At 50.3% G+C, this 115,343-nt stretch carries 103 protein-coding genes, 4 tRNA genes and 1 riboswitch (2 of these 108 running past the window's edge); of the genes, 50 read left to right on the top strand and 57 right to left on the bottom strand.

Going from position 1 to position 115,343, the window contains the following annotated elements:
• From EL216_RS10530 to EL216_RS10490, 9 genes are all read left to right on the top strand, one after another.
• Positions 1 to 112, top strand: partial view of a copper resistance protein NlpE gene (locus EL216_RS10530; RefSeq protein ID WP_085390265.1) — the 3' portion only. It extends 347 nt beyond the left edge of the window; only the last 112 of its 459 coding nucleotides appear in the window; its start codon lies off the left edge, out of view; it ends in the stop codon at positions 110 to 112.
• 98 nt (positions 113 to 210) lie between these two features.
• On the top strand, positions 211 to 609 hold the full coding sequence (gene hisI / locus EL216_RS10525) for a phosphoribosyl-AMP cyclohydrolase (RefSeq protein ID WP_085390264.1): 399 nt from the start codon (positions 211 to 213) through the stop codon (positions 607 to 609).
• 59 nt (positions 610 to 668) lie between these two features.
• Positions 669 to 992 (top strand): phosphoribosyl-ATP diphosphatase, encoded by a 324-nt coding sequence (locus EL216_RS10520; RefSeq protein WP_085390263.1) that lies wholly within the window; start codon positions 669 to 671, stop codon positions 990 to 992.
• Positions 993 to 1,166: 174 nt separating this feature from the next.
• Positions 1,167 to 1,490: a histidine triad nucleotide-binding protein gene (locus EL216_RS10515; protein ID WP_085390262.1), complete on the top strand. Its 324-nt coding sequence runs from the start codon at positions 1,167 to 1,169 to the stop codon at positions 1,488 to 1,490.
• 62 nt (positions 1,491 to 1,552) lie between these two features.
• Complete coding sequence (gene tatA, locus EL216_RS10510; protein ID WP_085390261.1) at positions 1,553 to 1,753, top strand: Sec-independent protein translocase subunit TatA; 201 nt, start codon at positions 1,553 to 1,555, stop codon at positions 1,751 to 1,753.
• Positions 1,754 to 1,756: 3 nt separating this feature from the next.
• Positions 1,757 to 2,290, top strand: coding sequence for a Sec-independent protein translocase protein TatB (gene tatB, locus EL216_RS10505; protein WP_085390260.1), 534 nt, complete (start codon positions 1,757 to 1,759; stop codon positions 2,288 to 2,290).
• 7 nt (positions 2,291 to 2,297) lie between these two features.
• Complete coding sequence (gene tatC, locus EL216_RS10500; protein ID WP_085390259.1) at positions 2,298 to 3,041, top strand: twin-arginine translocase subunit TatC; 744 nt, start codon at positions 2,298 to 2,300, stop codon at positions 3,039 to 3,041.
• Between the two features lie 188 nt (positions 3,042 to 3,229).
• Positions 3,230 to 3,598 carry a DUF2069 domain-containing protein gene (locus tag EL216_RS10495; RefSeq protein WP_085390258.1) on the top strand — a complete coding sequence of 123 codons (369 nt, stop codon included), beginning with the start codon at positions 3,230 to 3,232 and terminating at the stop codon, positions 3,596 to 3,598.
• Entirely contained in the window at positions 3,591 to 5,432 is a 1,842-nt protein-coding gene (locus tag EL216_RS10490; RefSeq protein ID WP_085390257.1) for a PglL family O-oligosaccharyltransferase, read from the top strand. The genes EL216_RS10495 and EL216_RS10490 overlap by 8 nt, the downstream gene beginning before the upstream one ends.
• A 23-nt stretch (positions 5,433 to 5,455) precedes the next feature.
• Here the strand turns inward: EL216_RS10490 and hisB are convergent, their stop codons facing one another.
• Entirely contained in the window at positions 5,456 to 6,376 is a 921-nt protein-coding gene (gene hisB, locus EL216_RS10485; RefSeq protein ID WP_085390256.1) for an imidazoleglycerol-phosphate dehydratase HisB, read from the bottom strand.
• Positions 6,377 to 6,447: 71 nt separating this feature from the next.
• Entirely contained in the window at positions 6,448 to 7,527 is a 1,080-nt protein-coding gene (hisC, locus tag EL216_RS10480; protein WP_085390351.1) for a histidinol-phosphate transaminase, read from the bottom strand.
• Between the two features lie 490 nt (positions 7,528 to 8,017).
• Between hisC and EL216_RS10475 the strand changes: the two genes are divergently transcribed.
• From EL216_RS10475 to EL216_RS10445, 7 genes are all read left to right on the top strand, one after another.
• The gene (locus EL216_RS10475) at positions 8,018 to 9,013 is read left to right on the top strand and encodes a PhoH family protein (RefSeq protein WP_085390255.1); all 996 of its coding nucleotides are present in this window, start codon (positions 8,018 to 8,020) and stop codon (positions 9,011 to 9,013) included.
• Positions 9,014 to 9,576: 563 nt separating this feature from the next.
• Entirely contained in the window at positions 9,577 to 11,781 is a 2,205-nt protein-coding gene (locus tag EL216_RS10470; RefSeq protein WP_085390254.1) for a TonB-dependent receptor, read from the top strand.
• A 153-nt stretch (positions 11,782 to 11,934) separates the two neighbouring features.
• Positions 11,935 to 12,615, top strand: a complete 681-nt coding sequence (locus EL216_RS10465; protein ID WP_085390253.1) for a Fe2+-dependent dioxygenase — start codon at positions 11,935 to 11,937, stop codon at positions 12,613 to 12,615.
• A 159-nt stretch (positions 12,616 to 12,774) separates the two neighbouring features.
• Positions 12,775 to 13,371 (top strand): LURP-one-related/scramblase family protein, encoded by a 597-nt coding sequence (locus EL216_RS10460; protein ID WP_085390252.1) that lies wholly within the window; start codon positions 12,775 to 12,777, stop codon positions 13,369 to 13,371.
• A 142-nt stretch (positions 13,372 to 13,513) separates the two neighbouring features.
• Positions 13,514 to 14,443, top strand: a complete 930-nt coding sequence (gene ribF, locus EL216_RS10455; protein ID WP_085390251.1) for a bifunctional riboflavin kinase/FAD synthetase — start codon at positions 13,514 to 13,516, stop codon at positions 14,441 to 14,443.
• A gap of 98 nt (positions 14,444 to 14,541) precedes the next feature.
• Positions 14,542 to 14,928, top strand: coding sequence for a RidA family protein (locus EL216_RS10450; RefSeq protein ID WP_085390250.1), 387 nt, complete (start codon positions 14,542 to 14,544; stop codon positions 14,926 to 14,928).
• A 208-nt stretch (positions 14,929 to 15,136) separates the two neighbouring features.
• A complete protein-coding gene (locus EL216_RS10445) occupies positions 15,137 to 15,964 on the top strand; it encodes a symmetrical bis(5'-nucleosyl)-tetraphosphatase (RefSeq protein WP_085390249.1) in 828 nt (275 codons plus the stop codon).
• Positions 15,965 to 16,150: 186 nt separating this feature from the next.
• Here EL216_RS10445 and EL216_RS10440 read toward each other — a convergent pair whose 3' ends face one another.
• The 4 genes from EL216_RS10440 to EL216_RS10425 all read right to left on the bottom strand — a co-directional run bounded on the left by EL216_RS10440 (position 16,151) and on the right by EL216_RS10425 (position 20,707).
• Positions 16,151 to 16,723, bottom strand: a complete 573-nt coding sequence (locus EL216_RS10440; RefSeq protein ID WP_085390248.1) for a DUF4126 domain-containing protein — start codon at positions 16,721 to 16,723, stop codon at positions 16,151 to 16,153.
• A gap of 169 nt (positions 16,724 to 16,892) precedes the next feature.
• Entirely contained in the window at positions 16,893 to 18,023 is a 1,131-nt protein-coding gene (gene dapE / locus EL216_RS10435) for a succinyl-diaminopimelate desuccinylase (RefSeq protein WP_085390247.1), read from the bottom strand.
• 84 nt (positions 18,024 to 18,107) lie between these two features.
• Positions 18,108 to 19,166, bottom strand: a complete 1,059-nt coding sequence (gene alr / locus EL216_RS10430; RefSeq protein ID WP_085390246.1) for an alanine racemase — start codon at positions 19,164 to 19,166, stop codon at positions 18,108 to 18,110.
• 284 nt (positions 19,167 to 19,450) lie between these two features.
• Complete coding sequence (locus EL216_RS10425) at positions 19,451 to 20,707, bottom strand: D-amino acid dehydrogenase (RefSeq protein WP_085390245.1); 1,257 nt, start codon at positions 20,705 to 20,707, stop codon at positions 19,451 to 19,453.
• A 132-nt stretch (positions 20,708 to 20,839) separates the two neighbouring features.
• On the opposite strand from EL216_RS10425, the gene EL216_RS10420 reads away from it, so the two are divergent.
• Complete coding sequence (locus tag EL216_RS10420; RefSeq protein WP_085390244.1) at positions 20,840 to 21,304, top strand: winged helix-turn-helix transcriptional regulator; 465 nt, start codon at positions 20,840 to 20,842, stop codon at positions 21,302 to 21,304.
• A 133-nt stretch (positions 21,305 to 21,437) separates the two neighbouring features.
• Here EL216_RS10420 and pflA read toward each other — a convergent pair whose 3' ends face one another.
• Positions 21,438 to 22,241, bottom strand: a complete 804-nt coding sequence (gene pflA, locus EL216_RS10415) for a pyruvate formate lyase 1-activating protein (protein WP_085390243.1) — start codon at positions 22,239 to 22,241, stop codon at positions 21,438 to 21,440.
• Between the two features lie 150 nt (positions 22,242 to 22,391).
• Positions 22,392 to 24,677 carry a formate C-acetyltransferase gene (gene pflB / locus EL216_RS10410; RefSeq protein WP_085390242.1) on the bottom strand — a complete coding sequence of 762 codons (2,286 nt, stop codon included), beginning with the start codon at positions 24,675 to 24,677 and terminating at the stop codon, positions 22,392 to 22,394.
• A gap of 621 nt (positions 24,678 to 25,298) precedes the next feature.
• Between pflB and EL216_RS10405 the strand changes: the two genes are divergently transcribed.
• Entirely contained in the window at positions 25,299 to 26,492 is a 1,194-nt protein-coding gene (locus tag EL216_RS10405; RefSeq protein ID WP_085390241.1) for an amino acid aminotransferase, read from the top strand.
• A 103-nt stretch (positions 26,493 to 26,595) separates the two neighbouring features.
• Here EL216_RS10405 and EL216_RS10400 read toward each other — a convergent pair whose 3' ends face one another.
• Positions 26,596 to 27,075, bottom strand: coding sequence for a DUF3465 domain-containing protein (locus EL216_RS10400; RefSeq protein ID WP_085390240.1), 480 nt, complete (start codon positions 27,073 to 27,075; stop codon positions 26,596 to 26,598).
• 59 nt (positions 27,076 to 27,134) lie between these two features.
• Positions 27,135 to 27,917, bottom strand: coding sequence for a hypothetical protein (locus EL216_RS10395; protein WP_085390239.1), 783 nt, complete (start codon positions 27,915 to 27,917; stop codon positions 27,135 to 27,137).
• 169 nt (positions 27,918 to 28,086) lie between these two features.
• Between EL216_RS10395 and EL216_RS10390 the strand changes: the two genes are divergently transcribed.
• Complete coding sequence (locus tag EL216_RS10390) at positions 28,087 to 28,338, top strand: NGO1151 family protein (protein ID WP_085390238.1); 252 nt, start codon at positions 28,087 to 28,089, stop codon at positions 28,336 to 28,338.
• 80 nt (positions 28,339 to 28,418) lie between these two features.
• Positions 28,419 to 29,195: a basic amino acid ABC transporter substrate-binding protein gene (locus EL216_RS10385; protein ID WP_085390237.1), complete on the top strand. Its 777-nt coding sequence runs from the start codon at positions 28,419 to 28,421 to the stop codon at positions 29,193 to 29,195.
• A 181-nt stretch (positions 29,196 to 29,376) separates the two neighbouring features.
• Here EL216_RS10385 and EL216_RS10380 read toward each other — a convergent pair whose 3' ends face one another.
• The 4 genes from EL216_RS10380 to hemC all read right to left on the bottom strand — a co-directional run bounded on the left by EL216_RS10380 (position 29,377) and on the right by hemC (position 33,597).
• On the bottom strand, positions 29,377 to 30,570 hold the full coding sequence (locus EL216_RS10380) for an amino acid aminotransferase (RefSeq protein WP_085390236.1): 1,194 nt from the start codon (positions 30,568 to 30,570) through the stop codon (positions 29,377 to 29,379).
• A 164-nt stretch (positions 30,571 to 30,734) separates the two neighbouring features.
• Positions 30,735 to 31,382: an HAD family hydrolase gene (locus EL216_RS10375; protein WP_085390235.1), complete on the bottom strand. Its 648-nt coding sequence runs from the start codon at positions 31,380 to 31,382 to the stop codon at positions 30,735 to 30,737.
• A 95-nt stretch (positions 31,383 to 31,477) separates the two neighbouring features.
• Entirely contained in the window at positions 31,478 to 32,434 is a 957-nt protein-coding gene (locus tag EL216_RS10370) for a cation diffusion facilitator family transporter (protein WP_085390234.1), read from the bottom strand.
• Between the two features lie 224 nt (positions 32,435 to 32,658).
• A complete protein-coding gene (gene hemC, locus EL216_RS10365) occupies positions 32,659 to 33,597 on the bottom strand; it encodes a hydroxymethylbilane synthase (protein WP_085390233.1) in 939 nt (312 codons plus the stop codon).
• 103 nt (positions 33,598 to 33,700) lie between these two features.
• On the opposite strand from hemC, the gene ybeY reads away from it, so the two are divergent.
• Both ybeY and EL216_RS10355 read left to right on the top strand, forming a co-directional pair.
• Positions 33,701 to 34,210 (top strand): rRNA maturation RNase YbeY, encoded by a 510-nt coding sequence (gene ybeY / locus EL216_RS10360; RefSeq protein WP_085390232.1) that lies wholly within the window; start codon positions 33,701 to 33,703, stop codon positions 34,208 to 34,210.
• 6 nt (positions 34,211 to 34,216) lie between these two features.
• Entirely contained in the window at positions 34,217 to 35,047 is an 831-nt protein-coding gene (locus tag EL216_RS10355; protein ID WP_085390231.1) for an HlyC/CorC family transporter, read from the top strand.
• 222 nt (positions 35,048 to 35,269) lie between these two features.
• On the opposite strand, the gene EL216_RS10350 is transcribed toward EL216_RS10355, so the two are convergent.
• From EL216_RS10350 to rimP, 6 genes are all read right to left on the bottom strand, one after another.
• A complete protein-coding gene (locus tag EL216_RS10350) occupies positions 35,270 to 35,599 on the bottom strand; it encodes a YegP family protein (RefSeq protein WP_085390230.1) in 330 nt (109 codons plus the stop codon).
• A gap of 193 nt (positions 35,600 to 35,792) precedes the next feature.
• On the bottom strand, positions 35,793 to 36,716 hold the full coding sequence (locus EL216_RS10345) for a CobW family GTP-binding protein (RefSeq protein ID WP_085390229.1): 924 nt from the start codon (positions 36,714 to 36,716) through the stop codon (positions 35,793 to 35,795).
• Complete coding sequence (locus EL216_RS10340) at positions 36,707 to 37,174, bottom strand: Fur family transcriptional regulator (protein ID WP_085390228.1); 468 nt, start codon at positions 37,172 to 37,174, stop codon at positions 36,707 to 36,709. The genes EL216_RS10345 and EL216_RS10340 overlap by 10 nt, the downstream gene beginning before the upstream one ends.
• Positions 37,175 to 37,316: 142 nt before the next feature.
• Positions 37,317 to 40,118, bottom strand: a complete 2,802-nt coding sequence (gene infB / locus EL216_RS10335) for a translation initiation factor IF-2 (RefSeq protein ID WP_054598596.1) — start codon at positions 40,116 to 40,118, stop codon at positions 37,317 to 37,319.
• A 12-nt stretch (positions 40,119 to 40,130) separates the two neighbouring features.
• On the bottom strand, positions 40,131 to 41,627 hold the full coding sequence (gene nusA, locus EL216_RS10330; protein ID WP_085390227.1) for a transcription termination factor NusA: 1,497 nt from the start codon (positions 41,625 to 41,627) through the stop codon (positions 40,131 to 40,133).
• 38 nt (positions 41,628 to 41,665) lie between these two features.
• Positions 41,666 to 42,097, bottom strand: coding sequence for a ribosome maturation factor RimP (gene rimP, locus EL216_RS10325; RefSeq protein ID WP_085390350.1), 432 nt, complete (start codon positions 42,095 to 42,097; stop codon positions 41,666 to 41,668).
• Between the two features lie 503 nt (positions 42,098 to 42,600).
• Here rimP and serC point away from each other — a divergent pair.
• Entirely contained in the window at positions 42,601 to 43,707 is a 1,107-nt protein-coding gene (gene serC, locus EL216_RS10320; protein ID WP_085390226.1) for a phosphoserine transaminase, read from the top strand.
• Between the two features lie 87 nt (positions 43,708 to 43,794).
• Here the strand turns inward: serC and EL216_RS10315 are convergent, their stop codons facing one another.
• Positions 43,795 to 44,346, bottom strand: a complete 552-nt coding sequence (locus tag EL216_RS10315; RefSeq protein ID WP_085390225.1) for a DUF2478 domain-containing protein — start codon at positions 44,344 to 44,346, stop codon at positions 43,795 to 43,797.
• Between the two features lie 273 nt (positions 44,347 to 44,619).
• The gene (gene argH / locus EL216_RS10310; RefSeq protein ID WP_085390224.1) at positions 44,620 to 45,999 is read right to left on the bottom strand and encodes an argininosuccinate lyase; all 1,380 of its coding nucleotides are present in this window, start codon (positions 45,997 to 45,999) and stop codon (positions 44,620 to 44,622) included.
• Positions 46,000 to 46,053: 54 nt separating this feature from the next.
• Here argH and EL216_RS10305 point away from each other — a divergent pair, with 54 nt between their 5' ends.
• The 3 genes from EL216_RS10305 to thiC all read left to right on the top strand — a co-directional run bounded on the left by EL216_RS10305 (position 46,054) and on the right by thiC (position 50,674).
• On the top strand, positions 46,054 to 47,091 hold the full coding sequence (locus tag EL216_RS10305; RefSeq protein ID WP_085390223.1) for a sensor histidine kinase: 1,038 nt from the start codon (positions 46,054 to 46,056) through the stop codon (positions 47,089 to 47,091).
• A 173-nt stretch (positions 47,092 to 47,264) separates the two neighbouring features.
• Positions 47,265 to 48,518, top strand: a complete 1,254-nt coding sequence (gene hemA / locus EL216_RS10300; RefSeq protein WP_085390222.1) for a glutamyl-tRNA reductase — start codon at positions 47,265 to 47,267, stop codon at positions 48,516 to 48,518.
• Between the two features lie 73 nt (positions 48,519 to 48,591).
• Positions 48,592 to 48,697: riboswitch (TPP riboswitch) on the top strand.
• Positions 48,698 to 48,799: 102 nt separating this feature from the next.
• Entirely contained in the window at positions 48,800 to 50,674 is a 1,875-nt protein-coding gene (gene thiC, locus EL216_RS10295; protein ID WP_085390221.1) for a phosphomethylpyrimidine synthase ThiC, read from the top strand.
• A 222-nt stretch (positions 50,675 to 50,896) separates the two neighbouring features.
• Here the strand turns inward: thiC and prfA are convergent, their stop codons facing one another.
• From prfA to EL216_RS10240, 11 genes are all read right to left on the bottom strand, one after another.
• A complete protein-coding gene (gene prfA, locus EL216_RS10290) occupies positions 50,897 to 51,973 on the bottom strand; it encodes a peptide chain release factor 1 (RefSeq protein ID WP_085390220.1) in 1,077 nt (358 codons plus the stop codon).
• A gap of 149 nt (positions 51,974 to 52,122) precedes the next feature.
• A tRNA-Pro gene (locus tag EL216_RS10285) sits at positions 52,123 to 52,199 on the bottom strand.
• A 35-nt stretch (positions 52,200 to 52,234) separates the two neighbouring features.
• Positions 52,235 to 52,567, bottom strand: a complete 333-nt coding sequence (locus EL216_RS10280; protein ID WP_085390219.1) for a hypothetical protein — start codon at positions 52,565 to 52,567, stop codon at positions 52,235 to 52,237.
• A complete protein-coding gene (locus tag EL216_RS10275; RefSeq protein WP_054598949.1) occupies positions 52,551 to 52,853 on the bottom strand; it encodes an integration host factor subunit alpha in 303 nt (100 codons plus the stop codon). Before EL216_RS10275 ends, EL216_RS10280 begins: the two co-directional genes overlap by 17 nt.
• Before the next feature lie 74 nt (positions 52,854 to 52,927).
• Positions 52,928 to 55,291: a phenylalanine--tRNA ligase subunit beta gene (gene pheT / locus EL216_RS10270; protein ID WP_085390349.1), complete on the bottom strand. Its 2,364-nt coding sequence runs from the start codon at positions 55,289 to 55,291 to the stop codon at positions 52,928 to 52,930.
• Between the two features lie 116 nt (positions 55,292 to 55,407).
• Complete coding sequence (pheS, locus tag EL216_RS10265) at positions 55,408 to 56,394, bottom strand: phenylalanine--tRNA ligase subunit alpha (RefSeq protein WP_085390218.1); 987 nt, start codon at positions 56,392 to 56,394, stop codon at positions 55,408 to 55,410.
• Positions 56,395 to 56,752: 358 nt separating this feature from the next.
• Positions 56,753 to 57,109 carry a 50S ribosomal protein L20 gene (rplT, locus tag EL216_RS10260; RefSeq protein ID WP_085390217.1) on the bottom strand — a complete coding sequence of 119 codons (357 nt, stop codon included), beginning with the start codon at positions 57,107 to 57,109 and terminating at the stop codon, positions 56,753 to 56,755.
• 11 nt (positions 57,110 to 57,120) lie between these two features.
• Positions 57,121 to 57,318 carry a 50S ribosomal protein L35 gene (rpmI, locus tag EL216_RS10255; RefSeq protein WP_004284178.1) on the bottom strand — a complete coding sequence of 66 codons (198 nt, stop codon included), beginning with the start codon at positions 57,316 to 57,318 and terminating at the stop codon, positions 57,121 to 57,123.
• Positions 57,319 to 57,465: 147 nt separating this feature from the next.
• Positions 57,466 to 57,990, bottom strand: a complete 525-nt coding sequence (gene infC, locus EL216_RS10250; RefSeq protein ID WP_085390216.1) for a translation initiation factor IF-3 — start codon at positions 57,988 to 57,990, stop codon at positions 57,466 to 57,468.
• 14 nt (positions 57,991 to 58,004) lie between these two features.
• Positions 58,005 to 59,918: a threonine--tRNA ligase gene (gene thrS / locus EL216_RS10245; RefSeq protein WP_085390348.1), complete on the bottom strand. Its 1,914-nt coding sequence runs from the start codon at positions 59,916 to 59,918 to the stop codon at positions 58,005 to 58,007.
• 74 nt (positions 59,919 to 59,992) lie between these two features.
• Positions 59,993 to 60,069, bottom strand: a tRNA-Val gene (locus EL216_RS10240).
• A 126-nt stretch (positions 60,070 to 60,195) separates the two neighbouring features.
• On the opposite strand from EL216_RS10240, the gene tgt reads away from it, so the two are divergent.
• Entirely contained in the window at positions 60,196 to 61,308 is a 1,113-nt protein-coding gene (tgt, locus tag EL216_RS10235; protein WP_085390215.1) for a tRNA guanosine(34) transglycosylase Tgt, read from the top strand.
• A 74-nt stretch (positions 61,309 to 61,382) separates the two neighbouring features.
• On the opposite strand, the gene ilvA is transcribed toward tgt, so the two are convergent.
• On the bottom strand, positions 61,383 to 62,906 hold the full coding sequence (ilvA, locus tag EL216_RS10230) for a threonine ammonia-lyase, biosynthetic (protein ID WP_085390347.1): 1,524 nt from the start codon (positions 62,904 to 62,906) through the stop codon (positions 61,383 to 61,385).
• 450 nt (positions 62,907 to 63,356) lie between these two features.
• On the opposite strand from ilvA, the gene EL216_RS10225 reads away from it, so the two are divergent.
• On the top strand, positions 63,357 to 64,559 hold the full coding sequence (locus tag EL216_RS10225) for a D-alanyl-D-alanine carboxypeptidase family protein (RefSeq protein WP_085390214.1): 1,203 nt from the start codon (positions 63,357 to 63,359) through the stop codon (positions 64,557 to 64,559).
• Positions 64,560 to 64,668: 109 nt separating this feature from the next.
• Here EL216_RS10225 and EL216_RS10220 read toward each other — a convergent pair whose 3' ends face one another.
• From EL216_RS10220 to EL216_RS10190, 7 genes are all read right to left on the bottom strand, one after another.
• Positions 64,669 to 65,829, bottom strand: a complete 1,161-nt coding sequence (locus tag EL216_RS10220) for an FAD-dependent monooxygenase (RefSeq protein WP_085390213.1) — start codon at positions 65,827 to 65,829, stop codon at positions 64,669 to 64,671.
• A gap of 130 nt (positions 65,830 to 65,959) precedes the next feature.
• The gene (locus EL216_RS10215) at positions 65,960 to 66,727 is read right to left on the bottom strand and encodes a TatD family hydrolase (protein WP_085390212.1); all 768 of its coding nucleotides are present in this window, start codon (positions 66,725 to 66,727) and stop codon (positions 65,960 to 65,962) included.
• Positions 66,728 to 66,813: 86 nt separating this feature from the next.
• Positions 66,814 to 67,590 (bottom strand): ferredoxin--NADP reductase, encoded by a 777-nt coding sequence (locus EL216_RS10210; RefSeq protein ID WP_085390211.1) that lies wholly within the window; start codon positions 67,588 to 67,590, stop codon positions 66,814 to 66,816.
• An 81-nt stretch (positions 67,591 to 67,671) separates the two neighbouring features.
• The gene (gene msbA, locus EL216_RS10205) at positions 67,672 to 69,471 is read right to left on the bottom strand and encodes a lipid A export permease/ATP-binding protein MsbA (RefSeq protein ID WP_085390346.1); all 1,800 of its coding nucleotides are present in this window, start codon (positions 69,469 to 69,471) and stop codon (positions 67,672 to 67,674) included.
• Positions 69,472 to 69,671: 200 nt separating this feature from the next.
• Positions 69,672 to 70,442, bottom strand: coding sequence for a BUD32 family EKC/KEOPS complex subunit (locus EL216_RS10200; RefSeq protein WP_085390210.1), 771 nt, complete (start codon positions 70,440 to 70,442; stop codon positions 69,672 to 69,674).
• Positions 70,443 to 70,480: 38 nt separating this feature from the next.
• Positions 70,481 to 71,893 (bottom strand): threonine synthase, encoded by a 1,413-nt coding sequence (gene thrC / locus EL216_RS10195; RefSeq protein WP_085390209.1) that lies wholly within the window; start codon positions 71,891 to 71,893, stop codon positions 70,481 to 70,483.
• Between the two features lie 283 nt (positions 71,894 to 72,176).
• Complete coding sequence (locus EL216_RS10190) at positions 72,177 to 72,539, bottom strand: hypothetical protein (RefSeq protein WP_085390208.1); 363 nt, start codon at positions 72,537 to 72,539, stop codon at positions 72,177 to 72,179.
• 203 nt (positions 72,540 to 72,742) lie between these two features.
• Between EL216_RS10190 and EL216_RS10185 the strand changes: the two genes are divergently transcribed.
• Entirely contained in the window at positions 72,743 to 74,047 is a 1,305-nt protein-coding gene (locus tag EL216_RS10185) for a replication-associated recombination protein A (RefSeq protein ID WP_085390207.1), read from the top strand.
• A gap of 139 nt (positions 74,048 to 74,186) precedes the next feature.
• Here the strand turns inward: EL216_RS10185 and EL216_RS10180 are convergent, their stop codons facing one another.
• The 7 genes from EL216_RS10180 to EL216_RS10150 all read right to left on the bottom strand — a co-directional run bounded on the left by EL216_RS10180 (position 74,187) and on the right by EL216_RS10150 (position 79,842).
• A complete protein-coding gene (locus EL216_RS10180) occupies positions 74,187 to 74,759 on the bottom strand; it encodes a 50S ribosomal protein L25/general stress protein Ctc (RefSeq protein WP_085390206.1) in 573 nt (190 codons plus the stop codon).
• Between the two features lie 66 nt (positions 74,760 to 74,825).
• On the bottom strand, positions 74,826 to 75,812 hold the full coding sequence (locus tag EL216_RS10175) for a ribose-phosphate pyrophosphokinase (protein WP_107879702.1): 987 nt from the start codon (positions 75,810 to 75,812) through the stop codon (positions 74,826 to 74,828).
• A 323-nt stretch (positions 75,813 to 76,135) separates the two neighbouring features.
• Positions 76,136 to 76,211 (bottom strand) — tRNA-Gln (locus tag EL216_RS10170).
• 16 nt (positions 76,212 to 76,227) lie between these two features.
• Positions 76,228 to 76,303 (bottom strand) — tRNA-Gln (locus tag EL216_RS10165).
• A 5-nt stretch (positions 76,304 to 76,308) separates the two neighbouring features.
• On the bottom strand, positions 76,309 to 77,160 hold the full coding sequence (ispE, locus tag EL216_RS10160; protein WP_408633986.1) for a 4-(cytidine 5'-diphospho)-2-C-methyl-D-erythritol kinase: 852 nt from the start codon (positions 77,158 to 77,160) through the stop codon (positions 76,309 to 76,311).
• A gap of 19 nt (positions 77,161 to 77,179) precedes the next feature.
• Positions 77,180 to 77,767, bottom strand: a complete 588-nt coding sequence (gene lolB, locus EL216_RS10155; RefSeq protein ID WP_085390203.1) for a lipoprotein insertase outer membrane protein LolB — start codon at positions 77,765 to 77,767, stop codon at positions 77,180 to 77,182.
• Between the two features lie 212 nt (positions 77,768 to 77,979).
• The gene (locus EL216_RS10150) at positions 77,980 to 79,842 is read right to left on the bottom strand and encodes a tetratricopeptide repeat protein (protein WP_085390202.1); all 1,863 of its coding nucleotides are present in this window, start codon (positions 79,840 to 79,842) and stop codon (positions 77,980 to 77,982) included.
• 195 nt (positions 79,843 to 80,037) lie between these two features.
• Between EL216_RS10150 and EL216_RS10145 the strand changes: the two genes are divergently transcribed.
• The gene (locus EL216_RS10145) at positions 80,038 to 80,646 is read left to right on the top strand and encodes an NUDIX hydrolase (RefSeq protein WP_085390201.1); all 609 of its coding nucleotides are present in this window, start codon (positions 80,038 to 80,040) and stop codon (positions 80,644 to 80,646) included.
• 185 nt (positions 80,647 to 80,831) lie between these two features.
• Here the strand turns inward: EL216_RS10145 and EL216_RS10140 are convergent, their stop codons facing one another.
• Positions 80,832 to 82,001: a polyamine ABC transporter substrate-binding protein gene (locus tag EL216_RS10140; protein ID WP_085390200.1), complete on the bottom strand. Its 1,170-nt coding sequence runs from the start codon at positions 81,999 to 82,001 to the stop codon at positions 80,832 to 80,834.
• Between the two features lie 324 nt (positions 82,002 to 82,325).
• On the opposite strand from EL216_RS10140, the gene EL216_RS10135 reads away from it, so the two are divergent.
• From EL216_RS10135 to rbsK, 4 genes are all read left to right on the top strand, one after another.
• The gene (locus tag EL216_RS10135; protein WP_054600166.1) at positions 82,326 to 82,844 is read left to right on the top strand and encodes an RNA pyrophosphohydrolase; all 519 of its coding nucleotides are present in this window, start codon (positions 82,326 to 82,328) and stop codon (positions 82,842 to 82,844) included.
• A gap of 125 nt (positions 82,845 to 82,969) precedes the next feature.
• Positions 82,970 to 83,569, top strand: a complete 600-nt coding sequence (locus EL216_RS10130; RefSeq protein ID WP_085390198.1) for a glutathione S-transferase family protein — start codon at positions 82,970 to 82,972, stop codon at positions 83,567 to 83,569.
• Positions 83,570 to 83,777: 208 nt separating this feature from the next.
• Positions 83,778 to 85,760, top strand: coding sequence for a DNA topoisomerase IV subunit B (locus EL216_RS10125; RefSeq protein WP_085390197.1), 1,983 nt, complete (start codon positions 83,778 to 83,780; stop codon positions 85,758 to 85,760).
• 165 nt (positions 85,761 to 85,925) lie between these two features.
• Positions 85,926 to 86,828 carry a ribokinase gene (rbsK, locus tag EL216_RS10120; RefSeq protein ID WP_085390196.1) on the top strand — a complete coding sequence of 301 codons (903 nt, stop codon included), beginning with the start codon at positions 85,926 to 85,928 and terminating at the stop codon, positions 86,826 to 86,828.
• A gap of 58 nt (positions 86,829 to 86,886) precedes the next feature.
• Here the strand turns inward: rbsK and EL216_RS11110 are convergent, their stop codons facing one another.
• The 4 genes from EL216_RS11110 to rpsO form a co-directional block, all read right to left on the bottom strand.
• A complete protein-coding gene (locus tag EL216_RS11110) occupies positions 86,887 to 87,045 on the bottom strand; it encodes a hypothetical protein (RefSeq protein WP_158087726.1) in 159 nt (52 codons plus the stop codon).
• Between the two features lie 300 nt (positions 87,046 to 87,345).
• On the bottom strand, positions 87,346 to 89,961 hold the full coding sequence (gene adhE, locus EL216_RS10115; protein WP_085390195.1) for a bifunctional acetaldehyde-CoA/alcohol dehydrogenase: 2,616 nt from the start codon (positions 89,959 to 89,961) through the stop codon (positions 87,346 to 87,348).
• Positions 89,962 to 90,337: 376 nt separating this feature from the next.
• The gene (locus tag EL216_RS10110; protein WP_085390194.1) at positions 90,338 to 90,871 is read right to left on the bottom strand and encodes a glutathione peroxidase; all 534 of its coding nucleotides are present in this window, start codon (positions 90,869 to 90,871) and stop codon (positions 90,338 to 90,340) included.
• A gap of 88 nt (positions 90,872 to 90,959) precedes the next feature.
• Entirely contained in the window at positions 90,960 to 91,229 is a 270-nt protein-coding gene (gene rpsO, locus EL216_RS10105) for a 30S ribosomal protein S15 (RefSeq protein WP_085390193.1), read from the bottom strand.
• Between the two features lie 241 nt (positions 91,230 to 91,470).
• On the opposite strand from rpsO, the gene mutM reads away from it, so the two are divergent.
• The 8 genes from mutM (at position 91,471) to ispH (ending at position 99,258) form a co-directional block, all read left to right on the top strand.
• Positions 91,471 to 92,298 (top strand): bifunctional DNA-formamidopyrimidine glycosylase/DNA-(apurinic or apyrimidinic site) lyase, encoded by an 828-nt coding sequence (gene mutM / locus EL216_RS10100; protein ID WP_085390192.1) that lies wholly within the window; start codon positions 91,471 to 91,473, stop codon positions 92,296 to 92,298.
• A 124-nt stretch (positions 92,299 to 92,422) separates the two neighbouring features.
• The gene (locus EL216_RS10095; RefSeq protein ID WP_085390191.1) at positions 92,423 to 93,187 is read left to right on the top strand and encodes a 1-acylglycerol-3-phosphate O-acyltransferase; all 765 of its coding nucleotides are present in this window, start codon (positions 92,423 to 92,425) and stop codon (positions 93,185 to 93,187) included.
• Positions 93,188 to 93,269: 82 nt separating this feature from the next.
• Positions 93,270 to 94,364 (top strand): chorismate synthase, encoded by a 1,095-nt coding sequence (aroC, locus tag EL216_RS10090; protein ID WP_085390190.1) that lies wholly within the window; start codon positions 93,270 to 93,272, stop codon positions 94,362 to 94,364.
• A gap of 219 nt (positions 94,365 to 94,583) precedes the next feature.
• Complete coding sequence (locus EL216_RS10085) at positions 94,584 to 95,036, top strand: ProQ/FINO family protein (RefSeq protein ID WP_085390189.1); 453 nt, start codon at positions 94,584 to 94,586, stop codon at positions 95,034 to 95,036.
• Positions 95,037 to 95,451: 415 nt separating this feature from the next.
• Positions 95,452 to 96,783 carry a sugar porter family MFS transporter gene (locus tag EL216_RS10080; protein ID WP_085390188.1) on the top strand — a complete coding sequence of 444 codons (1,332 nt, stop codon included), beginning with the start codon at positions 95,452 to 95,454 and terminating at the stop codon, positions 96,781 to 96,783.
• Positions 96,780 to 97,661 (top strand): carbohydrate kinase family protein, encoded by an 882-nt coding sequence (locus tag EL216_RS10075; protein WP_085390187.1) that lies wholly within the window; start codon positions 96,780 to 96,782, stop codon positions 97,659 to 97,661. The genes EL216_RS10080 and EL216_RS10075 overlap by 4 nt, the downstream gene beginning before the upstream one ends.
• A 134-nt stretch (positions 97,662 to 97,795) precedes the next feature.
• On the top strand, positions 97,796 to 98,293 hold the full coding sequence (gene lspA, locus EL216_RS10070) for a signal peptidase II (RefSeq protein ID WP_085390186.1): 498 nt from the start codon (positions 97,796 to 97,798) through the stop codon (positions 98,291 to 98,293).
• Positions 98,294 to 98,319: 26 nt separating this feature from the next.
• Complete coding sequence (ispH, locus tag EL216_RS10065; RefSeq protein ID WP_085390185.1) at positions 98,320 to 99,258, top strand: 4-hydroxy-3-methylbut-2-enyl diphosphate reductase; 939 nt, start codon at positions 98,320 to 98,322, stop codon at positions 99,256 to 99,258.
• Between the two features lie 90 nt (positions 99,259 to 99,348).
• Here ispH and EL216_RS10060 read toward each other — a convergent pair whose 3' ends face one another.
• The gene (locus EL216_RS10060; RefSeq protein WP_085390345.1) at positions 99,349 to 99,912 is read right to left on the bottom strand and encodes an adenine phosphoribosyltransferase; all 564 of its coding nucleotides are present in this window, start codon (positions 99,910 to 99,912) and stop codon (positions 99,349 to 99,351) included.
• A 228-nt stretch (positions 99,913 to 100,140) separates the two neighbouring features.
• Here EL216_RS10060 and gmk point away from each other — a divergent pair, with 228 nt between their 5' ends.
• The 6 genes from gmk to EL216_RS10030 all read left to right on the top strand — a co-directional run bounded on the left by gmk (position 100,141) and on the right by EL216_RS10030 (position 106,917).
• Positions 100,141 to 100,758 (top strand): guanylate kinase, encoded by a 618-nt coding sequence (gene gmk, locus EL216_RS10055; RefSeq protein WP_085390184.1) that lies wholly within the window; start codon positions 100,141 to 100,143, stop codon positions 100,756 to 100,758.
• Between the two features lie 44 nt (positions 100,759 to 100,802).
• Positions 100,803 to 101,009 (top strand): DNA-directed RNA polymerase subunit omega, encoded by a 207-nt coding sequence (gene rpoZ / locus EL216_RS10050; protein WP_085390183.1) that lies wholly within the window; start codon positions 100,803 to 100,805, stop codon positions 101,007 to 101,009.
• Between the two features lie 31 nt (positions 101,010 to 101,040).
• Positions 101,041 to 103,197, top strand: coding sequence for a RelA/SpoT family protein (locus tag EL216_RS10045; protein ID WP_085390182.1), 2,157 nt, complete (start codon positions 101,041 to 101,043; stop codon positions 103,195 to 103,197).
• A 416-nt stretch (positions 103,198 to 103,613) separates the two neighbouring features.
• On the top strand, positions 103,614 to 104,891 hold the full coding sequence (locus tag EL216_RS10040; protein ID WP_085390181.1) for an HAAAP family serine/threonine permease: 1,278 nt from the start codon (positions 103,614 to 103,616) through the stop codon (positions 104,889 to 104,891).
• 156 nt (positions 104,892 to 105,047) lie between these two features.
• The gene (locus EL216_RS10035) at positions 105,048 to 106,415 is read left to right on the top strand and encodes an L-serine ammonia-lyase (RefSeq protein ID WP_085390180.1); all 1,368 of its coding nucleotides are present in this window, start codon (positions 105,048 to 105,050) and stop codon (positions 106,413 to 106,415) included.
• A 139-nt stretch (positions 106,416 to 106,554) separates the two neighbouring features.
• Positions 106,555 to 106,917: a rhodanese-like domain-containing protein gene (locus EL216_RS10030; protein WP_085390179.1), complete on the top strand. Its 363-nt coding sequence runs from the start codon at positions 106,555 to 106,557 to the stop codon at positions 106,915 to 106,917.
• Between the two features lie 169 nt (positions 106,918 to 107,086).
• Here EL216_RS10030 and EL216_RS10025 read toward each other — a convergent pair whose 3' ends face one another.
• Positions 107,087 to 108,232, bottom strand: coding sequence for an iron-containing alcohol dehydrogenase (locus EL216_RS10025; protein ID WP_085390178.1), 1,146 nt, complete (start codon positions 108,230 to 108,232; stop codon positions 107,087 to 107,089).
• 196 nt (positions 108,233 to 108,428) lie between these two features.
• The gene (gene ppsR / locus EL216_RS10020; protein ID WP_085390177.1) at positions 108,429 to 109,247 is read right to left on the bottom strand and encodes a posphoenolpyruvate synthetase regulatory kinase/phosphorylase PpsR; all 819 of its coding nucleotides are present in this window, start codon (positions 109,245 to 109,247) and stop codon (positions 108,429 to 108,431) included.
• Positions 109,248 to 109,703: 456 nt separating this feature from the next.
• Between ppsR and ppsA the strand changes: the two genes are divergently transcribed.
• Positions 109,704 to 112,097 (top strand): phosphoenolpyruvate synthase, encoded by a 2,394-nt coding sequence (gene ppsA / locus EL216_RS10015; protein ID WP_085390176.1) that lies wholly within the window; start codon positions 109,704 to 109,706, stop codon positions 112,095 to 112,097.
• A gap of 114 nt (positions 112,098 to 112,211) precedes the next feature.
• Here ppsA and dusA read toward each other — a convergent pair whose 3' ends face one another.
• Positions 112,212 to 113,216 (bottom strand): tRNA dihydrouridine(20/20a) synthase DusA, encoded by a 1,005-nt coding sequence (gene dusA / locus EL216_RS10010; RefSeq protein WP_085390175.1) that lies wholly within the window; start codon positions 113,214 to 113,216, stop codon positions 112,212 to 112,214.
• 522 nt (positions 113,217 to 113,738) lie between these two features.
• Between dusA and EL216_RS10005 the strand changes: the two genes are divergently transcribed.
• Positions 113,739 to 115,343: the 5' portion of a carbon starvation CstA family protein gene (locus EL216_RS10005; RefSeq protein ID WP_085390174.1), read on the top strand. 468 nt of this gene lie beyond the right edge of the window; only the first 1,605 of its 2,073 coding nucleotides appear in the window; its start codon is at positions 113,739 to 113,741; its stop codon lies beyond the right edge, outside the window.

Here is a 115,343-nt window from a genome sequence, read left to right as displayed (position 1 = left end):
CGCTCACGAAAAAGGCTTGCAGATGCGCGGCAACGACGGAAAGGCCTATCCTGGCAGCAAGGGGAAAATCTGCGGTTTGGCAAAAACCGGCAGTTTTGTGCCGGGGCAGTGAGCAGCCAGTTAGATATAAGATAAAATCACCAACCTTAAAAAGGTCGTATTAAGAAAGCCTGTAACAACAAGGCTGTCTGAAAATAAGGAGTAACAAACATGCCGAACCCACTACTGGATGCCGTTAAATTCGATGAAAAAGGCTTAGTTTGCGCCATCGCACAAGACGCGAAAACCCTGCGCGTGCTGATGGTGGCTTGGATGAACGCCGAAGCGCTGCAAAAAACCGCCGAAACGGGTTATGCCCACTATTACAGCCGTTCGCGCCAAAAGCAATGGATGAAAGGCGAAGAGTCGGGGCACACGCAAAAGGTGCACGAGCTGCGTTTGGATTGCGACGGCGATGCGGTGATTATGCTGATAGACCAAGCAGGCGGTATTGCCTGCCATACGGGGCGTGAAAGCTGTTTTTACCGCGTGTGGCGCGATGGCAAATGGCACATTGTAGATGCGGTATTGAAAGACGAAAAAGAGATTTACGAGCATACGCACGGTTGATGCCTGTCTGAAATCAGTATGCCGCCATGCGGTTCAATTAAATCAAGAGAATACTAACTATGACCGACCAAGTTTTAACCCAAATCCAAAACGTTATCGATTCCCGTAAAGACCAAGATCCGGAAACGTCTTATGTGGCCCAGCTACTGCACAAGGGAGAAGACAAAATCCTGAAAAAAGTGATTGAAGAAGCGGGAGAAGTGCTGATGGCTTCAAAAGATGGCGGTGGCAAACATCTGGTTTATGAAGTAGCGGATTTGTGGTTTCATACACAGGTGTTGCTGGCGCATCACGGCTTGCGCGTTGAAGAAGTGTTGGACGAACTGGCTCGCCGGCAGGGTTTGTCGGGGTTGGCGGAAAAAGCGGCGCGGCAGGAAAGCTGAATTTGTATTAAAATCCACCCGAAAAGATGCGGAGGCCGTCTGAAAGATTCGGTTTCAGACGGCCTTTCTTTTATAATTATATAAAGGCAATATCGAATCGGGCCTGTCTGAAAACAGTCCGGCTGCTTTGTGCCGAAGATTGGGTTTTCGGCTATATTTTCGGAGTATTTTGAAATGACTGACTGTATTTTCTGCAAAATCGTGGATAAGCAAATCCCCGCCGGAATCGTGTATGAAGACGACGACATGCTGTGTTTCAAAGACATTCGCCCTGCCGCGCCCGTGCATCTGCTGTTGATTCCAAAAGTGCATTTCGATTCGCTCGCGCACGCTAAGCCCGAGCATGAGGCGTTGTTGGGCAAAATGATGATGAAAGTGCCGCAAATCGCCGAAGCCAACGGCCTCAATAATGGCTTCAAAACCCAAATCAACACAGGCAAAGGCGGCGGGCAGGAAGTGTTTCACCTGCATATCCATATTATGGGGCGGCCTGCCTGAAAATAAGGCAGAGGTCGTCTGAAAACATTTCTATATTTATTTTAATGATAAGGACTTAAATCATGGGCAGCTTCTCTATCTGGCACTGGATTATCGTGCTGGTTATCGTTGTGCTGGTATTCGGCACTAAAAAATTACGCAACGTCGGCAAAGACTTGGGCGGTGCGGTACACGATTTCAAACAGGGTTTGAACGAAGGCACCGAAGCCGGTAAAAAAGACGATGTGATCGAGCACCGAAAAGACGACGGCAAATCGGTTTAAACCATGTTTGATTTCGGTTTCAGCGAACTGCTGCTGATAAGTGTGATTGCGCTGGTGGTGCTCGGCCCCGAGCGCCTGCCCAAAGCTGCCCGCATGGCAGGGAGCTTGGTCGGGCGCGTGCAGCGCATGGTCGGCAGCGTGAAGCAGGAATTGAGCGCACAAATCGAAATGGACGAACTGCGCAAAGCCAAAAGCGAGTTTGAATCCGCCGCCGAATCGCTACGCAGCGGATTAGGCAGCACAAGTGAAAGCCTGCGCAAAGAGTTGGACGATATTTCAGACGACCTTAAAGTGCCGGCATGGGAGCGCGTGCCGGAACAACGTACGCCCGCCGATTTCGGCTTGGACGAACACGGCAAACCGCTGGACGGTAATCATGCCGGCAACGGCTGGTTCGATTACCCGATGCCGTCTGAAAACCCGCACGCATCCGGCGGGTTTCATACCGTCTCCCTGCGACGGCAGGCCATGCAGCGCAAACGCGACATGCGCCCGCGCCACCGTCCGAAACCGCAACTGCGCGTCCGCAAAAAGTGAGTAAACGGTGTCTGAAGAACAACAAATCCAGCAGCCTCTGGTTGAACATTTAATCGAATTGCGCCGCCGCCTAATGTGGATAATAGGCGGCCTCTTGATTTGCTTTTTCGGCCTGATGCCTTTTGCCCAGAAGCTCTACACGTTTGTTGCCGAACCGCTGATGGCAACGCTGCCGGCCAACACCAGCATGATTGCCACCGACGTAGTCGCGCCGTTTTTCGTGCCGGTGAAAGTTACGCTGATGGCGGCTTTTCTGCTGTCGCTGCCGCATACCATGTATCAGGTTTGGGCGTTCGTTGCCCCCGCGCTCTATCAAAACGAAAAACGCCTGATTACGCCTTTGGTATTGTCGAGCATGATTCTGTTTTTTGCAGGCATGGCGTTCGCTTATTTTTTAGTGTTTCCGGTGGTGTTCAAATTTTTGGCTGGCGTTACGCCCATCGGCGTAAACATGGCGACCGACATCGACAAATACCTGTCGTTCGTCTTGGGCATGTTTGTCGCATTTGGTACCACATTCGAAGTGCCGGTGGTGGTGGTTTTGCTGAACCGTATGGGCGTGCTTTCGCTGGAGCAGTTAAAGTCGGCACGGCCTTATGTGATTGTAGGCGCGTTTGTGATCGCCGCCGTTATCACGCCGCCCGACGTGATTTCGCAAATCATGCTGGCCGTACCGTTGGTGCTGCTATATGAAGCAGGTTTGTGGTTTTGCCGTTTTGCGAAGCCGTTGTCGCGCCGGCAGGAAAGCTGAATCAAGGATTGAGGCCGTCTGAAAACGAGCTTTGCGAGTTTCGCTAAAATATTTTCAGACGGCCTCAACCGTTTTTAAGTTGAAATGCCTAACGCATTTTTTTATCAACCGCATAAAACTAATTCTCTTAAAGGCCGTCTGAAAACAATACGCTTTTTCAGACGGCCTTACACTAAACAGATTGAACGATGAATACACCTTCCGATAAAAAACACTGGTCGCATACCGCCGCCGTAATCAGCCTGTGCGGGCTGATTGCCGTCAGCCTTGCTTGGGAGCTTTGGCTTGCGCCGCTGCGCCCGGGCGGATCGTGGCTGGCTTTGAAAGCCTTGCCCTTATGTCTGCCGCTGGCGGGCATTTTGAAAGGCAGGGTTTACACTTTCCAATACAGTTGCCTGCTGGTGCTGTTTTATTTTGCCGAAGCGGTGGTACGGCTATTTGACGCTGCGCCCGCCAGCCGTGCTTGTTCCGCCGCAGCATTGGTGTGCAGCAGCGTGTTTTTCGTTGCCTGCTTGGCTTTCGTGAGACAACAGCGGAAGGCGGTGCCACATGTTTAGCCGTTATCCAGACTATTCGGCGACGGTGTGGACGTGGCGTTTGTGGCCGTTGTGGTTGTGCTTCATCTGCATCTGCATCGTGCCTTTCGTGTCGCTGTACCGCGTCGGCCCGTTATCGAGCTTTTATCTGGAAGCCGGTTCGCTCGCCGGGGCGGTGTTATTGTTGCTGCTGACGGCGTTGACAGGCCGTCTGAATGTGCGTTTGCCCGCCGCTTCGGTTTATTTCTTGGTTTTGGCCGCATTTTGGTGGCTTCAGGCGCGGTTGATGGCTTTGACTTATCCGGGCTTGAGCGATATGACGGCCTCGGCATTCGTGATTCTGGCGCTGGCGGCTTGGGCCTGCCGCGGCTGGGTGGCGGAATGGGGACAGGAGCGCGTGGTGTCGGTGTTGGCATGGACGCTTCTCGCCGGTGCGTTGATACAGGCGGCAGTGGCGTTGATGCAGTTTACCGGCTGGGCTTCGGCGGAAATGTTCCGCGGCATCATTGCTTACCGCGGGCTGCGTGAAGTGAGCGGGCAGCTCGGCCAGCGCAATCATCTGGGGCATTATCTGATGTGGGGCACGCTGGCGGCTTCGTATTTGTGGGCAGTACGCAGAATGCCCGGATGGCTGGGTTTTCTGACGGTGCTGGCGCTGACTTCGGTGCTGGGTTTGGTTAACTCGCGCACCATCCTCACTTATGTGATCGGTGTCGGTTTGCTGCTTCCGTTTTGGCGTTGGCGCGCCGGGCGCAAGGCCGACCGTTTGGTGCTGATTATGCTGTTTGCGCTGGTGATGACAGTGGTGGTGCAGTTCGGTATCGGCCCGCTTCTGGATATGTTTTCAGGCGTGAAATACGATACGGCACTGGAACGTGTGGAAGGCAGCGGCTTCAGCGGCTCCGCGCGCGATGTGGAATGGCGTAAGGCTTGGACGGTATTTTTGTCCGCTCCTTTTTGGGGGCACGGCTGGGGCAGTTTTTCTTTGCAGGGCTTTTTGGTTCACGCGCAAATGGGTAAGTTCAGCGGCAATATGCTGAACGTGCTGTTCACGCATTCGCACAATATCGTGTTGCAGCTTTTGGCCGAAATGGGCTTGGCCGGCACGCTGTTGGTGGGTTTGGGCTTTTTGGCCGCCATCGGGCGCATGTTTGCACGGCCGTTCAACCATGCTTCGCTGCTTCTACTGGCGATGATGGCGGTTTCACTCTGCCACAGCATGTTGGAATACCCGCTTTGGTACCTTTATTTTCTGGTGCCGTTTGCCTTAATGGCCGGCCTGTCTCCTGCATGTGAAGAAGATTTTTCAGACGGCCTCAAAGCGGTTAAATGGCAAAACTCCGGTGGTGCTCTGCTGGCCTTATTCTTGCTGGCGGCGATTGCCCGTTTGGGTTGGATATATACCGATTTGGTGCAGTTCGACCGCCAATCGAAAAAAGACGATGCCGCCGCCGTTGCCGCAAAAATCACCGGTTTGAACAAAATTGCCGCAACCGAACCGATGCTGCGTTATTACGCGCAACTTTCGCTCACCCGCCGCGCCAACCCCGCCGACCCGGGCATTTATCCGTGGGCGGAAAAAGCGGCGGCGGAGGCGTTGACATTCCGCCCGTATGCCAATGCTTATCAGGTCGGGCTGTACCAATACCGCCTTGGGCAAAAACAAGAGGCGGAAGCATGGATGCGCAAGATGTATCTCTACTATCCCTACTCCATGCCGCATTATGCGGAAAAAATCCGCAGCAACAGCCTGTTGGTGCCGTTGGATGACGAACTGCAAACCTACTGCAGAGAATTGCGCAAACAAAATTCTCAAGCCAAGCCGTGTGATACGGCGAAAAAAAATACCCCGTAAGCGGGGTATTTTTTCAGACGGCCTCAGGCGGTCAGCGTACCTTTCGTCGAGGGCATAATGCCGGCCATACGTTCGTCATACTCCACCGCCATGCGCAGTGCGCGGCCGAAAGCCTTAAACATGGTTTCGGCTTGGTGGTGGGCATTTTTACCGCGCAGATTGTCGATATGCAGCGTCATCATGCTGTGGTTGACCAGGCCTTGGAAAAACTCACTAAACAAATCCACATCGAAACGGCCGATCATTGCGCGGGTAAATTCAAGGTTGTACACCAGCCCCGGACGGCCCGACAAATCAATCACCACACGGCTCAAAGCCTCGTCCAACGGCACATAGGCATGCCCGTAGCGGCGGATTCCGGCCTTATCGCCCAACGCCTGTTTCAACGCCTGCCCGAGCGTGATGCCGATATCTTCTACGGTGTGGTGGTCGTCGATATGCAAATCGCCTTGGCAGGCAATGTCCAAATCAATCAGGCCGTGGCGGACGATTTGGTCGAGCATGTGGTCGAGAAACGGCACGCCGGTATCGAATCGGCCTACTCCGCTGCCGTCGAGGTTCAGCGATACGGAAATCCGGGTTTCACTGGTATTGCGGACAACCGTAACCGCACGCTTACCTTCAAAAACGGGCGCGGATGCGGCGGCAACGGCTTTTTCGGCGGCACGTCCGGCCGCTGCTTTTTTCTGACGTTTTTCAGCTTCAGGATCATGCTCCCTATCCATCCAGCCTTTGCGTTTTCCCATGCCGCTTTCGAGTTTGGCCAGCAGCGATGCGCGGATACCGCGGCCGTTTTCATCCGTGTTTTGCTGCTCCAGACGGCGTTTGATTTGGGAAAGCGACGCAGAATTTTCATAACCGCTGCGGCGCGCCAGCTCTGCCAGCGAACCGGCCTCTTTCATCAGGATATACAGATTTTGAAGATGAAGTTGTGCTTTATTCATATAACAATATCCGGTTGTGTTTACTAATCTCAAATCTACTCAGACCACCTGAGAGGCCGTCTGAAAAAAATTTACCCGTAAAGGGCGCGAATTACTTTTAAGACGGCATCGTTCTCTTCGGGAGAGCCGACGGTGATGCGCACGCATTGATCCAGCAGAGGATGCACGCCGTGCAGGTTTTTAATCAGAATTTTGTTTTCCTTCAACGTATCAAACAGCTCCTGCGCATCAGGCACACGCACGGTAATAAAGTTCGCGTCGCTGGGGAAAGCTTTCAGACGGCCTATTGCCGATAATTCCGCAAACATCCGTTCGCGCTCGTCTTTCAATTTGGCAGTCGTTTTTTCGATTCGTTCCGCATGTTGCAGGGCAAATTTCGCCGTCGCAAGACTCAATTGATTCATATTGTAGGGCGGCACGATTTTTGCCAGTTCGTCGATAACGACAGCACAGCCCGAAGCATAGCCGATGCGCAAACCGGCAAAACCAATTTTGCTCACGGTACGCATCACCACCAGATTCTCAATGCTGCCCGCCTGCGGCAGGAAGCTGTCGCGGCTGAAAGCACCGTAGGCTTCATCCACCACGACAATGCCTTTGGCCGCATCAATCACAGCTTCCACTTCTTCGCGCTTGAAACACACGCCGGTGGGGTTGTTCGGGTAGGCGATAAACACCAGCGCCGGGTTATGCCATTCAATAGCTTCAAGCAACACAGGCATATTTAATGTGAAATCCTCATTAAGCGGCACTCCCACATAATGCATACCGAAGAGCCGCGCGTTGTGCTTGTACATCACAAAGCTCGGCTCTACCGCCAACATCGTGGCTTTCGGTTTGGCAACCAGCATGGTAAGCAGTTGGATCAATTCGTCCGAACCGTTGCCCAGTGCAATTTTTGCCTCTTGGGGGATATGGAACGCCTGACGCAGTGCATCCTGCAAACCGCTGGTTGCAGGGTTGGGATAAAGGTGAATCGGAGCTTCCGCCAGAAGCCGTTGCCATTCGCCGGCCAGCTCGGGCGCACCGGCAAAAGGATGATAAGGGCTTTCCATCGCATCCAGCTTGATAAAGCCTTCAGGCGGGTCTGCCACACGGTATGCCGTCATCGCCTGAATTTCAGGGCGGATAAAATCGGATAAAGTTGTCATCATCATACTCCGAACCGCGGCCGAAAGGCCGTCTGAAACTATTAATGTACCATAAAACACGCATTCTCATGCGGCCAAGATATCTCATGCTTTTTAAATAATCCTTTTATCACGATTTATCACAGCTTTTTATGGCCGACCGAACAACTCTTCAATACAAACTCTACCAACCGGTTATCAAACATTCCGATTCCTCCGTATGCAAGCCGTTTAAAAACAGAACTTGAGCGAAGTCAAAAATTACGGCAGCCAAACTTATTTTCGATACAAGCCGGCAAGCTGTAAACCGTACAATGCATACGAAACCGATTCTGCTGCCGCTTCAGCGGCCTACAAAATCATCCCTTTTATTGAAATTAAGGTGTGACAACACCGCAGAAGGGGCAAGTTTATTTACTATATCTTCTTTCAGATGGCCTTGATTTTTCGATATTTAAACCTTATAACCCAGCCATCCGAATCTATTTTTTTCCGAAAGAAATAAAAACGCATGACCCATACCGTTCACCTGCAATTCGACGACATCGACAACACTGTGCTGCAACGTCTGTGCGGCGCACTCGACAGCCATCTCGACACCTTAGGCAAAGCCCTTGACATCCAAATCAGCCGCCGTTTTTCCAGCTTCACCTTTTTAGGCGACCTCGCCCACGCAGGCCGCCGCGCCCTTCTCAAGTTGGCCGATATAGCCGAAAACCGCGATCTCGAAGACAGCGACATCCAGCTTGCTGCCGTCGAAGCCAAAACCGCCGACGCACAGCACGAAGAAAAACATCATAACCAGCAATACTATCTGCGCACCAAACGCGGCAGCATCGGCGGGCGTACCCCGCGCCAAAACGGCTATATCCGCGCGCTGCTCAACCACGATGTTGTTTTCGGGCTTGGGCCTGCCGGTACGGGCAAAACCTATTTGGCCGTAGCCGCCGCCGTTGACGCGATGGAAAAACACCAAATCGAACGCATCGTTTTGGTGCGCCCCGCCGTAGAAGCCGGCGAAAAACTCGGCTTCCTGCCCGGCGACCTCGCCCAAAAAGTCGACCCCTACCTGCGCCCGCTTTACGACGCGCTCTATGATTTAATGGGCTTCGATCGCGTTACCAAGCTCTTGGAAAAAGGCTTAATCGAAATTGCTCCGCTGGCCTACATGCGCGGTCGTACGCTCAACGGCGCGTATGTGATTCTCGACGAAGCGCAAAATACCACGCCCGAACAAATGAAAATGTTCCTCACCCGCATCGGCTTCGGCGCAAAAGCCGTGATTACCGGCGACTTGAGCCAGATCGACCTGCCCCGTAACATCAAATCGGGCTTGAAAGATGCCAAAGAAAAACTCAGCGGCATCGAAGGTTTGTATTTCCACACCTTTACCAGTGAAGATGTTGTCCGCCATCCGCTTGTACAAAAAATCGTCGAAGCCTACGATGCAGCGGAAGAAAAAGCGGAAAAACAGCCCCAACTGTTGCCCGGCCAACTTCCGGCATGACAACAAACGGCTAGCAACGTCCCAATACCTGCCGCAGAAATCCGGATAGCGGAAATACAACACAGGCCCGCAAAACAGCGGGCCCTTTAGTTACCGACGGATTCCCGAACTGCGAGCCCGCCATACTTGCTCCTCTACCGATACCGCTTATAACCGCCTTATTGACAAATCATTATCCTTATTTAAAATAAAAATGATTTTGGTTATCATGATTATTTTTACATATATCCAAAATATATCCAAATCGATAGCAAACAGGTCGAGACCTTTGTAAAACGGTCGGATGCGGATGCAGCCTAGGGTTTGGCAGCATAGCAAATGTAAACCTACTTCCTGCAAAACCAAACAAACCTTGCATAGCGCAAAAACACCGCAACTGATTGTTTTGCAAAGGTCTCAGGCCGTCTGAAACATGATTCAGACGGCCTGAACAATAGTCGAAAATAATATCGGCAAATCCGAATACCGCCTGCCAGGCAGTATCCGCCCGATTGCCGTTGTACCGCCTATTGTTAGCGCATGATTCCTTTTCTTTAATTTATACATATCAGGAGTTTTGATTGATGAGCAAAAAAAACATTACCCTAACCGGTAGCCGCAACCGGTCTATGGTACTCGGTGTAGGCCTGCTGGCTGCCGCAATGAATCCGGCTTTTGCAGCCACCCAACCTGCGGCCTCGGCAGAGCTTGAAAAAATAACCGTGCGCGGCAGCAAGCCCGTCCGCAGCGGCTATAAAGCCCCCAACACCACCATCGGCAAACGTCTGCAAGACGTGCAGAATATTCCGCAAAGTGCCACGGTTATCAACCAGCAGGTTATCAAAGACCAAGCTACTTCCGACTTGAAAGAAGCATTGAAAAATGCCGGTATTACCTTCCAAGCGGGCGAAGGCGGGCAAACCGAAGTGCCGATTATCCGCGGCTTACACGCGGGCGGCGACGTATACGACGATGGTTTGCGCGGTTCGGCTGCCGAATTCAACAGCGACACTTTCAACACCGACCACATCGAAGTGCTTAAAGGCAGCGCCGCCGTATTATTCGGCCGCGGAGCAGCGGGCGGCGTAATCAACCAAGTCAGCAAAACGCCTTATATCGGCACCGGCGGCGACGTTGCTCTCGGTGTCGGCAACCGCAACTACAAACGCCTGACCGGTGATTTCAACCATGCCTTTAACGACGACGTGGCCGTGCGCCTGAACATCGTGGGTGAAGACAAAGATTCGTTCCGCAAACCTGTCGACAGCCGCAAATTCGGCATTGCCCCGAGTATTTCCGTCGGCTTGAGCAGCAACACCCAGTTCGACTTGGGCTATAAATTTGAAAAATCGGATAAATTCCCCGACTTAGGCGTGACTTACCGCAGCACCGGCAGCAACACCGCCGTGGCCGACGACCGTCTGATCAACAAAAACTTCGGCTATCCCGATATTGATTTTGAAAAACGCCGCAACCATACCGCCACGGCAAAACTCCGCCATAATTTCAACGACGATACGACTTTGACCAATACCCTGCGCTATGCCAAAACCGATTATGACTATCTGGTACTGGGACCGCGCTGGAACGGCAACCAAACACAAATCCGTCGCCGTTTGAATGATTACAAAAACATCAAATACGATTCCAACACATGGAGCAACCATACTGATTTCAATATCAAATTCGATACCGGCCCGGTCAAACACGATTTGCTCGCCAATCTGGAACTGACTCAGGAAAAACGCAACAACTACAGACTTTCCAACACATTCTTCCGTAACGGCATCCAAGTTGTACCGGGAAACAACGGAGTTTTGGAAGGCTCTCCATACGATGTCGGCAGCGGAAAATTTCTCTCAAACGACCGCTTCACAGTCGTCCAAAACCCTGCGCATAGCGGCGTTTTAACCACCCGCACCATCGGCGTGGGCTTGAATGACATCGTGGAGCTGACTCCCACGGTCAAAGCCATTGCCGGCGTGCGCTTCAACCGCATCAACACCAAAAACGAAGCGCTTATCCCGAGCAGAAACAACAAAAACGCCAGCCGTTCCGACAACATTTGGACTTACAACGGCAGTGTGATTTGGGATTACCTGCCCGGCCATAATGTTTATGCCACTTACAGTACCGCCGCCACACCTGTGGCCTACCGCGTAACAGGCCAGCCCGATGCCTTGGAAGATGCACAACTGGTTGCCGAGCCGGAAAAAACCCGTACCGTGGAAGTCGGCACCAAAAACGCCTTCTTCGACGATGCGCTGACGGTGAATGCCGCCCTGTTCCACACCAAAAAAACCCAGCAATACTACCGTGATGCGGGCTTTATCGACTGGTCGAAAGTTTACGGTTTGGATTTGGAAGTGGCCGGCCGCATTACCGATCGCCTGAACGTGCTCGGCAACGTGATCGTAAGTAACGGCAGCATGAAGGCCACCTCGCCTTCCACCAAACAGCTTAACGGCCACTTCCCCGAAGCAGCCGCCAAGTTTACCGCCAACCTGTGGACCAACTACCGCATCACCGACAACGTGAATGCCGGTTTGGGCATCCGCCATGTCGGCGACCGTTATACCCACAGTCCGAACAATAACGGCAGCATCGTGCAGAAACTGCCGGCCTATACCGCAGTCGATGCCATGACCAGCTACGAAAACCGCAAATACCGCGCACAGCTCAACGTGAACAACGTGTTTGACAAAAAACACTTCACTACCGGCCACCGCCGCCAAGCGATACCGGGCGACCGCCGTACCGTACTGGCAACCTTCGGTTATAAATTCTAAGTATCTTGCGTAGCACATGGGGCCGTCTGAAAACATTTTCCCTCCAAACCTTTTCAGACGGCCTCTTTTACCAACCGAGCCGCTAAACTTAATATCCCGCAACACTTCCTATATTAAGTTTATCGGTTTTTCAAAATCACAAGGAATATCATTATGTTGCTGCATATCGAAAATGTACTGACCGCTGACGAACTGGCCTATGCGCAAAACCTGCTAGCCGATGCACCGTGGAGCGACGGCAAAATCACTGCAGGCAGCCAGTCAGGCCAAGTGAAAAACAACCTGCAACTACCGCAAATGAGCGAAACCGGCAAAGCCATGGCCGAGCTGGTGAAAGCCGCCGTATTGCGTAACGCAGAATTTTTCTCCGCCGCCCTGCCGCACACCGTTTTCCCGCCGCTGGTCAATTGTTACCGCGAAGGCCAAAACTTCGGCAACCACATCGATAACGCCATCCGTAGCGACCCCTACACCGGCCAATGGGTACGCACCGACGTATCCACCACCCTGTTTCTCAACAATCCCGACGAATACGACGGCGGAGAATTGGTGATTGAAGACAACTATGGCAGCCACCGCGTCAAACTGGCTGCCGGCGACATGATTGTCTACCCCGCCACCAGCCTGCACCACGTAACCCCCGTTACCCGCGGCCAGCGTATCGCCAGCTTTTTCTGGACGCAATCCATGGTATCCAGTGACGAAAAACGCACTATGCTCTTCGATATGGACCGCGCTATCACCTCCCTGCGCGCACAATACGGCGAATCCGACGAATCCGTATTGCTCACAGGCGTTTACCACAACCTGCTGCGCCAATGGTCGAGCATTTGATACCGCTCCAACCCAATGAGGCCGTCTGAAAACGAACTTTGTGAACTTTAAGCGAAACTCACAAAGTTCGTTTTCAGACGGCCTCACATCAAAACAGCCCCGTCATGACGAATCAAAATTTGCTATAATCGGCAACATCTTGATTTCTCGAAACAACACATGCAAAACCTTCAATTTCCCCTCAACTTCACCTTCAAAATCTTTACCCCGTCCAACGACTTTACCGTGTTCGATGCACAAGGTAGAGAAGTAGCCTACACGCGCCAGAAGATTTTTAAGATTAAAGAATCCATCGAAATTTTCCGCGACGGCAGCCGCAACGAGAGACTCTACACCATCGATGCCGACCGTATTATCGACTTCAACGCCAACTACACCGTGCGCGACGCGGCGGGCCGAATCATCGGCAGCATCAAGCGCAGCGGCATGAAATCATTGTGGAAAACCAGCTATACTCTCAGTGATGCAGCGGGCAATCAGCGCTACACCCTGCACGAAGCCAACCCGTGGATAGCAGTGGTAGACGGCATCGTCGGCGAAATCCCCCTTCTCGGCATGCTCACCGGCTATTTTCTCAACCCGACCTACACTATCGCCACGCCCGACGGACACGAAACCTACCTTCTCAAGAAAAACGCCTCGTTTTTCGAACGCAAATTCAGCTTGGAAAAGACCGCCCAAGCTCCGGCGGAAGACGATGTGTTGGTGCTGAACGCCGCCATGCTGCTGATGCTGCTCGAACGCCGCGACGGCTAATCTATTCAAGGCCGTCTGAAAACGAACTTTGTGAGCTTTGCCAAAACCTGCATTGAGCTTTTTTCAGACGGCATCACGGCATTCCCCCCGCCGCCGATTCGGCTTACAATACTCCGTTTTTTCACACACACAGACATTACCCATGAAAATCTGGTTCGGTTTGGGCAGCCGCCCCGACTTTCCGCAAGGCTCCGCCGTTACCATCGGCAATTTCGACGGCGTGCATCTCGGCCACCGCCACATCCTGCAACGGCTCAAACAAGAAGCACAAAGCCGCGGCCTGCCCGTGGTTGCCGTGATTTTCGAGCCGCAGCCGCAAGAATTTTTCGCCCGCAAACAAGGCCGTGAACTGCCCTACCGCCTCAGCCCGCTGCGCAGCAAACTGCACCTGCTGCGCGAAACCGGCTGCGTCGATGCCGTGTGGGTGCTGCGTTTCAACCAAGCCTTTGCCGACATCAACGCCCAAACCTTCATCAGCCGCCTGCTGCGCGAAACCCTCAACACCAAATACCTGATCATCGGCGACGATTTCCGCTTCGGTGCAGGGCGTGAAGGCGATTTCGCCCTGCTGCAAAGCCAGCCCGACATGGTTACCGAGCGCACCCCCTCCGTGTTGGTGGAAAACATCCGCGCCAGCAGCACCGCCATCCGCAAAGCCCTTTCAGACGGCCTCTTGGAATACGCCGGCAAACTGCTCGGCCACGACTACGCACTCAGCGGCAAAGTCAAACACGGTGCCAAACTCGGCCGCACCATCGGCTGCCCCACCGCCAACGTGCAGCTTCCCCAACACCACTACGCCCTCAGCGGCGTGTTTGTAGTTGAAGCGGAAGGCAGCTTCGGCACCCGCCGCGGCGTAGCCAGCTTCGGCTTCAACCCCACCGTATCCGCAACCCGCCGCCAAAAGCTCGAAGTGCATTTGTTCGACTTCAACGGCAACCTATACGGCCAACGCATCCGCGTGCGTTTTCTTCACAAACTGCGCGACGAAGCCAAGTTCGACAATATTGACGATTTGAAAAAACAGATTTGGGCGGATATGGATGCGGCGAGGAATCGGATGAAAGCCTGAAACAAATACCTTCATCAGGCCGTCTGAACAATCATTACCGCTGACAAACCCCTGTCATTTATCAGATAATTAACTCTTATTCTCAAGGAGATAACATCATGACTAAAACCATCATCCACACCGACAACGCCCCCGCCGCCATCGGCGCATACAGCCAAGCCGTGCGCGCGGGCGACACCGTTTACATGAGCGGCCAAATCCCGCTCGACCCCGCCACCATGACCGTGGTCGGCAACGGCGATTTCCGCGCCGAAGCGCACCAAGTGTTTAAAAACCTGCAAGCCGTGGCGCAAGCTGCGGGCGGTTCTTTGGACGACATCGTTAAAGTCAACGCCTACCTCACCGACTTGGGCAACTTCGCCGTATTCAACGAAGTGATGGCCGAATATTTCAGCCAACCCTTTCCCGCCCGCGCCGCCGTCGGCGTAGCCAGTCTGCCCAAAAGCGTACAGGTGGAAGCGGAAGCCGTATTGGTGCTGGGCTGATAGATTAAGCAGGCCGTCTGAACATGTTATTCAGACGGCCTGCAACGAATCATCCGCATAATCCACCCTTCTATATTTTCACTCAGCGACAGAAAGTCGGAGCAACGGCGGCAAGCCGTTAGATTTGCATCACCATGCGGATAATAAATCCATACCCGTTTTTTTCAGACGGCCTGCACAACCCTTCCCCCTCAAAGAGAGCCACATCATGGCACATTACGCAATCGGCGACATTCAAGGCTGCTTTGCCGAGCTTACCGCCCTGCTCGCCAAAATAGGTTTTAACCACGGCACCGACACCCTTTGGCTCACGGGCGACATCGTCAACCGCGGCCCGCAGTCACTCGAAGCCCTGCAATTTGTGATGCGGCACGAAAGCAGCATCCGCACCGTGCTCGGCAACCACGACCTGCACCTGCTGGCTGTGTCGTACGGCTTCGGCAGAATCAAACGCGGCGACACCATTTCACCGATTCTCGAGCACCCCGAACGCTTGAAAATGCTCGATTGGCTGCGCGCCCAGCCTTTGCTGATACGCAGCGAAAAACACGTTTTGGTACACGCCGGCCTGCTGCCGCAATGGAGCGTGGCCGAAGCCGAAAGCCTGGCCCAAGAAGTGGAAAGCGAATTGCGGGGCGACAAAGCGATGCAGTATTTCCTCAATATGTACGGCAACAAGCCGCGCCGTTGGTCGCCCGATTTGGAAGGCTACAACCGCTTGCGTATGATTACCAACGTGCTTACCCGTATGCGTGCCCTCACGTTCAAAAACCAGCTCGATTACGATTTCAAAGGCGGCCCCGAAGACATGCCCAGCGGCCTGCGTGCGTGGTTTGAAGCTCCCGGCCGCCGGCATTTGAGCCATACCGTTGTTTTCGGCCATTGGTCGGCCTTGGGCTACCTCAACGCCCGCAACGTTATCGCCCTCGACACCGGCGCGCTTTGGGGCGGCGAACTGACCGCAGTGAATCTCGATACGAACGAAATTACCCAAGTCGATTCCCAAAGCGGGCTGCATTGGGCGACCACTTTATAGGCGGACACCAAATGCAACGCGCCCGTTCCATCGTATATATCGCACCGAATCTTTATCGCGGTTCGTATCCTCGAACATGACACAGGTTGCTTTTTAAGCCGATTCGCGATAACAAAGCATCAGGCCGTCTGAAAACTTTTCAGACGGCCTGATGTTTGGTTATGCAGGCAGCGATATCGTGCCGCTTTAAACTTGCGCCCTGCTCCTGCGGTATCGGGTGTATTTCCGATACAGCCAAAACGACACCATCACTACTACAAACACCGCCAATATCGGCACAAACAAACTGAGCGCAGTCATCACCACGGCCGTGCCGGTTTCCGCTACCGAAAATATCGGGTTCGCCAGCCCGCCCGTTGTCGCGGTGCTGGCCGCACGGGTGGTGGCGTTTGCGCCTTTAATGGCTGCCGCCGCACCGCCGCCGGCAATAATCGCCAACGCCCACGTTACCGCCGGACTCAAATCGGCGGCGGTGGAAGCCATCACTGCCGTACCCGCCAGCCCTGCCAGCGGCACGGCGATGGTATCAAGCAAATTGTCGATAAACGGAATCAAATAGCCCAACGATTCTACAATCGCAGCAATCCCCAGAATAATCAATGCATTGGTGCTGCCCAACCATTGCCAGCTTTCGTTCAGCGGCCACAAGCCGAAATAAGCCGACAAACTGAGGGCGAACAAAGGCAGAAACACGCGGAAACCGGTGCTGGCCGCCAAGCCGATACCGAGGGCAATACTGATGATGGTGTCAAACGTCATGATTTAAATAAGAAATATCAAAAACCGCATCATACTGCAAATCGGCCGGAACGGCATTGAATTTACGGTTTGCCACCGTTTGCACACGAAAGGCCGTCTGAAAAACGGTGTTCAGACGGCCTCAAGCCGTTTCAAACTTTCCTCCGCCCGCACCATTTTTCAGACGGCCTCAGAGCAGGGCTTTGAGCATTTCTTCGTACACAGCCGAGAGTTTCGGGATGTCGCTCAACAACACGTTTTCGTTAATCTGATGGATGCTGGCGTTGCTGGGGCCCAGTTCGATCAGCTCGGCGGCGATGGCTTTGATGAAGCGGCCGTCCGACGTGCCGCCGCTGGTGGAAAGTTCGGTCTGTATTCCGCACACTTTGGCAACGGCTTCGCGGGCGATGTCGGTCAGGCGGCCTGCTTCGGTGAGAAACGGCTGCCCCGAGCACGACCATTCCAAATCGTAGCTGATGCCGTGGTTGTCGAGAATATCGTGCACGCGCTGTTTCAGGCCGATGTCGGTGGATTCGGTGGAAAAACGGAAATTGAATTTCACGTTGAGCGTGCCGGGGATAACGTTGGTTGCGCCCGTGCCGCCGTTGATATTGGAAATCTGAAAGCCGGTGGGCGGGAAATATTCGTTGCCTTTGTCCCATTCGGCGGCGGTCAGTTCGGCCAGCGCGGGCGCAAAGGTATGTATGGGGTTCAACGCCAAATGCGGGTAGGCGATGTGGCCTTGCTTGCCTTTAACGGTAAGGTTGCCGGAAAGCGAACCCCGGCGGCCGTTTTTCACCGTGTCGCCCAGCGTTTCGACAGCGGTGGGTTCGCCGACGATGCAGTAATCAATCAATTCGCCGCGCGCTTTGAGCGCGTCCACCACTTTAGTGGTGCCGTCGTGCGCGTCGCCTTCTTCGTCGGAGGTAATCAGCAGGGCGATGCTGCCCGTGTGGTCGGGGTGTTCCGCCACAAAACGCTCGCAGGCGGTAACGAAACAGGCGATGCTGGTTTTCATATCCGCCGCGCCGCGCCCGTAAAGGCGGCCGTCGCGCTCGGTCGGCTCGAACGGCGGCGAATCCCATTTTTCAGACGGCCCCGGCGGTACTACGTCGGTATGCCCCGCGAAACACACCACCGGCGAAGCCGTGCCGCGCCGCGCCCAGATGTTTTTGGTGTCGCCGAAATTCATTTGTTCAATGGTAAAGCCGATTTTTTGCAGCCGTTCGGCCAAAATCTGTTGGCAGTTTTGGTCGTCGGGCGTAACGGAAGGTTGGGCGATGAGTTGCTTGGTTAAGGCGAGAGATTGGGTGTCGTTCATTTCTTCCTCTGCGGATGGTGTTGAGGCCGTCTGAAAGCACACTTTTCGTGCTGTGCCAAAGCGAATGTTCAGACGGCCTGTGTGTTATTCGTAATAAGTAAACTTGGCGCGCTTGACGTTGCACAGCAGTTCGTAGGCAATCGTGCCGGCGGCTGCCGCCACTTCGTTGATGTTGACGGTATCGCCCCACAGTTCGACTTCATCGCCGATGCCTTCTTGGGAAACGTCCAGTTCGATGGTCATCATGTCCATGGAAATGCGGCCGATTAAGCGGCTGCGGTGGGTGCCGACGGCCACGGGCGTGCCGGTCGGGGCGTGGCGGGGGTAGCCGTCGGCATAGCCGCAGGCAATCAGGCCGACGCGGGTGGATTTTTGCGTATAGAACACCGCGCCGTAGCCCACGGGCGAATGCGGCTGCAACACGCGCTCGCCGAATACGCGCGTGCTCAGGCGCATCACGGGTTTCAGGCGTTCGTCGCTGCCACCCAACGGCGATGCGCCGTAAAGCGCAATCCCCGCTCTGCCCCAGTCGCGGCGGGCTTCGGGAAAGCGCAGCATGGCGGCGGAATTGGCCAGACTTTCTTCGCCTTCCAAGCCTTCGCAGCCCAAATCGAAGGCTTCAAGCTGGATTTCGGTCATGCCGCTTTCGGGGTCGTCGGCACAGGCGAAATGGCTGAATTTCACAATCTCGGCCACGCTCGGATTCTGCTTCAAGGCGGTGTAGGCGGCGGCGTAGTTGTGCGGGAAGAAGCCGGCGCGGTGCATGCCGGAATCCATTTTCAGCCACACTTTGACGGAAGCCTGCCATTCGTGGTGCAGCAGGGCTTCAAGCTGCCATTGGCTGCATACGGCGGGCCATAAGCGGTATTGATCGACCAGCGCGTATTCTTTGGCTTCAAACACGCCTTCGAGCAGCAGAATCGGGTTTTCGATGCCGTTTTCGCGCAATTCCACCGCTTCTTCAATGGAGGCGACGGCAAAACCGTCGGCCATGTCTGCCAACGCATGGGCGCACCGTACCGCACCGTGTCCGTAGGCATTGGCCTTTACCACCGCCAGCAGTTTGTTGCCGTGGATGTTTTTCAGCGTTTGGTAGTTGTGGCGCAGGTTGTCGAGGCGGATTTGGGCGTTCAGCGGGCGCATGTGAAGTTCCTTTTTATTGGTTTCGAGGCCGTCTGAAAACAGGTTGCGACGGTTTTCAGACGGCCTGAATACGGATAACGGATTATAGGCCGATTGCTTGCTTTTTTGAATATGCCGGCGACCGGCCTAACCCTCGTTACAGCATCGCTACCCTGCCTTGAAAGAATGGTTTTTTGCAGGGCGGTACGGCGGCAGAGCCAATGCCGACAGCCTGCTCCTTTACCGGCTGTCAATATGAAGAGGCCGTCTGAAAAACGGTTTTCAGACGGCCTCCGAACCAGTGTTCAAACGGCATAACGGGCCAAACCCAAATCGTCGCTACGCACTTCGGTGGCTTTGCCGCATATCAAATCGGCGGCGATTTTGGCCGAACCGAGCGACATCGTCCAACCCAACGTGCCGTGGCCGGTGTTGAGAAACAGGTTGCCGAAGCGGGTGCCGCCTATAATCGGCGTGCTGTCCGGTGTCATCGGGCGCAAGCCGCTCCAGAAAATACCGCGGCTCAAATCCCCGCCGTCGGGGTATAAGTCTTTGACCACCAGTTCCAACGTTTCGCGGCGTTCAGGTTTTAAATTGATGGTGTAGCCCGACAATTCAGCCATGCCGCCGACACGAATACGCCTGTCGAAACGGGTAACCGCCACTTTGTAGGTTTCGTCGATAATGGTGGAAACAGGCGCGGCATCGCTGTCGGTTACGGGAATAGTGAGCGAATAGCCTTTCACGGGATACACAGGCAGATCCAAGCCTAATTCGGCCATCATCGGGCGGCTGAAGCTGCCGAGGGTGCAAACGTAACAATCGGCTTTGAAACGCTGCCCGCCCGCACGGACGGCCTTGATGAAGCCGTCTGAATGTTCGATGCGTTCGACGGCACGGTTATACTGAAATTCCGCCCCTTTCTCGATACACATGGCGGCAAGTTTTCGGGTAAACAGATGGCAATCGCCGGTACCGTCGTTGGGCAGGTGCAGTGCGCCGGCGATTTTGTGCAGCGCACCTTTTAGGGCGGGTTCGTATTGCAGGCATTCTTCCGCCTGCAATCTCCGATAAGGCACGCCGTATGCTTCAAGCACTTCAATGTCTTTGGCGGCGGCTTCCACTTCGTGCCGGCGGCGGAAAATCTGCAAAGTGCCTTTGTTGCGCCCCTCGAAATCCATGCCGGTTGCGGCTTCAAAGCGGCGGAACATTTCGCGGCTGTATTCCGAAATCCGCACCATACGCTCTTTATTGGCGTTGTAGCCGGCGGGATTGCAGTTCGCCAGCATCTGCCGCAACCATTGAAGTTGGAACAGGCTGCCGTCGGGCTTGAAAATCAACGGGGAATGTTTTTTCAGCAGCCATTTGGCGGCTTTGGCGGGAATGCCCGGCGCGGCCCACGGCGTGGTGTAGCCGTAGGAAAGTTGGCCGGCATTGGCGAAGCTGGTGCCCATGGCGGCGGCTTCTTCGCGTTCGATAACGGTTACCCGATGCCCCGCTTCCAGCAGATACCAAGCGGTGCAAACGCCCGCAACACCTGCACCCAACACGATGATATGCATGTTTTCCTCTTTATCTCTTTTATGCAGTGTATTTTTTAAGTCTAAACAATTTTAAATAGTTTTTTTCACTTTATTTTATAGCAAAAAACCCATATTATGATGTTTATCTAATTTTATACAGTGAATAAACCAATGAAAGAGCTGGATAAAACCGACCGCAAAATCTTAAAAATCCTGCAACAAAACGCCCGCATCCCGATGACCGAGCTGGCCGAAAAAGTGGGGCTTTCCACCACGCCCGTTACCGAACGCGTGCGCCGTTTGGAACGGGAAAACATCATCACCGGCTATCACGCCCACCTCAATCCGCACGCCTTGGGGCAAAGCCTGTTGGTGTTCGTAGAACTCAAACTGCGCTCAAAATCCGGCAATATTTTTGAAGACTTCCGCCGCGAAGTGTCGATGATTCCGCAAGTTCTGGAATGCCATTTGGTGTCGGGCGAATACGACTACTTAATCAAAGTGCGCCTGCCCGATATGTCGGCCTACCGTGATATGCTCGGCAATATCCTGCTGCAACTGCCCGCCGCCGCCGAAAGCCGCAGCTATGTGGTGATGGAAGAAGTGAAAGAAGACGTGCTGCTGCATTTGGATTGATTTTAGCGAAACTCGTTTTCAGACGGCCCGCAACCTCTCGGCCGGCCGTCTGCCATATTCGATAAAAAAAGGCCGTCTGAAAACGAGCTTTGCGGGTTTCGCCAAAACCATTTCAGACGGCCTTTAGAATCGGTTAATAAATAATGTTTTTACCGTAGCCTTCGAGAATTTCTTTGATATGCAGCACGGTTTCTTTGGGCGGCGGCTTTACTCCCTTAAGTTTGTATTCGTCGCCGCACAATTCCCATTTGTGCGCGCCCAGTTCGTGATAGGGCAGCAGCTCCACGGTTTCGATATTTTCCATGTCGCCGATAAACTCGCCGAGCAGGTGGGCGGAATGATCGTCATCGGTATATCCCGGCACAATCACATAACGCACCCGCGTAGGCTGGTTGCGCTCGGCCAGATAGCGGGCGAATTTCAGCGTTTTAGTGTTGGGAATGCCAACCAGCACTTTATGGATTTCTGGGTCGATTTGTTTTAAATCGAGCATCACGAGATTGGTGTGGTCGAGCAGGTCGTCGAGAATACCATCGTAATGCAGGGCGTAGCCGTTGGTGTCGAGGCAGGTGTGGATGTTGTACTCCCAACAGGCCTTGAACCAGTCGCGGATAAACTCGTATTGCAGCAACGGTTCGCCGCCGGTAGCCGTTACACCGCCGCCGGTGGCCTTCAGATAATGGCGGTAAGACAATACCTGCTTCATCACCTGCTCCACCGTCATCTCTTGCGCCTTATCGGTATGCATGTCCCAAGTATCGCGGTTATGGCAATAGAGGCAGCGCATCATGCAGCCTTGCATAAACAGCACGAAACGCAAGCCGGGGCCGTCGACAGTGCCGCAGGATTCGATGGAATGAATGATGCCTGTGCCGTGGTAGCCGCGGTGTCCTTCGCGGTGCGGATTTTCTTCGGCCTTGATGGTGTAGGTTTGCATAGGGTTGCCTTGTTGGTTTTTTAGCAAATACAAGTTTATTTACTATATGGTGGCGGTTGTTTTTTCAGACGGCCTTGATGCTGCTTGAGGCCGTCTGAAAAAAATGCCGGGCTGCAAACCCGGCATTGTTGCGGTAAATCCCGAACCGGATTACATGTTGGCTGTAAAGGTGCGGGTAATCACGTCTTGCTGTTGTTCACGGGTCAGCGAGTTGAAGCGGACGGCGTAGCCGGATACGCGGATGGTCAGCTGCGGATATTTCTCGGGATGTTCCATCGCGTCCATCAGGGTTTCGCGGTTGAGCACGTTCACGTTCAGGTGTTGGCCGCCTTCGATTTCGCCGGCTTCGTGGTGGAAATAACCGTCCATCAAACCTGCCAGATTGCGTTCGCGCGATTGTTCGTCTTTGCCCAATGCGCCCGGCACAATCGAGAAGGTGTAGGAAATACCGTCTTTGGCAAATTCAAACGGCAGTTTCGCTACCGAACTCAACGAAGCGACTGCGCCGTTCACATCACGGCCGTGCATCGGGTTGGCTCCCGGGCCGAACGGAGCACCTGCGCGGCGGCCGTCGGGCGTGTTGCCGGTTTTTTTGCCGTACACCACATTGGAAGTGATGGTCAGCACGGATTGGGTCGGAATCGCATTGCGGTACATCGGATGGGTGGCCACTTTTTTCATAAAGCGTTCCACCAAATCGCAGGCGATGTCGTCCACGCGGTCATCGTTGTTACCGAATTGCGGATATTCGCCTTCGATTTCAAAGTCGATGGCGATATTGTCTTCATCGCGGATCGGTTTCACTTTGGCGTATTTGATGGCAGACAACGAGTCGGCCGCTACCGACAAACCGGCGATGCCGCACGCCATGGTACGTTTGATGTCGCGGTCGTGCAATGCCATCAATGCGGCTTCGTATGAATATTTATCGTGCATGTAGTGGATAATATTCAACGCAGTAACATATTGGGTTGCCAGCCAATCCATGAAGCTGTCCATTTTGGCCATCACAGTGTCGAAATCCAACACTTCGTCCAAAATCGGCTCTGATTTCGGGCCTACTTGGTCTTTCGATTTCTCGTCCACACCGCCGTTGATTGCATACAGCAGGGTTTTGGCCAAGTTGGCGCGCGCACCGAAGAACTGCATGTGTTTGCCTACCACCATCGGACTGACGCAGCAGGCAATGGCGTAGTCGTCGCTGTTGAAGTCGGGGCGCATCAAATCGTCGTTTTCGTATTGGATAGACGAAGTGTCGATAGATACTTTGGCACAGAAATGTTTGAAGCCTTCCGGCAATTGCTCAGACCACAACACGGTAATGTTCGGCTCGGGAGACGGACCCATGTTGTACAGCGTATGCAGGAAGCGGAAGCTGTTTTTGGTAACCAGCGTGCGGCCGTCCAAGCCCATACCGCCGATGGATTCGGTTGCCCAAATAGGGTCGCCTGAGAACAATTGGTCGTATTCGGGCGTGCGCAGGAAGCGAACCATACGCAGTTTCATCACCAGATGGTCGATCAACTCTTGAGCTTCGCTTTCGGTCAGCGTACCATTTTGCAGGTCGCGCTCAATGAAAATATCCAAGAAAGTGGCTACACGGCCGAACGACATGGCCGCACCGTTTTGGGATTTTACGGCTGCCAAATAAGCAAAATAAGTCCATTGAACGGCTTCGCGGGCATTTTTGGCAGGACCGGAAATATCGAAGCCATAGCTTGCGGCCATTTCTTTCATTTGAGCCAAAGCTCTGTGTTGGTCATTGATTTCTTCGCGGCGACGGATAACATCTTCTAAGTTTTTACCGGCTTCCAAATCAGGTTGCAACGAATTGAATTGGTCAACTTTATCCGCCATCAAACGGTCGATACCGTATAAGGCAACGCGGCGGTAGTCGCCGATGATACGGCCGCGGCCATAGGCATCGGGCAGGCCGGTCAGCACGCCTGATTTGCGGCAACGGCGGATATCGGGCGTATAAACGTCAAACACACCTTGGTTATGGGTTTTGCGGTATTTGGTAAAAATCTCGGTAACGGTAGGGTTCAGTTCCACTTCATAAATTTTGCAGGAATCTTGAACCATTTTCAGGCCGCCGAAGGGCATGATGGAGCGTTTCAAAGGCTCGTCGGTTTGCAGTCCGACCACGGTTTCCAACTCTTTGTCGATATAGCCGGGGCCGTGGCTGGTAATGCCGGAAACCACTTGCGCATCGATTTTATACGGTGCATGGGTGCGGTTTTCCACTTTGATGCCTTCCATCACTTCCACCCACAGTTTGGTGGTGGCTTCGGTGGCGGGGGCTAAGAAATCACCTTTGCCCTCATAAGGGGTGTAGTTTTTCTGAATGAAATCGCGCACATTAATGCTGTTCTCCCAATCACCGGATTGAAAACCGGCCCAAGCGGCAGGACGCTCTTGTGTGGTGGTATTCATATTTGAACTCCTTATTTTCATTACATTAAATAAATCTCAGATATAAACTTAATAGTGGCAGGATAACACTTATTCAAGTATGTTTGTATGTAGTATTTGTGAAATAAAATTACTTTTTGACTTAAATCAGAAAATTAAATATTGGTAATAAAAACACAAAAAATTTCACAATGCATGACTTCAAATAGATGTACAAATAGGAGTAGAATATATTGAAAATTTGCTTCAACTATACCCATATTAATACTAATATCGAATCCCCGCTTTTCAAAAATCACCCAAGCAATAGTATCAAAAATTGCGGCAGCTTCTTAATCTAGCAGTATTACCGTTCTCTTGTATTTTCCCCAAACCGTCCGGTTTGGCTATTCATTTATTATTAAAATTTTAATAATCACTGCCGCCATACGGTATTTTCAGCAATTGATGACAGCCGCGTAAACCAACCCCGATAAAACTATATCGTCCTGCCGAAAAAACAAGCAGCATATTGGCAGATAAAGGCAGCATGAAAACTTTTTAGCGAAACCCGCAAAGCTCGTTTTCAGACGGCCTCAATTGTAAACAATCTTCCTTTGTGCCAAAATTCCAAGCAACTGTACCCGACAAAGGAACCCCGAAATGTTTCAGCACGTTGCATTCTATCCCGGCGACCCGATTCTCAGTTTAGTCGAAACCTTCAATAACGACCCGCGCGCCCACAAGGTCAACCTCGGCATCGGCATCTATTTCGACGAAAACGGCAAACTGCCCGTGCTCGGCTCCGTACGCAAAGCCGAGGTGAAACGTTCAGCCACCGCCTTGCCACGTCCTTATCTGCCGATGGAAGGCTTGGATACCTTCCGCCATGCTGTGCAAAACCTGCTCTTCGGCGCAACCAATCCCGCTTTGCAGGAAAACCGTATCGCCACCATTCAAACGCTCGGCGGTTCGGGTGCATTGAAAGTAGGCGCGGATTTTCTGCGCCGCTGGTTTCCGAACGCCAAAGTGTATGTGAGCAACCCCACTTGGGATAACCACAAAGGCATTTTCGAAGGAGCGGGCTTTGAAGTAGGCGCCTATCCGTATTACGACCCGGCCACCGGCGGTGTGCAATTTGAAGAAATGTTGGCATTTCTACTGCACCTGCCCGAACACAGCATTTTGATTCTGCACCCGTGCTGCCACAACCCCACCGGTGTGGATTTGACCGCCGCACAATGGGATGCGGTACTGGAAATCGTGCAAACGCGCAAGCTGATTCCGTTTATGGATATTGCTTATCAGGGCTTCGGCGATGATTTGGACAGCGATGCCTACGCTATCCGCAAAGCCGTGCAGATGGGCTTGCCGCTGTTTGTGAGCAATTCGTTTTCAAAAAATATGTCGCTCTACGGCGAACGCGTGGGCGGTTTGTCGGTAGTGTGCCCGAATGAAGAAGAAGCCGCGTTGGTGTTCGGCCAGCTGAAATTTAGCGTGCGCCGCATTTATTCCAGCCCGCCCGCGCACGGCGGCTATGTGGCTGCCGACGTGATGAACACGCCGGAGCTGTTTGCACAATGGCAAAGCGAAGTGTATGCCATGCGCGACCGCATCCGCGCCATGCGCCAAAAGCTGTACGATGTGCTGACGCGCAAAGTGCCAGGCAAAAACTTCGATTATTTCATCACCCAGCGCGGCATGTTCAGCTACACCGGTTTGACACCCGAACAAGTGCAGCGCCTGCAAGACGAGTTTGCCGTTTACCTCGTCAGTTCCGGTCGTATGTGTGTGGCGGGGTTGAACGAGTCTAATATTGATTATGTGGCTGATGCTTTTGCGGAAGTATTGAAGTAAAAGTTGTATCCATTAAGACAAGAGGCCGTCTGAAAACGAGCTTTGCGGGTTTCGTTAAAATGTTTTCAGACGGCCTCTCGAACATATCCGAAGGTTTGAAGGTTTATTGATACATCACCCCGTTGTGTTTCAGCCAGCCGTCGGGGTGGCGGCCTTTGGGATCGTGATGTGTCCAGTGAATCACGCCGCCGCGTTCCGACCATTCGTATTCGCCGAAAAATTCAACTTTGTCGCCCTTTTTCAGCCCTTCGATTTTGGGTGCCAAATCAATATTGTGTGCCACCAAAAGCGTTTGCCCGCTGCTCAATTTCAAGATAAAACGCTGGTGCCGGGAACCTTTGTTGTCGTCCGGCAGAGTTTTGCTGACGATGCCGCTCCCCTGTATCTGAATATCGCTTTGTTGCCGTTCAAAGGCCGTCTGAAGTATTGTCTCCGCCGGCCCGCCCGCGTTGCCGCCGCCGATGGCCGGAGCTTGTACCGAAGGCCGGGAAAGTTGTGCAGGCGGTGTTTGTTGCTGCTGCCATTGTTGGTAGCCGATAAGAACCACAACAGCAAGGGCAAGCCAAATCCGGATTTTTTTCATGTTTATTCCATACTGTTTTAAAACAAAGCCGGATAATCACTTATCCGGCCATATTTTTTTCAACGCTTGTATTTCAGGCTGTATTTGATTTCAGACATCGCCGCTTTCAAATTATATTCGAGAATCTCGTCCACCAAAGCAGGAGCCTGCTCACTTAATACTTGTTGCAGTTGATAAGTAAGCGTAGCCGTCTGTTTCTGCACGGCCACCCGCACCATACCTGCGATAGCATCGGTTAGATGCGGGCGTAAGCGGCGACTCAAGCGTTCCAGTAGTTCCTGCTCCGACAGGCACATTACCGGTTGGTGCGGGTTGACCTGCGGCTCGAGCACTTTCACTGTAACCGGCAGCCATTCTTCGGGATCAACCGTTGCAACAGCCTCTTCCGCCGCTTCATCCGCATACTTCTCTTGCTGCTCCGTCGCAGGGCGCGGGTCGACGAATTCAACGGTTTGGCGCTTCGGGTTCAACCACACATTGCGGGTACGCTGCACTTTGTCGTCGCTCACGGCAGTTTGCAATGCCGTTTGTGCGGCCAACCAGTCTTCCTGCAACAAAACCGTAGTGTCGGTTTCCGCCGTGATGGTGTCTGAAAGCGGGTCGTTATGCTCTTTCTGCCATTGTTTGAGATATTCCCGCAGCACCTTCTCCGCTTCTCCGGCTGGCAGCTGCACTTCGGCAGGCTGCGCCTGCGTTTGGCGGACAGGCTGTACAAACGCGGTATTAGGCTGCCCCTGCTGCCTCTTTTCACGAAGCCGTTCCAAACCACGTTCCCAATCAAATTCATCTTGAGCGGTTTGGCTGTCTGTAATGTTTCCTGAGGTCGGGCGTTTGGTATTCATATGATTGCTCTCGTTTCAGTATGTCAAATAGGCGGCTTTCTCCCGCCGCCTGTTTCTGCTTTCGATAGTTTTAAATTACGGTTGGCACCAAGGGGCCGCTTACACCGCTATCGTGAGCCGAATCTGCTATATAATGTTTTTATTCTAACAGATTATTAAGGAAAAAATAATGAACAGCATCGAACAACGTCTGGATTATCTTGAAGAAGCCAACGATGTGCTGCGTATGCAGAACCATGTGCTCGCAACGGCCTTTAAAGGTATGATCCGCGCCCTGCCTGCCGACCTTGCCGAAGAAGTTGTCGAGTCGGTGCAACTGGCTTTTGAAGATGCGCTGGCGGAGCTGACCTACGAAGACAGCCCGCACACTGATCTTTTCCACGACGTAACCTACGCATTTTTCCGAGAAAAAGAACGCTAACGGCCGTTCGGAAGAAAAATGTGTGTTTGTGTTAAGTCATGCTAGAATGGGTCTCTCCTTCTCTTCCAGGAACAATCAAAATGAATATAAAAAAATGGATAACCGTTGCTGCTGCCTGCTCTGCCTTCACTCTGAGCGCCTGTGGCGGTAAAGGCGAAACCGCTGCCAATACCGACAAAGTGTACCGCGTTGCCATGAATGCCGAGTTTGCACCTTTTGAATCAATGGATTCCGCCAACAATATCGAAGGCTTCGATGTCGATCTCGTAAACGCTCTGGCTAAAGCCGGCAATTTCAAAGTGGAATACAAACACCAGCCGTGGGACAGCCTCTTTCCCGGCCTCTCCAACGGCGATGCCGATATTCTGGCTTCCGCCGTTACCATTACCGACGAACGCAAGCAAACCATGGATTTTTCGGAGCCTTATTTTGAAATTACCCAAGTGATTCTGGTGCCCAAAGGCAAAGACATCAACTCGGTGGAAGACTTGAAACAAGTGAAGAAAGTCGGCGTGGTAACCGGCCAAACCGGTGATTTTGCCGCTTCCAAGATTCTAGGTAACAACAACTCGAAAATCGCCCGCTACGAAACCCTCCCGCTGGTAGTAAAAGAGCTGGAAAACGGCGGCCTTGATGCAGTAATCAGCGACAGCGCGGTAATCGGCAACTATATCAAAAACAACAGTAACAAAGGTTTCAGCATGGTAGCCGTGCCCGATTTTGAAGTCGAACACTACGGCCTGGCTGTCCGCAAAGGCGATACCGCTACCCAAACCATGTTGAATGAAGCACTGAAAAAAGTACGCGAAAGCGGCGAATACGACAAAATCTACGACAAATATTTTGCCAAACAGTAATACGGCAATTGTGCTAAAACACCGCTATTGGAAAAAGCCTGATCATCCGATCAGGCTTTTTTTACAGACAACATGTCCGATAAAGATTTGAAACTGTTTAAAACACAAAAGACCGTCTGAAAAAGATTTTAGCGAAACTCGCAAAGTTCGTTTTCAGGCTGCCTCCGGAGATTAAAAACGGTTACAGCACTTTCACGATGCTTTCGCATAAGTAACGGATATTGTCTTCCGTAATGCCCGCCACATTAATGCGGCCGGAACGCACCGCATAGATGGCAAATTCGTCTTTCAGGCGGTCAACCTGTTCTGGGCTTAAACCTGAAAACGAGAACATACCGTTTTGTTTCACGATAAAGCTGAAATCCTGTTGCGCGCCATATCCTTTCAGCAACTCTACAAATTTCTGACGCATCTCTTTGATACGAGCGCGCATTTCGTCCAACTCGGCAATCCATTGCGCTTTTAATGCCTCATCTTTCAACACCAAAGCAACAGTCGAACCGCCGTGAGAAGCGGGGTTGGAATACAACGTGCGGATAATGGTTTTTACTTGGCTGAAAGCACGGTTGGCAGTTTCTTCGTCGGCCGCTACCACGGTAAACGCCCCCACGCGCTCGTTATACATACCGAAGTTTTTAGAATATGAGCTGGCCACCAACAATTCTTTATTCAGCTCGGCAAAGGCACGCAAACCGTAAGCATCTTCTTCCAAACCATTGGCAAAGCCTTGATAAGCAAAGTCAAACAAGGGCAGCCAGCCTTTTTCGGCGGACATTTTCGCCAAAGTTTCCCACTGTTCTGGGGTGGGGTCGATACCGGTAGGATTGTGGCAGCAGCCATGCAGCAACACCACGTCGCCTTCTTCTGCTTGGCTCAAATCTGCAATCAAACCGTCCCAATCCAAACCGTGCGTGGTTTTATCGTAATAACGGTAATCGCGGATATTGATGTCCACAGCTTTGAAAATAGCGTTGTGGTTCGGCCAAGTGGGGGAGGAAATCCATACGTTTTTGGCGTTGGTTTGGCGTTTGACAAACTCGGCGGCCACACGCAACGCGCCCGTGCCGCCCAAACTCTGCGCGGTTTTCGCACGTTTGGAGGCAATGATTTCGCTGTCCGTACCGAGCAGCAGCTTTTGCGTTTGGGCGTTGTATTCAGCCACACCGTCGATGGTTAAATAGTTTTTGGTGTTTTCAGTTTCCAGCAGGCGTTTTTCAGCCTCTTTCACGGCTTTCATAATCGGGGTTTGGCCTTTTGCATCCTTGTAAACGCCGATACCCAGATTGACTTTATTCCCACGGGTTTCGGCTTTAAATGCTTCACCCAAGCCTAAAATCGGGTCGGCCGGTGCAGCTTCGATTTTATCGAAAAACATGATGATACCTTTCTGTGGTGGAAACGGGAGAAAACGATTAATCACTCGAAATGTTAATCTTACGCTCTTTAGCAAGAGATGGAAACAGCCGTTAAAACTAACTGTTTTTCTAAACAAGGCCGTCTGAAAAATTGGTTTCAGACGGCCTTGTCGAATGCTTTGTCTCAAAGACAGCCCAACAATTCCAGCGGCGTATCAATACGTGCATCATGCGGCCATTCTCCGGTTTGATCTTCGGCGGCGATATAGCCCCAGTCGGCCAATACGGTTTTCATGCCGGCGTTTCTGCCTGCCTGCATGTCGCGCTCGGCATCGCCTACATAGATACAGTTTTCGGGTTTTACGCCGATTTGTTCGCAGGCGTAAAACATGGGCTTGGTGCCGGGTTTGGCTTCGCCGCAGGTATCGCCGCTGACAACCACGGCCGGCGGGATGCTGAAGCCGAGTTTAGGCACGAGGCGGTGTGTGAAGGTGTGCGGCTTGTTGGTGATGATGCCCCATTTGATGCCGCGCTTGTCGAGTTCGGCAATCAATCGGTCGATACCGTCGAACAACACGGTTTCATGGTCGAAGCAGCGTTCGTATTCGGCCAGATATTCCTGCCGCCAGCGGGAATGTTCGGGATGGTCTTTGCTGATGCCTGCGCCCATCAGAATCAGGCCGCTTGCGCCGTGGCTGGCGACGGGGCGGATTTCTGCCATGCTTTTTTCGGGTAAATTGTGGCGGCGCAGCAAGGTGTTGAGTGCGCCGCCCAAATCGAGTGCGGTGTCGGCGAGGGTGCCGTCCAAGTCGAACAATACGGCTTCGGTCATGGGAGTCCTTAATGATGATGGGTAACGGTTTTCTATGCGTTGAGGCCGTCTGAAAAGACGTTAAGCAGGTTTCAGACGGCCTTAATTTTAGCAGATTAATGTGAATGATGATGACCGTGCATTTCATGCCCATGCGGATGAATCGAACACAATACGCTGTCTTCGTGCGGATGCCGGCTGCTTTCGATCTGCACGGTGGTATGCTGGATATTTTGATGGGCGAGCGCATGCTCGATGCGGTAAACGATTTGCTCGGCCTCGACCACGCTCAAATCGCCGTCCACAACCACATGGCAAGATAAGGCATTGATGTTGCTGGTAATCATCCACACATGCAGGTCATGCACCGATTGCACGCCTTCGGTTTCGCGGATGGTTTCAAGCAATAACCCGACATCGACATTATCGGGCGTGCCTTCCATTAAAATGTGCAGGGTTTTGCGGAACACCTGCCAACCGCTGCGGCCGACCAAAGCAGCCACCAAAATGCTGGCGAGCGGGTCGGCCCATTTCCAGCCGAACGCCATCATCAGCACGGCGGCGGCTATCGCGCCGAACGAGCCGAACAAATCGCTCAACACATGCAGATAAGCTCCGCGCATGTTGATATTGCCTTCGGTGTCGCTGCCGCGCAGCATATACCATGCGACAAACAGATTGACCTGCAGCCCGATCACGCTGATCACCAGCATGCCGACGGTGGCGATTTCGGGCGGATGGCGGAAGCGTTCGACGGCTTCGTAAAAAATCATCGCGGCAATCACTATCAGCGTGATGCCGTTAAACGCGGCCGTTAAAATTTCAAAGCGTTTATAGCCGAACGTTTTGTCGAAAGTGGTGGCTTTTTCACTCAGTTTGAACGCCAGTAGGGCGATGCCGAGCGAGAAAGCGTCGCTGAACATATGTCCTGCGTCCGACAACAACGCCAGCGAGTTGGTGAGCCAGCCGCCGACTGCTTCCACCACCATAAAAGACGTGATAACGGCAAACGATACCGCCAATACTTTTTTATTGGCCGTGTGGCTGTGGGCATGGTGATGGTCGTGCGTCATGGCAGGTATTCCTTGTCCCTTTTGAGCTTATTCAAAGTCTCTGTTGCGGCAATGTTTTCGAGACAAAAACCGCTTCACAAAAAAACTTTAAACAAACTCTCAGGCCGTCTGAAAAGAATGTCGGCAGAAGAATGTTCAGACGGCCTCGGGTTTCAGTTTTGAAAACAGCATCCGCATGCCAACCGGCAGGGCAAATGGTGCGGTGCCGTTTATTGGATTCGCGTTTAGGCAGTTTGTTCGCTCAAAATCGCCTGAATCAATTCTACCGCACCGTCGTCCGCCAGCTTTTTGGCAACGGCACGGCCGAGCGCGTCAGCATAGGCCACGGGCGCTTGGGCATCGGCCTGCAAAATCACCGAACCGTCGGGGTGGCCGACCAAACCGCGCAAGGTCAGAAGGCCGTTTTCTTCTGTGCAATAAGCCGCCAACGGCACTTGGCAACTGCCGTCCAACGCACGGGCAAGCGCACGTTCGGCGGTTACGCAGGCATTGGTAACGGCGTGGTTCAGCGGGTTCAACACTTCCAGCAAATCATAGCGGTTGGCGGCAATTTCGATACCTAATGCACCCTGCCCCGCGGCAGGCAGGCTGTCGAACGGCGACATAATCAGGCGGATACGCCCGTCCAGCCCCAAACGCTGCAAACCGGCGGCGGCAAGGATAATGGCATCGTAATCGCCGTTATCCAGCTTGGCCAAACGGGTTTGCACATTGCCGCGCAACGGCTTAATGTTCAAATGCGGATAGCGGGCACGCAACTGCGCTTCGCGACGCAGGCTCGACGTGCCCACCACCGCCCCTTCGGGCAGCTCTTCCAAACGCGTATATCGATTGGACACAAACGCATCAAACGGGTTGGCGCGCTCGCCGATTGCCGCCAACGCAAACCCTTCTGGCAGCACCATCGGCACGTCTTTAATCGAATGCACCGCCAAATCAGCGCGGCCTTCTTGCAGGGCTTGCTCCAACTCTTTGATAAACAAACCCTTGCCGCCGATTTTCGAGAGCGTTTTATCGAGAATCTGGTCGCCGCGCGTAGTCATGCCCAAAATGCTCACATCGCATTTGGGATAAAGCTGTTTCAGACGGCCTTGAATATGCTCGGCCTGCCACATGGCCAGCGCACTTTCGCGGCTGGCGATTACAAGTTTTTTCGGAGTCATAAAAATATATTCGCGCTACATCATACTAACCGCGCAAGTCTATCATGTTTTTCAGACGGCCTTATGCTATATTTCAGCCTGAACCACATTCCCACAACGATTTATGAAACGCGCCAAAACATTCCCTTTTATCAAGCTGCAACAACAGCGTTTTACCCTGCATTTCGACAACCAAAGCAGCCTTTCCGGCCTGCCGTCCGAACAAGATTTCTACCGCTGGGCATGGCACGCGCTCAAAAACGAATACCGCCGCGCCGACATCAGCATCATATTGCTCGACGAAGAACCCGCCCGCGCCTACAACCGCGATTACCGCGGCAAAGACTACGCCACCAACGTATTGAGTTTCGCCCTCAACGAAGGCGAAATCATGCCCGACCAACTTTCAGACGGCCTCTACGGCGATTTGATCATCTGCCCGCAAGTGGTGCTGAAAGAAGCCGCCGAACAAGGCAAAATGCCCGCACAACACTTCGCCCACCTCACCATACACGGCACGCTGCACCTGATGGGCTACGACCACATCGAAGATAACGAAGCCGAAATCATGGAAACACTTGAAACCCGCCTGCTGAATCAGTTAGGATACCCCAACCCTTACCGACAGGATTAATCAGAAATGGACGACAGCCAGTCGAAGCCCTCTTTTTTTGAACGCCTCGTAGCCCGCATTTCGGGCGACGCTCCCGATTCCGCTGAAGACGTGATAAACCTGCTGCGTCAGGCACACGAGCAAGAAGTGTTCGACAGCGAAACCCTGCTGCGCTTGGAAAAAGTGCTCGATTTCGCCGAACTCGAAGTGCGCGATGCTATGATCACCCGCAGCCAGATGGACGTGATCAAAGCCGATGAAAGCATGGAACGCATCATCCCCTACATCATCGAAACCGCCCGCTCGCGCTTTCCCGTTATCGGCGAAGACAAAGACAACGTGCTCGGCATACTCCACGCCAAAGACCTGCTCAAATACGCACTCAACCCCGAGCAGTTCAACCTTCAAACCATCCTGCGCCCCGCCGTGTTTGTGCCCGAAGGCAAATCGCTCAATACCCTGCTTAAAGAATTTCGCGAGCAGCGCAACCACATGGCCATCGTGGTTGACGAATACGGTGGCATTTCCGGCTTGGTAACGTTTGAAGACATCATCGAGCAGATTATCGGCGACATCGAAGACGAATTCGACGAAGACGAAAGCGCCGACAACATCTTTCCCGTTTCCGCCGAACGCTACCGCATCAACGCCATCACCGAAATCGAAGACATCAACGAATATTTCGGCACCGATTACAGTGACGAAGAAGTCGATACCATCGGCGGTTTGGTGATTCAGGAAATCGGCCACCTGCCCGTGCGCGGTGAAAAAGTGGTTATCGGCCCGCTACAATTTACCGTTGCCCGCGCCGACAACCGCAGGCTGCATACACTGATGGCGATTCGCGTGAAAGAGTAACCTGCTCCGTCTTATCTGCTGTTTCTTAGAAATAGGTTAAGGCCGTCTGAAAAATTTTCAGACGGCCTTAAAATTCTTTATCAAGATGCAGTCGGCCCGCAATATACAGAAACCCATCTGTAATTGACATTCCGATAGGGTTTAAGCCTGAAACGCATAATAAAACTCTTGAAACCATAAAATATTTCAAGAGTTTTACTGTAAATTAATACATCGAATATCTTACCAATCCTCTACCACCCCGGCTTGCGCCGCCTCATTTTTTACTTGTGCCATGGCTGCTTCGCGTTCGGCTTCTCCGGCATACATCATACTGGTTCCGACAATCTGGCCGTTGGCGGCTTTCAAGTTGAAATAAACTTTGCCCGAACTACTGGTTTTCAACTCATAACGGGCATCGTTACCTGCGTTGTTACGTACCGACTCAATGCCGTTTTGCGCCGAAGCCTTGCTGCCGTATTGCTCGCTGCGCAGAATGGTTTTATCGTTTTCGCCAATGAAGTTGAAATGAAATTCGCCGCCTTCGCTTTTTTTCAGTTCAAATGTTGCCATTACTGACTCCTCCAGTAAAAAATCTGTATGCAAAAAACATCAAAAATCGTACCCAAACAGATATTCCGGCACCACTATAATAACCATACTTTAAGGTTGTCAATACTCTCGCCGCCTGTAAAAAGGCCGTCTGAAAACATTTCATCTCATCTGTTGACGTATATTTTTTCAGACGGCCTCGTTCAATATCGGTTTATTCCAAAGCATCTTTGAGTTTTTGCTCAATCAAATCCGCATCAAAGGCCTTGGCAATCAGCTCGAAACGGCTGTCCCGCCGCCATGAAACTTGGTTTGCGCCCCATTTGCCGTCCACCCAATTGAGCCATACCCATGTGCCCATTACCTGAAACACGCCTTTGGCACGCACCAGACCTTCGGTAAATTTCGGCAGATCGTTGAAAAAATTAGTAAGGCGTTCGCCGTCAAAATCTTTACCTGCCGGAAATGTAAAACCTTGCGATTGATAGCCCATGGTATTGTCGGGCAAAGCTTTCAAGCGGTAGCGGGATTTTTCCACCACGGGAATTTCCAGCCATGCAATATCCACTTGGGCGTTATCCACTTCCACTACTTTAGCTTTGGGCGGGAACAGCTTGGCGGCTTTTTCGCGGAATTCCGCCAATACTTCGAGCGTGCACAAATCGGTTTTGCTGGCCACCAACACATCACACACGCCGATCTGGTCTTTATACAAGGCTTGCTGTGCGTAGTTGGGATCGACAAACTGGCGGGGATCAACCACTGTAAACACAGCGGCGATTTCAAGCTGTTCTTCGAGCGGCTTGACTTTCAATTCGTCAATCACACTGGCGGCATGTGCCAAACCGCTGGCTTCAATCATCAGGCGGTCGGGTTGGGCATCGCGCAACATTTTCTGCACGGTAGCACCCAGTTGCGGGCCGGCGGTGCAGCACAAACAGCCACCTGCAATTTCGGCAACGGGAATACCGTTGTTGCTCAACACGGCACCGTCGATACCGATTTCGCCAAATTCATTTACGATAATGACCCATTTTTCATCCGGGTCTTTTTGTTCCATCAAACTTTTTAACGCTGTCGTTTTACCTGTGCCGAGAAAGCCCGAAATCAAGTGGACTTTGGTTTTTTTTAATGACATTTTTTGCACACTCCTGTTAATACGACATGTTCTTCTTTCAATACAAAACCGCTTGCCGCGACACCGGCCCGTAAAGCCGACCATTCTTTACGGAGAGTCTGCTCGTCTACCACCCCGCATTCGGTACACACAAGAATAAACGCGCTGTGATGCGCCGCTTCATTATACTTATGACAGTGGGTACCGCACTCATGCTGTGCGTGACTGCACAATACATAGCCGTTTACGGCAGCCACCTTATGCAGCACACCTTGCTCGGCCCAGAAATCCAACGCCCTATATGCAGTTGGCGGTGCCACTACGCCTTCACTCCGCTGTTGCATTTGCGACAATACGTTATATGCCTTAATCACACCGGTTTGCTGCAAAACGATGTCTAAAACCTGCTCGCGCAGAGCAGTAACCTGAGCCCCTTCTTGTTTGGCTTGGGCGAGAATTTTTTCTTTAATAGTAGTCATGGTTTTTCAGACGGCCTGTTGCTGATTGAGGAATGCTTATTATAACGGTGTTGCCTTATATATGCGAAAGGCCGTCTGAAAACAGGCTTAGCGGATTTCGCTAAAAATTTTCAGACGGCCTGCCGAATTGTTCAAAACCTGATTACAGCGAACGTGCCACTTCTACGATTTCAAATACTTCCAGCTGGTCGCCTTCCATGATTTCATTGAAGTTTTTCAGCATCAAACCGCATTCGTAGCCCATGCGTACTTCTTTAACGTCGTCTTTGAAGCGTTTCAGCGAAGCCAGCTCGCCGGTATGGATAACCACGTTGTTGCGGATGAGGCGGATATGCGAATCGCGCTTCACGATACCGTCGGTAACCATACAGCCGGCAATATTGCCCACTTTCGACACGCTGATAACCTGACGGATTTCCACCGTACCGATCACTTGCTCTTTCTCTTCCGGCGCCAACATGCCGCTCATGGCTGCCTTCACATCGTCGATGGCATCATAGATGATGTTGTAGTAGCGGATTTCCACATCTTCGCTCTCGGCCAGCTTACGGGCCGAACCGTCGGCACGCACGTTGAAGCCGATAATGAATGCGCCGGATGCAATCGCCAAGTTCACATCAGACTCGGTAATACCGCCCACACCGCTGTGCAGCACATTGACCTTCACTTCGTCGGTAGACAGTTTTTTCAGGCTGCCCGAAAGTGCTTCGTACGAACCTTGAACGTCGGCCTTGATGATAACCGACAGCGATTGCGCCTGTTCGCCCATGTTGCTGAACATGTTTTCCAGCTTGGCCGCTTGTTGCTTGGCCAAACGCACGTCGCGGAATTTGCCTTGACGGAACAACGCGATTTCACGGGCTTTTTTCTCGTCTGCCAACACCATAGCGTCTTCGCCTGCATTCGGCACATCGGACAAACCGAGGATTTCCACAGGAATCGACGGGCCGGCTTCTTCAATCGGTTTGCCGTTTTCATCGGTCATCGCACGGATTTTACCGAATGCGGTGCCGGCCAGCAGCATATCGCCTTTTTTCAGTGTACCGCTTTGTACCAGCAGGGTGGCAACGGCACCGCGGCCTTTATCCAAACGTGCTTCCACAATAATGCCTTTGGCAGGAGCATCGACCGGAGCGGTCAACTCCAATACTTCGGCTTCCAGCAAAACCGCTTCCAACAAAGCATCGATGTTCAAACCTTGTTTGGCGGACACATTCACAAACTGGGTATCACCGCCCCACTCGTCCGGCACCACTTCATGTGCCGTCAATTCCTGACGGATACGCTCGGGATTGGCGGCTTCCTTGTCGATTTTGTTTACGGCCACCACAATCGGCACGCCCGCTGCTTTGGCATGGGCAATTGCTTCGATGGTTTGCGGCATCACACCGTCGTCGGCGGCGACTACCAGAATCACAATGTCGGTGGCTTTGGCACCGCGGGCACGCATCGCAGTAAACGCTTCGTGACCCGGCGTATCCAAGAAGGTAATCACACCGCGCGGGGTTTCCACATGATAAGCGCCGATGTGCTGGGTAATACCGCCCGCTTCGCCTTGCACCACTTTGGCACGGCGGATGTAGTCGAGCAACGAAGTTTTACCGTGGTCAACGTGACCCATTACGGTGACTACCGGCGGACGGGGCAATTGCTCTGCCGTTGCCGCACTTTCGGCATCATCACTCAAGAAGGCTTCAGGATCGTCTGCCGCCGCAGGTTTACCGATATGGCCCAACTCTTCCACCACAATCAAAGCGGTATCTTGGTCGATGGATTGGTTGATGGTTACCATCATGCCCATCTTCATTAAGGCTTTCACTACTTCTACGCCTTTAACCGCCATTTTGTGCGCCAAATCGGCCACGGTAATGGTTTCGGGAACCAACACTTCGTGCACCACCGGTTCGGTCGGTGCTTGGAAAGCGTGCTGGTTCGGCTCCAACTTGAGTTTTTTACCTTTTTTACCGCCGCGTACACGTTCTTCCTGATTGGCGTTTTGATTGCGGCCTTTGCCTTTGTCTTTGCCGCCGCGCGGACGGCTTTCCATCTCGTCTCGGTTGTGGCGGTCTTCTTTCTTGGCTCGTGCAGGTGCGGCAGGCTTGTTTGAAGTAGAAGCCAAAGGCGCTTTTTCGCTTGGTTTGGCAGAACGCTGTTCGGCTGTTTTACCTTCTTTGGCAGCCTTCGCTTCCTGTTGCGCCTGAAGTTTCACGGCTTCACGGCGGGCTTGACGTTCCTGCTTTTCTTTCAGCAACGCTTCCTGATGCGCGCGCATGGCGGCGGCACGGCGGGCTTCTTCGTCGCGTTGGGCTTGTTCTTCTGCGCTGACCACCGGTTGGATAACCGCAGGTGCCGCTTGTTTTTTCGGTTCTTTCTGTTTGCCGTGTTTGGCCGGCTTTTCCGGTTTGGCCGTCTGAACGGCTTGTTCGGCTTTTGCTTCGGCTGCCGTTTCTTGACCGGCTGCTTTTTCTTCAACGGCTTTTTCGGCACGCGCCTGAGCGGCCTTCAATTTAGCCGCTTCTTCTTCGGCCTTGGCTTTTTCGGCAGCCGCACGTTCCGCATCTGCTTTGGCGGCCGCTTCACGCTCTGCCTGAGCGACGGCTTCGGCTGCTTTGCGCGCTTCTTCCTGCTCTGCTGCCGCCTTGGCTTTGGCTTCGGCAGCCAACTCGTCGGCAGAAGGCACAATCACTTTACGGCTGCGGCGGCGGGTTTCCACTTGTACACCGCCGATGGTGCTGACCTCGGCTTTTTTACGGCTGATGCTGATGGTGGCGTTTTCGCTTCCGTGCGATTTTTTCAGATAAGCCAGCAACAGTTGCTTGTCGTCAGACGTGATGCTGTCATTGCCGCTGCTTTTGTTTACTCCGGCACTTTTTAACTGTTTCAATAAATCGTCGACGGGCTTTTTAAGTTCGGCGGCAAATTGTTCTACTGTGGTGTTACTCATACTATTACCCCCTTAGTTTTCTTCGGTGAACCAATGTTCGCGGGCGGCCAAAATCACTTTTTTGGCTTCTTCCTCGCTTACTCCGGTAATTTCAATCAATTCGTCTACCGCCAGTTCAGCCAGATCGTCGCGCGTGGTAATGCCGGCTTGCGCCAGATCACGCAACATCTCTTGATCGATGCCGTCGAGATTACGCATATCTTCTTCTACATCTTCCAGTTTTTCTTCGGATGCGATGGCCTGAGTCAGAATCGCGTCGCGGGCACGGTTACGCAAGGTTTCTACAATATTTTCGTCGAAACCTTCGATTTCCAGCAATTCGGCAGCAGGCACATAGGCTACTTCTTCCAAAGTAGCAAAACCTTCCTGCACGAGAATAGCGGCCGTTTCTTCGTCCACATTCAGATGTTCTACAAACAGATTGCGGATGGCGGCATCTTCGGCTGCGTTACGTTCTTCTGCCTCCGCAACCGTCATGATGTTCAACTGCCAGCCGGTTAAATCGGCCGCCAAGCGCACGTTTTGACCGCCGCGGCCAATGGCCAATGCCAACTGGTCTTCCGCCACGATAACGTCTACTGCATGTTTGTCTTCATCGATCAAAATGCGGGTTACTTCGGCCGGCGACAATGCGTTAATCACAAATTGGGCGGTTTCAGGCGACCATAACACCACGTCGATACGCTCGCCCGACAGTTCGTTGGTTACGGCATTAACGCGCGAACCGCGCACGCCGATGCAGGTACCTTGCGGATCGATACGCTGGTCATTGGCTTTAACGGCAATCTTGGCACGGTGGCCGGGGTCGCGGGCGGCTTCTTTGATTTCCAACAAACCGTCTTCGATTTCAGGCACTTCCATGGCAAACAGTTTCACTAAGAAATCACGCGAAGTGCGGCTCAAAATCACTTGCTTGCGGCCTGACGCACCGATTTCGTCCACACGCAAAAACAGCGCGCGCACGCGGTCGCCGTTACGGAAATTTTCACGCGGAATCATTTGGTCGCGCGGCAGCAAAGCGTCTAATTTGCCGATTTCGATGATGGCACCGTGACGCTCCACACGTTTAACAGTACCTATCACAATATCTTCTTTGCGGGCTAAAAATTCTTCCAAAATTTGCTCGCGCTCGGCATCACGGATGCGTTGCAGAATAATTTGTTTGGCAGTTTGGGCGGCTTGGCGGCCGAAACCTTCGTTTTCCAACAATTCTTCGTGATATTCACCGATTTGGAGAGTTGTATCGGGAATTTCTTCTTGGATTTCTTCGATGGTTTTTTCTACATCCGGGTAGGTGTAATCTTCGTCCGCCACAATCAACCAACGGCGAAATGTTTTATATTCGCCGGTGTGGCGGTCGATTTCGACACGCACATCCATATGTTCGCGGTTGGCCTTTTTCTTGGCAGCAGTACTGAGTGCAAATTCAAGCGCACTGAAAACCACTTCGGGATCTACGTTTTTCTCACTGGCCAAGGCTTCGGCCAACTGTAACATTTCGCGACTCATTATTTAAATTCTCCGTTAAATATTAATATTTTGTATTTTTAAAAATTAAATTCTGGGCGCAGGCGTGCTTTATCTATATTGCTTATTTCGATGTCGACAGTTTTGCCATCGAATGAAATACGCACAATATCGTTTTCACACCCTTCAATGCGGCCGATAAAGTTTTTTTGCCCTTCAATCGGCAAGCGGGTTTTGATTTTAGCCTGCTGGCCGGCAAAACGTACAAAATCTGCAGCCTTTTTCAAAGGGCGGTCCAACCCCGGACTGGAAATTTCCAAACGTTTGTAATCAATGTCTTCCACCATAAACAAACGGCTCAGGTGGTTGCTCACGGTTGCACAGTCTTCTACTGTGATGCCGCCTTCTTTGTCGATAAATACGCGCAAATCGCCTTGAGCGGTCAACTCGAAATCAACCAGTTCATATCCTAACCCCGGCAGGGTTTTGTCGAGAATATTTTGAATGTCCATATTGCTCCAAAAACAAAAAAATGGCCCCGTGGCCATTTTTCCTGAAATCCGAAAAAATTTTCTTATTATAACTTTTTTATCTGCAAAAGAAAAGTGCCAATGTAACGTCATTTTCAGACAGCCAGCTTCCAGCCAACAAAGCTAACAATAATCGAGACCGTCTGAAACATTTATTTTTAAACAAACTATGCTTCCACATACACCACGATGCTTACTCTTTTTCACAATGCATAAAGGGCAAACGATTAGTCTTGTTCAAATAATATAGGCAATTTCACCAAATTAAATCTATATGATAGGGTTTATATATTTCAAAACAGAAAAAATACATACCAATATTTAATTATTCACTAAACAGGATTTAGCTAAATTGTTCGAAAAATATGGCTGACCAGCTTGCGGAAAGGCAATTGGAAGACTAGAATCTATCATTAATTTATGTATATTCCGGGCAGCGGGCGTTGTTCGGTCAAACTACTTTACCTCCTAAGGCTACCATCATTATGCTTCCTACTCCGATTTATAATTTTTCAGCCGGCCCTGCCATTCTCCCCGAGTCCGTATTACGTACCGCCCAAAGTGAAATGTTTGATTACAACGGTACCGGTTTCTCCGTGATGACAATGAGCCACCGCTCCGATGTATTTATGAGCATCCTTTACCATGCCGAACAGGATTTACGGCAGTTAATGAATATTCCTGATAACTATAAAGTATTGTTTTTACAAGGCGGAGCCAGTTCTCAATTTAACATGGTAGTGATGAATCTGGCTAACGGCTTCAAACGGGTGGATTCTGTAATTACAGGCAACTGGTCGGCCATTGCCCACTCGCAAATGGGCAAGCTTTCCGATGCTGAAATTCACTTGGCGGCTGACGGCGGTGCTCTCTTCAACTACACCAACCTGCCGCCGGTTAACTCTTGGGATATCGACAAAGATTCGGCTTTTGTACATTTCGTTATCAATGAAACCGTGCACGGCCTGCAATACCGTGAAGTGCCTAAACTCGGGGACAACATGCCGCCGTTGGTATGCGATATGTCGAGCGAGATTTTGTCCCGCCGCGTCAATGTGAGTGATTTCGGCGTTATCTATGCCGGAGCGCAGAAAAACATCGGCCCCTCCGGTGCGACCATCGTGATTATCCGCGAAGATTTGCTTGAGCGCTGTTCAGACCGTATCCCCGATGTGTGGAATTATAAATCGCACATTGAAAGGCAAGGCATGTATAACACGCCGGCCACTTACCCGATTTATATTTCCGGCTTGGTTTTCCGCTGGCTGCAATCGCAAGGCGGTGTGGAACAAATGGAAACCATTAACACGTTGAAAGCCAAAACCCTATATGAAGCGATTGATAACAGCGGCGGCTTCTATATTAATAATGTACATCCGGGCGCACGTTCTAAAATGAACGTTATTTTCCACACCGGCAACAAAGAATTAGACGAATTATTTGCCCAAGAATCAACCACCCGCGGCCTGCGGCTTTTACGCGGCTACAAATCCATGGGCGGCATGCGTGCCAGTATTTACAATGCCATGACTTTACAAGGCGTTGAAGCCTTGATTGATTTTATGCAGGAGTTCCAACGCCGTTACGGTTAACCTGCATGCAAGCAAACAGGCCGTCTGAAAACATCTTTTCAGACGGCCTGTTTTATACGGCAAACATCTTACCGATTCACACAATGCTTACCATCCACCGGCAATCACGCCGATACGACGCAGCCAATTGTTCACGGCAGCTTCTTCAGCCGGCAATATCTCAGCCATTCCGCCGATAAACTCCTGCCATTGCTGCAAATATTTTCGGTTCAGCAAAGTCAGCACCGGCAGGCCGTCTGAAAACAAATCGGCAAACTCCTGTATCAACCCTTCGCCGCGCGCCTCAACCACGCCAAAACGGTTAATAATGACCAAATCGGGCCGGTTCGACCGCACCTCATGCAAAACCGTTGCCGCTTCCGCCAGCACGGCAGGATTCAGACGGCAAGATTGCGACTCTGTTCCCAAATCTTGGAAAATCAAATAGGTATGCAACCCATCTAACGACACCACGCATTTATCGGTGCGACCGTCTTCCTGAACATAAACTGCATTATTCAGTCCCTGCACGCATACCCCTTGTGTTTTCAGACGGCCTATACAGCCATCCAAAACCTTCTGGGCCGTGCTTGAATCTTCATCATGAACAATGGCGGCTAAATATATCGGTTCATTTCTCACAGCTATCGTATTCCGCATTTAAACAATTATCTGTTACGGCAACGGAATGAATCTTTCATACGAGGCGACGAACTGCAAACGGCAGAAATCGTACCAAACCGATTTTGTTGCTATATAAACGGTTCACAAAATCATTCTTTTCGAATTCAAGCGAGTGAAAAGTTAAGTTACATGGTTTTATACTATACCCTCCAGCTCAGGCCGTCTGAAATAAGCCTAAAGAACAATAAAGGCCGTCTGAAAACAAAAAGCGCATTTCCAAGAACGCGCTTATTATTGTTCAAATAGTAATCAGGCCAACAAATCACGCCAACGCTGCACTTGGAAACGCACTTGCTGCGGAGAAGTACCGCCCAAATGATTGCGTGCGTTCAGACTACCTTCGGGAGTTAGCAAATCATAAACGTCTGCCTCGATCAAATCGGAAAAACCTTGCAGCACTTCCAACGGTAACTCACTCAAATCCACACCTTGCTCATCCGCATAACGTACTGCTTGGGCAACTACTTCGTGGCTGTCGCGGAACGGCATACCTTTCTTCACCAAATAATCGGCCAAATCGGTAGCCGTGGCAAAGCCTTGCATCACTGCGGCTCGCATATTTTCAGGCTTCACGGTTACGCCGCGCATCATATCGGCGTAAATACGCAGGGTATCTATCAAGGTATCCACCGTATCAAACAGCGGTTCTTTGTCTTCCTGATTGTCTTTGTTATAAGCCAACGGCTGTGACTTCATCAACATAATCAAACCGGTGAGATGCCCAATCACACGGCCGGTCTTGCCGCGTACCAACTCGGGCACGTCGGGGTTTTTCTTCTGCGGCATAATGGAAGAGCCGGTGCAAAAACGATCGGCAATATCAATAAAACCGAAACGCGGGCTCATCCACAATATCAACTCTTCACTCAAACGCGACAGATGCACCATTACCAAACTGGCAGCCGCAGTAAATTCAATCGCAAAATCGCGGTCGGATACTGCGTCGAGCGAATTCTGACAAATCTGCTCGAAACCCAGCAATTCAGCCGTGACTTCACGGCGAACCGGATAAGTGGTTCCCGCCAATGCAGCGGCTCCCAACGGCATACGGTTGACACGTTTGCGACAGTCGGCCATGCGTTCGTAATCGCGCCCCAACATTTCCACATAAGCCAACATGTGGTGCCCGAAACTTACCGGCTGCGCCACTTGCAAATGGGTAAAACCAGGCATCACCACATCCGCGTTCTGCTCCGCCAAATCCAACAAGGAACTCTGCAAACTCTGAATAAGCGACTGAATTTGTGTAATTTCGTCACGCAACCACAAACGGATGTCGGTTGCCACTTGGTCGTTGCGGCTACGGCCCGTATGCAACCGCTTGCCGGCATCGCCGATTTTATCGGTTAGGCGGCGTTCGATATTCATGTGGACATCTTCCAAATCGAGCGACCATTGCATCTTGCCATTATTAATTTCTGTTATAATCTCTTCCATTCCCCGATTGATGGCATTAAGATCTTTTTCACTCAATACCCCTGCCTGTTGCAGCATTTGGGCATGTGCCAACGAACCTTGAATATCCCACTTTGCCAGACGCTTGTCGAAATCAATTGAGCCGGTATATTTCTTTACCAGCTCAGAAACAGGTTCATTGAAACGCCCCGACCAAGTTTTATTGTCATTCATATATATTTCATCCACTATTATTACAATTATTGCCTATTAGAGAGTTTGTTGCAGATGACCATTATACGCCAAATACTGTCTTGGTTCGTAGTTCCCGATTTGCGGAATTTCGGTACCATTTCGCGCCTGATGCTCGCCTGCGTTACCGCGCTGCTGCTGTTCCCGTTGGTTAGCGGTTCGTCCGAGAGTTATCTCGACCAGCTTTATATGCATGCGGCTTGGGTTGCCCCTACCCTGCTGGCCATTTTGATTAAAGGTTATTTATTCGGCATCTCAATGCCGCATTTATACGAGTCAAAATATATCGTGCTGATTGTCCATTTGAGCAACCTGTTACTTTTCACTCTTATCGATTATGTACTTTTGGGTGAACGCCCGAATTTCTGGCAGCATTTTTTCCTGTTCAATATCTTTTCATTGAGCTATATGTACATAGAGGCTGCTCGCCGTTACAGCCTTGTGCCGTCTCTTTCGGAAGCACGGCTGAGTGCACTAACCGCCCGTATCCGCCCGCATTTTTTATTCAACAGTTTAAATGCTGCCATCAGCTTAATCCGTTTGCGCCCTTATGATGCGGAAACCCTGCTTGAAAATCTGGCCAACCTCTTCCGCGCACAATTGCGCGACGGCAGCCAAAGCAGCACGCTGGGACAGGAAATCGAATGGGCGCAAGAATATATCGCCATTGAGCAAATCCGTATGGGGCACACCCGTGTTCAGGTAATGTGGCAACACCATGCCCCCGATGATGCGGAAACCCCCCACCTGCTGTTGCAGCCCTTGTTGGAAAATGCCGTTTTCCACGGCATTGAATCCACCCACCGCCCCGGGTGTATTTCGGTACTGACCACCCGCCAGAAACACTGGATTTATCTCCGTGTTGAAAATCCTTATGTACCGACCGAAAGCGAAGAAAATGCCAAACCGCACAAAGGTAACTCTATGGCCTTACACAACTTACGCGAACGGTTGTCTCTGATGTACGACAATGACGCACAAATCAAAAGCCGCCAGTTCGATGGTATTTTCCGTGTCGACATCCGCCTGCCGTACCGTAAAAAATCTTCCGATATGAAAAAACTGTTCGGCTAACCGCCTCAACCTGAAGGCCGTCTGAAAACCCTTTTATTTCAGACGGCCTTTTAATATCGGAAAAATACCGGTTTAGGCCGTTCGCAAGAGATTACATCTATCGACCCGAACTGTTTTTTCAATCGCCATTTGAGCTATAATAACGGACTTCTTACGCACATTCCCCCATCACAATGCAACTTACCGCTGTCGGACTCAACCATCAAACCGCGCCGCTGGGCATACGCGAAAAACTTGCGTTTGCCGCAGCAGGACTGCCCGATGCCGTAAGTGCCCTCAAAACCAGTCAAGCCACCCAAGAAGCCGTTATTCTTTCTACCTGCAACCGTACCGAACTTTACTGCGTCGGAGATGCAGAACGCATTATCGAATGGCTGGCTGAATACCACAAATTGCCGGTCGCAGAAATCCGCCCGTATCTCTATACACTCAACAGCTACGATACCATCCGCCACGCTTTCCGCGTAGCCTGCGGGCTGGATTCGATGGTTTTGGGCGAACCGCAGATTCTCGGCCAAATCAAAGATGCCGTGCGTGTGGCGCAAGAACAGGGATGCATGGATACTTGGCTCAACGCCTTGTTTCAGAAAACCTTCTCCGTTGCCAAAGAAATCCGCACCGGTACGGCGGTTGGCGAAAATTCCGTTTCCATGGCCGCCGCTTCCGTAAAAATGGCTGAACAGATTTTTCCCTCGATCGACGAATTAAATGTGTTGTTTATCGGAGCGGGCGAAATGATTGAGCTGGTGGCCACATATTTTGCCGCCCGTAATCCCAAACTGATGACCGTTGCCAACCGCACTTTGCCGCGTGCACAGGAATTGTGCGAAAAACTCGGTGTCAATGCCGAACCCTGCCTGTTAGCCGAATTACCCGATATTCTCCACGACTACGATGTCATCGTATCATCCACCGCCAGCCAATTACCCATCGTCGGCAAAGGCATGGTGGAACGCGCACTCAAGAAACGCCACCATATGCCGGTTTTTATGCTTGACCTTGCCGTACCCCGCGACATCGAAGCCGAAGTGGGCGAGTTAAACGACGCTTATCTTTATACAGTGGATGATATGATGAATATCGTCCAAACTGGCAAAGAAGCCCGCCAGAAAGCCGCCGCCGAAGCCGAAACGATGGTTGAGGAAAAAGTGGCCGAATTCATCGAATGGCAACAAAGCCGCCAAAGCGTTCCCTTAATTCTCGCCCTGCGCGACGAAGGCGAACGTGCCCGCCGTTACGTGCTTGAAAACGCGATGAAACAACTGGCAAAAGGCACTCCGCCCGAAGAAGTGTTGGAACGACTTTCCGTGCAGCTCACCAACAAGCTGCTGCACTCGCCCACACGCACGCTCAACAAAGCCACATCGCAAGACAGCGGTTTGGTTGATGCCGTAGCCCAAATCTATCATTTGAAGCATAAGAAATAATCAGGCCGTCTGAAAACCAACATTCGGCTTACCGCCCGCTTGCCAGTATTCCGTATCCATGCTTTAATCGCCTCCGAAGAAACAGGGGTGCTGTGCTTTAATATTCAGGGCGCGGCTGAGAGTTACCCTTTATACCCGAACAAGATAATACTTGCGTGGGGAGTTTTCAGCGTAACCGATTTTTTTCAGACGGCCTCAAACTCTATCGGCAGGCCGTCTGAAAAGCAGATACCGCGCTCCTGTTTCTCTTTTTGCGAACGAGAAAACAGGAGCGTTTTTTTATGGCACCCAAAACCACAGGCCGCGAGGCCGCCCAGCTTGACGAATTGAGCCAAGACATCGGCATCCGCTTCAAATACCCGAATTCCACCAAAGTTTATCTGCAAGGCAGCCGTGCCGACATCCGCGTGCCGCTGCGCGAAATCGCCCAAGACGACACCGTTACCGACAAAGGCCGCGAACCGAACCCGCCGATTCCGGTGTACGACACCAGCGGCGTGTATGGCGACCCTTCCGCCCATATCGACCTCAAACAAGGGCTGCCGCATATCCGCAGCGCGTGGATAGAAGAGCGCGGTGATACCGAACGTTTGGCCGGTTTGTCGAGCGAATACGGCCTTGAACGTGCCCACGATCCTAAAACCGCCCACCTGCGTTTCAACCAAATCACCCAGCCGCGCCGTGCCAAATCGGGCAAAAACGTAACCCAGATGCACTATGCGCGGCAAGGCATCATCACGCCGGAGATGGAGTTTGTCGCCCTGCGCGAGCGCATGAAAATGGAAGAAATCTGGCGCGACCCGCGTTACGCCAAAATCATCAAACAGCACGCGGGCGAATCGTTCGGCGCAAACCTGCCCACCCATCCCGACCAAATCACGCCCGAATTCGTGCGTAGCGAAATCGCCGCCGGCCGCGCGATTATCCCTGCCAACATCAACCACCCCGAGTTGGAGCCGATGATTATCGGCCGCAATTTCCGCGTGAAAATCAACGGCAACTTGGGCAACTCCGCCGTTACTTCTTCGCTTACCGAAGAAGTAGAAAAAATGGTGTGGTCGCTGCGCTGGGGTGCCGACACGATTATGGATTTGTCCACCGGCGCGCACATTCACGAAACCCGCGAATGGATTATCCGCAACGCGCCCGTGCCCATCGGCACCGTACCGATTTATCAGGCTTTGGAAAAAACCGGCGGCATTGCCGAAGATTTAACGTGGGATTTGTTCCGCGATACCTTAATCGAGCAGGCCGAGCAAGGCGTGGATTATTTCACCATCCATGCGGGCGTGCTGTTGCGTTATGTGCCGCTGACTGCCGACCGCATCACCGGCATCGTGTCGCGCGGCGGTTCGATCATGGCGAAGTGGTGTTTGGCGCATCATCAGGAAAACTTCCTCTACACCCATTTTGACGAAATCTGCGAAATCATGAAGGCTTACGACGTGTCGTTCAGCCTCGGCGATGGCCTGCGCCCCGGCTGCGTGGCCGATTCCAATGATGCCGCGCAGTTCGGCGAATTGCACACGCTGGGCGAACTGACCGCCAAAGCGTGGAAGCACGACGTGCAAGTGATGATCGAAGGCCCCGGGCATGTGCCGCTGCAACGCGTGAAACAAAACATGACCGAAGAGCTGCAACACTGCTTTGAAGCGCCGTTCTACACGCTCGGCCCGTTGGTAACCGATATTGCCCCCGGTTACGACCACATCACTTCGGGCATCGGCGCGGCCAATATCGGCTGGTACGGCACGGCCATGTTGTGTTACGTCACCCCGAAAGAGCATTTGGGCCTGCCCGACAAAGAAGACGTGCGCACCGGCATCATCACCTACAAACTGGCTGCCCATGCCGCCGACTTGGCCAAAGGTTGGCCGGGCGCACAGTTGCGCGACAACGCCTTATCGAAAGCCCGCTTTGAATTCCGCTGGCGCGACCAATTCCGCCTCGGCCTCGACCCCGAACGCGCCGAAAGCTACCACGACCAAACCCTGCCTGCCGAAGGCGCGAAAATCGCCCACTTCTGCTCGATGTGCGGCCCCAAATTCTGCTCGATGAAAATCACGCAGGAAGTACGCGACTACGCCGCCGCGCAAAAAGGCATGGAAGAAAAAGCGGTTGAGTTTATGAAGAAAGGTGCTGAGATTTACAGCTAATTAAACAAAGGATAATAAGCCAATACTGATTCATCAGGCCGTCTGAAACTTTTTTCAGACGGCCTTCATATCTTTATCGAGGCAATCTTTCAAGCTCCCCAATATAGCTCCTGCTCACTTTGTGCCGCAATCCAACCCATCCGGATTCACAAAAAGCAGAGGCCGTTTGAAACCACTTGAGTGGTTTCAAACGGCCTCTTCAACCATCAACAAGATGCCTGATTAATCTCCCATATTGGCCAACTGCTCGGCCTGATGTTCGGCCAGCAACGCACCGGTTAATTCTTCCAAGTCTCCGTCCATAATAAAATCCAACTTATGCAGGGTCAAATTGATGCGGTGGTCGGTAACACGGCCTTGCGGATAGTTATAAGTACGGATACGCTCACTGCGGTCGCCGCTGCCGATTAGGCTCTTACGCTCGGCAGCTTCTTTGGCTTGAGCTTCGCGCTTCTGGGCATCATTCAGGCGGGCTGCCAATACTTTCATCGCCTGAGCTTTATTGCTGTGCTGCGAACGCCCGTCTTGACACTCTACTACTATACCGGTTGGCAAGTGGGTAATCCGCACTGCGGAATCGGTTTTATTGATGTGCTGTCCGCCCGCACCTGAAGCACGGAAGGTATCGATGCGCAAATCGGCCGGATTCAACTGGATTTCTTCCAGTTCGTCCGCCTCAGGCATCACCGCAACCGTACAAGCCGAAGTATGGATACGCCCTTGGCTTTCAGTTGCAGGAACGCGCTGTACGCGATGCCCGCCCGATTCAAACTTGAGCTTACTGTATGCGCCCAACCCCACGATACGGGCAATCACTTCTTTATAGCCGCCCAAATCGCTTTCATTAGCGGACACAATTTCCACTTGCCAACGGTTACGCTCGGCAAAACGGCTGTACATACGCAGCAGATCTCCGGCAAACAAAGCCGCTTCATCCCCGCCGGTACCGGCACGCACTTCGATAAAAATGTTTTTATCGTCATCTTCGTCTTTAGGCAGCAACAACTTTTGCAATTCAGTTTCCAGCGTTTCTATCTGCGCATTGGCGGCTTCGATTTCTTCTGCGGCAAATTCTTTCATCTCCGGATCGGAAAGCATTTCTTCCGCATCCGCCAAATCGCTCTGTGCCTGACGGTATTTTTGGAATACTTCCACCACAGGCGTAATCTCCGCATGCTCGCGCGTGAGCTTGCGGTAATTATCCATATCGTCGGTAACTTCCGGTGTACCCAACAGATGGGTTACTTCTTCGAGCCTTTCGGCAAGTTGTTGTAATTTTTCTAAAATAGATGGTTTCATGATATTTTCCGAAAAAAGGCCGTCTTAAAAAAGACCCTACCCTTTTGAAAACCAATGTCAGTTCACTTAATGGCTTTGTAACGGACAAACTGCAAATCCGATGCAATAAAAAAGCCAGCTAGTTCAAGTAGCTGACTTTTAGTATTTTTTGGTCGGAGTGAAAGGATTCGAACCTTCGACCCCTTGCACCCCATGCAAGTGCGCTACCAGACTGCGCCACACTCCGACTCAAGGAAAGACGCGATTATAGAATCACATCATCTAACTGGCAAGCGTTTTTTCGATTCCGGCCAACAATTTCTGCAGCTCGGCACGCATCTCATCCGCCTGAATAGCAGGGTTTCCGTCCGCATCCAAAGCATTATGATTAAACTCGTCCACAAACGGCGCAAAAGTGTCTTTCAACTTACGCAGTTTCACTACATCCAAGCGGGTGTAGCGATCACCGCCGTAACCGATAACCATACCGTTTTCATGCTGCCACTGAGCAAACTGGGCAGGACTGATTTGCACCAATTCACACATTTCATCAAGTGTGAAATAGCGCTTTGCGGGAATAACTGGCAATACGGTTGCGTTAGCGTTGTTTGTCATAGTAATGCTCCACCATGCCTTTGAGTTTTTGGCTGGCATGGAAAGTCACTACGCGGCGGGCGGTAATCGGAACTTCTTCTCCGGTTTTCGGGTTGCGTCCGGGGCGTTGCGGTTTATCGCGCAACTGGAAATTACCGAAGCCGGAAATTTTGATTTCTTCACCACGAGCCAACGTAGCACGGATTTCTTCAAAAAAGAGTTCGACGATTTCTTTGGCATCGTTTTTGGTGACGCTGCTTACTTTTTCCACCAAAATGTCAGCCAGTTCTGCTTTAGTTAATGTCATTTTATTACCTTCGTTTTTTAACACTGCGAATTATTACCAATTTTCGTTTAGAATTCAAGCGAATATATATTTTTTTAACAACGTAGTTGCGTTCCTGCAGCTTCAGCAGCAGCCACTAACTTGCTCATTACAGACTCTACCACTTCATCCGTTAAAGTTGCCTCGGCATCCTGTAAAATCACTTTTACCGCCATACTCTTCATACCTTCCGGCAACCCTGTTCCGCGATAGACATCAAAAACGCTGATTTCTTGAATCAATTTGCTGCCGACGCTACGCAATACCGCCAACAAATCATCATGAGTCATGTTTTCAGGCATCACGAACGCCAAATCGCGACGGGCAGGCTGGAATTTTGAAACGGGCTTGTATACCACTTTTTCCGCCTCCGTCACAGCAGCTATATCCAACTCGAACACCAACGCAGCCTGCGGCAGGTCATATTTCTGCAACCATTTCGGATGCAGTTCCCCTATAAAACCAATCACTTTGCCGTCTAAAACAATCTCGGCGGTCCGCCCCGGATGCAGAGCCGGATGTTCGGTTTTCACAAACGACACCGTTTTTCCTGCCAACAACGATTCCACATCTGCTTTGGCATCATAAAAATCTGCGGGGCGTGCTTTTACCCCCCATTGTTCAGGTTCGGCAGTACCATAAACCAAGCCGCCGATGCGTTCGTTTTGTACAAAACGGCCGTCTGAATCTTTGCTGAACACCCGGGCGATTTCAAACACGCGCACGCGGTTTTGTTTGCGGTTGAGATTGTTTTGCAGAATCTCCACCAAGCCGCCGATAAGTGTTGAGCGCATCACGCTGTATTGTGCGGCCAATGGGTTTTGCAGGCGGATGGGATTACCGTTAGCAGCGAAATCCTGCTCCCACTGTTCATTAACGAAAGCGTAGCTCACCACTTCCTGATAGCCGCGTGCGACCAGTTGGCGGTAAACGTCAAACCGCGGACGGCGGGTTTCAGGCAGCGTCATCATTTTCAGACGGCCTGAAGTGTAATCGTCAGGAATGTTTTCGTAGCCGTAGACACGGGCGATTTCTTCAATTAAATCGGCTTCAATCTCGATATCGAAACGGAAACTCGGTGCGGTTACTTCAAAACCTTCCCTAGTAACGACAGGGTTCAAACCCAAATGCTGCAAAATAATCTGCACTTTCCCGGCAGCCACTTTCACGCCCAAGATTTTTTCTACCCGATTCAGACGAACCTGCACTTTTTTCCTTACAGGCAACGTACCCACGGCTTCAGCCATCGCACCAACCGAACCGCCGCAAATATCTACTATCAATTGTGTGGCACGCTCAATGGCATCGGCTTGGAGTTGCCAATCCACTCCCCGCTCGAAGCGGAAAGAAGAGTCCGAACCGAAACCGTATTGACGTGATTTGCCGGCAATGATTTCAGGTGCAAAATAAGCCGATTCCAAAACGATATTCTGCGTATCCTCCGAAACCGCGCTTGCTTCACCTCCCATTAAACCGGCCATGCTCAATACACCTTTTTCATCGGCGATAACCAACGTATTGTCAGCCAAAACAACGTTTTTTTCATTCAGGCACGCCAATGTTTCACCGTTTTGTGCACGGCGGACAATAATGCTGCCGTTCAATTTGTCGGCATCAAAAACATGCATGGGCTGACCCAGCTCCAGCATCACATAATTGCCGATATCTACCAATGCCGAAACAGAACGAATGCCGCTACGTACCAGACGTTGTTTCATCCAATCCGGCGTAATTGCCTTAGCGTTCACATTTTCAATCACACGACTGATAAAACGGCCACAATCCTCCGGTGCATCAATACGTACAGGCTGGATTCTGTCGCTGTTTATTGAAGCCGTCTGAATAGCAACAGGCACATTACTGCATTGCGTCAATGCCGCCACTTCGCGGGCCAACCCTTTGATGCTGAGGCAATCAGCTCTATTGGGCGTGATTTTCAGCGTAAAAACGGTATCGTCCAAATCCAAATAATCACGGATATTTTGCCCAACCGGAGCATCCGCAGGCAAAATCAACAAGCCGTCCACACCGTCTTCAGGCAGTCCCAATTCTTTGGAAGAACACAACATACCGTTGGAAGTTTGTCCGCGCATTTTGGTAGGCTTGATTTTAAAATTACCCGGCAACACCGCTCCCGGCAAAGCGCACGGTACTTTGATGCCGGGTTTCACATTCGGCGCACCGCAGACAATCTGAATCAGCTCGCCTGTGCCGGCATCGACTTGGGTTACGTTCAGCCGGTCGGCATCAGGATGTTTTTCTACTGCTTTCACTTCAGCAATTACCACACCATTGAAAGCTGGTGCGGCAGTTTCAGCTTCTTCCACTTCCAAACCGGCCATGGTCAAGGTATGAGCCATGTCCTCGGCAGGCAACTCAGTCTGAGCCTGTGTTTTTAACCAATGATAAGAAAATTGCATGATCTTCTCTTTAAATAAATGCTTATACAGTGCCGTCTGAAACGGCTCATATTTGTATGACTGTTTTTCAGACGGCCTCATCTGTAAGGCCGTCTGAAAATAATGGAAAAACAATCTTATTTAAATTGTTTTAAGAAATTCAGATCATTATCAAAAAACAAGCGCAGATCGTTTACACCGTAACGCAACATGGCAAAACGATCCAATCCGATACCAAAAGCAAAACCGGTATATTTTTCGGGATCGATATTTACATTTTTCAATACGTTAGGATGCACCATGCCGCACCCGCCAACTTCCAACCAACCGCGTTCGCCCATGATATCGATTTCGGCGGAAGGCTCGGTAAAAGGGAAGAAGGAAGGACGGAAACGCACTTGCAAATCATCGCGTTCAAAAAAGCGACGAATAAAATCAGTAAAAACAGCCTTCAAATCGGCAAAGGTTACACCCTCTTCCACCCACAAACCTTCGGCCTGATGGAACATCGGCGAATGTGTAGCATCCGAATCGACGCGATACACACGGCCGGGAGCAATGATGCGGATAAGAGGTTCCTTTTTATCCAGCATGTAACGGATTTGAATCGGGGAAGTGTGGGTACGCAACACATCACCATTTTCGACGTAAAAAGTATCTTGCATTGCACGGGCAGGATGATTTTGAGGGATATTAAGCGCTTGGAAATTATAGAAATCATCTTCGATTTCCGGACCGTCCGCCACTTCAAAACCCATACCGTGAAACAGCTCGACCACACGTTGCAAGGTCAAGGTAACCGGATGCAAGCCTCCGTTGCTTTGACTGCGCCCGGGCAGCGTAACATCCAGCGATTCTGCTGCCAGCTGTGCCTGCAATTTAGCCTCGTTCAAAGCATCACGCTTTTGGTTGTAGGCCGTCTGAAACTGGTTTTTACATTCATTGATATGCGCACCGATGGTTTTACGCTCTTCCGGAGACATTTGGCCTAAAGTTTTCAGAAGGCCGGTTAACTCACCGGTTTTACCCAGATAACGGGCTTTTACTTGTTCCAGCACATTGAAATCCGCCGCTGCCTCTATAGCGGCTATACCTTCTGCAACAATACGGTTTACATTTTCCATGATGTTTTGATTCGTTTTATCAGTTGTTCAAGTTATGGCAAAGCAAAACCATTTATCAATCTGTTGCCGCCACTATCCTACTGTAATTGATGCCAGCACCATCATTTCTTAGTGCTTTATTTTGGCTTGATATATAGCATCCAACAACGGACACTAAATAACAAGGCCGTCTGAAAACCGATTCAGACAGCCTGCTTAAGGCTTTCCGTTTCACTTCGAAAGTCAAACATTGTAACGCAAATTGCACCGAAAAAACAGCAGTCTAAACAAAAATATACATTACTTGTTCTAGATGTCCGATGAAATAAACAGCCATAAAAAAAGGAAACCGAAGTTTCCTTTTAAATTCTTAAAAGTATTAAGCCAAAGCAGCTTTAGCTTTTTCAACCAGCTGAGTGAAAGCAGCTTTATCAAATACTGCCAAGTCAGCCAATACTTTACGGTCGATTTCAATAGCAGCACGTTTCAAACCGTTCATGAATTTGCTGTAAGACAAACCATTTTCACGGGCACCTGCGTTGATACGCACGATCCACAGTTGACGGAATTGACGTTTGCGCTGACGGCGGTCACGGTAAGCATATTGACCGGCCTTCATTACCGCTTGCTTGGCAACACGGTAGACATTTTTACGACGACCACGATAGCCTTTGGCTAACGCTAATACTTTTTTGTGACGGGCACGTGCGGTTACACCGCGTTTTACGCGTGGCATATTCTAACTCCTTAAGCGTAGGGCAACATTTTAGCAACAGAAGCCAAATCGCGTTCATTTACCATTGAGGTACCGCGCAATTGACGTTTGTTTTTGGTGGTTTTTTTGGTCAGGATGTGACGCTTAAACGCATGAGCGCGTTTCACACCGCCGTTACCCAGTACTTTAAAGCGTTTTTTAGCGCCCGACTTGGTTTTCATTTTAGGCATGGGAATACTCCATATCATTTATTAGATAAGATATAAGGGGATTTCGAACCATTAAGCCAAAACACTTGAGGCCCCTATATCACGGTTTTTGCCGCCGAGTTAAGCTTGCCCTGCACGGCAAATCAAGGCGATCTTAAAATTATAACTTTATTTCTTTTTAGGCGCAATCATCATAACCATTTGGCGGCCTTCCATTTTAGGAAATTGCTCAACGGTGCCAACTTCAGCCAAATCTTCTTTCACCCGCTCCAGTAATTGGGCACCCAATTGCTGATGGGCCATTTCGCGTCCGCGGAAACGCAAAGTTACTTTTACTTTGTCGCCATCTTCCAAAAAGCGGTTGATATTGCGCATTTTGATGTTGTAATCACCCTCATCGGTACCCGGACGGAATTTAATTTCCTTAATCTGCACCAATTTCTGCTTCTTTTTAGCCTCGTCGCGTTTTTTCGCTTGCTGGTATTTATATTTACCAAAATCCATGAGTTTACACACAGGCGGCTTGGCAGTGGGTGAAATCTCCACCAAATCCACGTCCTGCTCTTCGGCCATAGCCAAAGCTTCACGGACAGACACAACACCAAGCTGTTCGCCTGAACCACTAATTAATCGCACTTCTTTGGCTGTTATTTCACCATTGATTCGTGCTTCGCGTTCTTGAGCGATGACAATACTCCTTTTAAAAATTAATGATTAGCTAAGGCCATAGCGATTTCCTGCTTGAGATGTGCAATGAAATCACCCAAATCCAACGAGCCTAAGTCTTCTGCTTTGCGGCGCACAGCCACTTTGTTTTCTTGCTTTTCTTTCTCACCAACAACGATTTGGTAAGGAAAACGGTACTGGCTGTTGTCGCGGATTTTGTAACCGATTTTTTCGTTACGTAAATCTAATTCAACCCGAAAGCCTTCTTCTTGCAACTTTTCAGCCACTTCACGACAGTAATCAGCCTGATGTTCGGTAATATTCATAATGACCAACTGAACCGGAGCCAGCCAAAGCGGGAAAGAACCTGCATGGTTTTCAATCAAAATGCCAATGAACCGCTCTAACGAGCCTAAAATTGCACGATGCAGCATCACAGGGCGGGCACGATCGTTATTTTCAGTAACGTATTCCGCATCCAACCGCTCAGGCAAAACGAAATCCAACTGTAAGGTTCCGCATTGCCAAGAACGACCGATAGCATCTTTAATGTGATATTCAATTTTAGGGCCGTAAAACGCGCCTTCACCGGGCAATTCTTCCCATTCGACACCACAAGCAGTCAATGCTTCACGCAAACCGCTTTCAGCTCTATCCCAAACCTCATCCGAACCCGCGCGTTGCTCCGGACGCAATGACAATTTAACCGATACGTCATTGAACCCAAATTGCTTGTAAATACGCATTAAAAGTTCATTGAAGGCGCGTGATTCTGCAACGATTTGATCTTCCGTACAGAAAATATGCGCATCGTCTTGCACAAATCCGCGAACACGCATCAGACCATGCAATGCGCCACTAGGTTCATTGCGATGGCAAGAACCAAACTCTGCCAAGCGCATCGGCAAATCGCGATAAGAGCGTAACCCATGATTGAAAATCTGCACATGTCCCGGGCAATTCATCGGCTTAACGGCATATTCACGTTTTTCCGACTGAGTGGTAAACATATTGTCTTTATAATTTTGCCAGTGGCCCGAACGCTCCCAAAAGACTTTATCCATAATCTGCGGCGTTTTAACTTCTCTATAACCCGCCGCATTCAGCTCCTTGCGCATGTGTTGCTCAATGGTTTGCCACAAAGCCCAACCTTTGGGATGCCAAAACACCATGCCGGGAGCCTCATCTTGGAGGTGGAACAGATCAAGCTGTTTACCCAACTTCCGATGGTCGCGCTTTTCGGCTTCCTCCATACGAGTGATATAGGCTTTTAAATCATCTTTCGTCGCCCAAGCCGTGCCATAAATACGCTGCAACATTTCGTTATTGCTGTCACCGCGCCAGTAAGCTCCGGCCAACTTCGTTAATTTAAAATTTTTCAGAAAACGGGTATTGGGCACATGCGGACCTCGGCACATGTCGACATATTCTTGATGATGATACAAACCCATAGCTTCTACTTCGGGCATATCTTCAATCAAGCGTAATTTGTATTCTTCGCCGCGCTCTTTAAACGTATCGACGGTTTCTGCACGCGGAGTCATTACCTTAATCACATCATAGTCTTGGGCGATCAACTCTTTCATGCGTGCTTCGATTTTAGCAACGTCCTCCGGCGTAAAAGGCTTATCTGTCGCTATATCATAGTAAAAACCGTCTTCAATAACGGGACCAATAACCATTTTAGCTTCAGGATAAAGCTGCTTAACGGCATGGCCTATCAAATGCGCGCAAGAGTGGCGGATAATTTCTACTCCTTCGGGATCTTTGGGGGTAATAATCTGCACTTGCGCATCTTCTTTAATCAGATCGCAAGCATCGACCAACTTTCCGTTTACCTTGCCGGCAACCGTGGCTTTTGCCAGACCCGTGCCGATAGAAGCCGCTACGTCGTAAACGGAAACCGGGGCTTCAAACTGACGGACCGAACCGTCGGGCAAGGTAATATTAAGCATGTACGACTCCAAACCGATAAATGCAACAAACAACAAAAACAAACCTTTCGTTTTTGTTGTTTTCAAATAAAAGATGGTAGGCACGATCGGATTCGAACCAACGACCCCCACCATGTCAAGGTGGTGCTCTAACCAACTGAGCTACGTGCCTACAAAATAAGTTATAAATTGTAGCTGATTGTAAAAGCCGTTGGCAAGCTACGGGCTGTTCTTTTCAGACGGCCTGAAAAGAATTCCGCTATAATTGCGCCTGTTTTGAATCTACTTTGCAACAACCATGTTGAAATTTACTTTGCATAAAAAAGACGGGTACGCCCGACGCGGTACCTTGGAATTGAATCACGGCAAAATAGAAACGCCAGTTTTCATGCCGGTCGGCACTTACGGATCAGTCAAAGCCATGACTCCCCAAAATCTGCACGATATCAAAGCGCAGATTATTTTAGGCAACACCTATCATCTGTGGCTTCGTCCCGGCTTGAAAGTAATCGAACAATTCGGCGGCCTTCATCATTTTATCGGTTGGGACAAACCGATTCTTACCGACTCAGGCGGCTTTCAAGTTTTTTCTCTCTCTGATATGCGCAAACTAACGGAAGAAGGATGTACCTTTAAAAGTCCGATTAACGGCGACAAGCTGTTTCTTTCTCCCGAAATTTCCATGAAAATCCAAACTGTATTGAACTCCGATATCGTGATGCAGCTTGACGAATGCACCCCGGGAGAAGCCTCTCACCCTCAGGCTCAAAAATCGCTGCAAATGAGCTTACGCTGGGCTGAACGTTCTAAAAAAGCTTTTGAAGATTTAAACAACCCCAACGCGCTTTTCGGTATTGTACAAGGCGCAATGTATGAAGACTTACGCGAAGAATCTTTGAAAGGGTTGGAACAATTCGACTTTCCCGGATTGGCTATCGGCGGGCTTTCCGTAGGCGAACCCAAGCCTGAAATGTACCGCATGTTACGTGCCGTCGGCCCTATTCTGCCCGAACACAAGCCCCATTATCTGATGGGTGTGGGTACACCCGAAGATTTGGTATACGGCGTAGCACACGGTGTGGATATGTTCGACTGCGTGATGCCTACGCGCAATGCCCGCAACGGCTGGCTGTTTACCCGTTTCGGCGATTTGAAAATCAAAAATGCGAAACACAAACTGGACACCCGACCGATAGATGAAACCTGCACTTGCTATGCTTGCCGGAATTTCAGCCGCTCTTATCTGCACCATCTGCACCGTGCCGGTGAAATTTTAGGGGCCCAACTAAATACCATCCATAATTTGCACTATTATCAAACTTTAATGGCCGAAATGCGCGAAGCCATCGAACAGGGAAAATTTGCAGACTGGCAAGCCCGATTTCACGAAAAACGTGCACGCGGTGTTTAACTTACTGCTTAAGCCATCAAATCAAACAAGGCCGTCTGAAAAGTTTCAGACGGCCTTTGCCAAACTTACTTTACTCAACTCAAAAACAGCTTATATGCGGCATTATGGGTTTCGTCTTCATAGACATAGCCCAAATTATCCAAAAAATCTTCAAATGCCTGATTATCCTGCGGCGGCACATCCACACCGACCAACACCCTGCCGTAATCCGCACCATGGTTACGGTAGTGGAACAAAGTAATATTCCACCCTGTGCGCATATGGCTTAAGAATCGAGCCAAAGCCCCGGGACGCTCCGGAAACTCGAAGCTGACAACCCGCTCGCTCTCTACCTTATGCGTACGACCACCAACCATGTAGCGGATATGGATTTTGGCAATTTCATCATCAGTCAAATCAGTATTCGGTAATCCTGCGGCGGTAAGTTCCGCACTGATTTTGGCCAAGTCCTGCATACCGGCCGTCTGAATACCGACGAAAATATGTGCAATCTCGTCGTCGCCGTAACGGTAGTTGAACTCCGTGATATTGCGGTTCCCTAACACATTGATGAACTTCAGAAAGCTACCGGGTTTTTCAGGAATCGACACAGCAAAAATACCTTCGTGGCCTTCTCCGAGCTCGCTGCGTTCCGACACATGGCGCAAGCGGTGAAAGTTCATATTGGCTCCGCTGGTTACTGCCACCAAAGTTTCTCCTTCGGCACGATTGAGAGCGATATAGGCTTTCAAACCTGCCAAAGCCAATGCACCGGCGGGCTCCATAATGCTGCGGGTGTCGTCAAAAATATCTTTAATCGCCCCACAAATGGCATCGGTATCTACAGTAATGATGTCATCAAGCAAATCACGGCAGATACGGAAGGTTTCTTCACCGACCAACTTTACTGCGGTGCCGTCTGAAAACAGGCCGACATCTTTCAACTCCACACGCTCGCCTTGGGCGATAGAAATTTTCATACAGCAGGAATCGTTAGTTTGCACGCCGATGATTTTGATTTCCGGACGGACTTGTTTGATGAATGCTGCCACTCCGGCTGCCAATCCGCCGCCGCCGATGGGCACAAAAATAGCATCAATTTCATTGGGTTTCTGGCGCAGGATTTCCATACCGATGGTGCCTTGGCCGGCAATCACATCCGGATCATCGAACGGGGCAATATAGGTGAGCTTTTGCTCCTCGGCCAATTTAACGGCATGATCGTAAGCATCGTTGAATGAAACGCCCTTCAGCACCACTTCGCCACCGCGGTTTCTGACCGCATCCACTTTAATCTGCGGCGTGGTTTCGGGCATCACAATCACGGCACGGCAACCCAGTTTCTGGGCAGACATCGCAACACCCTGCGCATGGTTTCCCGCACTGGCCGTAATAATGCCCCTTGCAAGCGCCTCTCTGGATAATTTAGCCATTTTATTGTATGCCCCGCGTATTTTGAATGAAAACACAGGCTGCAAATCTTCACGCTTAAGCAAAATATTATTGTTGGCACGGCGCGATAAACCGCGAGCGGGTTCCAGTGGCGTTTCAACTGCCACATCGTACACAGAAGAAGTCAGAATACGGATCAGGTAATCGGAATAAGAAGGAGTGTTCATCATGAATATTTTTCTAATCAAAAGGATAAAACAACACTTTATGATGCGGCCGAATCCGGCTGCCTCGCCTCGCACAACGGCTGCCGTTTAAACCGTTTTATGCTCTTTATTTAAAGACAAATGCAACAAAGCCCAAACCATACCCCGCAGGCCGTCTGAAATCAAGAAAAATCTTAACAAATGAAAGTATTAATAGGTATAATGTTTACTCACCAAGCAAAACATTACCCTATTGCAGCCTGTCTATACTCCCAGTCGGAGAGATAGGTTTGTTCAATCTTAAGGGTTTTGCAACACATGCAGTCTTCCAACGCATTTAAAAGAATGCTCCTTAATTTCAGAGCATCCCAAACGGCTTCAGATTCATTCTGCACACTACCCGATAACGAACAGGCCGCCTGAAACAGACGGCTTGTGTTTTTATGACCTGAAAAGCAAAAAGTTCAAAACATGAAGAAAACCTTACTCGGCCTGACCGTGGCCTCCTTAATGCTTGGCAACGCCGTTGCCGCACCGCAAGCTGCATCTGCACCGGCTGCGATACCTACAACCACCGCTGCCGCAATGCCTGCCGCTCCTGTGCCTGAAATCGCCGCCACCGCATTTTTAATCAAAGATTTGCAAAGCGGCCAAGTGTTGGCGCAAAAAGGTTTGAATACCCAAGTCGAACCTGCTTCACTAACCAAATTAATGACCGCCTACCTGACATTCAAAGCTTTGGATAACGGCACTCTGAAACCCGAACAAATGCTTACTGTTTCCAAAAAAGGTTGGAAAGCCGAAGGTTCGCGCATGTTTCTCGATCCTGCCAAGCCAGCCAGTGTCAGCGACCTGATTAAAGGTCTGATCGTTCAATCTGGCAATGATGCCGCTATCACTCTGGCGGAAGCCATCGGCGGCAGTGAAGAAGGTTTCGCCACCATGATGAACACTGAAGCCAAACGACTCGGCATGACCCAAACCCATTTCGTGAACAGTACCGGCTTACCCGGCGAAGGCCATCTCACCAGCGTGAACGACTTGGCTGTCCTTGCCGGAGCCATCATCCGCGACTTTCCCAAGTATTACCCCATCTATTCAATTAAATCGTTTAAATACAACAATATTGAACAACCCAACCGCAATTTGCTGCTCTACCGCGACCCGAGTGTAGACGGCTTGAAAACCGGCCACACCAGCAGCGCCGGCTACAATCTGATTGCCTCCAGCAAACGCAACGGCCGCCGCGTACTTTCGGTAGTGGTCGGTACCGAAAGTACCGAAGCACGTGCATCGGAAAGCAGCAAACTGCTGAACTGGGCATTACAGTCTTACGACACTCCGAAACTGTATGATGCCAACCAAACCATTTCACAGGTAAAAGTGTATAAAGGCAGCTCCAATGCCGTGAACGTCGGCTTTCTGGATGCTGCTTATGTAACCATTCCGCACGGAGAAGGCAAAAACATCAAACCGATACTGGAAACTATGCAGCCTGTACTTGCGCCGATTGAAAAAGGCCAAGTGCTGGGCAAGCTCAGAATCATAAACGGCGGCAAAGTATTGGCGGAAAAAAATGTGGTTGCCCTCAATTCGGTGGAAGAAGCCAGCTGGTTCGGCCGCACTTACGACAGTATTGTATTGTGGTTTAAGAGTTTGTTTGCCGACGAATAGGCAGGAATCTTAATCAAACAAGCCTTCGGCAATCGTTCTTACCGAAGGCTTTATAGATAGCCAAAGGCCGTCTGAAAAGTTTTCAGACGGCCTTTTCACATTCGTTTCGTCAAACACCGAAGATCAACTGCTCGGTGAATTTTTTACGTGCAGCGGGAATACCGTCCAACAACGCCATCACGCCGCCACGTCCGAATTTCAACAAGGCATCGGGATGGTCGAACAATGTTACCAAACTGTGGGTAAAGCCGACAATGGCATGTGCATCCAAACGGCGGGCTGCCGCATATTGTTGTGCCAGTTTACTGTTTTCCAAACTATGCGGTGCTGCAAATACCTGTGCCAATGCCAATGCGTCGCGTACGCCTAAATTCAAACCTTGGGCGGCAACAGGATGCATGGTTTGTGCAGCGTTGCCGATACAGATTACCCGCCCGCTATACACACGATTCAACTGTTTGAGCTGCAAAGGAAAAACGGCCGCTTCTCCGCGTTTTTTCAGACGGCCCAAACGATTGCCGAAAACCTGCTCGAACTCCCGTGCGAAATCAGTAAATACCATATCTTTCAAAGCCAAAGCATCTTCGGGCGTACGTGTCCAAACCAACCGGTAAGCATCATGATAAGGCAATAATGCAAATGGGCCGTTATCGGCAAAGCGTTCGTAAGCCGTGCTGTCGGCCGGTCGGTCGAATTCAAGCGTCGTAACCAATGCCGACTGCCGATAGTCGTAGCTGTGTCGGTGCAGACCAGGAAGCTGCTCGGCAAGGTGTCCGCCTTCCGCCAGAATAATCCAATCCGCCGTGATACAGTGCGATTGCCCGTTATACATCACATCCAATTCGGCAAAATGCGAAAGCGTACGCACGTGCCGTACTTGGGTTTGCCACAGCACAGGCAGATTTTGCTTCTCAAGCGCGGCTTCACATTGGCGCATAATCACCGCATAATCCACAGTGCGCCCCAGTTCGGCCGCATGCATATCTTCCGCACGCAGCAAAGTACGCCCAAAATGATCTTGCTGGGAAATATGCACGTTTTTAATACGGGTGGTTTCGTTTTCGGGCAAATCCACGCCTGCCGCTTGGAAGGCTTGCAGGCTATTGAACGATAAAGCCAGCGTGCGTTTGTCTTGAATTTCGACTCCTTTGGCGCGCGCTTCTATCAACAATACCTGCTTTCCCTGCCCGTACAGTTGCAAAGCGGCCAGCACTCCGACAGGGCCTGCACCGATAACGGCAATCCGGGTATGCGCGGGAATGGTTTGCATGATGTTCAGCCTGAATCGTTAGAATTACCGGTATTCTAACGGATTTGGAAAGCAGGTTGAACAAAGGCCGTCTGAAAGACGGTTTTCAGACGGCCTCTAAAGATTTTTTCAATTCACACAAAACCAAAATTTAAGATTCACACTTTCCCAACAATGCCTCAACATTCCGCTCCGTTGTATCCGCAACGGTTTCGACAGGCACTCCGCGTAGTTCTGCAACAATTTCGGCGATTTTGCGTATATTTTCCGGAACATTCACGCTGTTTGCCAGCATAAACGGACTGTCTGTTTCCAAAACAATTTCACTTAAAGGCAGCTCGCGGGCAGCTTGGCGGGCTTTTTTGGCAGTGGGATTCAACAACAGCGAACCGATACCGATTTTGAAGCCGCACGCCGTAAGCGAACGGGCTTCTTCCAAACTGCCGGAAAATGCATGGACGATCCCGCCCCGTGTAAAACGGGTGGCTTTCACAACCTCCACCAAGGCTGCGGTGGCTTTTAGGTTATGCAGAATAACGGGGCGCCAGTACTGCTGTGCCAATTTAAGCTGCTGCGTAAGCCATAGTCTCTGGCATTCACGTACCGCCGATGTTTGGTTTTTATCGTAAAAATCCAAACCGATTTCACCTACCCATGCTTGCGGATATTGCTGCAAAAAATCCTCCAACCGGTTTAAATCGGCATCAACAGCAGATTCTGCAAACCACGGATGAATACCGAAAGCGATATGCACCTGCGGCAAACCGTTTAATGCCGCCACATCGGCAAAATCGGCAGCGTGCGTAGAAGGCACGATGAACCGGCATATGCCCAAGGTCTCCGCTTCGGCAATAATATCGGGCAGATTATCCCGGAATAACGGGTCGGCAAGATGGCAATGGGTATCAGTGAATTTCATACCGGCTCAACCTAAAGATGCTCTCAACAAACAACGACCGTCTGAAAATCATTTTTCAGACGGCCTTTATATACGACAACAATCCTTTATTGGTCAACAAAAGCGCGTTCGATCAAATAATCGCCGCGTTGCCCCATTTTCGGCGACACCACCAAACCAAATTCATTCAATACCGCACTGACATCTTTCAACATGGCAGGGCTGCCGCACAACATTGCCCGATCGTGCTCGGGATTCATCATCGGCAAACCGATGTCTTTAAACATCTTACCGCTGCGCATCAAATCGGTAATATGGCCTTGATGCGGATATTCTTCGCGTGAAACTACGGGGTAATAAATCAGTTTTTCTTTTACCACTTCGCCCAAGTATTCATGCTCGGGCAATTCTTTGGTAAAACGGTCGTAATAAGCTAAATCTTTCTTGTAACGCACACCGTGAACTAAGATGACTTTTTCAAACTGCTCATACACCTCCGGGTCTTTGGTAATACTCAGGAAAGGCGCAATGCCGGTGCCGGTAGAAAGCAGATACAGATTTTTGCCGGGGTTTAAATCTCCGCAAATCAATGTGCCGGTAGGCTTTTTGCTGATCAGCACTTCGTCGCCCACTTTCAAATGCTGCAAACGGCTGGTTAACGGGCCGTCTTGTACTTTGATACTGAAAAATTCGAGATGTTCTTCCCAGTTGGCGCTAGCCACGCTGTATGCACGCATCAGCGGCTTGCCGTCCACCATCAGGCCCACCATCACAAACTGGCCGTTTTCAAAGCGCAGGCTTTCGTCACGGGTGCAGGTAAAGGTGAAATAAGCGTCTGTCCAGTGGTGAACGGACAATACGGTCTGGGTATTGAATGCTGCCATTGTCGATTTCCTAATTTATATGATTTTGAAAAACAGATTCCGAATAACGTTTTAATTAATGAGAAAAGGCCGTCTGAAAAATTAAATGACCACGGCGATCGTACCGTCGCTTTTTTCCGACAAGTCTTCCGAAGTTTCATCGAATTGCAGGCTGTGCAAATCGGCATAACGCCCACCCTTCGCCAACAATTCGGTATGCGTGCCTTGCTCTACCACGCGCCCTTCGTGCATTACTACGATATTATCGGCTTTCTCAATGGTAGAGAGACGGTGCGCAATCACGATGGTTGTACGGTTTACCATCAGATTCTCCAACGCGGCCTGCACGAGACGTTCCGATTCATTATCCAACGCGCTGGTCGCTTCATCTAAAATCAAAATCGGGGCGTTTTTCAGAAGGGCGCGGGCAATTGCCAAACGCTGGCGTTGGCCACCTGAAAGTTTCAAACCGTTCTCACCGATTTCAGTTTGCAGCCCTTGCGGCATGGCCTTGATAAATTCCCACGCATTCGCTGCTTTTGCCGCCTGAACAATATCGGCTTCGCTGACTTTGTTCATCTGGCCGTAAGCAATATTGCTGGCCACACTGCCGTTGAACAACACGACATCTTGGCTCACTAAAGCCATCTGCTCGCGCAGGCTTTCAAGCGTGTATTCGCGGATATCAGTGCCGCCGATCAATACTTGACCTTCGGTGGGGTTGAAAAAGCGCGGCAACATATTAGCCAACGTGGTTTTGCCGCAACCCGAAGCCCCCACTAAAGCAACCACCTGCCCCTGCGGAACAATCAGATTGACACCATTCAAACTGTTCCGCTCGGCTTCGGGATAACGGTGAACCACTTGGCGGAATTCGATATCGCCGGGACGGTTATTCAACGTCTGTACGCCACCGTCGGTTTCTTCGGCCTCATCCAAAAAGCCGAACACACTTTCTGCCGCAGCCAAACCGCGCTGCAAAGATTGCATAATGCCAGTCATGCGCTTGATGGGATCAAACATCATGATCATGCTGGAAAGAAAGGCCATGAAATCGCCTGCGCTGAAATCAGACGAATGCGCTTGCGAAGCGGCAGTGTAAACAATTATGGCCAATGCAACCGATGCCATCAATTGCGTAAAACCGGTGCCGATAGAGCTGGCTGCGGATTGTTTGACGTTATTGCGACGGACATTATCGGAAACATGGTTGAAACGGTTGGTTTCGTATTTTTGGCCGCCGTAAACTTTAATCACACGCGCACCGTCGATGCTCTCATTGAGCACCTGCATCATTTGGCCGAGAAACCGTTGATTATGCAGAGATAAATCACGCAAACGGCGGCTGACAAGGCGCACACTGAAAGCAACCACCGGCAAAATAGCGAATGTAATCAGCGTCAGTTTCCAATCCAAATAAAACAATAAACCAAGCAAACCGATAACGCTGACACCGTCTTTCGCCAATACTGTAATCACATTGAAACCGGCATCGGTAATCTGACCCGCATCATTGAGCACGCGAGACATAATGCGGCCGCTACTGTTACTGCTAAAATAATTTGACGGCAGGCGCATCAACTTGACAAACATTTCGCCACGCATCCGCTGCACCAGGTGGCTGGAAAGGTAAGTGGTACAGTATTCGTTGATGAAGTTGAAAATACTGCGCACCAAAAACAAACCGACAATCGCCAGCGGCATCCAAGTCATTTTTTGCATGTTTTTATCAACAAAACCTTCATTAATCAAAGGCTTAAGAAGATAACCAAATGCAGGCATGGTTACAGCCACCAGCAACATAGATACAATAGCAACGGAAAAAACTTTCCAATAGCTTTTTAAATAGCCAAACAGCCGTTTGTATAATTCCCAACTCGACTGCTTTTTCGATATATGCATAATATAAAATTCGCGAGTAATCAATAAATTCGGTTTAGAGCAGCCGCACGATTCTAAACAAAAACTTTTCTCATCACAATATTTGTTATAGCTGCGCAACCGATGAAATAACGGCAACAAATTGTCCAAACTTCAGAAGGCCGTCTGAAAACCATTTCAGACGGCCTTCTGCATTATATACCTAATTGTTCATATATTATTTATAAATCAAATAAATAAAACAGTCCGGCCAAAGCAGACAATTGCAAAGTATCACGCCCCCAGCGGCGGTGCTGCAAAACCCGCATCCACAATATGGGGCGGATTGTCTGTTTTACCAAGGTTTGGATGTTTTGAGGTTGCTGTTGCAGGCATTCTTTCAGCAATTCCACTGCTTCGGGCAACAAACCGTTCCGCTGAAGTACCAGCACCGTGGAATGCAGATAACACAGCCAGTCGCGACTTTGGCACTGCTCTAAAGTGAGCACGGTAAACGGATTGTCTTCAAAATCAATAAAGCCGATTCGCTCCCCGTCCGACATGATATTGCGTGCAAACGCTTGGCTAAGAAACTGTTTTTTGCGATGTACTTCCGCAATGGCATGCACTCCGGCCAACCAGCTGTCCAACTTTTTTTGTTCTGCTTCCCGAGTAATATGATCCAACAGCGTTTGTCCGTCCAGCTCACTCATCATCAAGGCGTTTTCCTGCTGCGCCAAAAGCTCCGGCACATATATTCCGGCCGCCGATAATTCGTGTAGCCGTGCCGCTTCGATAGCAATAGCGGCAGTCCCACCTAAGTTGGGAACGGGCGTAAGCACACCCAAATGTAAAACTTTTACAACTAAACCAAGCAACCGATAACGCCATGCCGCATTATGCCTGCCGGCTTTTCGTATCCACACGGCTTTACCGTCGGGCAACACATGGCGCGCAACAGTATCATTTTGACTTGCCGCAAGTGTTTTTAACTGTGCCGTATAATCCGTCATCGTATCTAAATTCTTTTTTCCGTTACCACAGCAATTGTTTATTTTTTACAAACTTTGCTGATGATGGCTTTGACCGCATCAGTATCATTCGGTACCACCTGAACGCGCTGCGGTAATTTTTCCAACCCTGCCAACGCAGCGGGGCGCGGCACGGCTACTTCTCCCACGGCCTCGCGGATGGTATTTTCAAACTTCGCGGCCAGCGCCGTTTCCAAGCATACGACGATTTCGCCCACTTCACGTACTTCACGCGCCACTTTGATGCCATCGGCAGTGTGCGGGTCAATCAACTCGCCATCGGTTTTATATACCTCGGCAATGGTTTGCAGGCGATCTTGGTGCGTGCTTTTGCCGGATACAAAACCGTATTGATGGCGGATTTTATCAAGCTGCGCACTTAAATCGAAACCTTCTCCCGCACCTACTTGCGCCCACAAAGCACGCACTCGGGCAGCATCCCTATCGGTTAAATCGAAGATAAAGCGCTCGAAATTAGAGGCTTTGGAAATATCCATCGAAGGGCTGGACGTTACCATAGTGTGCTCGGCCGTGCGCGGCAGGTAACGGCCGGTTTTAAAAAACTCATCAAGTACGTCATTTTCATTGGTTGCCACAATCAAACGGCCGATCGGCAAGCCCATCATGCGGGCGATATGGCCTGCACACACGTTACCGAAATTACCGCTCGGCACGCAGAAACTTACTTTTTGCTCATTACTTTGTGTAGCTTTGAAATAACCGACGAAGTAATACACCACTTGAGCCACAATACGGCCCCAGTTAATCGAGTTTACAGTACCAATTTGGTATTCGGCCTTAAATTCGGCATCATTTTGAACGGCTTTTACAATGTCTTGGCAATCATCAAACATGCCTTCCACTGCAATATTGTGAATGTTTTCATCTTGAAGGCTGAACATTTGCGCGCGTTGGAAATCGCTCATTTTGCCTTCGGGAGACAACATGAAAACGTTAATGCCTTTTTTGCCGCGCAAGGCGTATTCGGCCGCCGAACCGGTGTCACCACTGGTGGCACCGAGGATATTCAGCGTTTTGCCTTCTTTTGCCAACACATATTCGAAAGCATTGCCCAAAAACTGCATGGCCATGTCTTTAAACGCAAGGGTCGGGCCGTTTGAAAGTGCTTGAATCTTGATGCCGTCTGAAAGTGTGCGCACAGGTGTGATTTCCGCACCGTTAAATACTTCGGAGGTGTAAGTGCGGTCGAGAATGCCGCGTAAATCGTCGGTAGGGATATCGGTTACGAACAAACTCATGATTTCAAAAGCCAATTCAGAATAACTCAAACCTCGCCATTTTTCCAAAGTAACCGCATCGATTTGCGGATAGGTTTCCGGCAGCATCAACCCGCCATCGGGTGCCAGCCCCATCAGTAAAACTTCACTAAACGGTTTATACGCAGTTTCGCCGCGGGTGCTGATGTATTTCATGTTTTTTCTCTATTTAAATGATTGAAAAATATGTTTTTGTGTTTTAAGGCCGTCTGAAAAAATCAGAAGAGGCAGATTTCAAATAGCCGATATTGTAAACCGTAAACAAAATAACGGCACGTCTTGAAGCGAATAAGTTTTCATTATAATACTCGTAACACTCATTTATGCCGGACACACACATACCTCTCTACCTCAGGGTGTAGGGTTTTAGCATGTATTCAACTTTAACTGCCGTTGATGTTTTTCAGATGGCCTCTTCCATAACAGGCCGTCTGAAAAGTTATTGGCGAAACACCCGCTTCACACAGGCCGTTACCGTTTTAGCCGTTATCGAAGCAATGGCTTGATTGCGCGTCGCAGGGCTGACCACCTTCATGATTTCAGCAGTAGTCATCTGGTTTAAAGCCTCTTCACTGGCACAACCGCAGATTTTATCTTCCCATTCGCGCTGCTGCTTTGCCGTCATTACCAATGCAGCCATACGCCATTCATTGCGGTTGTTCAGTTCCACCCTGCATTGATTGTCTATGGCTGTTCTAACCAACGAATCCGCCATACCCATGCCACTGCCTGAAAAAGTGCCGTCCGTCGCACAGGCCCCCGTTAACAAAACGGCTGCCGTCAGCATAATTTTTTTCATCATTTATCCTTTATTTTCTGCAATATATAAAATAATTGCCGCACCGGCGGCATCCATATATATTGGCAGGCATTGTACCGCAGCAGTTTAATTTTAGGTAAAACAATATACTGCAAAACAAGCAAATCGTTTTAAGCCTTTCGACTCGGTATAATGGCTCAATCGCCTTGCTATATAATCAGGCCGTCTGAAAAGAAAGAATCATCATGCCGGATTTATTTTCCCGTCAACCCGACGCGCCGCTCGCAGAACGCTTACGCCCGCATACATTGGACGAAGTAATCGGGCAACAACACCTTATAGGCGCAGGCAAGCCGCTCAGGGTCGCCGTTGAAGGCGGCAAGCCCCATTCCATGTTGTTGTGGGGGCCGCCCGGTGTTGGCAAAACCACTCTGGCACGGATTTTGGCACAAAGTTTTCATGCCCAGTTTCTGCCTGTATCCGCCGTATTTTCCGGTGTGAAAGATATCCGCGAAGCCATTGAAAAAGCAGAAATCGCTTTGCAACAAGGGCAATCGACGATTCTATTTGTCGACGAAGTACATCGTTTCAACAAAGCCCAACAAGACGCTTTCTTACCGCATGTCGAGAGCGGCCTGCTTACCTTTATCGGGGCCACTACGGAAAACCCGTCATTTGAAGTTAACCCCGCTTTGCTCAGCCGTGCCCAAGTATATGTGCTGCAATCTTTAAGCCCTGCCGATTTGCAACAACTCACCGATAAAGTCTTTGCCCTGCCCGAATACGCCGACATGAGTATCAGCAAAGATGCCCTTGAGTTACTGATTAATACGGCCGATGGCGATGCCCGCCGTCTGCTCAACCTATTGGAACAACTCTTACGTGCCGCCCAAACACAAAATATTACCGAACTCAGCTCGGAATTCCTTGCCGACAGCCTCGGCACGCAAATCCGTCGTTTCGATAAAGGCGGCGAAAGTTTCTACAATCAAATTTCCGCATTACACAAATCCGTGCGAGGCTCCCATCCCAATGCTTCACTATATTGGTTTTGCCGCATGCTCGACGGAGGAGCCGACCCGCGCTATCTTGCCCGCCGCATTGTACGCATGGCTTGGGAAGACATCGGTTTAGCCGACCCGCGTGCCATGCAAATCGCCAACGAGGCCGCCGCTACTTATGAACGCTTAGGTTCCCCTGAAGGCGAACTTGCCCTTGCGCAAGCCGTGTTGTATCTGGCTGCGGCCGCAAAATCCAACGCGGGATACAAAGCCTATAACCAAATGCGTGAATTTGTGAAAAAAAATGCCAGCGATGAAGTGCCTGTACATTTACGTAATGCTCCGACCAAACTCATGAAAGAATTAGGATACGGGCACGAATACCGTTATGCCCATGATGAACCTAACGCCTATGCCGCAGGCGAAACCTATATGCCCGACGGTTTGCCCGAACCTGATTTTTACCAACCTGCACCGCGGGGATTGGAAATCAAAATCAGTGAAAAACTGGCTTGGCTGAAAAAACTGGATGAAGATTCAAACAAGTGAATGTTGAAATAACTGCCTCAAATCGATCTTTTTCAATTTATTGATTAGGCCATCTGAAAGATTAGGCCGTCTGAAAACAACGATATTAAGTAAAAAAATCCCACTGTAAATACAGTGGGATTTTTTTACTTTTAGCTCATTAGCGTTTTTTACCGGTTACGGTAGCAACAGCCAAGTTTGCATTACGTTTCAGGGCAACACTTTGCACACCTTCAGGGAATTTGATGTCTGACAAGTGCAGAATATCACCGGCCACAACGGAAGCGCAATCCAACTCCAAAGCAGCAGGAATATCTTTAGGCAGAGCGACCACTTCAACAGTAGTGTTCAACAAAGAAACACGACCGCCTTGTAATTTAACCGCTTGAGAAGTTTCCGCATTAATGATATGCAAAGGAACACGGATTTTCAAAGGTTTGGCAGCATCAACAACTTGGAAATCGATATGTTGAACTTCTTGACGGAACGGGTGCATTTGGAAATCACGCACAATAACTTCTTGAGTTTTGCCGTCCAAAGTCAATTTAATCAACGCAGTATGGAAAGATTCTTTTTCCAGTGCGTAGTACACGGTTTTGTGATCTACGGCAATCGCTACCGGCTCTTGATTTTCACCGTACAGAACGGCAGGGGTTTTACCTTCACGACGCAGGCGGCGGCTCGCACCAGTGCCCTGTGCATCGCGAAGCGTAGCTTGAATTTCGTATGACATATTAAAATACTCCAAAATTAAACAAAATAATCGTTTTCCACCGCGACCAGCTTCAAACGATAAGGGTTATGGCAGAAATACGCTGCCGGTTGTCAACACATCTTCATTGAAAAGATATGAAACAGATTCTTCGTTACTGATACGGCGTACCGTTTCCGCCAGCAACCCGGCAATCGTAACCTGACGGATACGTTCGCACTGACGTGCGGCATCCGATAACGGGATAGTATCAGTGACCACAACTTGGTCAATATCCGAAGAAGCAATACGCGATACTGCTTCACCCGAGAATACCGGATGGGTGGCATAAGCCAAAACTCTTGATGCACCGCGCTCTTTCAAAGCGGAAGCAGCCTTACACAAAGTATTTGCCGTATCAATCATATCGTCGACGATCAAGCAAGTACGGTCTTGAATATCACCGATAATATTCATTACTTCGGCCACATTGGCTTTAGGGCGGCGTTTATCAATAATAGCCAAATCCACATTCAGCATTTTAGCCACAGCACGAGCACGCACCACACCGCCGATATCGGGGCTAACAACAGTCAGGTTTTCAATACGCTGACGTTGAATGTCGTTAATCAAAATCGGTGTCGCATAAATATTATCCACCGGAATATCAAAAAAACCTTGAATTTGGTCAGCATGCAAATCAACGGTCAATACGCGGTCAATACCTGCTGAATACAGCATATTCGCAACGAGCTTGGCTGAAATCGGTACACGCACGGAACGCGGACGGCGGTCTTGGCGGGCATAACCGAAATAAGGGATGGCAGCAGTAATACGGCCGGCGGAAGCACGTTTCAACGCATCAGCCATCGTTAACACTTCCATCAAATTATCATTGGTAGGTGCACAGGTCGGTTGCAGGATGAATACGTCACGTCCGCGCACATTTTCCAAAAGTTCAATGGCCACTTCGCCGTCTGAAAATTTGCCTACGGAAGCATTGCCTAAAGAAATATCCAAGTGTTTAACAACTCTTTGTGCCAACTCGGGGTTAGCGTTACCGGTAAACACCATCAAACTGTCGTATGCAGCCATATCTTCATCACCTGGGTTTATGTTAGGGTTCCGCTCAGAAAACATCATGCTTCCTTTCGCCAGTGACCGTTTTTTTACAGAACCGCCATTATACGCGCCCTACTCTGCCAATCAAAGCCTTTAGAACGGCTTTATAGCAGATAAACCGGATAATCATACAAAAAATACCAAGCTACACACAATAGGCTGAATGGGCCAAAGTGAGCGGATATCATAAAAAAATTATCAGGTTTATCGGCATCTGTCGAAGTAGTTTTTCAGTATTTTAATTTAGAGGTATATCAACATAAAAAGCGTGCAAGGTAACTTACACGCTTTTTAACTGGCTGGGGAGGAAGGATTCGAACCTTCGCATGCTGGAATCAAAATCCAGTGTCTTAACCGCTTGACGACTCCCCAATAAAGGGTGGTAGCTTGGCTGGGGAGGAAGGATTCGAACCTTCGCATGCTGGAATCAAAATCCAGTGTCTTAACCGCTTGACGACTCCCCAACACTTCAACCTGATATATCAAACAAAGGGTGTTGGTGTAAACCTTTCACGCAATATGCTTCATATATATTTGAAACTTGCCGGTATACAGACTCGGCCTCTTCTTCAGTTTTGAACCTTAAAAACAAGCAGGCACCAGAGCCTGTCATTAAAGGATTTCCATATTGCTGAAGTGTTTGGTAAGCCTGTAAAACTTCAGGATATTCCTGAAAAACGACTGCCTGCATATCATTTCTGAACGGCTGCAGCGTTTGGAAAGTCGGCATTATGCTGGGTTCGGAATCCCGTGTCAAGCATTCATGCGAAAAAATCACTGCCGTGCTGACATGTACGGGCGGTTTGACGACAACATACCATTGTGAGGGAACAAAAATTTCCTCCAATTGCTCACCGATGCCTTTGGCAAACGCGTTTTTTCCGAAGATAAAAAAAGGAACATCTGCGCCAAGTTTCACGCCGATATCGATTAATTGTGATTTTGTCAGCCCGCAATGCCATAAACGGTTCAATGCGAGCAATACGGTTGCGGCATCGGAGCTGCCCCCTCCCAATCCTCCGCCCATGGGAATACGCTTTTCCATCCAAATATCCGCACCGCTCAGGCCGTCTGAATGGATTTGCAAAGCGGCAGCGGCACGATAGGCCAAATCCTTTTCAGGCTCTACACCGTCAAGCGGGGTATGCAGGACGATTTTCCCATCATTACGCACGGCCAGATAGATAGTGTCGTACAAACCGATCAAACAGAAAATACTTTCCAGATTGTGATAGCCGTTGCTACGCCTGCCGGTAATCCGTAAATCCAAATTTAATTTGGCCGGTGCGGAGAAAGCTTGTGCATGCTGTGGAATATGGATACTCATGGCAAATTATCCGTTATCTGCGTGCGGCACATTGTTTGGGTGCATTACCGTCTTTTGCGGGAGACATTTGGTCAAACACCAACCGCAAAGTCAGCTTGGAACTTTCCAATAGTAAAGTGCGGGGCGAACCGTCTGATTTCAGGGTACGTGAAATCGTCCACTCGAATTGCTGCAGGCGGCCGTCTGAAAGAAGTTGGTAAGGGGCGTTTTTGACCCACTGGCCGTTTGCCCAAACATGCAGGTATTGCACAGGAAGCGAGTAGCCGAGTAAACGCTCGCTTAGCTCTTGCGCAGTACCGGCTTGATAGACTTTGCCTTTGTTATCGACGGCCAGCACACCGCGGCTGTCTTGACAAAGTTGGCCGAGGGTATTGCCCAGAGGGGTGTTTACGTTGATGGTTTGCACTTGATTCTGGTAAGTCCAGTCAAAATTGGCATAAGAGCCTTTTTCGTTAACTTTTACTGCCAAGCGGCCGCCTGCGGCGAAGTCGGCTATATTGGTTTGTTCGCGCCAGCTTTCTTGCTGCGGCATATGCGGCTGTGCACAAGCTGCAAGCAATACGGCAGTGCACAATGAAATTTTAGAAACATCGAGTTTCATGCTGTTACCTGTATGTAGAGTAGATTTGAATGATAAGGGAAGGCCGTCTGAAAGGCTTTAAGCCGGTTTCAGACGGCCTGTTTTGTATCAGGACATTCAAACTTGACCTGTCGAAAGAGGGATAAGTTCGGCGGCATCCGAATAAGCTGTGATTTCGGAGAAGGCCGTCTGAAAACAGCAAAAGCTGCTCAGACGGCCTGACAAGTTAAGCCTTACTTCTTCTTTTTCGCTTTCTTGGCCGGAACAGGCAGTTTCACACCCAAACGTTGCAGGGTGCGTCTCAATGCGGTTTTATCGCCTTCTTTCCTCAAACCTTTTTGCCATACGTCTTTGGCTTTTTCCTGCTCGCCAAGCGCCCACCACACTTCACCCAAATGTGCGGCTACTTCAGGATCGGGATATTGCTCAAACGCATATTGCAGATAAGGCAGTGCGGCTTGAGCATCGCCTTTCAAATAATATGCCCATCCTATGCTGTCATTAATGGCCGGGGATTCCGGTTCTTGCTGATAAGCCGCCTGAATCAACCTGAATGCCTCTTCTTTATCGGACTGCGACAATGTCAGCAACGTGTAACCGAGCGCATTCATGCCTGCGGCACTGTTCGGATTCAAGCGCAGATAATGGCGGAAATCGGCTATGCCTTTTTCGGGCTGTTTCAACTGATCTACATACACCATACCGCGTTGGTAAAGAATATCGGGCAACCGCTCCGCACCGTCGGGCTGTCTGCGGGCTTTGGCAGCCAATGCATTCAATTCAGCCAATGCTTCTTGAGGATTGTTGTGTTTGGCCAAAGCAAACAGGTAAACCCGTTGCAAATCGTTGCTGTTGAAGAAGCGGCCCTGCTGCTCGGGCAGACGTTGAGCACGACGAGCTTCTGCAAGTGCCGCGCGGCCGTTGCCGGTTTCGGCTTCAATAGATGCGCGCAATACAGCTTTGTCGAACACATAATCGGGAGAGGTGATTTTATCCGCCCATACTTTAGCCTGCTTGTATTGTTTGACATCGGCATAACGCATGGCACCGATAACCGCCGCCCTGCTCTTTTGCTCACTGGTACCCGTACGATAGGCTTTATCGAGATAGTTGCCGGTTACCGAAAGGTTTTCCTCACGCGTTACCGACAAGATCGCCGCCTGAATATACAAATTGGCATTCGGATTCTGATTCAGCAAGGCTTGCAAACGCGCATATGCTTTATCGTGCTGATTGTCTGCAATCAGGCTGCTGATTTCCATTTCTTGCCATACGGGGGAAAGGTTGCTGGTATCGGTTTCGGTAAAGAAACGGCTCAGAATCTGCGGGCTGCGTTGTGCCACCAAACGTAATGTGGCTTCGGTAGGCGGCAGGATTTCGGCATCCAGTTTCGACAATTTCTGCAAAGCGGCAACGGCATTTCTGTCTTTACCGTTTTGGGCGCTGAAAATCAAATCGGCAATCGCTGCTTCCGGCATTTCGGGATATTTTTTGGCGGCACGGTGCACCGCCTTGCCTGCTTTTCCGGCAAGATCGGTATGCAGGATGCTCATCTGCGCCAACAGCAGAAACACCCGGCGGGCGTGGACATCGTCGGCATTTTTGAGCACGTCTTGCAGGCCGTCTGCGGTTTTTTCGGTCTTACCCAGCACCAAATCGAGCGCCCACCCCATGCGTTTTTGAGCATTGCCCGGAACGGGTTCGATTTCCCGCCAAATTTGATAAATTTGTTCGGCCTGTTCGTAAGCATGTAGGGAAATGGCCATTTCCATCGCACGCTCGGCAATTTCGGGCTTTTTGGTGCGGTTCAGTATAATTACATAAGTTGCCAATGCCGACCCCGCCTCGCCTTTTTGCAAAGCCATTTCGCCGCCCAGCAAAGTAAACAATTCATTCGCGCGTTCGACTATACCCGCCCGGCGCGCATATTCCCGCTCATGCTCTTCTGGAGAATAAAAGCTCTTTTTTACCGTAACGGCCTGCACCTTCTTCGGCATTTGTTTAGGTGCTTCATTGGTAGCGGCATAACTATTGCCGACAAACAGCATCATCACCGCCCAAACTGCGGCATGAACACGGGTTTTCCCAAAAAACATAAACATTTCCTCAAATCTTCAAAAGTTACGGCCGCAAACTTTTCAGACGGCCTGTAACCGAATGTGCGATACTTTATCACAAGCCTGCCGCTTTGTTGATTATTTGCGTTAGTCATATCTGCAAGGGCGTAAATGTAACACAACATCGAAATAAACAAGGCCGTCTGAAAACTCATTCCACCCAGCCTACGCATCATGACTTACAACGAACTCAGCCACTTTTTTCAGGAAGCCGCACGCTATCCTGCTCTAACGGGCAGCCTCCGTAACCATCTGTTTGCCGCAACGCAGCCACTCCGGGCAGCAGTGCTCCTGGCCGTGGTTTGCCGCTCCAGGCAGTGGGAAGTTTTACTGACACGCCGCTCCGACACCTTACGCCACCATACCGGGCAGATTGCTCTGGCTGGCGGCCGGTGCGATCCGCAAGATAATGGCCCCACCTGCACTGCTTTACGTGAAACGGCCGAAGAAACCGGCATTGCCTCTGCACAATGGCAAACTTTCCCGCCTTTCGAACCTTATTACACGCCGTCGGGTTACGCCGTATTTCCCGTCCCCGCCCTCAGTAGGGACAATCCGCCCACACAAGCCAATGCCGATGAAGTAGCGGAAATATTTTATGTGCCGCTCGCTTTTGTGCTTGATAAAAACAATTACCAAAGCCGCGAGCTTCACTATAACGGTCGAACCCTCAGCACGCCTACTCTGCCGTATCTGCACTACGACATCTGGGGACTGACCGCTACAATTTTGTATGATTTGGCCGAACGCTACGAACAACACACTCTGTGCGTTTCCTCTTGAAAAACATATTGAATAATGCGGCACGTTCGACAGGCCGTCTGAAAAGTTTCCCAATACTTTTCAGACGGCCTGATCACCATAAAAACAAAGCAGAGGCCGTCTGAAACAAAAAAGCACCGTATCTCTACGGTGCTTTTTATGCCAAACCGCTTTTCAGACGGCCTGCCGGTTACGGATGCTTATGCTTATTGGCCCGCTTTCAGACCCTGCCATAAACGTACGCTCAATTTCACCGCATTGGGCGATTTCGGCAGAACCACAAAACTCTTGGCCTTCACTTCCTCGCTCGGGAAAATCGAGTTGTCTTCGGCAAATGATTTTTCCATCAACTCGCGGGCAGGTTTGCTGGCGGGAGCGTAAGTAACGAAATTTCCGTTTTTCGCCGCCACTTGCGGATCAAGCGTATAACTGATGTATTGATGCGCGTTGGCAACGTTTTGCGCACCTTTTGGAATCATGAACGAGTCGATCCAGATGCCTACACCGCTTTTCGGGGTAAGCACTTCGATGTTTACACCGTTTTTGGAATCTTTGGCGCGGTTTTTAGCAATATTCAAATCACCGCCGTAACCGACTGCCACGCAAAGATTACCTGCCGCCATATCGTCGATATAGCCTGAAGAACTGAAGCGTTTCACGTCGGGGCGTACTTTTTTCATCATTTCCACAGCCGCTTTCAAATCATCAGCGTTTTCGCTGTTGGGGTCTTTGCCAATGTAGTTCAAAGCCAGCGGAATTTGTTCGGTGGGGCTGTCGAAGAAACTGATGCCGCATGATTTCAGTTTGGCGGTATATTCGGGATTGAATACCAAATCCCATTCGTTTTCAGGCAGTTTGTCGGTTCCCAAGGCTTTGGTTACTTGGTCTTTATTGATGGCAAGTGTGTTGATGCCCCAGAAATAAGGCACGGCATATTTGTTGCCCGGATCAACCTGATCCATCATTTTCAACAGATCGGGATCGATATTGCCGTAATTGGCAATCATGCTTTTATCGATTTCCTGATAAGCACCCGCTTTAATCTGACGGCCGACGTTGGCAATCGAAGGAGCAACCAAATCATAGCCCGATTTACCGGTAAGCATTTTGGCTTCCAGCGTTTCGTTGCTGTCGTAATAATCGTAGCGGACTTTGACTTTGTTGGCCTTTTCAAACCCGCTCACGGTTACCGGATCGACATAATCAGACCAGTTATAAATATTCAGATTACCCGTTGCCGGAGCAGCCGCCGTTTGTTGCCGTTCGCCGCTTGCCGCCGTGTTTTCTGCCGTTTGTTGCGTATCGGTGTTCCCCGAACCGCCGCACGCCGCTAAAAACAGGCCTGCCATGGCAGAAACCAACCAAGTTTTTTTCATCTTCTTATCCTTCAAAAAAACGTACCGGAAAAAGTACAAAAAAATATTAATCATGCAACGGCAGCGGGCTGCATGCAGCAAGCACCGAGCATTCGGCAACAGGGCGAATTAAACGGCAAAATCCTTTGAGATGCAATACCTTACAAGGTAAAAACAAACATTTTTTAACACAAATTCCGATAGGTTTTTCATCATAAACAACAAATTTTTTCAGACGGCCCGGCCAAGTATGGGAAAAAATCTTCAGACGGCCTGCAAATTTGTCAAATCAGCTGCATTTATGGGAAAATCCTATGATTGAATTTTATGCAAGGGCGACACGAAATGCTGGATAGAGAAGGATATCGCCCCAATGTCGGTATTATATTGACCAACGACCGCAACGAAGTATTCTGGGGCAAACGGGTGCGCGAGCATTCGTGGCAGTTTCCGCAAGGCGGCATCAAACCGGGCGAAAGCCCCGAAACGGCGATGTATCGGGAGCTTTTGGAAGAAGTCGGCCTGCTGCCGCATCACGTTAAGATACTCGGCCGGACACGCGACTGGCTGCGTTACGACGTGCCTACCCATTGGGTGCGGCGGGAATGGCGCGGTTCGTACCGCGGGCAGAAGCAGATTTGGTATCTGTTGCGCTTGGTGGGCCGCGAAAGCGACGTGCATCTGCGCGCGACCAGCCACCCCGAATTCGACGGCTGGCGTTGGCATCAATATTGGGCACCGATAGACGAAGTGATTGATTTCAAACGCGGCGTGTACGAAGGCGCATTGAGCGAGCTTTCCCGCTTTTTGCGCGGTTTGGAAACGCTGGAAGAATTCACCCGCCGCCAACTGGAACTCAAATAATCCCTCCAAACGCTTTCAGGCCGTCTGAAAGCGTTTTTTATGTTCAGACGGCCTCACTGATTAAAACCTGCCACAAACACACTGCCCATAAAATCTTCCTACCCTTCCCGAACTTGGAGAACAACATGAAAGACTTTACCCTCTACACCGTCCCCCAATCACGCGGCGGCATGGCTTTATGGATGCTTGAAGAATGCGGAGCCGATTACGACACCGTGCTGCTTTCTTTCGACAGCCTCAAATCTGCCGACTATCTCGCCGTTAACCCCATGGGTAAGGTACCCGCCTTGAAACACCGCGGCGAAGTACTAACCGAATCTGCCGCCATCGTTACCTACCTTGCCGAACAATTTCCCGAAAAAAATCTGATTCCCGCAGCGGGCAGCGAAGAGCGCGGGCAATATTACCGCTGGCTGCTGTTTGCCGTTCATCTCGAATATGCCGGCATGGACAAAAGGCGCGGCCTTGAAAACGATGGCAACATCAGCCGGGCCATCGGTTACGGCGACTTAAACACCGCCTTAAATACCTTGCTCCAGCACCTCGACGGCCGCGAATATATGGTCGGCAACCACTTTACCGCGCTCGACCTTTACTACGCCGGTTTGTTGGATTGGCTGGTCAACCGTGTTGGCGTATTGCCTGCCGACCCTGTGCTCACAAACTACATCAAGCACCATGCCCAACGTCCCGCAGCGGTGCGTGCCGCAGAATGGAACGGTTGATTGGTTGTGAAAACAGCTTGAGGCCGTCTGAAATCTTTTTCAGACGGCCTCATCTGCTTCAATACCCGCTCTGCTTTTCCGATGCCGTCTGAAACCCCGTTTAAATCATGCTAAAATCCAGCCCGAATCCAACATTGATCTATCTTTTCAAACGACCTGCCGCAATAGGCCGTCTGAAACCGCTTAAACATTTGACTGCGTAACCCTCATGACCACACCCCAATACAGCGAATCCAGTATCACCGTCCTCAAAGGCTTGGAGCCGGTAAAAGAACGGCCGGGCATGTATACCCGCACCGACAGCCCTACCCATATCTGCCAAGAGGTGATCGACAACGCCGCCGACGAAGCGCTCGGCGGTTTTGCCGATGAAATCAAAGTAGAAATCCATGAAGACGGCTCGCTTTCCGTGCGCGACAACGGGCGCGGCATTCCGGTGGGGCTACATCCGGTGGAAGGTTTGCCGGTGGTGGAGCTGGTGTTCACGCAGCTTCATGCGGGCGGTAAGTTCAACAAGAAAGACGGCGGCAGTGCGTATGCTTTTTCAGGCGGCCTGCACGGGGTGGGCGTGTCGGTAACCAACGCGCTTTCCAAACGCCTCGAAGTGACCGTGAAGCGCGAAGGCAAAATCCACCGCATCGTGTTTGCGGGCGGCGCGGTGGTGGAGCCGCTGGCCGAAGTCGGCAAATGTGCGGTGAAAGACAGCGGCACCGAAGTGCGCGTGTGGCCGGACGGCAAATATTTTGAAAGCCCGCAATACAGCATCGCCGAACTCGAACGCCTGTTGCGCGCCAAAGCCGTGCTGCTGCCGGGCGTTACCGTGTCGCTCACCCGCCCCGTTAAAGGCCAGCCCGAGCCGCACGTGCAGACGTGGCATTACCCCAACGGCCTGAAAAGCTATCTGCTCGACTTAATCAGCGAGGCGCAGGAAGCCGTGCCGGTGTTCGCTTCGGAAAACTATCTTTCAGACGGCCACGACAGCGATTTCAGCGCGGGCGAAGGTGCGGCGTTTGCACTCACTTGGCTGGAAGAAGGTTCGTGCAACAGCGAAAGCTATGTAAACCTGATTCCTACCCCGCTCGGCGGCACGCACGAAGCCGGTTTGAAACAGGCGGTGTTCCAAGCGGTAAACAACTTCATCAACCACCACAACCTGCTGCCGCGCGGCGTGAAAGTGCAGAGCGACGACGTATTCAGCCGCGTGGCATTCGTGTTGTCCGCCCGCGTGCTCGACCCGCAATTCCAAGGCCAAACCAAAGACAAGCTCACCAACCGCGACGCGCTCAAGCTCGTCGCCGCCGTGTCGGGCGACCCGCTGGAATTGTGGCTTAACCAAAACGTCGAAGCCGGTAAAAAAATCGCCGAACTCGCCATCAAGCAGGCACAGGCGCGGATGCGTTCGGTAAAAAAAATCGAGAAGAAAAAAGGCAGCGGTGTGGCCGTGCTGCCCGGCAAGCTCACCGATTGCGAAAGCGAAGACATCCGCGAAAACGAACTCTTCTTAGTAGAGGGCGATTCGGCGGGCGGCTCGGCCAAACTCGCGCGCGACAAAGCCACCCAAGCCATTTTGCCCTTGCGCGGCAAAGTGTTGAACAGTTTTGAAGTGCATCAAGACCAACTGTTCGGCAATGCCGAAATCCATGACATCGCCGTCGCCATCGGCGTTGATCCGCACGGTGCGAATGACAACCCCGATTTAAGCGGCCTGCGTTATGGCAAAATCGCCATCCTCTCCGATGCCGACGTGGACGGCTCGCACATCCAAGTGCTGCTGCTCACCCTGTTTTACCGCCACTTCCCCAAACTGGTTTCAGACGGCCACATCTATGTCGCCCAACCGCCGCTGTTCCGCGTGGACGTGAACGCGCAAGGCAAAAGCAAACCCGCGCGCAAATTCTACGCACTCGATCAGGGCGAATTGGACGGCATTTTGGAGCGGCTGCAAAAAGAAGGCGTGAAAGAAACCGCCTATTCCATCAGCCGTTTCAAAGGCTTGGGCGAGATGAACCCCGACCAGCTCAAAGACACCACCATGCACCCCGATACCCGCCGCCTGTTGCAGGTGCAGATTCCCGAAACGGCTCACGAACAAACCCACAGCATCTTTGTCAAACTGATGGGCAAAGGCGAAGCCGCCAGCCGCCGCGCGTGGATGGAAGCCGAAGGCGATACGGCGGAAGTAGATATTTGATTTCAGACGGCCTTGTCGGTACAAGAGGCCGTCTGAAACAGATTACGGCTTTTACTACCTGCCAACCTTTATCAAAGGCCGTCTGAAACATACGGCAGCAAAAGCACGACGCTGCCGCAGCAACAGATAACTTTTCAGACGGCCCCAACCAATCGAGGAAGCAATATGAATCCTAAAAAAATCACCGTTGTCGGCAGCATCAACATGGACTTGGTTACCGGCTCGCCCCGCTTCCCCAAACAGGGCGAAACGCTTTTGGGCACGTCGTTCAACCGCTTCATGGGCGGCAAAGGAGCCAACCAAGCCGTGGCCGCCGCGCGTTTGGGGGCGGACGTGTGCATGATAGGTGCAGTCGGCAACGACGGCTTCGGCAGCGAACTGCTCGCCCATCTCAAGCAGGAAGGCGTTGATACCGCACACGTCAAAATCTTGCCTCATCTGCCCACCGGCATGGCCAACATTACCGTGGCCGGGGGCGACAACCACATCATCGTGGTTTCCGGCGCAAACTTCGGTATCACGCCCGCCGACATCGAAACCTGCGAAGCCCGCATTGCCGAATCCGATGTGGTTTTAAGCCAGCTTGAAATTCCGATGGAATGTGTGATTACCGCCGCCAAGCTCGCCCGCAAACACGGCAAGCCGTTCGTGCTCAACCCCGCCCCCGCCCAAAAACTGCCCGCCGGGCTGCTCGAATTGGTTACACTGCTCACCCCCAACGCCTACGAACTCGCCATCAGCTTGGGGCTGCCGGAAGACACGCCGGTCGAAACCTTAATCCGGCAGGCAGGCCGCCCCGTGCTGATGACGCGCGGCAGCGAAGGCGTGGTCTACAACGACGACAACGGCACGTTGCACAGACAACCGAGCTTTAAAGTTACCCCCGTCGACACCACCGGCGCGGGCGATACCTTTAACGGCGCATTTGCCGTCTTCCTCCATGAAGGAATGGCAACCGCCGTGCGCAAAGCCTGCGCCGCCGCAGCCTTGTCGGTAACCAAAGCCGGTGCGCAAGGCGGCATGCCCACTTTGGCGGAGTTGGAAGCGTTTTTGGCGCAACAGAAATAATCCTGCCTTTGCCATTGTAAGAAGGCCGTCTGAAACTTTTCAGACGGCCTTTTGCCAATCAGCCTTTTTTGCGGTGGATAAAGAAAGCCACTACCGCCGCGATAATGAAGAAAATGCTGATAAAGGGAATGCCATCCTGCTTGGGAGACAACAGAAAATTCACCACCGAAAGCACCAAGAAAGCGATGGAAAGTTTGAGATAGTATCCTTTTTTCATTAAGCATCCTTTTTGAAAAATAAAAGCAGAACGGTTCAGGCATTGAAAAACCGAAGCCGCCCGAACACAGATCCGTCCGGTAACGACCGTTACTTTTACTGAAGGTTCTGTATTTGCGGCACGTATCCGATACCGGCATACGGCAACGCAGCCGCAGCAGCGTGCGTTGGCATTCCCTGCTATATCGACTCCTTCGTATCGGTTACGGGAATCCCACCCTATCTCCGACATACAAAAAAAGGCCGTCTGAAAATATTTTCAGACGGCCTCTTCTCCTCCCAACAACTTACCCGGTGAGGATTATTCCCCGTAATAAGCCTTAGTCAAGATTTCTTCCATATCGGCCACCATCGGTAGGCGCGGATTGGCGGGAGAACATTGGTCTTCGTAAGCCATCATCGCCAACTCTTTGCGGGCAGCCATGAAGGCTTTCTCATCAATACCTTGTTCTTTAAACGACATATTGATGCCCACTTTGCGTGCCAACTCGTCGCAGGCTTTGGCGAAAGATTCCACGCCTTCGGCCGGAGTGCTGCAAGGCAAGCCGAGGGTACGGGCGATTTCTTGGTATTTCACGTCGGCTTTGTAGTGGTTGTATTTCGGCCAAGTGGCGGTTTTTTGCGGACGCGTACCGTTGTAACGGATCACGTGCGGCATCAGAATCGCGTTGGTACGGCCGTGCGGCGTGTGGAATTTTCCGCCGATTTTGTGCGCTAATGAGTGGTTCATCCCCAAAAACGCGTTGGCAAACGCCATACCCGCAATGGTCGAGGCATTGTGCATGCGCTCGCGGGCTTCGGGGTCTTCGGCTCCGTATTTGTACGAACGCTCCAAGAATTCGAACACCAGCTTGATGGCCTGCAATGCCAAACCGTCGGTAAAGTCGTTGGCCAGCACGGAAACATAGGCTTCTACGGCGTGGGTCAATACGTCCAAACCGGTATCGGCGGTAACGTGCGCGGGCACGGTCATGGTAAATGCGGGGTCTACGATGGCAATGGTCGGAGTGAGCGAGTAGTCGGCAATCGGGTATTTTTTGTCGCCGTCGCTGATTACGGTAAACGGAGTAACTTCCGAACCGGTGCCCGAAGTCGTCGGAATGCCGATGAATTTGGCTTTGCGGCCCAATTCGGGGAAGCGGAAGGCGCGTTTGCGGATGTCCATGAATTTTTGCACCAAATCTTCAAATTCGACTTGGGGCTGCTCGTAAAAGAGCCACATGGCTTTGGCCGCATCCATAGCCGAACCGCCGCCCAATGCGATAATGGTATCGGGCTGGAAGCTGCGCATCAGATCGGTGCCTTTGTATACGGTTTGCACGCTGGGATCCGGCTCGACATCGGTAAACAACTGTACGGTTACTTTGTTTTTACGCAAGTGCAATTGATGGGTTACTTTATCGACAAAGCCCAAATCCACCATAGAGCGGTCGGTAACGATCATCACTTTTTCGCACTCTTTCATATCTTGCAGATATTGGATGGAGTCGCGTTCAAAATAAATTTTGGCGGGCACTTTAAACCATTGCATGTTGTTTCTCCGACGGCCTATTTTTTTGATGTTCAACAGATTGACGGCGCTGACGTTGTTGCCGACCGAGTTTTTGCCGTAAGAGCCGCAACCGAGCGTCAGAGAAGGCAGGAAAGCGTTGTACACGTCGCCGATGCCGCCGAAAGTCGAAGGAGAATTCCAAATAACGCGGATGGCTTTCACGCGCGCGCCGAATTCTTTAACCAAATCCCTGTCGGCCGTGTGAATGGCGGCGGAGTGGCCCAAACCGTCGAATTCCACCATTTGCTCGGAAAGTTTCAAGCCTTCTTCGCTACTGGTTGCTTTCAAAAGAGCCAGCACGGGAGAAAGTTTTTCGCGGGTGAGCGGTTCTTTGGGGCCCACTTCGCGGCATTCCGCCATCAGGATATTGGTTTTTTCAGGCACGCTGAAACCGGCTTGCTCGGCAATCCATGCGGCGGATTTGCCTACCACGGCGGAGTTCAATTTGGCCAAGCTGCAATTTTTACTGTCGGCTTTCACACCGAAAATAAAGTCTTCCAACAGCGCTTTTTCTTTTTTGTTGACAACATAAACGCCGTAAGACTTCATCTCGGCAACCAGCTCGTCGTAAATTTCCTTATCTGCGATTACCGCCTGTTCACTGGCGCAAATCATGCCGTTATCAAACGCTTTCGACATCACAATATCGTGTGCCGCCTGCCAGATGTCGGCGGATTTTTCCACATAAGCCGGCACGTTGCCTGCACCCACACCGAGTGCAGGTTTTCCGCAGGAATAAGCCGCTTCCACCATCGCATTGCCGCCGGTAGCCAGGATAGTGGCGATACCCGGATGCTTCATTAATGAAGACGTACCTTCCATAGAAGGTTTTTCAATCCATTGGATACAGTTTTCAGGCGCACCGGCCGCAACTGCGGCATCGCGCACAATCTGTGCGGCATGTGCGGAACATTGCTGGGCGGAAGGATGGAACGAAAACACAATCGGATTGCGTGTTTTCAAAGAAATCAATGCCTTAAAAATCGTAGTAGAAGTGGGATTGGTCGTCGGCACGATACCGCATACCACGCCCACAGGGTCGGCGATTTCGGTAATACCCGTTACATCGTCTTCACTGATGACTCCCACTGTTTTCAAATCGCGCAGGCGGCGCACTACGTTTTCGCAGGCAAACAGGTTTTTAGTGGCTTTGTCTTCAAATATTCCACGGCCGGTTTCTTCCACCGCATGCATGGCAAGCTCGCCGTGTTTGGCCAGTGCCGCAATCGACGCTTTGGCAACGATATAATCGATTTGTTCTTGATTTAACTGACGGAAAGCCTCCAGCGCAACCAAACCTCTTTCAACCAAGCTGTTTACCTCGGCCACTGCTGGGCTTACGGCGGTATCGGCAGATGCGTTCATGTGGTTGTCTCCTGATAGTGTACAAATAAAAAATCTCACTTACGAAACAGTATAAGTAATATTACTACAAAATATATTGACCTAAATCAGAAAGCCTTGCTTCGTCAAACTGTTTTCCGCAACATTTACCCGTCTTCAAAATTAATCTATAAACTTTGAAAAGACAATATCTTAACTATAAACATAAAAATATAAAACCGTCGGTTTTCTTCATTGCCGCCTAACCGGCTATTTAATTTCAACATACCTACTTTTCTTTCATATCCGTACATATCCGGTAAAAAAATTACAAACATATAAAAACATCAGGCCGTCTGAAAAGATTATTCGGGGTGTTCCCTGTCTTTTCAGACGGCCTGATGCTTCCGCAAAATGCTTATAACAAAGCCTGAATTTCTTTTTCCATTTCCAACGGTGTTACGGTGGGAGCAAACCTCCCCACCACCTCACCCTCGCGATTTATCAAAAATTTTGTGAAATTCCATTTAATATCGGCATCCTCATGCCCCATACCGGTAGCTGCCAGCTTCAACAGCCAATCTTTTATCCTATGGCCGCTTCGGTCGTTCGGCTGCCGCGACTTCAAATAGACATAAAGCGGATGGGCGTTTGCCCCGTTTACTTCTATTTTGTCGAAAATCTTAAACTGCGTGCCGAACTTGGTCCGGCATATTTGCACAATTTCCCCGCCGCTTTCCGGTGCCTGATGCCGAAACTGGTTGCACGGGAAATCGAGAATTTCCAACCCCTGCCCCGAATAACGGCTGTAAAGTTGCTGCAACTCTTTATATTGCGGTGTCAGCCCGCAGCGGGTGGCCGTATTCACAATCAGCAGCACCTTGCCCCGATAGCCCGACAACGCCACAATACCGCCTTGTGCATCTTTCACATTGAAATCGTAAAAGTTCATCTTTCTTCCTTTTGTTGCGCTTTTTTTCAGACGGCCTCACGCCAAAGAAAAACGCCGCTCTTTACGAACGGCGTTTAAAGCAATCAGATTATTTACGCAAGCCCAAACGGGTAATCAACTCGCGGTAAGTATCCGGTTTGGTGCGGCGCAAGTAGGCCAGCAGGCGGCGGCGTTGGCTTACCATTTTCAGCAAACCGCGACGGCTGTGGTGGTCTTTAGGATTTGCTTTGAAGTGTGGAGTCAAATCGTTGATACGGAAGGTCAGCAGAGCTACTTGAACTTCTGAAGAACCAGTATCGCCTTCTTTGCGTTGGAAATCTTTAACAATTTGTGCTTTTTGTTCTACGGTCAATGCCATAATGGATAAACTCCGATAAATAAAATGAACCTTTCGGTTCGGACAAGTTTGCCAAGCCTAAACCCGTGCAAACTCCTGAATTCGTTAATAACGAGAGCCGGATTATGCCACAGCTTATTAAAGTTTGCACGGTTTTATCGGAAACCGGCAAACAGATGTTGTAAACTGTTTTCTTCCCTGTATAAGGCCGTCTGAAAACCATTATTGGCCGGCCATATTTTTACCTGCCAGCGAGAATACCATGCCAGAATTACCCGAAGTCGAAACCGCATTGCGCGGTATCAGCCCGCATATCAGCGGCCGAACCGTTAAAAACACTGTCGTACGCCAACCCAAACTGCGTTTTCCGGTTACACCTGATTTAGCCGGCATCCTGCACAACCAAACCGTTTTAAGCTGTACCCGTCGCGCCAAATATCTGTTAGTCGGTTTCAATACCGGCGTGCTGCTGATCCATTTGGGGATGTCGGGCAGCCTGCGCATCCTCACCGCTGAAAATCCCGATATCGACAATCCCGGCAAACACGACCATGTCGATATTGTTTTCGACAACGGCACCGTGCTGCGTTATCGCGATCCGCGCCGTTTCGGTATGGTTTCATGGTTTGCGGGTGCCGCCGAACATCACCCCCTGCTCGCCGCCCTTGGTCCTGAACCGTTCGAACCGCAATTCGATGCTGCTTATCTGTACTCGAAACTGCACGCACAAAAGCGGGCCGTCAAACTCGCTTTGATGGATAATGCCGTGGTAGTCGGTATTGGCAATATTTACGCCAACGAAAGCCTGTTTAAAGCCGGCATTTCCCCCAAACGCCCCGCCGACAAAATCACCAAGCAAGAATGCGTAAAGCTGGTGGAAACGATACAGGCCGTCTTAAACCGCGCCATTGCCACCGGCGGCAGCACTCTGCGCGATTTTGTCGACAGCAACGGACAAAGCGGCTATTTCCAACAGGAATACACCGTATACGGCCGACACAACGAGCCCTGCGTACAATGCGGCGAACTGATTCAGAAAGAAACCCTCGGGCAGCGCGGCACATTCTATTGCAGCCGCTGTCAGAAATAATTTTCAGACGGCCTATTGCAAAGACTTGGTAACAGGCCGTCTGAAAACCGCTTTCCGACTCACAGCAAAGCAAACACTTGTAATATAATCCACGCCTTGCATTTTGATAAAGAACACTTCCCCGATGCCTGCACAAAAAGCCCCCCTCACCCTCCGCTTTGCCCGCCTATTCAAACTGGTAGTCTGGCTGTTTAAAACAGGCCGTAACCTGAACCGGATAGACGGCAGCGACCCCGAGCAGCGCAACCGCGCCATCATCACACTAGGCTCCACCGCTTTGCAGGCACTGGGCGTCAAATTGGATGTTTCCACCCCGCCCGAACATTTCCACACGCACGGCAATTTGGTGGTGGCAAACCATGTTTCATGGCTGGATATTTTCGCCATGAGCGCACTTTATCCCAGCAGTTTTATCGCCAAGCAAGAAATCAGCAACTGGCCCGTGCTCGGCAAAATGGGGCGTAACGCCGGCACGGTTTTCATCAACCGCAATTCGCGCAAAGATGTCGAACCCATCAACCAAGCCATTGCCGCCGCTTTAAAATCCGGCCAAAACGTCAGCTTTTTTCCCGAAGCAAAAACCTCTTCAGGCACCAGTGTTCTGCCGTTTAAAGCCGCGTTGTTTCAATCCGCCATCGACAGCAACGCACCGGTTCAGGTTATGGCTTTGCGCTATTACGACCATTTGGGCAACCGCACCACCGAGCCTTCCTATGCCAACGTGAGCCTGCTGCATTCCATCTGGCGCGTGGTTTCCATGCCCGAACTGCATATCCGCGTCGATTTCTCCAAGCCGGTTTATCCCGACGAACGCCCCGAAACCGACCGCTTTACCCTGAAAGACATCGCCGAAGCATTCGTGCGCAAAAAAGTAGAGGAAGACGAATAACCCAAAGCCGGCAAACCTTCTTTTTCAGACGGCCTTTTATGTTACACTTGCCGCCTGTATCCATTTTCCCACATAAAAAATCATGGCAGGCAATACATTCGGACAACTCTTCACCGTAACCACTTTCGGCGAAAGCCACGGCCCCGCATTGGGCTGCATCATCGACGGCTGCCCGCCCGGGCTTGCATTAAGTATCGCCGACATCCAAACCGATCTCGACCGCCGCAAACCCGGCACCAGCCGCCACGTTACCCAACGGCGCGAAGCCGACGAGGTGGAAATCCTTTCCGGCGTATTTGAAGGTAAAACCACCGGCACACCGATTGCCCTGCTCATCCGCAATACCGACCAGCGCAGCAAAGACTACGGCAACATCGCCCAAAGTTTCCGCCCCGGCCACGCCGACTACACCTATTGGCACAAATACGGCATCCGCGACTACCGCGGCGGCGGCCGCAGCTCCGCCCGCGAAACCGCCGCCCGCGTTGCCGCCGGAGCAGTGGCGAAGAAATGGCTGAAAGAACAATTCGGCACCGAAATCACCGCCTACGTTACCCAAGTAGGCGAAAAAACCATCGCCTTCGAAGGTTACGGACACATCGGCAACAACCCCTTTTTCGCCGCCAACCAAAGCCAAATTACCGAACTCGAAAGCTATATGGACAGCATCCGCAAATCGCTGGATTCGGTCGGGGCCAAACTCGCTATCGAAGCCCGCAACATACCCGTCGGCTTGGGCGAACCCGTATTCGACCGTTTGGATGCCGACATCGCCCATGCCATGATGTCGATTAACGCCGTCAAAGGCGTAGAAATCGGCGCAGGTTTCGGCTGCGTTACCCAGCGCGGCAGCGAACACGGCGACGAACTCACCCCCGAAGGCTTCTTGTCCAACCACGCAGGCGGCATCTTGGGCGGCATCAGCACCGGACAAGACATTACGGTAAACATCGCCGTCAAACCCACCAGCAGCATCGCCACCCCGCGCCGCTCGATTGATATACACGGCAACCCTGTCGAATTGGCTACCCACGGCCGCCACGACCCCTGCGTCGGCCTGCGCGCCGCTCCGATTGCCGAAGCCATGCTTGCCCTGGTGCTGATCGATCATGTCCTGCGCCACCGTGCACAAAATGCCGATGTGAGCGTGGCTACGCCTAATATCGCCCGCCGTTAAAATCCAAACCGAGTGAGGCCGTCTGAAAATATCTTTTCAGACGGCCTTTTCAACATCATGCTGCGTAACAACAAACCATAACCCGAAACGCTGTGAGATAGCAGAAAAATTCAAGTATATGCCGATAAAACCTTAGCCAAAACACTCACTTTATACTAAAATGCCCCCAATTTTCAGCCCTCTACACAGGGCAACGGGTTTATTCACAGGAATACAGACATGACGAAAGAAACCGCTTTGGGTGCTGCACTGAAATCCGCAGTACAAACCATGAGCAAAAAGAAACAAACCGATATGATTGCCGACCACATCTACAATAAATACGATGTGTTCAAGCGTTTCAAGCCGCTAGCCGTCGGTATCGACCAAGACCTTGCTACCGCCCTGCCCCAATTCGATCCGGCTCTGATTGCCCGCGTATTGGCCAATCACTGCCGCCGCCCGCGCTACCTCAAAGCTTTGGCTCGTGGCGGCAAACGCTTCGACCTGAACAACCGCTTCAAAGGCGAAGTAAGCCCCGAAGAACAGGCTATAGCCCAACAGCACCCTGCCGTGCAGCAGGCTTTGGCCGCCCAAGCCGAACGCAAAGCAACCCAAAATGAAACGGCACCGCAACCTACCGGCGAAGTTCCCCTTCCGGAAACCCAAACTGCCGACGAAACCGAAGGATAAAGCACTCCTGCTTATACAAAAACGGCCTGTTTAATCAACAGGCCGTTTTTGTATTGCCCGATTCGGGCAAACATCTGAGGCCGTCTGAAAACAGAAAGCAAATGTCTGTAGTTTTATCTTTGCCTTGCGCATAAAAATCTGCATTCATCACCCCTACGGTACACTAAATAAATATCCTTCCCTATCAAACTTCTATATTCATTCCTTGTCAAAGTTATGCGAAATGCGGCTTCACCCTAACATTTTTTAAAGCTGGCGGCCGCATGATTTACCGATAGCCATCCCACAGGCCGTCTGAAAAGCCTTCTTCCGCTTACCGAGAAACCTGAAGTTTCCTTTGCACGGTCTATGTCACGCTTCACAATATTTGCATTCAAAAAGTTTTTATTTTCAACTCAACAAAGCGAGGATACTTATGAACCAGTCAAAACTTCTTTTCTGGTCGATTACGGTGGCTTTGGCAGGTTTTCTATTCGGCTTTGATACCGTAGTGATTTCAGGTGCGGATCAAGCCCTTCAAAAACTGTGGAACAGCCCCGATTGGTTTCACGGAATCGTTGTCATGTCGTCGGCTTTATGGGGGACGGTTATCGGTGCCCTCTTCGGCAGCATCCCTACCGACAAACTCGGCCGGAAAAAAACCCTGATTTTCATCGGCTTCTTATATATCGTCGGTTCGCTCGGTTCTGCGCTGGTTTCCAACCCGTGGCAGTTTGCATTTTTCCGTTTTATCGGTGGTTTGGGGGTGGGAGCATCCACGATTGCGGCCCCGGCTTATGTGTCTGAAATAGCTCCGCCGGAAAAACGCGGCCGCTTGGTAGCCATGTATCAATTTAATATCGTATTCGGCATTTTGATAGCCTATCTTTCCAATTTTTTATTCAGCAGCTTGGAGCTTGGTGCAAACACTTGGCGTTGGATGTTGGGTGTACAAGTTGTTCCTTCCGTAATCTATACACTGATGGTATTCACCATCCCGATGTCGCCGCGCTGGTTGATGATGCAAGGGCGTTATGACGAAGCACGCTCGGTATTGCAACAGGTAAACCCCCATGCGGATATCAATGAGTTGATGGCGGCTGCCAAAGCTGACAGCGGGCATAGAAAGGAAAGCCTGTGGCTGAAAAAATACCGGCTGCCGGTATTGCTGGCTTTTCTGATTGCTTTTTTTAACCAAATGTCGGGCATCAATGCTTTTCTGTACTATGCCCCGCGTATTTTTGAAATCGCCGGTTTGGAAAAAAGCGCTGCCATGTTAAGCAGCGTAGGCATCGGTTTGATCAATCTGATTTTTACCTTCGTCGGTTTGGCATTAATCGACAAGTTCGGCCGCCGCCAATTGATGTATATCGGTTCTTTCGGCTATATCATCTCATTAGGTTTGGTATCATTGGCATTCTTTCTGCAATGGAAAGGCATGGCCGTACCCTTGTTTTTCTTCCTGTTTATCGCCGCACACGCCATCGGCCAAGGTACGGTAATCTGGGTATTTATTTCCGAGATTTTCCCCAGCCATCTGCGTGCCCAAGGCCAATCCCTCGGCAGCTCCACCCACTGGGTACTTGCTGCGGCCATTCCCGCCATGATTCCGTTTTTATTCGGCAGCATCGGTGCGGCATGGGTATTCGTAGGCTTTACCGTTATGATGGTGCTGCAACTGGTATTCGTGATATTTATGATGCCCGAAACCAAAGGTGTACCGTTGGAAGAACTCTCTCAATCACTGATTAAGGAAAACGTATCATGAAAGTAACCAGTTTCGGCGAAGTATTATGGGACGATCTCCCCGGTGGCAAAGTATTGGGAGGTGCGCCGCTCAATGTGCTCGTTCGCCTACGTTCGCTGGGTATCGATTGCAGTATCATCAGCTGCAGGGGAAACGATGCGGACGGCGAAGAACTATTGCGGCAAATTGAAAACAAAAACGTCGCTACTGACTTGCTACAGGTTTCTGACGAACAGGCCACCGGTTTAGTAAAAGTAACGCTTGATTCATCAGGCTGTGCGTCTTACGACATCGTTTATCCTTGCGCTTGGGACAAAATCCGATTTGAAGAGGCCGCGCTCAAATGTGTAGCGGAATCCGATGCCTTTATTTACGGCAGCCTGTCGACCCGCGACGAAGTTTCCCGTAACACACTGGAACGACTGTTAGAGAAAGCCAAATTTAAAATCTTCGATGTCAACCTGCGCCCGCCCCACTACGACAGCAACCGCCTGCTTTCTATGATCAAACAGGCCGACCTAGTGAAACTGAACGACGATGAACTATACGAATTGGCACAGGCATACGGCTCAAAACAGCACTCTCTCGAGCAAAACATCTGCTATCTCGCCGAACTGTGCGGCATATCGCGAATCTGCGTAACGCTGGGCAGCCATGGTGCCGTGTATTTTGACGATGGAAAAATCTATCACCACTGCGGTTTCCGCGTTAAAGTGGCCGACACCGTCGGTTCGGGCGACAGTTTTCTGGCTGGTTTAACCTACCAACTGCTCAACAAAGCACAACCCCAAGAAGCCTTAACCTTCGCTTGTGCTCTGGGAGCACTGGTTGCAGCACACCACGGTGCGACACCCGAAATCAGCCTGCAGGAAATCGAAAACTTCATTCATCCTGTTTGATCTCCGAGCCACCTCAACCCAATGGCCGTCTGAAAATACCAAACCTTTTCAGACGGCCTCTTACATTCAATTTGCCCCACAGCTACACGATTCAGGTAAAATGCAGCACTTTCATTTATTGCCGCCACACACACATGACTATCGAAAAAACTTCCAAAACCAAATACTGGCTGTTGGCTATTATTGCCATCATCCTCGACCAAGTCAGCAAAACCGCCATACTCAACCGCTTCGAATATACCGAACGGCTCAATATCATTCCGAATTTCTTTGACCTGACATTGGTTTACAACACCGGTGCCGCCTTCAGCTTTTTGGCCGATGCGGGAGGTTGGCAAAAATATTTCTTCCTCGGTCTGGCTGCGGTTATCAGCTTTTATCTGGCCCGTGCGATTGTAAAAGACGATTTCGGCACATGGGGCAAGCTCGGTGCGGCAATGGTTATCGGCGGTGCATTCGGCAATGTAATCGACCGCCTGATTCACGGCCATGTGGTTGATTTTTTGTTGTTTTACTGGAAAAACTGGTATTATCCCGCATTTAATGTCGCCGACAGTTTTATCTGCGTCGGCGCGGTGATGCTGGTTATCGACGGATTCAAACATAAAAAAGACGACAAACAGGCCGTCTGAAAACATACATACCCAAACTTCAAACCATGACAAAAAAAACCATTTTATTAGCCAACCCGCGCGGCTTTTGTGCCGGTGTAGACAGAGCTATCAGCATCGTAGAGCGTGCGCTGGAAGAATTCGGCGCACCGATTTATGTGCGCCACGAGGTGGTACACAATAAATTCGTCGTCGACAACCTGCGTAAAAAAGGTGCTATTTTTATCGAAGATTTGGCCGATGTGCCGGAAGGCGCAACCTTAATCTACTCGGCGCACGGCGTATCGAAAGCAGTGCAGGATGAAGCCGCCGAGCGTGGCTTTCAAGTATTCGATGCCACTTGCCCGCTGGTTACCAAAGTTCATAAAGAAGTTGCCCGCTTGGATGGACAAGGTTATCAAATCATCATGATCGGTCATGCCGGGCACCCCGAAGTGGAAGGCACGATGGGGCAATTACCCGAAGGCAGCATGCTGCTGGTTGAAACGGTAAAAGACGTTGCCAAACTGGAAGTACACGATACCGAAAAGCTGGCGCATGTCAGCCAAACCACCTTATCGGTAGACGAAACCAAAGACATCATCGAAGCCCTGCAGAAACGCTTCCCCCATATCCGCAGCCCGCATAAAGAAGACATCTGCTACGCTACCACCAACCGCCAAGAAGCAGTCAAAGAGTTGGCCGCGCAATGCGACATCGTTATCGTAGTCGGCTCCCCCAACTCTTCCAACAGCAACCGCCTGCGCGAAGTGGCCGCCTTGCGCGGTGTCGATGCTTATATGGTGGATAACGCGAACTACCTGCAACGCGAATGGTTTGAAGGCAAAAACAAAGTCGGCGTAACCGCCGGCGCATCCGCTCCCGAAGTATTGGTACAGGAAGTAATCACCACCATCCAAAATTGGGGGCACGATACCGTACGCGAAGGCGAAGGTGTGGAAGAAAGTATCGTGTTTGTGCTGCCCAAAGCTTTACGCAAAGAATAAAGCCGCCTACATTATTGAAAAAGCAGTAAAGAGGCCGTCTGAAAAACTGTTTTCAGACGGCCTCTTTACAACTTCGGCGATGTTATTGGCTTACGACATAGAACCTTCATTTTGATACAAAGTAAATAACGACACTCCTCGCTTACGGATATTTTCACCGCCGGGCAAATCGGTAAATTCCAAAATCGCCGTTGCCTCAATCACCTCGCCGCCAAGTTTATGAATGAGCTCAATACCTGCCTGCATCGTTCCTCCCGTAGCCACCAAATCGTCAACAAGCAAAACCCGTGCCCCTTTATGGATAGCATCTGTATGGATCTCTACCGCCGCCTCGCCATATTCCAACGTATAGCTTTGAGATACAGTATCAAACGGCAATTTGCCCTTTTTACGGATGGGTACAAAACCCACATTCAATTGATATGCCAACGCGGCACCGATAATAAACCCGCGAGCATCCAACCCCGCCACAACGTCGATTTTCTGACCCATATAGCGGTACACCAATAAATCAACCAGCAAACGAAAATACTCGGGGCTTTGCAAAATCGGCGTAATATCGTGAAATAAAATACCTTTTTTCGGCCAATCAGGTATTTTCCGAATTTTCTCGGCCAATGCCGCCACGCCCATCACTTCTGGGTGAATCAACATAAGATCCCCTTTTTTATCTTTATCAAAATCATTGCGGCCCGGCCGCATCTTAAAAAACCGAACATATAATTGTATAGCGAAAAAAGCGGATAAGTACACTAAACCGCCTCAAAAAATATCTGTCCGTTCCTTCATAGCAGGCCTTCTTTCCGAAGCCGTGGTACGTTGTCGCTGCATAACACAGTGTGGCATAATAAACGGCAATTTTCCCTCCCTTATCAGAACACCATGCAAGCATCTAAAAAAGGCAATATTTTTATCATATCTGCCGCTTCGGGTACCGGCAAAACCACACTGGTTTCCCGCCTGGTAAAGCATCACGACGATATACGCGTTTCCGTATCCCATACCACCCGCCCTCCTCGTTCGGGTGAAGAACACGGCAAACACTATTATTTTGTCGATAACGAAAAATTTGAAGCTTTAATAGGTGAAAGTGCTTTTCTGGAACACGCCAAAGTTTTCGACAATTATTACGGCACCAGCATAGAAGGCGTAAACATCTTACGCGAACAAGGCTACGACGTGATTCTCGAAATCGATATCCAAGGCGCAGAGCAGGTACGACGGGTACTGCCTGACGTATGCAGCATTTTCATTTTACCGCCGTCATTCCAAGAACTCGCCGAACGTCTGAAAGGACGCGGCACCGACACCCCCGAGATTATCTCCAAACGCCTAAGCAAAGCCCGTAATGAAATCGAACAGGCTTTCCTGTTTGATTATGTGGTTGTCAATAATGATGTCGTTACCGCCGAAGCCGACTTACTGCACATCATCAAATCACACCGCCTGAAATTGCCTTCCCAACAAGTATTTATTGAAAATCTGTTGGAAAAATCTTAAAAAACAGCGACAATAACATTTTTACACAAGAAAGTACTACCAAAATGGCCCGTATTACCGTAGAAGACTGCATTACCAAAATCCCCAATCATTTCGACCTGACGCTGACTGCTGCACGCCGTGCACGCCAGCTCGAAAACGGCAACACCCCGCTGGTTGACGACATCCGCAACAATAAACCCACCGTTACCGCCCTGCGCGAAATCGCTGCCGGTGAAATCGGCGTGGAATTGCTCAAACGCGGCAAATAAATACAACAAAACAAGCACTAAGGCCGTCTGAATGCTTGCCCCCCAGCCTACCGCCCCTTACGATCCGCTCACAGCAGAGGCTCGCGAATTACTTTTCCGCACCGCTTCTTACCTGAACAGTGAAGAAAAGGTGTTACTTGAAAAAGCCTGTGCCTTCGCTTTTCACGCCCATGACGGCCAAACCCGTAAAAGCGGCGAACCCTACATCACCCATCCGCTTGCGGTAGCCACCCAGTTGGCTGTCTGGCATATGGATATACAAGGTCTGTGCGCGGGCGTCATGCATGACGTTCTAGAAGATACCGGCGTAACCAAAGTCGAAATGGCTGCCGAGTTCGGCGAAACCATTTCCGAAATGGTAGACGGTCTCTCCAAACTCGAAAAGCTCGAATACGGCAGTCAGGCCGAGCATCAAGCGGAAAGTTTCCGCAAACTGATTCTGGCGATGACCAAAGACGTGCGCGTGATCGTGGTTAAATTGGCAGACAGACTGCACAACATGCGTACACTCGGTTCGATGCGTCCCGAAAAGCGCCGCCGCATTGCTCAAGAAACCCTTGAAATATACGCACAAATTGCCAACCGTATCGGCCTGAACAATGCTTATCAGGAATTACAGGATTTATCATTCCAAAATCTCCACCCGCGCCGCTATGCAACATTGCAAAAAGCGATGAATGCGAGCCGCCGCAACCGCCGAGATGTAGTAGGTAAAGTTTTACGTGCATTCAGTCAACGTCTGGTTGGCGCCAACATTGAAGCGAAAATCAAAGGCCGCGAAAAAAACCTTTACAGCATTCACCAGAAAATGCAGGCAAAAAACTTGCGCTTCGCCGATGTGATGGATATCTACGGCTTCCGTGTTATCGTCAACAGCGTTCCCGCATGTTATGCCGCCCTCGGAGCGCTACATGACCTGTATCAGCCCAAACCGGGACGCTTTAAAGACTATATTGCCATTCCGAAAAGCAACGGCTACCAAAGCCTGCATACTACTTTAGTCGGTCCTTACGGCCTGCCAATTGAAGTGCAGATACGCACCCGTGAAATGGATGCCGTAGCAGAAGGTGGGGTAGCCGGCCATTGGATTTACAAATCGGGTGAGAATACGATTGACCAAGCCACCCTGCATACCAACCAATGGCTTAAAAACATCCTTGATCTTCAAGCCGGCAGCGCGAACGCCATCGAGTTTCTCGAAGCCGTTAAAGTCGATTTATTTCCCAACGAAGTATATATCCTTACACCCAGAGGAAAAATTCTGGCCCTGCCGGAGGGTGCCACCCCCATTGACTTTGCATATGCCGTGCATACCGATGTCGGGCACCACACCGTTGCCGCCCGTGTCAACAACACCATGATGCCTTTGCGTACCAAGTTGAAGACAGGAGATTCGGTTGAAATCATCACTTCCGAGCAAGCCAAACCAAACCCTGCTTGGTTGAGCTTTGCCGTATCCAGCCGCGCACGCAGCGCCATCCGTAATTATATTAAAAACATGAACCGCCAAGATGCGGTTACACTTGGCGAAAACCTGCTGCAAAAAGCCCTATCCAGCTTATTGCCGCAGAATGTATTGCTTTCAGATGACCTCAAAGAGAAATATCTTACTGATCTCAACAATAAGCAAACTACTTTCGAAGACGTGTTGTACAACGTCGGCATGGGACATACTTTACCGGTATCCGTTGCCATGCATATTGCAGAACTCGCCGGCGAGCATTTCGGCGATGAAGTTCGCCTCAGTCCGATTAAAATCAACGGCAACGAAACCGGCCGTGTGCATTTGGCACAATGCTGCACCCCTATCCCGGGTGATAATATCCGTGCCGTATTGATTAAAGATCAAGGTATGGTTATACACCGCGATACTTGCCCGAATGTATTGAAAACCGACCCCGAGCAACAACTTGATGCAAATTGGGACAGCATACGCGACCGTAGTTTCCGCACTTCGCTCACCGTCGGTTCCCGCGACACACACGGTCTGCTTGCTGCCATGGCTCAAGCAATTTCAGGAGCAAACGCCGACATCGAATCGGTGGAAACACCGTCGCAAAAACAAGCCGGAACCGAAGGTTTTATTGAATTCAAATTCTTCATCAAAGTTAAGGATACGGCTCAATTGGACGAAATCATCCGAGCCCTTCATGCTATTCCGCATGTGCGCCGCGTTGTGCGCAACTAGAAAACACTGAAATTTCCAAGCCGGGAGGCCGTCTGAAAAGTTTTTCAGACGGCCTCCCGGCTTGGAAATTTTGTATTTTCGTATTATGGAAACTTTTGCAAAACCAACTTCAAAACTCGGCCGCATTGAAATACTCTTACAAACCGGTTATGGCAAAACAATGCTATCAAGTTCTTCTCTACATGCGATTCAATCGCATATTTTCCTTATGTCATAAAGAATTTTTTCCTAAACTTTTTATTTATTTTAAAATTTATTAGCAAATCTTTTACCCAAGTCAAAACGTTATGTTTCAAAAAATATTATTTTTACTACACTCTATTAAAATCAGAATTAAGCCGTATTTTTAAAAATTACATAAAAGAATTTTTGATCTTAGCCGCCATTAAACTATCATTTGTCCAGAGGTTCATGATATGAAATCAAAACACACAGACCACTCGCAGACAGCTTCTTCAAAATTAAATAAATTTGATTTGGTTTGGGCATTAAATTTATTCGGTACTGCCGTAGGTGCCGGTGTGCTGTTCCTCCCCATTAACGCAGGGATGAACGGATTCTGGCCTCTTGTTGTTATGGCTGTTATTGTCGGCCCGATGACTTATTTTGCACACCGCGGTTTGGCGCGCTTCGTACTTTCTTCTGCCAAACCGGGTAGCGATATTACCGAAGTAGTGGAAGAGCATTTCGGTAAAACCGCCGGAAAATTGATTACCTTGCTCTATTTCTTTGCCATTTTCCCCATCCTGCTGATTTACGGTAACGGGATTACCAATACCGTTGATTCTTTTATCGTCAACCAGCTCGGCGCGGCTTCTCCTCCACGGGCCTTGTTGTCGTTCATTTTGATTGCTTCGTTAATCGGCGTATTGCTATTGGGTGAACGTATTGTATTGAAAGTAACCGAATGGTTAGTGTATCCGCTAGTATTTATTCTGTTTATCTTATCGGTATACCTGATTCCCGAATGGAACACCTCTTCGCTTACCAACATTCCGAGCGCAGGCGCGTTTTTAACTACCTTGTGGATTACCATCCCCGTGTTGGTTTTCTCTTTCAACCATTCACCGGCCATCTCTTCTTTCGTTTTATCCCAACAACGCGAATACCAAGATGCCGAATTAACAGACCGACACGCCAGCCGCACTCTGCGCAGCACTGCCACCGTGTTATTGGTTTTCGTGATGCTGTTCGTATTCAGTTGCGTATTGACTTTAACCCCGTCCGAACTGGCCTTGGCAAAAGAACAAAATATTTCCATCTTGTCGTTTCTTGCCAATAAATTCGATAACCCCTATATCTCGTATTTAGGTCCGTTTGTTGCGTTTTTAGCCATTACCAGTTCCTTCTTCGGCCATTACATGGGTGCACGCGAAGGTCTGGAAGGCTTGTTTATCAAACTCAAACGTGATGCGGGCTCCAATGCAACCATCAGCCATAAAAAACTAAACCTCTACTCTGCACTGTTTTTCTTGATTACCTTATGGGCTGTTGCCATCATCAACCCGAGCATCTTGGGCTTGATTGAATCACTGGGTGGCCCCATTATTGCTATGATCCTGTTTATTATGCCGATGTACGCCATCAGAAAAGTACCGGCCATGAAACGGTTTCAAGGTAAATTCAGCAATGTGTTTGTAGTAATAATGGGGTTGGTTGCAATCTCCAATATTATCTACAACTTAATTGCCTAATAATCTGAATTCTTACTCAGGCCGTCTGAAAACCGTCTTCTCGAATGTTTGCCTGCAAACAAACCAAGGCGGCTTTTCAGACGGCCTCTCAGACAAATACAAGCACGGCTTTAGAAAAGCCGGCGGTTCATCAAAAAAGATAAGTGAGCAGTAACCATGATCAGCGTATTCGATATTTTCAAAGTGGGTGTCGGGCCTTCCAGCTCGCACACAGTCGGCCCGATGAAGGCAGGTAAACAATTCATCGACGACTTATGCACCCAAGGCAAACTGAAACAGGTGGAACACATCCGTGTCGACGTATACGGTTCGTTATCCATGACCGGCTTAGGTCATGGAACGGATACCGCCATCATCACGGGTTTGGCCGGTTACTTGCCGCATAACGTCGATATTGATTTGATTCCGGCTTTTGTCGAAAACGTCAAAGCAAGCGGCAAACTGGCCGTGGCGTTGAACGAACACGAAGTACGCTTCCAATATGCCGAAGATATGTTGTTCCACAACGATTTTCTGCCTTTGCATGAAAACGGAATGACCATCACGGCCTTCGATGGCAACGAAAAAGAAGTTTACCGACAAACTTATTATTCTATCGGCGGCGGCTTTATCGTTGACGAAGCGCATTTCGGCGTTGAAGAAAAACAAGCCGTCGAAGTCCCCTTCCCTTATAAAAACGCCAAAGACATTATCAAACACTGCAGCGACAACGGTTTGTCCATCTCCAATCTGATGTACCAAAACGAAGTGGCGCTGCACGGAAAAGAAGCGGTTGAAGAATACCTACAATATATCTGGCAAACCATGTCCGACTGTATGAAGCGCGGCTTGGCCACCGAAGGCGTGCTGCCCGGCCCGTTAAAAGTCGTCCGCCGCGCCGCAGGGCTTTACCGCTGGCTTTCCGCCAATAAAAACCTCAGCAACGACCCCATGCAGATTATCGACTGGGTAAATATGTATGCACTGGCGGTAAATGAAGAAAATGCTGCCGGCGGCCGCGTGGTAACAGCCCCGACCAACGGTGCGTGCGGTATCGTGCCTGCCGTTTTGATGTATTACGACAAATTCGTAGAACCGCTCACTCCCGAAATCATCGACCGTTATTTGCTGACTTCCGGTATCATCGGTTCGCTCTATAAAATGAATGCTTCCATTTCGGGAGCCGAAGTGGGTTGCCAAGGCGAAGTCGGCGTGGCTTGCTCAATGGCAGCGGCAGGATTGGCAGAAATCTTAGGTGGCACGCCCGAACGTGTTTGCAGTGCGGCGGAAATCGCCATGGAACACAACCTCGGCCTCACTTGCGATCCGGTGGGCGGCCAAGTGCAGGTTCCCTGCATCGAGCGTAACGCCATCGGTTCGGTAAAAGCCATCAACGCCGCACGCATGGCTCTGCGCCGCGCCAGCACGCCGCGTGTCGACTTAGATAAAGTGATCGATACCATGTATGAAACCGGTAAAGACATGAATGCCAAATACCGTGAAACCTCGCAAGGCGGCTTGGCAATTAAGATTGTCTGCAATTAACATTGCCACTTGTTTTTAATCAACAAAACCGTTGCGGCTTAGCCTTCGACGGTTTTTCGTTAGAACCGCACTTTCAGACGGCCGTCTTAAATTAAAAAGCCTTTTGATTGTTATATACTTAAAAAATACCGAGATACGTATGTCCAAACTGTTTCAAATCCTATTTATCGGCACCACCCTTATTTCCGTTACCCCGCTTTATGCTGCGGCAGCACAGTCTGCCGCCGGGCAAACCGCTCAAAAATCCCAAAGCATTTGGATCGATGTCCGCACGTTGGAAGAATTCAATACAGGCCATCTGAAAGGTGCAGTTAATATTCCCCACGACCAAATCGCCGAAAAAATCCGTTCGATCAGCACCGACAAAACCCAACAAGTGAATCTTTACTGCCATAGCGGCCGACGTGCCGAATCCGCCTTGCAAGCCTTGAAAAAACTCGGTTATACCAATGTGGTCAACCACGGAAGTTATCAGGATTTACGGAAGCGATTCCTGCATTAACAGAATAGGCCGTCTGAAAACGGTTCGGTTCAGCGTGCTTGCTTACAACCGGCAAGCCGGATAATGGTTTAAAGAAAATGAGAAAAACCGGTATAACCGCAATGTGCCCTTATACAAAACAGGCCGTCTGAAATTTTTCAGACGGCCTTATCTCAATCAGTAAAAACGATTAAGCGGGATCAAAAGCTGCTTTGAAAATACCGATGATCTGCTCTTTATTCGCTTGAATCGGGTTGGTTAAACCGCATACGTCTTTCAGCGCATTATCTGCCAACACGCCGAAATCTTCTTCTTTCACGCCCAATTCTTTCAGAGATTTCGGAATGCCGACAATGCGCGCCAATTTGGTAATGGCATCGATCACTTCCAAACCAGCCAAATCAGGGTTGTTTTTGCTCAAAATTGCACCGATCTCATCCAAGCGCCCTTTTGCAACCTGTTGGTTGAAACGCTCGACATGCGGCAGCAACAAAGCATTGCAGACACCGTGCGGCAGATCATAGAAGCCGCCCAATTGATGGGCCATTGCATGCACATAACCCAAAGAAGCGTTATTGAATGCCATACCTGCCAAGAATTGTGCATAAGCCATTTTTTCACGGGCCTCTTTATTTTTCGGTTCGTGAACGGCAGTCGGCAGGTAACGCGCAATCAGCTCAATAGCTTTAACGGCACAAGTATCGGTAATCGGATCGGCAGCAGTTGAAACATAAGCCTCAACCGCGTGCGTTAACGCATCCATACCGGTGGCTGCCGTTAGAGGCGCAGGCATATTTTCCATCAACAAAGGATCGTTCACCGAAAGAATCGGCGTAACGTTTTTATCGACAATTGCCATTTTCACATGACGGGTTTCATCGGTAATAATGGTAAAGCGGGTCATTTCAGATGCCGTGCCTGCGGTGGTGTTGATGGCAATCAGCGGTAATTGAGGTTTTTTCGACTTGTTTACCCCTTCATAATCTTCGATTTTTCCGCCGTTGGTTGCCACAACGGCAATACCTTTGGCGCAATCGTGCGACGAACCGCCGCCCAATGAAACGATAAAATCCGCACCCGAAGATTTCAGCTCCGCCAAGCCCGCATTGACATTGCCGACGGTAGGATTGGGCTGAACCTGATCAAACACGGCATAATCGATGCCTTTTTCTTTCAACTGCTTACCGACTTGCTCTGCCACACCGAGCTTGCTCAAACCGGCATCGGTAACAATCAGCGCTTTCTTAAAACCGAATGCGACGATAGCATCCATCGCCTCTTTCAAGGCATCCACCCCTAAAATGTTTTGTACGGGCATAAAGAATTGAGTTGCCATGGTTGTGTTCCTCCTTTTTATAATAATTTATTAATAGATTAATAAGTTGATTTTACATTTTAACCGCCCTGCACACATTGATTGGAATCAAATTGCTGCAAACCGGCCTGATCTGCAAGTTGCCACTCCGCTAACAGTAGCTGCCTACCGCAACCCAAAACCAACATAAAAAAATTCTTTATTCCGCACACCACCTTTAAAAACGACGCTTTAAATGACATGACTGCATAATACTCACCGCCAGCTCTTCCACGGATTTATCGGTCGTGTTGGTAAAGGGAATGCCATGCTGCCGGAACATGGCTTGTGCATCAGATACTTCGCGACGGCAAGTATTCAAATTTGAATAATTAGAGTCGGGGCGGCGCTCTTGGCGGATAGCTTGCAAACGCTCCGGCAAAATCGTTAAACCGAACAATTTGTTTTTATAAGGCCGCACCATACGCGGTAGTTCAGTACTTTCCAAATCGTCGGGAGTCAGCGGATAGTTGGCGGCACGAATACCGTATTGAAGGGCCAAATACAGGCAGGTCGGCGTTTTGCCGGAACGCGATACGCCCATCAGGATAACGTCGGCATCTTTCAAATCTTTACCGCTGACACCATCATCATGATTCAACGAAAAATTCACCGCTTCCATACGCGCATCATAGCGTTCGGTATCACCGATACCGTGCGTACGCCCTACCGAATGGCGGGCTCTCAACCCAAGTTCACGCTCAATCGTACCTAAAAAAGCATCGAAAAAACTCAAATGCAACCCGTCGCAATTTTTAATAATCTGACGGATCTCCTGATTAATGATACTGGTAAAAACCAACGGGCGCAGACCGCTTTCCTGAGCTGCCGCATTAATAATCTGTACCATAGCACGCGCTTTTTCGGCAGTATCAACAAAAGGATAAGTAGCCCGTTTGAAATTCACTCCTTCAAATTGATCCAGCAGGGCTTCACCCATGCTTTCAGAAGTTAAACCGGTGCGGTCTGAAATAAAAAATGCGGTACGGCGTGCCATATTAAAGTCTCTCAAAATAACCAATTGTAGGATGCCGTCTGAAACATTCAGAAGGCCTTAAATTTAAAGGCGTATCATACCAACTGCCTAACAGCAAATAAAGCCTCCGCACGTCAAACTACAACAAGCTACAAGCAAATTAATTAAATAAAAAAATACACATTTTTATTATGTATTTTTTACATTATTGGAATATAATTGCTTAAATTTCATCCTGCATAATCTACCTGAAGATTATTGATGTATTTCAAAACCCATATTTAACAAGGGATAGCAAAAAGTCGGGAATTTTTCATCGCCGGTTTCATCTGATTACAGGTTCATCTTACCGCAATTTTTCAGACGGCCTCAGAAACCGACACTTATTAAAAATACATGACACTACCCGTTTGAGTGGTTAGAATACCCGCGAAAATTTGTTTCTTTTTTTAACCTGTTTACACTGGACTAATAAACATGGCTGCAAATTACGTTATTTGGTTTGAAAACCTGCGCATGACCGATGTCGAAAGCGTAGGCGGTAAAAACGCCTCATTGGGCGAGATGATCAGTCAGCTTACCGAAAAAGGTGTCCGCGTACCCGGCGGTTTTGCCACAACTGCCGATGCCTATCGTGCCTTTTTGGCACACAACGGCCTGAGCGAACGTATTTCCGCAGCCCTTGCTGCTCTGGATGTGGAAGACGTTACCGAATTGGCGCGTGTAGGTAAAGAAATCCGCCAATGGATTTTGGATACCCCGTTCCCTGAGCAGCTTGATGCCGAAATCAAAGCCGCATGGGAGAAAATGGTTGCCGATGCAGGCACCGAAAACATTTCCGTAGCAGTACGCTCATCAGCCACCGCAGAAGACCTGCCTGACGCATCTTTTGCCGGTCAGCAAGAAACTTTCCTGAATATCAACGGCTTGGAAAACGTAAAAGAAGCTATGCACCATGTATTCGCTTCTTTATACAACGACCGTGCCATTTCTTACCGCGTACATAAAGGCTTTGCCCACGATGTGGTCGCTTTATCTGCTGGCGTTCAGCGCATGGTTCGTTCCGACAGCGGTGCGGCGGGCGTGATGTTCTCAATCGATACCGAATCTGGCTTTGAAGACGTTGTATTCGTTACTTCTTCTTACGGTTTAGGCGAAACTGTGGTTCAAGGTGCGGTAAACCCCGATGAATTTTACGTGCACAAACCGACATTGAAAGCAGGCAAACCCGCCATCCTGCGTAAAACCATGGGCTCGAAACTCATCAAAATGACCTTTACCGAGCAAGCCCAAGCAGGTAAATCGGTGCAGGTGGTAGATGTAGCTGATGCCGACCGTAAAAAATTCTCGATTTCCGACGAAGAAATCACTGAATTGGCGCAATACGCTTTAATTATCGAACAACACTACGGCCGCCCGATGGATATCGAATGGGGCCGCGACGGTGTGGACGGCAAGCTCTACATTCTGCAAGCCCGTCCTGAAACCGTGAAATCGCAAGAAAAGGAAAAAGGCGGACGTAGCCTGCGCCGCTACAATATTGCCGGCAAATCCACCGTATTGTGCGAAGGCCGTGCCATCGGTCAAAAAGTAGGCCAAGGCAAAGTGCGTTTGGTTAAAGACGCTTCGCAGATGGATTCCGTAGAGGCCGGCGATGTATTGGTAACCGATATGACCGACCCGGATTGGGAACCGGTAATGAAACGTGCATCCGCCATCGTAACCAACCGCGGCGGACGTACTTGCCACGCAGCCATTATTGCCCGCGAACTGGGCATTCCTGCCGTAGTAGGCTGCGGCGATGCCACCGGCGTACTTTCAGACGGCCAAGAAGTTACCGTTTCTTGTGCGGAAGGCGACACAGGCTTGATTTACAATGGTTTGTTGAATGTGGAAGTTACTGATGTCGCTTTGGACAACATGCCCAAGTCGCCGGTAAAAATCATGATGAACGTCGGCAATCCCGAGCTAGCCTTCAGCTTTTCCGGTCTGCCGAACGAAGGTATCGGCTTGGCGCGTATGGAATTCATCATTAACCGTCAAATCGGCATTCATCCCCAAGCCCTGCTTGAATTCGACACGCTGAATCCCGAACTGAAAGCGGAAATCAGCGACCGCATCGCGGGCTACGCTTCTCCGGTATCGTTCTATGTTGACAAAATCGCCGAAGGCGTGGCCACGCTTGCCGCTTCGGTTTACCCGCGCAAAGTCATTGTGCGTATGTCCGATTTCAAATCCAACGAATATGCCAACCTAATCGGCGGTAATTTGTACGAGCCCCATGAAGAAAACCCGATGCTGGGCTTTCGCGGTGCGGCCCGCTATGTTTCAGATGATTTCAAAGAGTGCTTTGCTTTGGAATGCCAAGCCTTGAAACGCGTTCGCGACGAAATGGGCTTGACCAACGTAGAAATCATGATTCCTTTCGTGCGCACGCTCAACGAAGCCGAAGCGGTTATTAAAGCTCTGAAAGAAAACGGTTTGGAGCGCGGAAAAAACGGTTTGCGCCTGATTATGATGTGCGAAGTGCCGAGCAACGCCCTCTTGGCCGAGCAGTTCCTGCAATACTTCGACGGCTTCTCAATCGGCTCGAACGATATGACCCAACTTACTCTGGGTGTAGACCGCGACAGCGGCGGCCCGATTGCCAGCACGTTCGACGAACGCAACCCTGCCGTGAAAGTGATGCTACATCTGGCGATTTCCGCCTGCCGCAAACACAACAAATATATCGGCATCTGCGGGCAAGGCCCTTCCGACCATCCCGACTTTGCCAAATGGCTGGTAGAAGAAGGCATCGAGTCCGTATCGCTTAACCCTGATACCGTAATTGAAACATGGCTGTATCTGGCTAAAGAGTTAAACAAATAAAAGCAGGCCGTCTGAAAATAGAAAAAACCGCTGTTACTTAATACAGCGGTTTTTTCTATTTTCAGACGGCCTGTCAACAAAATATTATGGTTAGGTTGGGCTCATTTTTTTAAACTACGCCCAATCATTTGCTTTTTTAACTTCTTTCCATGCATCCAATATCAACTCGCCATTGTTATCTTTTAATAATGCGGCATCCGAAAGCATACGCCGCCATGTACGCGCCCCTTTCAGTCCGTGCATCAATCCCAAATAGTGGCGAACCATATGCCGTAAAATCGTACCCTGCCCTGCCTGAATCTGCTGCTTGCTGTAATGAAACAAACGCTCCACCAAATCAGCGTATTCAATGGGATTTTCCATACCGTCATAAAACAGCCTGTCCCACTCCCGCATTACCATCGGATTATGATACGCCTCCCGACCCACCATTACGCCATCCACATGCTCCAAATGCTCTGCGATTTCATCGTTACGGGTAATACCGCCGTTAATGATGATTTCCAATTCGGGAAAATCCCGTTTTAGTTGATAAACATAATCGTATTTCAACGGCGGCACTTCACGATTTTCTTTAGGCGAAAGCCCGTCCAGCCAAGCATTCCGAGCATGGACGATAAAAGTTTTACAAGAAGTTTTTGCCGCCAACGTACCGACAAAGTCTTGCACGACGCTATATTCGGTTTGACGGTCTACTCCGATACGGTGCTTAACAGTTACGTCGATTTGTACCCTATCCTGCATGGCTTTCAAACAATCGGCAACCAGCCCGACCTCATTCATCAAACACGCTCCGAACGCACCTTTCTGCACCCGCGGACTGGGGCAACCGCAGTTCAAATTAACTTCGTCGTAACCATACTCTTCCGCAGCTTTAGCCGCGCGGGCCAAATCGGAAGGTTCGCTGCCTCCCAACTGCAACGCTACCGGATTTTCACATTCGTTACGCATCAGAAAACGGTCTTTATCTCCGTAAATAATGGCTCCTGCATTAATCATTTCACTGTAAAGCCAAGTATAACGGCTGATCTGGCGTGCCATGTAGCGATAGTGCCTGTCAGACCAATCAAGCATGGGTGCCGTGGAAAGCCGGCGCGGAGGCAGGATTTTATTATTCATAAATCAAAGCATTGCCATATCAAATATTGAAGGGCGGTATTATAAAGCCTTTTGATATGCAGATGAAAAACACTCCCCTCAAAAAACGCCCATAGCACCGCGCTATACACAGGTTGTACCAAAATAATCAAGCCGTGCCGTTTGAAAAATTTCGCTCAAGTTTTCTAAATATGTTTTATTTTTTACATTTTATAAAATAAGTTCCTTTTAAAAAGTAAACATTCGTAAAGCCCTTGTTTTCTGAACCTACTTCAAAATATGCGATTACCGGGCGACCTGCTTGGTTTTACACCCTTCCGATTCCATCCGTTTTTGCCCTATATGCATTTTCAGACGGCCTTTTGCATATTTTTGACATGACTCAAGTTGCCCGTTATTTTACAGTCGATGAGATATTCGTCTTTTTATAAATATGCTAATCTTGCGCAGGTCAAGCATGCTACAAATTATTACATAATGTTTGCACGGCAAAACGTAGCATGATGATTCATTCACTCTCAACAACTTCCTAAGGACTTTGTCATGAAACAACTCAAAACGTTTCTGATCTGGGGCATTGTAGTATTGGTCGGTTTAGCCTCCTTTACTACACTCGCTATCCATAGGGGTGAGCAGGTTAGTGCCGTATGGATGGTAATTGCTGCCATTTCCGTTTATTGCATCGCCTATCGCTTTTACAGCCTGTATATCGCCAAACAGGTAATGGCGCTTGATTCTAACCGCCTAACCCCTGCCGAGCGCCACAATGACGGATTGGACTATGTACCCACACACAAAGGTGTATTGTTCGGCCACCACTTTGCAGCCATTGCAGGTGCAGGCCCGTTGGTCGGTCCCGTTTTAGCTGCTCAGATGGGCTACCTGCCGGGCACGCTGTGGATTATCTTCGGTGTGGTTTTCGCCGGTGCGGTACAAGACATGATGGTACTGTTTGTTTCAATGCGTCGGGACGGCAAATCGCTGGGAGACATCGTGAAACAAGAGCTGGGCACCACTGCCGGTGTCATCGCCTCTATCGGTATTTTGATGATTATGGTCATCATTATGGCCGTGTTGGCATTGATTGTGGTTAAAGCACTGGTACACAGCCCGTGGGGTACATTCACCATCGCTGCCACCATGCCGATTGCGCTGTTTATGGGTATCTATACCCGTTACATCCGCCCGGGTAAAATCGGCGAAATTTCCATTGTTGGCTTCATCCTACTGATGTTGGCAATTGTTTACGGCGAAGATGTCGCCCACAGTTCTTACGGCCACTTCTTCGACTTAGACGGTATCCAACTGACTTGGGCGATTATGATTTACGGTTTTGTGGCTGCGGTATTGCCCGTATGGTTGCTGCTGACCCCGCGTGATTATCTTTCCACTTTCCTGAAAATCGGTACCATCATTGCCTTAGCTATCGGTATTATGATTGTAAGCCCTGCCTTGCAAATGCCTGCCGTTACCAAATTTATCGACGGTACCGGCCCCGTATTCTCAGGCAGCTTGTTCCCCTTCCTGTTCATCACCATTGCCTGCGGTGCGGTTTCAGGCTTCCATGCCCTGATTTCTTCAGGTACCACACCGAAAATGGTGGAAAACGAAACCCATGTACGTATGATTGGCTACGGCGGCATGCTAATGGAAAGTTTTGTGGCCATCATGGCCTTGGCAGCGGCAGCATCACTTGACCCCGGCGTTTACTTTGCCATGAACAGCCCCACCGCCCTTATCGGCACCGACGCAGCTCAAGCCGCACAAGTTATCACCAATCAACTGGGCTTCCCTGTTACTGCCGACACTCTATTGCACACAGCCAAAGAAGTAGGTGAAAACACCATTCTGTCGCGTGCCGGTGGCGCACCGACTTTGGCCGTAGGTATGGCACACATCATGAGCCAGCTGATTCCCGGCGAAGCCATGATGGCTTTCTGGTATCACTTCGCCCTCTTGTTTGAAGCACTCTTTATTTTGACTGCAGTTGACGCAGGTACCCGCGTTGCCCGTTTTATGATCCAAGATTTAGGCAGCGTATTCTACAAACCTTTCGGTAACACCGATTCACTTCCGGCTAACCTGTTCGCCACCTTCTTAGCTGTTGCCTTCTGGGGTTATTTCCTCTACACCGGTGTAACAGACCCG

The organism is Neisseria animaloris, from assembly GCF_900637855.1.
Lineage (GTDB): Bacteria > Pseudomonadota > Gammaproteobacteria > Burkholderiales > Neisseriaceae > Neisseria > Neisseria animaloris.
This window is presented reverse-complemented; position numbering and strand designations above follow the sequence as displayed.

Bases quoted from the DNA above. Each gene is read 5' to 3' on its own strand.
- EL216_RS10225 (WP_085390214.1), top strand. From the start codon at position 63,357: ATGAAGAAAACCTTACTCGGCCTGACCGTGGCCTCCTTAATGCTTGGC.
- EL216_RS10215 (WP_085390212.1), bottom strand. From the start codon at position 66,727: ATGAAATTCACTGATACCCATTGCCATCTTGCCGACCCGTTATTCCGG.
- EL216_RS10060 (WP_085390345.1), bottom strand. From the start codon at position 99,912: ATGTTGATTCACCCAGAAGTGATGGGCGTGGCGGCATTGGCCGAGAAA.
- EL216_RS10035 (WP_085390180.1), top strand. From the start codon at position 105,048: ATGATCAGCGTATTCGATATTTTCAAAGTGGGTGTCGGGCCTTCCAGC.
- EL216_RS10190 (WP_085390208.1), bottom strand. From the start codon at position 72,539: ATGATGAAAAAAATTATGCTGACGGCAGCCGTTTTGTTAACGGGGGCC.
- EL216_RS10075 (WP_085390187.1), top strand. From the start codon at position 96,780: ATGAAAGTAACCAGTTTCGGCGAAGTATTATGGGACGATCTCCCCGGT.
- EL216_RS10275 (WP_054598949.1), bottom strand. From the start codon at position 52,853: ATGACATTAACTAAAGCAGAACTGGCTGACATTTTGGTGGAAAAAGTA.
- gmk (WP_085390184.1), top strand. From the start codon at position 100,141: ATGCAAGCATCTAAAAAAGGCAATATTTTTATCATATCTGCCGCTTCG.
- EL216_RS10475 (WP_085390255.1), top strand. From the start codon at position 8,018: ATGACCCATACCGTTCACCTGCAATTCGACGACATCGACAACACTGTG.
- rpsO (WP_085390193.1), bottom strand. From the start codon at position 91,229: ATGGCATTGACCGTAGAACAAAAAGCACAAATTGTTAAAGATTTCCAA.
- pflA (WP_085390243.1), bottom strand. From the start codon at position 22,241: ATGCAAACCTACACCATCAAGGCCGAAGAAAATCCGCACCGCGAAGGA.
- EL216_RS10150 (WP_085390202.1), bottom strand. From the start codon at position 79,842: ATGTTTTTTGGGAAAACCCGTGTTCATGCCGCAGTTTGGGCGGTGATG.
- argH (WP_085390224.1), bottom strand. From the start codon at position 45,999: ATGAATGACAATAAAACTTGGTCGGGGCGTTTCAATGAACCTGTTTCT.
- pheS (WP_085390218.1), bottom strand. From the start codon at position 56,394: ATGGAAAATGTAAACCGTATTGTTGCAGAAGGTATAGCCGCTATAGAG.
- EL216_RS10405 (WP_085390241.1), top strand. From the start codon at position 25,299: ATGTTTCAGCACGTTGCATTCTATCCCGGCGACCCGATTCTCAGTTTA.
- EL216_RS10095 (WP_085390191.1), top strand. From the start codon at position 92,423: ATGCCTGCACAAAAAGCCCCCCTCACCCTCCGCTTTGCCCGCCTATTC.
- dusA (WP_085390175.1), bottom strand. From the start codon at position 113,216: ATGAATAATAAAATCCTGCCTCCGCGCCGGCTTTCCACGGCACCCATG.
- nusA (WP_085390227.1), bottom strand. From the start codon at position 41,627: ATGAGTCGCGAAATGTTACAGTTGGCCGAAGCCTTGGCCAGTGAGAAA.
- EL216_RS10305 (WP_085390223.1), top strand. From the start codon at position 46,054: ATGACCATTATACGCCAAATACTGTCTTGGTTCGTAGTTCCCGATTTG.
- hemC (WP_085390233.1), bottom strand. From the start codon at position 33,597: ATGACTCCGAAAAAACTTGTAATCGCCAGCCGCGAAAGTGCGCTGGCC.
- EL216_RS10135 (WP_054600166.1), top strand. From the start codon at position 82,326: ATGCTGGATAGAGAAGGATATCGCCCCAATGTCGGTATTATATTGACC.
- EL216_RS10495 (WP_085390258.1), top strand. From the start codon at position 3,230: ATGAATACACCTTCCGATAAAAAACACTGGTCGCATACCGCCGCCGTA.
- rplT (WP_085390217.1), bottom strand. From the start codon at position 57,109: ATGCCACGCGTAAAACGCGGTGTAACCGCACGTGCCCGTCACAAAAAA.
- EL216_RS10345 (WP_085390229.1), bottom strand. From the start codon at position 36,716: ATGTCATTAAAAAAAACCAAAGTCCACTTGATTTCGGGCTTTCTCGGC.
- EL216_RS10125 (WP_085390197.1), top strand. From the start codon at position 83,778: ATGACCACACCCCAATACAGCGAATCCAGTATCACCGTCCTCAAAGGC.
- EL216_RS10280 (WP_085390219.1), bottom strand. From the start codon at position 52,567: ATGACAAACAACGCTAACGCAACCGTATTGCCAGTTATTCCCGCAAAG.
- EL216_RS10110 (WP_085390194.1), bottom strand. From the start codon at position 90,871: ATGAACTTTTACGATTTCAATGTGAAAGATGCACAAGGCGGTATTGTG.
- EL216_RS10375 (WP_085390235.1), bottom strand. From the start codon at position 31,382: ATGACCGAAGCCGTATTGTTCGACTTGGACGGCACCCTCGCCGACACC.
- msbA (WP_085390346.1), bottom strand. From the start codon at position 69,471: ATGCATATATCGAAAAAGCAGTCGAGTTGGGAATTATACAAACGGCTG.
- EL216_RS10385 (WP_085390237.1), top strand. From the start codon at position 28,419: ATGAATATAAAAAAATGGATAACCGTTGCTGCTGCCTGCTCTGCCTTC.
- EL216_RS10145 (WP_085390201.1), top strand. From the start codon at position 80,038: ATGACTTACAACGAACTCAGCCACTTTTTTCAGGAAGCCGCACGCTAT.
- EL216_RS10025 (WP_085390178.1), bottom strand. From the start codon at position 108,232: ATGGCAACTCAATTCTTTATGCCCGTACAAAACATTTTAGGGGTGGAT.
- EL216_RS10340 (WP_085390228.1), bottom strand. From the start codon at position 37,174: ATGACTACTATTAAAGAAAAAATTCTCGCCCAAGCCAAACAAGAAGGG.
- EL216_RS10175 (WP_107879702.1), bottom strand. From the start codon at position 75,812: ATGGCTGCATACGACAGTTTGATGGTGTTTACCGGTAACGCTAACCCC.
- EL216_RS10515 (WP_085390262.1), top strand. From the start codon at position 1,167: ATGACTGACTGTATTTTCTGCAAAATCGTGGATAAGCAAATCCCCGCC.
- dapE (WP_085390247.1), bottom strand. From the start codon at position 18,023: ATGAACGACACCCAATCTCTCGCCTTAACCAAGCAACTCATCGCCCAA.
- ppsR (WP_085390177.1), bottom strand. From the start codon at position 109,247: ATGGCACGCCGTACCGCATTTTTTATTTCAGACCGCACCGGTTTAACT.
- hisC (WP_085390351.1), bottom strand. From the start codon at position 7,527: ATGACAACTTTATCCGATTTTATCCGCCCTGAAATTCAGGCGATGACG.
- prfA (WP_085390220.1), bottom strand. From the start codon at position 51,973: ATGAAACCATCTATTTTAGAAAAATTACAACAACTTGCCGAAAGGCTC.
- EL216_RS10470 (WP_085390254.1), top strand. From the start codon at position 9,577: ATGAGCAAAAAAAACATTACCCTAACCGGTAGCCGCAACCGGTCTATG.
- EL216_RS10185 (WP_085390207.1), top strand. From the start codon at position 72,743: ATGCCGGATTTATTTTCCCGTCAACCCGACGCGCCGCTCGCAGAACGC.
- infB (WP_054598596.1), bottom strand. From the start codon at position 40,118: ATGAGTAACACCACAGTAGAACAATTTGCCGCCGAACTTAAAAAGCCC.
- EL216_RS10445 (WP_085390249.1), top strand. From the start codon at position 15,137: ATGGCACATTACGCAATCGGCGACATTCAAGGCTGCTTTGCCGAGCTT.
- EL216_RS10315 (WP_085390225.1), bottom strand. From the start codon at position 44,346: ATGCGGAATACGATAGCTGTGAGAAATGAACCGATATATTTAGCCGCC.
- EL216_RS10400 (WP_085390240.1), bottom strand. From the start codon at position 27,075: ATGAAAAAAATCCGGATTTGGCTTGCCCTTGCTGTTGTGGTTCTTATC.
- ybeY (WP_085390232.1), top strand. From the start codon at position 33,701: ATGAAACGCGCCAAAACATTCCCTTTTATCAAGCTGCAACAACAGCGT.
- pflB (WP_085390242.1), bottom strand. From the start codon at position 24,677: ATGAATACCACCACACAAGAGCGTCCTGCCGCTTGGGCCGGTTTTCAA.
- rpmI (WP_004284178.1), bottom strand. From the start codon at position 57,318: ATGCCTAAAATGAAAACCAAGTCGGGCGCTAAAAAACGCTTTAAAGTA.
- EL216_RS10080 (WP_085390188.1), top strand. From the start codon at position 95,452: ATGAACCAGTCAAAACTTCTTTTCTGGTCGATTACGGTGGCTTTGGCA.
- lolB (WP_085390203.1), bottom strand. From the start codon at position 77,767: ATGAAACTCGATGTTTCTAAAATTTCATTGTGCACTGCCGTATTGCTT.
- EL216_RS10355 (WP_085390231.1), top strand. From the start codon at position 34,217: ATGGACGACAGCCAGTCGAAGCCCTCTTTTTTTGAACGCCTCGTAGCC.
- aroC (WP_085390190.1), top strand. From the start codon at position 93,270: ATGGCAGGCAATACATTCGGACAACTCTTCACCGTAACCACTTTCGGC.
- tgt (WP_085390215.1), top strand. From the start codon at position 60,196: ATGTTGAAATTTACTTTGCATAAAAAAGACGGGTACGCCCGACGCGGT.
- ribF (WP_085390251.1), top strand. From the start codon at position 13,514: ATGAAAATCTGGTTCGGTTTGGGCAGCCGCCCCGACTTTCCGCAAGGC.
- EL216_RS10490 (WP_085390257.1), top strand. From the start codon at position 3,591: ATGTTTAGCCGTTATCCAGACTATTCGGCGACGGTGTGGACGTGGCGT.
- EL216_RS10395 (WP_085390239.1), bottom strand. From the start codon at position 27,917: ATGAATACCAAACGCCCGACCTCAGGAAACATTACAGACAGCCAAACC.
- EL216_RS11110 (WP_158087726.1), bottom strand. From the start codon at position 87,045: ATGAAAAAAGGATACTATCTCAAACTTTCCATCGCTTTCTTGGTGCTT.
- thiC (WP_085390221.1), top strand. From the start codon at position 48,800: ATGGCACCCAAAACCACAGGCCGCGAGGCCGCCCAGCTTGACGAATTG.
- rpoZ (WP_085390183.1), top strand. From the start codon at position 100,803: ATGGCCCGTATTACCGTAGAAGACTGCATTACCAAAATCCCCAATCAT.
- EL216_RS10380 (WP_085390236.1), bottom strand. From the start codon at position 30,570: ATGTTTTTCGATAAAATCGAAGCTGCACCGGCCGACCCGATTTTAGGC.
- EL216_RS10140 (WP_085390200.1), bottom strand. From the start codon at position 82,001: ATGAAAAAAACTTGGTTGGTTTCTGCCATGGCAGGCCTGTTTTTAGCG.
- EL216_RS10180 (WP_085390206.1), bottom strand. From the start codon at position 74,759: ATGTCATACGAAATTCAAGCTACGCTTCGCGATGCACAGGGCACTGGT.
- serC (WP_085390226.1), top strand. From the start codon at position 42,601: ATGCTTCCTACTCCGATTTATAATTTTTCAGCCGGCCCTGCCATTCTC.
- mutM (WP_085390192.1), top strand. From the start codon at position 91,471: ATGCCAGAATTACCCGAAGTCGAAACCGCATTGCGCGGTATCAGCCCG.
- EL216_RS10045 (WP_085390182.1), top strand. From the start codon at position 101,041: ATGCTTGCCCCCCAGCCTACCGCCCCTTACGATCCGCTCACAGCAGAG.
- EL216_RS10440 (WP_085390248.1), bottom strand. From the start codon at position 16,723: ATGACGTTTGACACCATCATCAGTATTGCCCTCGGTATCGGCTTGGCG.
- pheT (WP_085390349.1), bottom strand. From the start codon at position 55,291: ATGCAATTTTCTTATCATTGGTTAAAAACACAGGCTCAGACTGAGTTG.
- lspA (WP_085390186.1), top strand. From the start codon at position 97,796: ATGACTATCGAAAAAACTTCCAAAACCAAATACTGGCTGTTGGCTATT.
- EL216_RS10465 (WP_085390253.1), top strand. From the start codon at position 11,935: ATGTTGCTGCATATCGAAAATGTACTGACCGCTGACGAACTGGCCTAT.
- thrC (WP_085390209.1), bottom strand. From the start codon at position 71,893: ATGAAATACATCAGCACCCGCGGCGAAACTGCGTATAAACCGTTTAGT.
- tatB (WP_085390260.1), top strand. From the start codon at position 1,757: ATGTTTGATTTCGGTTTCAGCGAACTGCTGCTGATAAGTGTGATTGCG.
- EL216_RS10040 (WP_085390181.1), top strand. From the start codon at position 103,614: ATGAAATCAAAACACACAGACCACTCGCAGACAGCTTCTTCAAAATTA.
- EL216_RS10450 (WP_085390250.1), top strand. From the start codon at position 14,542: ATGACTAAAACCATCATCCACACCGACAACGCCCCCGCCGCCATCGGC.
- thrS (WP_085390348.1), bottom strand. From the start codon at position 59,918: ATGCTTAATATTACCTTGCCCGACGGTTCGGTCCGTCAGTTTGAAGCC.
- EL216_RS10425 (WP_085390245.1), bottom strand. From the start codon at position 20,707: ATGCATATCATCGTGTTGGGTGCAGGTGTTGCGGGCGTTTGCACCGCT.
- hemA (WP_085390222.1), top strand. From the start codon at position 47,265: ATGCAACTTACCGCTGTCGGACTCAACCATCAAACCGCGCCGCTGGGC.
- EL216_RS10420 (WP_085390244.1), top strand. From the start codon at position 20,840: ATGAAAGAGCTGGATAAAACCGACCGCAAAATCTTAAAAATCCTGCAA.
- rimP (WP_085390350.1), bottom strand. From the start codon at position 42,097: ATGGACATTCAAAATATTCTCGACAAAACCCTGCCGGGGTTAGGATAT.
- EL216_RS10030 (WP_085390179.1), top strand. From the start codon at position 106,555: ATGTCCAAACTGTTTCAAATCCTATTTATCGGCACCACCCTTATTTCC.
- EL216_RS10460 (WP_085390252.1), top strand. From the start codon at position 12,775: ATGCAAAACCTTCAATTTCCCCTCAACTTCACCTTCAAAATCTTTACC.
- EL216_RS10520 (WP_085390263.1), top strand. From the start codon at position 669: ATGACCGACCAAGTTTTAACCCAAATCCAAAACGTTATCGATTCCCGT.
- tatA (WP_085390261.1), top strand. From the start codon at position 1,553: ATGGGCAGCTTCTCTATCTGGCACTGGATTATCGTGCTGGTTATCGTT.
- EL216_RS10200 (WP_085390210.1), bottom strand. From the start codon at position 70,442: ATGACGGATTATACGGCACAGTTAAAAACACTTGCGGCAAGTCAAAAT.
- EL216_RS10370 (WP_085390234.1), bottom strand. From the start codon at position 32,434: ATGACGCACGACCATCACCATGCCCACAGCCACACGGCCAATAAAAAA.
- ispH (WP_085390185.1), top strand. From the start codon at position 98,320: ATGACAAAAAAAACCATTTTATTAGCCAACCCGCGCGGCTTTTGTGCC.
- alr (WP_085390246.1), bottom strand. From the start codon at position 19,166: ATGCGCCCGCTGAACGCCCAAATCCGCCTCGACAACCTGCGCCACAAC.
- ppsA (WP_085390176.1), top strand. From the start codon at position 109,704: ATGGCTGCAAATTACGTTATTTGGTTTGAAAACCTGCGCATGACCGAT.
- rbsK (WP_085390196.1), top strand. From the start codon at position 85,926: ATGAATCCTAAAAAAATCACCGTTGTCGGCAGCATCAACATGGACTTG.
- hisI (WP_085390264.1), top strand. From the start codon at position 211: ATGCCGAACCCACTACTGGATGCCGTTAAATTCGATGAAAAAGGCTTA.
- EL216_RS10130 (WP_085390198.1), top strand. From the start codon at position 82,970: ATGAAAGACTTTACCCTCTACACCGTCCCCCAATCACGCGGCGGCATG.
- hisB (WP_085390256.1), bottom strand. From the start codon at position 6,376: ATGAATAAAGCACAACTTCATCTTCAAAATCTGTATATCCTGATGAAA.
- ilvA (WP_085390347.1), bottom strand. From the start codon at position 62,906: ATGAACACTCCTTCTTATTCCGATTACCTGATCCGTATTCTGACTTCT.
- adhE (WP_085390195.1), bottom strand. From the start codon at position 89,961: ATGAACGCATCTGCCGATACCGCCGTAAGCCCAGCAGTGGCCGAGGTA.
- EL216_RS10350 (WP_085390230.1), bottom strand. From the start codon at position 35,599: ATGGCAACATTTGAACTGAAAAAAAGCGAAGGCGGCGAATTTCATTTC.
- EL216_RS10220 (WP_085390213.1), bottom strand. From the start codon at position 65,829: ATGCAAACCATTCCCGCGCATACCCGGATTGCCGTTATCGGTGCAGGC.
- EL216_RS10210 (WP_085390211.1), bottom strand. From the start codon at position 67,590: ATGGCAGCATTCAATACCCAGACCGTATTGTCCGTTCACCACTGGACA.
- EL216_RS10390 (WP_085390238.1), top strand. From the start codon at position 28,087: ATGAACAGCATCGAACAACGTCTGGATTATCTTGAAGAAGCCAACGAT.
- EL216_RS10085 (WP_085390189.1), top strand. From the start codon at position 94,584: ATGACGAAAGAAACCGCTTTGGGTGCTGCACTGAAATCCGCAGTACAA.